General features: G+C 59.0%; 110 protein-coding genes and 3 tRNA genes (2 of these 113 only partly in view). 43 read left to right on the top strand and 70 right to left on the bottom strand.

Annotation, left to right across the window (positions count from 1 at the left end; genetic code table 11):
• Positions 1-265, bottom strand: partial view of a class I adenylate-forming enzyme family protein gene (locus ACG74X_RS06940; RefSeq protein ID WP_411233519.1) — the beginning only. Its footprint begins 1,244 nt before the window's first position; only the first 265 of its 1,509 coding nucleotides appear in the window; it begins with the start codon at positions 263-265; the stop codon falls past the left edge of the window.
• A gap of 77 nt (positions 266-342) precedes the next feature.
• Between ACG74X_RS06940 and ACG74X_RS06945 the strand changes: the two genes are divergently transcribed.
• Positions 343-963 carry a helix-turn-helix domain-containing protein gene (locus ACG74X_RS06945; RefSeq protein ID WP_411233521.1) on the top strand — a complete coding sequence of 207 codons (621 nt, stop codon included), beginning with the start codon at positions 343-345 and terminating at the stop codon, positions 961-963.
• A 93-nt stretch (positions 964-1,056) separates the two neighbouring features.
• Here the strand turns inward: ACG74X_RS06945 and ACG74X_RS06950 are convergent, their stop codons facing one another.
• Positions 1,057-2,874 carry an extracellular solute-binding protein gene (locus tag ACG74X_RS06950; protein WP_411233522.1) on the bottom strand — a complete coding sequence of 606 codons (1,818 nt, stop codon included), beginning with the start codon at positions 2,872-2,874 and terminating at the stop codon, positions 1,057-1,059.
• Positions 2,875-3,200: 326 nt separating this feature from the next.
• Here ACG74X_RS06950 and ACG74X_RS06955 point away from each other — a divergent pair, with 326 nt between their 5' ends.
• Positions 3,201-3,974 carry a 3-hydroxybutyrate dehydrogenase gene (locus ACG74X_RS06955; protein WP_411233524.1) on the top strand — a complete coding sequence of 258 codons (774 nt, stop codon included), beginning with the start codon at positions 3,201-3,203 and terminating at the stop codon, positions 3,972-3,974.
• Between the two features lie 82 nt (positions 3,975-4,056).
• A complete protein-coding gene (locus tag ACG74X_RS06960) occupies positions 4,057-5,088 on the top strand; it encodes a patatin-like phospholipase family protein (protein WP_411233525.1) in 1,032 nt (343 codons plus the stop codon).
• A 10-nt stretch (positions 5,089-5,098) separates the two neighbouring features.
• On the opposite strand, the gene ACG74X_RS06965 is transcribed toward ACG74X_RS06960, so the two are convergent.
• From ACG74X_RS06965 to ACG74X_RS06975, 3 genes are all read right to left on the bottom strand, one after another.
• Positions 5,099-5,779: a DUF502 domain-containing protein gene (locus ACG74X_RS06965; protein ID WP_411233527.1), complete on the bottom strand. Its 681-nt coding sequence runs from the start codon at positions 5,777-5,779 to the stop codon at positions 5,099-5,101.
• Positions 5,780-5,861: 82 nt separating this feature from the next.
• Complete coding sequence (locus tag ACG74X_RS06970; RefSeq protein WP_411233529.1) at positions 5,862-6,779, bottom strand: pseudouridine-5'-phosphate glycosidase; 918 nt, start codon at positions 6,777-6,779, stop codon at positions 5,862-5,864.
• A 2-nt stretch (positions 6,780-6,781) separates the two neighbouring features.
• Entirely contained in the window at positions 6,782-7,669 is an 888-nt protein-coding gene (locus tag ACG74X_RS06975) for a PfkB family carbohydrate kinase (RefSeq protein ID WP_411233531.1), read from the bottom strand.
• Positions 7,670-7,813: 144 nt separating this feature from the next.
• Here ACG74X_RS06975 and ACG74X_RS06980 point away from each other — a divergent pair, with 144 nt between their 5' ends.
• The gene (locus ACG74X_RS06980) at positions 7,814-8,995 is read left to right on the top strand and encodes a trans-sulfuration enzyme family protein (protein ID WP_411234180.1); all 1,182 of its coding nucleotides are present in this window, start codon (positions 7,814-7,816) and stop codon (positions 8,993-8,995) included.
• Positions 8,992-10,032, top strand: a complete 1,041-nt coding sequence (locus ACG74X_RS06985) for an ATP-binding protein (protein WP_411233532.1) — start codon at positions 8,992-8,994, stop codon at positions 10,030-10,032. The genes ACG74X_RS06980 and ACG74X_RS06985 overlap by 4 nt, the downstream gene beginning before the upstream one ends.
• Positions 10,033-10,041: 9 nt before the next feature.
• Here ACG74X_RS06985 and phoB read toward each other — a convergent pair whose 3' ends face one another.
• The 6 genes from phoB to ACG74X_RS07015 all read right to left on the bottom strand — a co-directional run bounded on the left by phoB (position 10,042) and on the right by ACG74X_RS07015 (position 16,224).
• Positions 10,042-10,731, bottom strand: a complete 690-nt coding sequence (gene phoB / locus ACG74X_RS06990; protein ID WP_411233533.1) for a phosphate regulon transcriptional regulator PhoB — start codon at positions 10,729-10,731, stop codon at positions 10,042-10,044.
• A gap of 2 nt (positions 10,732-10,733) precedes the next feature.
• The gene (gene phoU, locus ACG74X_RS06995; protein WP_411234182.1) at positions 10,734-11,462 is read right to left on the bottom strand and encodes a phosphate signaling complex protein PhoU; all 729 of its coding nucleotides are present in this window, start codon (positions 11,460-11,462) and stop codon (positions 10,734-10,736) included.
• 13 nt (positions 11,463-11,475) lie between these two features.
• On the bottom strand, positions 11,476-12,273 hold the full coding sequence (gene pstB, locus ACG74X_RS07000) for a phosphate ABC transporter ATP-binding protein PstB (RefSeq protein ID WP_411233535.1): 798 nt from the start codon (positions 12,271-12,273) through the stop codon (positions 11,476-11,478).
• 15 nt (positions 12,274-12,288) lie between these two features.
• Positions 12,289-13,650 (bottom strand): phosphate ABC transporter permease PstA, encoded by a 1,362-nt coding sequence (pstA, locus tag ACG74X_RS07005; RefSeq protein WP_411233537.1) that lies wholly within the window; start codon positions 13,648-13,650, stop codon positions 12,289-12,291.
• Positions 13,647-15,110 carry a phosphate ABC transporter permease subunit PstC gene (gene pstC, locus ACG74X_RS07010; protein ID WP_411233539.1) on the bottom strand — a complete coding sequence of 488 codons (1,464 nt, stop codon included), beginning with the start codon at positions 15,108-15,110 and terminating at the stop codon, positions 13,647-13,649. Before pstC ends, pstA begins: the two co-directional genes overlap by 4 nt.
• 76 nt (positions 15,111-15,186) lie before the next feature.
• The gene (locus tag ACG74X_RS07015) at positions 15,187-16,224 is read right to left on the bottom strand and encodes a substrate-binding domain-containing protein (protein ID WP_411233541.1); all 1,038 of its coding nucleotides are present in this window, start codon (positions 16,222-16,224) and stop codon (positions 15,187-15,189) included.
• A gap of 540 nt (positions 16,225-16,764) precedes the next feature.
• Between ACG74X_RS07015 and ACG74X_RS07020 the strand changes: the two genes are divergently transcribed.
• The gene (locus ACG74X_RS07020; protein ID WP_411233543.1) at positions 16,765-17,526 is read left to right on the top strand and encodes a LuxR family transcriptional regulator; all 762 of its coding nucleotides are present in this window, start codon (positions 16,765-16,767) and stop codon (positions 17,524-17,526) included.
• A 322-nt stretch (positions 17,527-17,848) separates the two neighbouring features.
• Here ACG74X_RS07020 and tsf read toward each other — a convergent pair whose 3' ends face one another.
• Positions 17,849-18,724, bottom strand: a complete 876-nt coding sequence (gene tsf, locus ACG74X_RS07025) for a translation elongation factor Ts (protein ID WP_411233544.1) — start codon at positions 18,722-18,724, stop codon at positions 17,849-17,851.
• Between the two features lie 84 nt (positions 18,725-18,808).
• A complete protein-coding gene (gene rpsB, locus ACG74X_RS07030) occupies positions 18,809-19,591 on the bottom strand; it encodes a 30S ribosomal protein S2 (protein WP_411233546.1) in 783 nt (260 codons plus the stop codon).
• A 269-nt stretch (positions 19,592-19,860) separates the two neighbouring features.
• Here rpsB and ACG74X_RS07035 point away from each other — a divergent pair, with 269 nt between their 5' ends.
• The gene (locus ACG74X_RS07035) at positions 19,861-20,463 is read left to right on the top strand and encodes a hypothetical protein (protein ID WP_411233548.1); all 603 of its coding nucleotides are present in this window, start codon (positions 19,861-19,863) and stop codon (positions 20,461-20,463) included.
• A gap of 83 nt (positions 20,464-20,546) precedes the next feature.
• Here ACG74X_RS07035 and ACG74X_RS07040 read toward each other — a convergent pair whose 3' ends face one another.
• From ACG74X_RS07040 to ACG74X_RS07050, 3 genes are read right to left on the bottom strand one after another with little or no spacing between them, the layout of a single operon-like run.
• The gene (locus tag ACG74X_RS07040; RefSeq protein WP_411233549.1) at positions 20,547-21,068 is read right to left on the bottom strand and encodes a gamma carbonic anhydrase family protein; all 522 of its coding nucleotides are present in this window, start codon (positions 21,066-21,068) and stop codon (positions 20,547-20,549) included.
• On the bottom strand, positions 21,065-21,706 hold the full coding sequence (gene gmk, locus ACG74X_RS07045) for a guanylate kinase (protein ID WP_411233551.1): 642 nt from the start codon (positions 21,704-21,706) through the stop codon (positions 21,065-21,067). The genes ACG74X_RS07040 and gmk overlap by 4 nt, the downstream gene beginning before the upstream one ends.
• 3 nt (positions 21,707-21,709) lie before the next feature.
• Positions 21,710-22,588: a YicC/YloC family endoribonuclease gene (locus ACG74X_RS07050; protein WP_411233552.1), complete on the bottom strand. Its 879-nt coding sequence runs from the start codon at positions 22,586-22,588 to the stop codon at positions 21,710-21,712.
• A 178-nt stretch (positions 22,589-22,766) separates the two neighbouring features.
• On the opposite strand from ACG74X_RS07050, the gene ACG74X_RS07055 reads away from it, so the two are divergent.
• Entirely contained in the window at positions 22,767-23,354 is a 588-nt protein-coding gene (locus ACG74X_RS07055) for a PAS domain-containing protein (RefSeq protein WP_411233554.1), read from the top strand.
• A gap of 52 nt (positions 23,355-23,406) precedes the next feature.
• On the opposite strand, the gene ACG74X_RS07060 is transcribed toward ACG74X_RS07055, so the two are convergent.
• Positions 23,407-24,777 (bottom strand): class II 3-deoxy-7-phosphoheptulonate synthase, encoded by a 1,371-nt coding sequence (locus ACG74X_RS07060; protein WP_411233556.1) that lies wholly within the window; start codon positions 24,775-24,777, stop codon positions 23,407-23,409.
• Between the two features lie 170 nt (positions 24,778-24,947).
• Here ACG74X_RS07060 and ACG74X_RS07065 point away from each other — a divergent pair, with 170 nt between their 5' ends.
• Entirely contained in the window at positions 24,948-25,952 is a 1,005-nt protein-coding gene (locus tag ACG74X_RS07065; RefSeq protein WP_411233558.1) for a GlxA family transcriptional regulator, read from the top strand.
• Between the two features lie 36 nt (positions 25,953-25,988).
• On the opposite strand, the gene ACG74X_RS07070 is transcribed toward ACG74X_RS07065, so the two are convergent.
• Positions 25,989-27,125, bottom strand: coding sequence for a PQQ-dependent sugar dehydrogenase (locus ACG74X_RS07070; protein WP_411233560.1), 1,137 nt, complete (start codon positions 27,123-27,125; stop codon positions 25,989-25,991).
• Positions 27,126-27,382: 257 nt separating this feature from the next.
• Here ACG74X_RS07070 and ACG74X_RS07075 point away from each other — a divergent pair, with 257 nt between their 5' ends.
• The 8 genes from ACG74X_RS07075 to ACG74X_RS07110 all read left to right on the top strand — a co-directional run bounded on the left by ACG74X_RS07075 (position 27,383) and on the right by ACG74X_RS07110 (position 36,870).
• Positions 27,383-28,579 carry an ABC transporter substrate-binding protein gene (locus ACG74X_RS07075; RefSeq protein WP_411233561.1) on the top strand — a complete coding sequence of 399 codons (1,197 nt, stop codon included), beginning with the start codon at positions 27,383-27,385 and terminating at the stop codon, positions 28,577-28,579.
• A gap of 89 nt (positions 28,580-28,668) precedes the next feature.
• Positions 28,669-29,463, top strand: a complete 795-nt coding sequence (locus tag ACG74X_RS07080; RefSeq protein WP_411233563.1) for an ABC transporter ATP-binding protein — start codon at positions 28,669-28,671, stop codon at positions 29,461-29,463.
• Positions 29,464-29,574: 111 nt separating this feature from the next.
• The gene (locus ACG74X_RS07085) at positions 29,575-30,291 is read left to right on the top strand and encodes an ABC transporter ATP-binding protein (RefSeq protein ID WP_411233565.1); all 717 of its coding nucleotides are present in this window, start codon (positions 29,575-29,577) and stop codon (positions 30,289-30,291) included.
• A 46-nt stretch (positions 30,292-30,337) separates the two neighbouring features.
• The gene (locus ACG74X_RS07090; protein WP_411233567.1) at positions 30,338-31,348 is read left to right on the top strand and encodes a branched-chain amino acid ABC transporter permease; all 1,011 of its coding nucleotides are present in this window, start codon (positions 30,338-30,340) and stop codon (positions 31,346-31,348) included.
• Complete coding sequence (locus ACG74X_RS07095; protein WP_411233569.1) at positions 31,345-32,634, top strand: branched-chain amino acid ABC transporter permease; 1,290 nt, start codon at positions 31,345-31,347, stop codon at positions 32,632-32,634. The genes ACG74X_RS07090 and ACG74X_RS07095 overlap by 4 nt, the downstream gene beginning before the upstream one ends.
• Positions 32,635-32,751: 117 nt before the next feature.
• Positions 32,752-33,435: a response regulator gene (locus ACG74X_RS07100; RefSeq protein ID WP_411233570.1), complete on the top strand. Its 684-nt coding sequence runs from the start codon at positions 32,752-32,754 to the stop codon at positions 33,433-33,435.
• A gap of 42 nt (positions 33,436-33,477) precedes the next feature.
• Positions 33,478-34,659 (top strand): FIST N-terminal domain-containing protein, encoded by a 1,182-nt coding sequence (locus tag ACG74X_RS07105; protein WP_411233572.1) that lies wholly within the window; start codon positions 33,478-33,480, stop codon positions 34,657-34,659.
• Positions 34,660-36,870 (top strand): PAS-domain containing protein, encoded by a 2,211-nt coding sequence (locus ACG74X_RS07110; RefSeq protein WP_411233573.1) that lies wholly within the window; start codon positions 34,660-34,662, stop codon positions 36,868-36,870.
• Positions 36,871-36,885: 15 nt separating this feature from the next.
• Here ACG74X_RS07110 and ACG74X_RS07115 read toward each other — a convergent pair whose 3' ends face one another.
• Both ACG74X_RS07115 and ACG74X_RS07120 read right to left on the bottom strand, forming a co-directional pair.
• On the bottom strand, positions 36,886-37,329 hold the full coding sequence (locus ACG74X_RS07115) for an acyl-CoA thioesterase (RefSeq protein ID WP_411233575.1): 444 nt from the start codon (positions 37,327-37,329) through the stop codon (positions 36,886-36,888).
• A gap of 158 nt (positions 37,330-37,487) precedes the next feature.
• On the bottom strand, positions 37,488-38,786 hold the full coding sequence (locus ACG74X_RS07120; RefSeq protein ID WP_411233576.1) for an ATP-binding protein: 1,299 nt from the start codon (positions 38,784-38,786) through the stop codon (positions 37,488-37,490).
• An 89-nt stretch (positions 38,787-38,875) separates the two neighbouring features.
• Between ACG74X_RS07120 and ACG74X_RS07125 the strand changes: the two genes are divergently transcribed.
• The 3 genes from ACG74X_RS07125 (at position 38,876) to ACG74X_RS07135 (ending at position 41,781) form a co-directional block, all read left to right on the top strand.
• Positions 38,876-39,790 (top strand): MBL fold metallo-hydrolase, encoded by a 915-nt coding sequence (locus ACG74X_RS07125; RefSeq protein WP_411233578.1) that lies wholly within the window; start codon positions 38,876-38,878, stop codon positions 39,788-39,790.
• 69 nt (positions 39,791-39,859) lie between these two features.
• A tRNA-Asn gene (locus tag ACG74X_RS07130) sits at positions 39,860-39,934 on the top strand.
• Between the two features lie 257 nt (positions 39,935-40,191).
• Positions 40,192-41,781: an N-6 DNA methylase gene (locus ACG74X_RS07135; protein WP_411233580.1), complete on the top strand. Its 1,590-nt coding sequence runs from the start codon at positions 40,192-40,194 to the stop codon at positions 41,779-41,781.
• Here ACG74X_RS07135 and ACG74X_RS07140 read toward each other — a convergent pair.
• The 3 genes from ACG74X_RS07140 to ACG74X_RS07150 form a co-directional block, all read right to left on the bottom strand.
• Positions 41,778-42,929 (bottom strand): phospholipase D family protein, encoded by a 1,152-nt coding sequence (locus ACG74X_RS07140; protein WP_411233581.1) that lies wholly within the window; start codon positions 42,927-42,929, stop codon positions 41,778-41,780. The two genes, ACG74X_RS07135 and ACG74X_RS07140, sit on opposite strands and share 4 nt — an antisense overlap.
• Positions 42,930-43,604: 675 nt before the next feature.
• Positions 43,605-43,955 carry a hypothetical protein gene (locus ACG74X_RS07145; protein WP_411233582.1) on the bottom strand — a complete coding sequence of 117 codons (351 nt, stop codon included), beginning with the start codon at positions 43,953-43,955 and terminating at the stop codon, positions 43,605-43,607.
• Positions 43,952-44,230 carry a hypothetical protein gene (locus ACG74X_RS07150; RefSeq protein ID WP_411233584.1) on the bottom strand — a complete coding sequence of 93 codons (279 nt, stop codon included), beginning with the start codon at positions 44,228-44,230 and terminating at the stop codon, positions 43,952-43,954. The genes ACG74X_RS07145 and ACG74X_RS07150 overlap by 4 nt, the downstream gene beginning before the upstream one ends.
• Here ACG74X_RS07150 and ACG74X_RS07155 point away from each other — a divergent pair.
• Positions 44,229-44,708: a hypothetical protein gene (locus tag ACG74X_RS07155; protein ID WP_411233586.1), complete on the top strand. Its 480-nt coding sequence runs from the start codon at positions 44,229-44,231 to the stop codon at positions 44,706-44,708. The genes ACG74X_RS07150 and ACG74X_RS07155 overlap by 2 nt on opposite strands.
• Before the next feature lie 4 nt (positions 44,709-44,712).
• Here ACG74X_RS07155 and ACG74X_RS07160 read toward each other — a convergent pair whose 3' ends face one another.
• From ACG74X_RS07160 to ACG74X_RS07185, 6 genes are read right to left on the bottom strand one after another with little or no spacing between them, the layout of a single operon-like run.
• Positions 44,713-45,450: a hypothetical protein gene (locus ACG74X_RS07160; protein ID WP_411233588.1), complete on the bottom strand. Its 738-nt coding sequence runs from the start codon at positions 45,448-45,450 to the stop codon at positions 44,713-44,715.
• Positions 45,435-46,232, bottom strand: coding sequence for a terminase large subunit domain-containing protein (locus ACG74X_RS07165; protein ID WP_411233590.1), 798 nt, complete (start codon positions 46,230-46,232; stop codon positions 45,435-45,437). Before ACG74X_RS07165 ends, ACG74X_RS07160 begins: the two co-directional genes overlap by 16 nt.
• Positions 46,207-46,461 (bottom strand): hypothetical protein, encoded by a 255-nt coding sequence (locus tag ACG74X_RS07170; protein ID WP_411233591.1) that lies wholly within the window; start codon positions 46,459-46,461, stop codon positions 46,207-46,209. Before ACG74X_RS07170 ends, ACG74X_RS07165 begins: the two co-directional genes overlap by 26 nt.
• Positions 46,458-47,045, bottom strand: coding sequence for a hypothetical protein (locus tag ACG74X_RS07175; protein WP_411233593.1), 588 nt, complete (start codon positions 47,043-47,045; stop codon positions 46,458-46,460). Before ACG74X_RS07175 ends, ACG74X_RS07170 begins: the two co-directional genes overlap by 4 nt.
• 3 nt (positions 47,046-47,048) lie before the next feature.
• Positions 47,049-47,438, bottom strand: coding sequence for a hypothetical protein (locus ACG74X_RS07180; RefSeq protein ID WP_411233595.1), 390 nt, complete (start codon positions 47,436-47,438; stop codon positions 47,049-47,051).
• Positions 47,428-48,015 carry a hypothetical protein gene (locus tag ACG74X_RS07185; protein ID WP_411233597.1) on the bottom strand — a complete coding sequence of 196 codons (588 nt, stop codon included), beginning with the start codon at positions 48,013-48,015 and terminating at the stop codon, positions 47,428-47,430. The genes ACG74X_RS07180 and ACG74X_RS07185 overlap by 11 nt, the downstream gene beginning before the upstream one ends.
• A 283-nt stretch (positions 48,016-48,298) precedes the next feature.
• Between ACG74X_RS07185 and ACG74X_RS07190 the strand changes: the two genes are divergently transcribed.
• Positions 48,299-48,964 (top strand): hypothetical protein, encoded by a 666-nt coding sequence (locus ACG74X_RS07190; protein ID WP_411233599.1) that lies wholly within the window; start codon positions 48,299-48,301, stop codon positions 48,962-48,964.
• A 39-nt stretch (positions 48,965-49,003) separates the two neighbouring features.
• Here the strand turns inward: ACG74X_RS07190 and ACG74X_RS07195 are convergent, their stop codons facing one another.
• The 4 genes from ACG74X_RS07195 to ACG74X_RS07210 form a co-directional block, all read right to left on the bottom strand.
• Entirely contained in the window at positions 49,004-49,282 is a 279-nt protein-coding gene (locus ACG74X_RS07195) for a hypothetical protein (protein ID WP_411233600.1), read from the bottom strand.
• Positions 49,283-50,112: 830 nt separating this feature from the next.
• Positions 50,113-52,488, bottom strand: a complete 2,376-nt coding sequence (locus tag ACG74X_RS07200) for a DUF5906 domain-containing protein (RefSeq protein ID WP_411233602.1) — start codon at positions 52,486-52,488, stop codon at positions 50,113-50,115.
• A 79-nt stretch (positions 52,489-52,567) separates the two neighbouring features.
• Complete coding sequence (locus ACG74X_RS07205) at positions 52,568-52,813, bottom strand: helix-turn-helix transcriptional regulator (protein WP_411233603.1); 246 nt, start codon at positions 52,811-52,813, stop codon at positions 52,568-52,570.
• Positions 52,814-52,996: 183 nt separating this feature from the next.
• Positions 52,997-54,154 (bottom strand): tyrosine-type recombinase/integrase, encoded by a 1,158-nt coding sequence (locus ACG74X_RS07210; protein WP_411233605.1) that lies wholly within the window; start codon positions 54,152-54,154, stop codon positions 52,997-52,999.
• Positions 54,155-54,540: 386 nt separating this feature from the next.
• On the opposite strand from ACG74X_RS07210, the gene aroQ reads away from it, so the two are divergent.
• The gene (aroQ, locus tag ACG74X_RS07215) at positions 54,541-54,978 is read left to right on the top strand and encodes a type II 3-dehydroquinate dehydratase (protein ID WP_411233607.1); all 438 of its coding nucleotides are present in this window, start codon (positions 54,541-54,543) and stop codon (positions 54,976-54,978) included.
• On the opposite strand, the gene ACG74X_RS07220 is transcribed toward aroQ, so the two are convergent.
• On the bottom strand, positions 54,975-56,087 hold the full coding sequence (locus ACG74X_RS07220) for a Ppx/GppA phosphatase family protein (protein ID WP_411233609.1): 1,113 nt from the start codon (positions 56,085-56,087) through the stop codon (positions 54,975-54,977). The two genes, aroQ and ACG74X_RS07220, sit on opposite strands and share 4 nt — an antisense overlap.
• Before the next feature lie 229 nt (positions 56,088-56,316).
• Between ACG74X_RS07220 and ACG74X_RS07225 the strand changes: the two genes are divergently transcribed.
• From ACG74X_RS07225 to ACG74X_RS07240, 4 genes are read left to right on the top strand one after another with little or no spacing between them, the layout of a single operon-like run.
• The gene (locus tag ACG74X_RS07225; RefSeq protein ID WP_411233611.1) at positions 56,317-56,613 is read left to right on the top strand and encodes a virulence factor; all 297 of its coding nucleotides are present in this window, start codon (positions 56,317-56,319) and stop codon (positions 56,611-56,613) included.
• Positions 56,614-56,639: 26 nt separating this feature from the next.
• On the top strand, positions 56,640-57,569 hold the full coding sequence (locus ACG74X_RS07230) for a methylenetetrahydrofolate reductase (RefSeq protein WP_411233612.1): 930 nt from the start codon (positions 56,640-56,642) through the stop codon (positions 57,567-57,569).
• Positions 57,570-57,574: 5 nt separating this feature from the next.
• Positions 57,575-58,234, top strand: a complete 660-nt coding sequence (locus ACG74X_RS07235) for an HAD family hydrolase (RefSeq protein WP_411233614.1) — start codon at positions 57,575-57,577, stop codon at positions 58,232-58,234.
• On the top strand, positions 58,231-59,313 hold the full coding sequence (locus ACG74X_RS07240) for a methyltetrahydrofolate cobalamin methyltransferase (RefSeq protein ID WP_411233616.1): 1,083 nt from the start codon (positions 58,231-58,233) through the stop codon (positions 59,311-59,313). Before ACG74X_RS07235 ends, ACG74X_RS07240 begins: the two co-directional genes overlap by 4 nt.
• A 92-nt stretch (positions 59,314-59,405) precedes the next feature.
• Here the strand turns inward: ACG74X_RS07240 and ACG74X_RS07245 are convergent, their stop codons facing one another.
• Genes ACG74X_RS07245 through ACG74X_RS07260 form a run of 4 tightly spaced genes read right to left on the bottom strand, consistent with a single transcriptional unit; the run spans position 59,406 to position 61,836 of the window.
• Positions 59,406-60,233: an ATP-binding protein gene (locus tag ACG74X_RS07245; RefSeq protein ID WP_411234184.1), complete on the bottom strand. Its 828-nt coding sequence runs from the start codon at positions 60,231-60,233 to the stop codon at positions 59,406-59,408.
• An 8-nt stretch (positions 60,234-60,241) separates the two neighbouring features.
• On the bottom strand, positions 60,242-61,150 hold the full coding sequence (gene tatC / locus ACG74X_RS07250) for a twin-arginine translocase subunit TatC (RefSeq protein ID WP_411233618.1): 909 nt from the start codon (positions 61,148-61,150) through the stop codon (positions 60,242-60,244).
• Positions 61,147-61,602 carry a Sec-independent protein translocase protein TatB gene (gene tatB, locus ACG74X_RS07255; RefSeq protein WP_411233620.1) on the bottom strand — a complete coding sequence of 152 codons (456 nt, stop codon included), beginning with the start codon at positions 61,600-61,602 and terminating at the stop codon, positions 61,147-61,149. The genes tatC and tatB overlap by 4 nt, the downstream gene beginning before the upstream one ends.
• Positions 61,603-61,608: 6 nt before the next feature.
• Positions 61,609-61,836, bottom strand: a complete 228-nt coding sequence (locus ACG74X_RS07260; protein WP_411233622.1) for a twin-arginine translocase TatA/TatE family subunit — start codon at positions 61,834-61,836, stop codon at positions 61,609-61,611.
• A gap of 185 nt (positions 61,837-62,021) precedes the next feature.
• Here ACG74X_RS07260 and ACG74X_RS07265 point away from each other — a divergent pair, with 185 nt between their 5' ends.
• Positions 62,022-62,687: a helix-turn-helix transcriptional regulator gene (locus tag ACG74X_RS07265; protein WP_411233624.1), complete on the top strand. Its 666-nt coding sequence runs from the start codon at positions 62,022-62,024 to the stop codon at positions 62,685-62,687.
• Positions 62,688-62,810: 123 nt separating this feature from the next.
• On the opposite strand, the gene ACG74X_RS07270 is transcribed toward ACG74X_RS07265, so the two are convergent.
• Positions 62,811-63,062, bottom strand: a complete 252-nt coding sequence (locus ACG74X_RS07270) for a hypothetical protein (RefSeq protein WP_411233626.1) — start codon at positions 63,060-63,062, stop codon at positions 62,811-62,813.
• A 230-nt stretch (positions 63,063-63,292) separates the two neighbouring features.
• Here ACG74X_RS07270 and ACG74X_RS07275 point away from each other — a divergent pair, with 230 nt between their 5' ends.
• A complete protein-coding gene (locus ACG74X_RS07275) occupies positions 63,293-63,745 on the top strand; it encodes an RNA polymerase sigma factor (protein ID WP_411233628.1) in 453 nt (150 codons plus the stop codon).
• A gap of 184 nt (positions 63,746-63,929) precedes the next feature.
• Here ACG74X_RS07275 and ACG74X_RS07280 read toward each other — a convergent pair whose 3' ends face one another.
• From ACG74X_RS07280 to pdxH, 5 genes are all read right to left on the bottom strand, one after another.
• Positions 63,930-67,598 (bottom strand): vitamin B12-dependent ribonucleotide reductase, encoded by a 3,669-nt coding sequence (locus tag ACG74X_RS07280; RefSeq protein WP_411233630.1) that lies wholly within the window; start codon positions 67,596-67,598, stop codon positions 63,930-63,932.
• A gap of 528 nt (positions 67,599-68,126) precedes the next feature.
• A tRNA-Pro gene (locus tag ACG74X_RS07285) sits at positions 68,127-68,203 on the bottom strand.
• A gap of 58 nt (positions 68,204-68,261) precedes the next feature.
• Positions 68,262-68,702 carry a DUF192 domain-containing protein gene (locus ACG74X_RS07290; RefSeq protein ID WP_411233632.1) on the bottom strand — a complete coding sequence of 147 codons (441 nt, stop codon included), beginning with the start codon at positions 68,700-68,702 and terminating at the stop codon, positions 68,262-68,264.
• Positions 68,703-68,722: 20 nt separating this feature from the next.
• Positions 68,723-69,262, bottom strand: coding sequence for a cold-shock protein (locus ACG74X_RS07295; RefSeq protein WP_411233634.1), 540 nt, complete (start codon positions 69,260-69,262; stop codon positions 68,723-68,725).
• A 102-nt stretch (positions 69,263-69,364) separates the two neighbouring features.
• A complete protein-coding gene (gene pdxH, locus ACG74X_RS07300) occupies positions 69,365-69,970 on the bottom strand; it encodes a pyridoxamine 5'-phosphate oxidase (RefSeq protein WP_411233636.1) in 606 nt (201 codons plus the stop codon).
• 167 nt (positions 69,971-70,137) lie between these two features.
• Here pdxH and fabI point away from each other — a divergent pair, with 167 nt between their 5' ends.
• The 5 genes from fabI to trpE all read left to right on the top strand — a co-directional run bounded on the left by fabI (position 70,138) and on the right by trpE (position 76,201).
• Entirely contained in the window at positions 70,138-70,944 is an 807-nt protein-coding gene (fabI, locus tag ACG74X_RS07305) for an enoyl-ACP reductase FabI (protein ID WP_411233638.1), read from the top strand.
• 25 nt (positions 70,945-70,969) lie between these two features.
• Complete coding sequence (gene gpt, locus ACG74X_RS07310) at positions 70,970-71,473, top strand: xanthine phosphoribosyltransferase (protein ID WP_411233639.1); 504 nt, start codon at positions 70,970-70,972, stop codon at positions 71,471-71,473.
• Between the two features lie 123 nt (positions 71,474-71,596).
• Positions 71,597-72,793 carry an aminotransferase gene (locus ACG74X_RS07315; protein WP_411233641.1) on the top strand — a complete coding sequence of 399 codons (1,197 nt, stop codon included), beginning with the start codon at positions 71,597-71,599 and terminating at the stop codon, positions 72,791-72,793.
• Positions 72,794-72,835: 42 nt separating this feature from the next.
• Positions 72,836-74,683: a peptidyl-prolyl cis-trans isomerase gene (locus ACG74X_RS07320; RefSeq protein ID WP_411233643.1), complete on the top strand. Its 1,848-nt coding sequence runs from the start codon at positions 72,836-72,838 to the stop codon at positions 74,681-74,683.
• A 3-nt stretch (positions 74,684-74,686) separates the two neighbouring features.
• Positions 74,687-76,201, top strand: a complete 1,515-nt coding sequence (gene trpE / locus ACG74X_RS07325) for an anthranilate synthase component I (protein WP_411233645.1) — start codon at positions 74,687-74,689, stop codon at positions 76,199-76,201.
• 84 nt (positions 76,202-76,285) lie between these two features.
• On the opposite strand, the gene ACG74X_RS07330 is transcribed toward trpE, so the two are convergent.
• Entirely contained in the window at positions 76,286-76,699 is a 414-nt protein-coding gene (locus ACG74X_RS07330; RefSeq protein ID WP_411233647.1) for a SufE family protein, read from the bottom strand.
• Between the two features lie 132 nt (positions 76,700-76,831).
• Here ACG74X_RS07330 and ACG74X_RS07335 point away from each other — a divergent pair, with 132 nt between their 5' ends.
• Positions 76,832-77,347, top strand: coding sequence for a hypothetical protein (locus tag ACG74X_RS07335; protein WP_411233649.1), 516 nt, complete (start codon positions 76,832-76,834; stop codon positions 77,345-77,347).
• A 5-nt stretch (positions 77,348-77,352) separates the two neighbouring features.
• On the opposite strand, the gene rnd is transcribed toward ACG74X_RS07335, so the two are convergent.
• The 3 genes from rnd to purM form a co-directional block, all read right to left on the bottom strand.
• Complete coding sequence (gene rnd / locus ACG74X_RS07340) at positions 77,353-78,510, bottom strand: ribonuclease D (RefSeq protein WP_411233651.1); 1,158 nt, start codon at positions 78,508-78,510, stop codon at positions 77,353-77,355.
• A 93-nt stretch (positions 78,511-78,603) separates the two neighbouring features.
• A complete protein-coding gene (purN, locus tag ACG74X_RS07345) occupies positions 78,604-79,197 on the bottom strand; it encodes a phosphoribosylglycinamide formyltransferase (RefSeq protein ID WP_411233653.1) in 594 nt (197 codons plus the stop codon).
• A complete protein-coding gene (purM, locus tag ACG74X_RS07350; protein WP_411233654.1) occupies positions 79,194-80,240 on the bottom strand; it encodes a phosphoribosylformylglycinamidine cyclo-ligase in 1,047 nt (348 codons plus the stop codon). The genes purN and purM overlap by 4 nt, the downstream gene beginning before the upstream one ends.
• A 117-nt stretch (positions 80,241-80,357) precedes the next feature.
• Here purM and ACG74X_RS07355 point away from each other — a divergent pair.
• A tRNA-Ile gene (locus ACG74X_RS07355) sits at positions 80,358-80,434 on the top strand.
• A gap of 17 nt (positions 80,435-80,451) precedes the next feature.
• On the opposite strand, the gene ACG74X_RS07360 is transcribed toward ACG74X_RS07355, so the two are convergent.
• Entirely contained in the window at positions 80,452-81,189 is a 738-nt protein-coding gene (locus ACG74X_RS07360) for a sirohydrochlorin chelatase (RefSeq protein ID WP_411233655.1), read from the bottom strand.
• An 11-nt stretch (positions 81,190-81,200) separates the two neighbouring features.
• Positions 81,201-81,968, bottom strand: coding sequence for an SDR family NAD(P)-dependent oxidoreductase (locus ACG74X_RS07365; protein WP_411233656.1), 768 nt, complete (start codon positions 81,966-81,968; stop codon positions 81,201-81,203).
• A 201-nt stretch (positions 81,969-82,169) separates the two neighbouring features.
• On the opposite strand from ACG74X_RS07365, the gene ACG74X_RS07370 reads away from it, so the two are divergent.
• Positions 82,170-83,093, top strand: a complete 924-nt coding sequence (locus ACG74X_RS07370; protein ID WP_411233658.1) for a lysophospholipid acyltransferase family protein — start codon at positions 82,170-82,172, stop codon at positions 83,091-83,093.
• Here the strand turns inward: ACG74X_RS07370 and ACG74X_RS07375 are convergent.
• A complete protein-coding gene (locus ACG74X_RS07375) occupies positions 83,057-83,722 on the bottom strand; it encodes a DUF1223 domain-containing protein (RefSeq protein WP_411233659.1) in 666 nt (221 codons plus the stop codon). The two genes, ACG74X_RS07370 and ACG74X_RS07375, sit on opposite strands and share 37 nt — an antisense overlap.
• A 262-nt stretch (positions 83,723-83,984) precedes the next feature.
• Here ACG74X_RS07375 and acnA point away from each other — a divergent pair, with 262 nt between their 5' ends.
• On the top strand, positions 83,985-86,768 hold the full coding sequence (acnA, locus tag ACG74X_RS07380; protein WP_411233660.1) for an aconitate hydratase AcnA: 2,784 nt from the start codon (positions 83,985-83,987) through the stop codon (positions 86,766-86,768).
• Positions 86,769-86,947: 179 nt separating this feature from the next.
• Positions 86,948-87,331 carry a DUF805 domain-containing protein gene (locus tag ACG74X_RS07385; RefSeq protein ID WP_411233661.1) on the top strand — a complete coding sequence of 128 codons (384 nt, stop codon included), beginning with the start codon at positions 86,948-86,950 and terminating at the stop codon, positions 87,329-87,331.
• Between the two features lie 278 nt (positions 87,332-87,609).
• On the opposite strand, the gene ACG74X_RS07390 is transcribed toward ACG74X_RS07385, so the two are convergent.
• From ACG74X_RS07390 to yajC, 10 genes are all read right to left on the bottom strand, one after another.
• A complete protein-coding gene (locus ACG74X_RS07390; RefSeq protein WP_411233663.1) occupies positions 87,610-88,149 on the bottom strand; it encodes a DsbE family thiol:disulfide interchange protein in 540 nt (179 codons plus the stop codon).
• Entirely contained in the window at positions 88,142-88,300 is a 159-nt protein-coding gene (gene ccmD / locus ACG74X_RS07395) for a heme exporter protein CcmD (RefSeq protein ID WP_411233665.1), read from the bottom strand. The genes ACG74X_RS07390 and ccmD overlap by 8 nt, the downstream gene beginning before the upstream one ends.
• Entirely contained in the window at positions 88,297-89,025 is a 729-nt protein-coding gene (locus ACG74X_RS07400) for a heme ABC transporter permease (protein ID WP_411233667.1), read from the bottom strand. The genes ccmD and ACG74X_RS07400 overlap by 4 nt, the downstream gene beginning before the upstream one ends.
• A 59-nt stretch (positions 89,026-89,084) precedes the next feature.
• The gene (gene ccmB, locus ACG74X_RS07405) at positions 89,085-89,741 is read right to left on the bottom strand and encodes a heme exporter protein CcmB (protein WP_411233668.1); all 657 of its coding nucleotides are present in this window, start codon (positions 89,739-89,741) and stop codon (positions 89,085-89,087) included.
• Entirely contained in the window at positions 89,738-90,352 is a 615-nt protein-coding gene (gene ccmA / locus ACG74X_RS07410) for a heme ABC exporter ATP-binding protein CcmA (protein ID WP_411233670.1), read from the bottom strand. The genes ccmB and ccmA overlap by 4 nt, the downstream gene beginning before the upstream one ends.
• 117 nt (positions 90,353-90,469) lie before the next feature.
• Entirely contained in the window at positions 90,470-90,826 is a 357-nt protein-coding gene (locus tag ACG74X_RS07415) for an Mth938-like domain-containing protein (RefSeq protein WP_411233671.1), read from the bottom strand.
• Positions 90,827-90,841: 15 nt separating this feature from the next.
• The gene (locus tag ACG74X_RS07420) at positions 90,842-91,600 is read right to left on the bottom strand and encodes a TSUP family transporter (protein WP_411233672.1); all 759 of its coding nucleotides are present in this window, start codon (positions 91,598-91,600) and stop codon (positions 90,842-90,844) included.
• Positions 91,593-92,561, bottom strand: a complete 969-nt coding sequence (gene secF / locus ACG74X_RS07425; RefSeq protein ID WP_411233673.1) for a protein translocase subunit SecF — start codon at positions 92,559-92,561, stop codon at positions 91,593-91,595. The genes ACG74X_RS07420 and secF overlap by 8 nt, the downstream gene beginning before the upstream one ends.
• Before the next feature lies 1 nt (position 92,562).
• Positions 92,563-94,224, bottom strand: a complete 1,662-nt coding sequence (secD, locus tag ACG74X_RS07430; RefSeq protein WP_411233675.1) for a protein translocase subunit SecD — start codon at positions 94,222-94,224, stop codon at positions 92,563-92,565.
• A 30-nt stretch (positions 94,225-94,254) separates the two neighbouring features.
• Complete coding sequence (yajC, locus tag ACG74X_RS07435) at positions 94,255-94,542, bottom strand: preprotein translocase subunit YajC (protein WP_411233676.1); 288 nt, start codon at positions 94,540-94,542, stop codon at positions 94,255-94,257.
• A gap of 227 nt (positions 94,543-94,769) precedes the next feature.
• Between yajC and ACG74X_RS07440 the strand changes: the two genes are divergently transcribed.
• From ACG74X_RS07440 to ACG74X_RS07450, 3 genes are all read left to right on the top strand, one after another.
• Entirely contained in the window at positions 94,770-95,429 is a 660-nt protein-coding gene (locus ACG74X_RS07440; protein WP_411233677.1) for a trypsin-like serine peptidase, read from the top strand.
• A 70-nt stretch (positions 95,430-95,499) separates the two neighbouring features.
• Positions 95,500-96,792, top strand: a complete 1,293-nt coding sequence (gene serS / locus ACG74X_RS07445) for a serine--tRNA ligase (RefSeq protein WP_411233678.1) — start codon at positions 95,500-95,502, stop codon at positions 96,790-96,792.
• Between the two features lie 3 nt (positions 96,793-96,795).
• Positions 96,796-97,497 (top strand): hypothetical protein, encoded by a 702-nt coding sequence (locus ACG74X_RS07450; RefSeq protein ID WP_411233680.1) that lies wholly within the window; start codon positions 96,796-96,798, stop codon positions 97,495-97,497.
• A gap of 102 nt (positions 97,498-97,599) precedes the next feature.
• Here ACG74X_RS07450 and ACG74X_RS07455 read toward each other — a convergent pair whose 3' ends face one another.
• Positions 97,600-98,472: an NAD(P)-dependent oxidoreductase gene (locus tag ACG74X_RS07455; protein ID WP_411233681.1), complete on the bottom strand. Its 873-nt coding sequence runs from the start codon at positions 98,470-98,472 to the stop codon at positions 97,600-97,602.
• Positions 98,473-98,620: 148 nt separating this feature from the next.
• On the opposite strand from ACG74X_RS07455, the gene ACG74X_RS07460 reads away from it, so the two are divergent.
• Positions 98,621-101,086, top strand: coding sequence for a penicillin acylase family protein (locus ACG74X_RS07460; protein WP_411233683.1), 2,466 nt, complete (start codon positions 98,621-98,623; stop codon positions 101,084-101,086).
• Positions 101,087-101,131: 45 nt separating this feature from the next.
• On the opposite strand, the gene hflX is transcribed toward ACG74X_RS07460, so the two are convergent.
• The 8 genes from hflX to ACG74X_RS07500 form a co-directional block, all read right to left on the bottom strand.
• Positions 101,132-102,406, bottom strand: coding sequence for a GTPase HflX (gene hflX / locus ACG74X_RS07465; protein ID WP_411233685.1), 1,275 nt, complete (start codon positions 102,404-102,406; stop codon positions 101,132-101,134).
• The gene (hfq, locus tag ACG74X_RS07470; protein WP_072776954.1) at positions 102,403-102,642 is read right to left on the bottom strand and encodes an RNA chaperone Hfq; all 240 of its coding nucleotides are present in this window, start codon (positions 102,640-102,642) and stop codon (positions 102,403-102,405) included. The genes hflX and hfq overlap by 4 nt, the downstream gene beginning before the upstream one ends.
• A 122-nt stretch (positions 102,643-102,764) precedes the next feature.
• Positions 102,765-104,279 (bottom strand): potassium transporter TrkG, encoded by a 1,515-nt coding sequence (locus ACG74X_RS07475; RefSeq protein WP_411233686.1) that lies wholly within the window; start codon positions 104,277-104,279, stop codon positions 102,765-102,767.
• Between the two features lie 2 nt (positions 104,280-104,281).
• Positions 104,282-105,658, bottom strand: a complete 1,377-nt coding sequence (gene trkA, locus ACG74X_RS07480; protein WP_411233687.1) for a Trk system potassium transporter TrkA — start codon at positions 105,656-105,658, stop codon at positions 104,282-104,284.
• Between the two features lie 309 nt (positions 105,659-105,967).
• Complete coding sequence (locus ACG74X_RS07485) at positions 105,968-107,383, bottom strand: sigma-54-dependent transcriptional regulator (protein WP_411234186.1); 1,416 nt, start codon at positions 107,381-107,383, stop codon at positions 105,968-105,970.
• 27 nt (positions 107,384-107,410) lie between these two features.
• A complete protein-coding gene (locus ACG74X_RS07490) occupies positions 107,411-109,657 on the bottom strand; it encodes an ATP-binding protein (protein ID WP_411234188.1) in 2,247 nt (748 codons plus the stop codon).
• 144 nt (positions 109,658-109,801) lie between these two features.
• Positions 109,802-111,172, bottom strand: a complete 1,371-nt coding sequence (locus ACG74X_RS07495) for a response regulator (RefSeq protein WP_411233688.1) — start codon at positions 111,170-111,172, stop codon at positions 109,802-109,804.
• Positions 111,172-111,912, bottom strand: the 3' portion of a protein-coding gene (locus ACG74X_RS07500; protein WP_411233689.1) for a two-component system sensor histidine kinase NtrB. It continues 366 nt past the right edge of the window; only the last 741 of its 1,107 coding nucleotides appear in the window; its start codon lies beyond the right edge, outside the window; its stop codon occupies positions 111,172-111,174. The genes ACG74X_RS07495 and ACG74X_RS07500 overlap by 1 nt, the downstream gene beginning before the upstream one ends.

The raw sequence follows: 111,912 nt of genomic DNA on the forward strand, positions 1-111,912 counted from the left end.
GGTAAGCCACTGGGAATTCAACCGTATTTCCAACGCGCATCAAAAGGTGATCGCCGGATGACAGCCCGGCCTCACGCAATCCCGTGGCGCATCCAAGGATCGCTTGCTGCAAGCGGGCATAGCTCCAGCGTTGCGCACCTGTGGGTGTGACAATGGACAAAGCGATCTTGTCAGGTGTGCGCGCGCCAGCCGCCATGACATGGGCTGTCATGTTGAATTCGGATGGGCAGGCCGGATAGGGGGCGGTATCGGAAAGGGACGTCATCCCATAGCCCTATGAGCCATTTGCTGCAGGTGCAAGCACACGTTGCGTGCCGCGTGAGGCGCGGATATAGCAAAGTCATGTCTGATGATCCGAAAACCATGATACGAATTGCCCGTGACGGTGGTGGGGAAGAGCATCCCGAGCCCGTCAACCTGGGTGAACGGGTGCGCGATCTGCGCAAAGCGCGCAGCTGGACGCTTGAACAGGCCGCGCAACAGGCAGGATTGGCGCGGTCGACGCTTTCGAAAATCGAAAATGGTCAGATGTCGCCCACCTATGACGCGCTCAAGAAGCTGGCGACCGGATTGCAAATCGGCGTGCCACAGCTTTTCACGCCGCCGCAGCGGGACCGGATCAATGGGCGAATGGCCGTCACGGCCTTTGGCAAGGGTCAACGTCACGCCACAACCACTTATGAACACGAGCTTTTGGCCGATACGCTGTCGAAAAAGCAGATGCTGCCTTACCGCGCCCGGGTGCGTGCGCGCAATGTCGATGAATTTGACGGCTGGGTGCGTCATGACGGGGAAGAATTTCTTTATGTTTTGACCGGAGTGGTCAAACTCTACACCGAATTTTACGAGCCGGTTGAAATGCGCCGGGGCGACAGTGCGTATTATGACGCCGCGATGGGTCATAATGTTGTGTCTGTGTCAGACGAGGACGCCACCGTTCTTTGGGTAACATCGCTGATGTAATTCGTAATCTATTACTTAATGTGTCACATTGAGGCATTTCTATAGGGTGATGTTTTATATAGTAATTTGCCTGGGTTTATTACGCCGGATAGGTCATTGATCTTCCCACCACCAGACATCGGGCTGCCATCCAATCCAGTCACCGTAGATGGGTAGGTCGCTGGGATATTTCAGCTCTTTGACATGCGCGATGCGGCTGATGTTCCACTGATAGATCGGGATTACATAGCGCCCAGTGGTCAAAACCCGATCAAGTGCGCGGGTTGCAGCCAGAAAATCATCGCGGCTTTGCGAATTGAGGATGGCGTCAATCATGGCTTCGGCGGCGGGCGAACACATCCCCATCCAGTTGCGCGTGCCCGGGTTTTCAACGCCGTCGCAGCCCCAGTAAAGCATTTGTTCATTTCCTGGGCTTAAGGATAGACCCCGACGATAGTAGGTCATGTCAAAATCGTAAGAGGAGGTCCGTTCATTATATTGCGCGCCGTCGATGGTCGTCACGGTCGGGGTGATGCCCATCCGTTCCAGGGATTGCGTGAAAAGGTCAATCATGGCCTCGTTTTCGGCGCTGCCCTGACGCAGCACAATCTCAAAGGTAAAAGGCCGACCATCCGGGCGGGTCATAACGCCGTTTTCAATTGTGTATCCGGCATCTTCCATCAATGTGATGGCTTTGCGGATGTTGCCACGGTTGCGTTCGGTTCCGTCACTTTCCGGCAGGGTGTAGCCCTCAAGCGCTCCAGGTAAAAGCGTATCGGCAAACGGTGCCAAAAGCTCTGCGACACGGCCTTGGGCCGGGCCGTCCTGCATACCCAGAATGGAGTTGGAAAAATACGAGGTGATACGCGGCTGTTTTGAGCCGGTCATGGTTTCGTTGATGAATTCGAAGTTGAACGCATGCAACATGGCGTCCCGCACGCGCCAGTCCTGAAATGCCGGGTTCCGGGTGTTCATGACAAAGCCAGTGATTCCTGAAGGCCGTTCATGGGGGAGAACCGATTTAATGATATCGCCGGTGCTGATGGCGGGAAACTGATATTGCGTGTCCCATTTCTCGGCACTGAATTCGCGGGCGGAATTCAACGCGCCAGCTTTGAACGCTTCGAACATGGCGGTGCCATCGCCGTAGAATTCAAGGCGGATTTCATCAAGATTGCCCTGACCGCGCATAAACGGAATATCGGCCCCCCAATAATCGGGGTTTCGTTCAAGGCTGACAAAGCGACCGGGTTCAAAATCGTCGATCACATATTCGGATGTCGTGATCGGAATATCGGTCAGCCCGGATGCAGTGAAATCCTTGTCCTTCCACTGCGCCTTTTTCAAAATCGGGCGCAGGCCCATCAGCAGGGCCAGTTCAGGGTTTTGTTCGGTAAAGGTAAAGCGGATGGAGCGTTCACCGGTTTGTTCCATTGAGGCAACCTTGTCCCACGCGCCATGATAGCGGGGGTGTCCAACCGTGCCCAGCGTCTCATAGGACCACATCACGTCTTCGATCGTCAGCGGAGTGCCATCCGAGAAGCGTGCTTCGGGCCGCAGCACAAATTCCACCCATTCGCGATTCGGGCCAACCTCGATTGATTCGGCCAAAAGACCGTAAAGCGCGAAGGGTTCGTCCCAATTGCGGCCCATCAGGCTTTCGTAGGCCAGAAATCGCAATTGCCAGGGCACCGTGCCTTTCGGGATGTGGGGATTGAGGCTGTCAAAGCCGCCGACCTCGCCGGTGACAATACGTCCGCCGGTCGGGGCGTTCGGGTTGGCGTAGGGCAGGGACACAAAATCCGGTGGTAGCTGGGGCTGGCCATACATAGCTATGCCATGCTGAGGTTCAGCCATGCCGATCTGAGCGCTGAGCGCGAGCGCCGAAGCGGCACCGCACAGCCGTTTGGATTGGAAAAATACTGATCTCATTTTCGCTACAATCCCTGTCTGCTCTTGTTTTATTGCGGCTGACGGTAGCGAGGCTTTTGAGGCTTTTCAAACTTTTAGCTTGGATCAGCGCGAAAGATTGCGTATAACAGACTCACTGCTCGATAGGTTTCTTGCCTGTATGAAACCTGCCTCAATAACTTAACCCCAGCTTCGCGCTGGGGTTTTTTTTGTGCAATGCCCTGCCGAACAGGCCGCATGCTTCACCACGCGTTCGGCACCTGCGCTGGTGTCGAAGGCCCTTTGTATAATGCACGCGCAGCATATAGATTGCTGCAGAAGCAAAAACACCAGAAAAAGGAGTGGCCATGTCGCTTAATGGAAAAACCGCTGTCATTACCGGTTCGAACTCTGGCATCGGATTGGGCGTCGCACATGAGCTGGCCCGGGCTGGCGCGGATGTCGTGATAAATTCCTTTACCGATTCGGACGACGATCACGCGCTGGCCGCAGAGATTGCCAAAGAGCATGGCGTGACAGCCCGCTATATTCAGGCGGATATGTCGGATGCCGACCAATGCCGCGCGCTGATCGAGCAGGCGGGAGCATGTGACATCCTTGTGAACAATGCGGGCATTCAGTTTGTCGCCCCGATCGAAGAGTTTCCGGCAGAAAAATGGGATGCGATCATCGCGATCAACCTCAGCTCGGCGTTTCACACAACCGCCGCAGCCGTGCCGATGATGCGCAAGGCGGGATGGGGGCGTGTGATCAATATCGCCAGCGCCCACGGTCTGACGGCATCACCTTATAAATCCGCCTATGTCGCCGCCAAGCACGGTATCGTCGGGCTGTCGAAAACCGTGGCGCTTGAAACCGCGCGGGAGCCGATCACGGCCAATGCGATTTGCCCCGGATATGTGCTGACACCGCTGGTGGAAAGCCAGATCCCGGACACTGCGAAAAAATACGACATGACGGAAGACGAGGCCAAGCAGAAGGTCATTCTGGAACGACAGCCGTCCAAGGAATTTGCAACCGTCGAGCAAATCGGGGGCACGGCTGTGTTTTTGTGTTCAGAGGCCGCGTCGCAGATCACCGGAACGACGATTTCGGTGGATGGCGGTTGGACAGCGCTTTAGGGCGCGGGGGTCTGAGGGGTGCTGCCCCTCGGCCTGCGGCCTCACCCCGAGATATTTTTGAAACAGAGATGCGGAATGTGCTGTGGTTAAGATCAATTTGGCCCTGCAAGGTGGTGGCGCGCATGGTGCCTTTACCTGGGGGGTGCTGGACCGGCTGCTGGAAGAGGAAGATATCGAGATCGCCGCAATCAGCGGCACCTCTGCGGGGGCGTTGAATGGCGCTGCGTTGAAGGCCGGGTGGCTCAAGGACGGGCGGATCGGCGCGCGCGACAACCTTGACTGGCTTTGGGCGCAGGTGTCCCGGCTGGAGGATGTGTCGGTGCCGCAATGGATGCAGGCCTGGCTGCCGCAGCCGGCCGCTGTCAGCAAAGGGATCGAGTATTCGCCCGCCTATATGATCGGCGATTCCCTGGGGCGGATGATATCACCCTATGCTTGGGGGCCGTTATACCAGAACCCGCTGGAGAAAATCGTCGACCGGTTTGATTTTGGCCGGGTGTGTGCGCATGAAGGCCCAGAGCTTTTTGTGTGTGCGACGCAGGTGCGCGACGGCAAGGTGCGAATCTTTGAGGGACATGCGATAACCACCCAGTCCATTCTTGCATCCGCCTGTCTTCCGACGTTGTTTCAGGCGGTTGAGGTGGAAGATCCGCAAACCGGCACGATGGAGGCGTTTTGGGATGGTGGATATACCGGCAACCCGGCGCTGTTTCCGTTGTTTGCGCCGTCTTTGCCGCAGGATGTGCTGATCGTGAACATCAACCCATTGGAGCGGGATGCGGTGCCGGTCATGCCGAACGAGATTCAGAACCGGATCAATGAGATCAGTTTCAATTCATCGCTGTTGCGGGAATTGCGGGCCATTGCCTTTGTGCAGCGGCTGATTGATGCGGGGTCCGTGACCCCCGGTGCGATGAAACAGATGCGGGTGCATATGGTGGCGGATGACGATCTGATGAATGATCTGTCAGTTGCCACCAAGGTTGTGCCGGTGCCGTCCATTATTGCGCGTCTCAAACAGGCGGGGCGGGCCGCTGCTGGCGGTTTCCTGGCGCAGCACAAGGACGATCTGGGCAAACGTCAGACGGCCGATCTGGTGAAAATGTTCGGGTAGGGACCGGGGGTTACGCCGCCTTTGCCGGTTGCGTCGGATCTTTGGCGTTGGGATAGACAAGCCCGGCCGAGATCACCAGTTTGGCGGCGTCTTCGATGCTCATATCCAGCTCTATGATGTCTTCGCGCGGGAAAAACAGCAGAAATCCGGAGGTCGGGTTGGGGGTGGTGGGCACAAAGATGGACACCAGCCCACCCACGGTTTCGGCTTTTTCGGCAACTTCGCCGCGGGTGTCGGTCGAGATGAAGCCGATCGCCCAGATGCCCTTGCGCGGGTATTGAATGAGGCAGGCTTTTTCAAAGTTGCGCTCGGTTTGGGCAAAGATCGTTTCGGCGATTTGCTTGGCACCGCTATAGATCGATCGCACGATGGGCATCCGTTCCACCAGGCTTTCGGCAAAGCGGATAAACGACCGTCCGATCAGACCCTTGGCGACCCAGCCGACAATGATCGTGAACAGAAAGAAGATGATAACCCCGATGCCGCGCAGGTTGATCCCGATATATTGTTCGGGGTTGAACCTGGCTGGCACGAGCGGCAGAACAAATCCGTCGACCCAGCCCATGATGGACCAGATCAGCCAGATTGTCAGGCTGACCGGTGCGATCACCACAATGCCGGTCAAAAAGCTGCCCCGCAAATGCGAGAACAGGCCCGGGCGACGCGGTGTTGGTTCAAATGGCGAGGTCATAGAGGGTCCGTCACTGGTTCCATCAAAAGCTAGGGTGTCCTGGCGTGCTCTACAATGGTGCGGCTGACGGGCAGCCCGGTTTTCAGCTCAAAGAGGTCAATTCCCGCGCGATCTGTGCCCCAAGGCGCGCATTGTTCAGCACAAGTGCGATATTTGCGTCCAGTGACCGTCCGTCCGTGAGTTCGAAAATCCGCTGTAGCAGATAGGGGGTCAGATCCTTGCCGGCGATGCCATGCGCCTCGGCGTCCTGGGTGGCGCGGGCGATGATGGGGTTGATCTCGGACTGGGGGATTTCGGCGTCGGCGGGGATCGGGTTGGTGACAAGCTGACCACCCGGTACGCCCAGCGCCTGACGCAGTCTGTGCGATTTGGCGATCTCGGCCGCGCTGTTGGTTCGAAGCGGTGCCTTGAGCGCAGAGGCGCGTGACCAGAATGCCGGGAGCGCGTCCTGACCGTAGGCCATGACCGGCACACCCAGGGTTTCCAGCACTTCCAAAGTTTTGGGCAGGTCCAGAATAGCCTTGGCACCGGCGCATACCACGGTCACCGGAGTTTGGGACAGCTCCTGCAGGTCGGCAGAAATATCAAAGCTTTGATCCGCACCGCGATGCACACCGCCAATGCCGCCAGTGGCAAAGACACAAATCCCGGCGTGATGCGCCGCGATCATCGTGGCGGCAACCGTGGTGGCCCCGGTGCCGCCTTTGGCGATACAGACGGCCATGTCGGCGCGGCTGAGCTTGGCGACGTGTTTCGCCTGCGACAGGGTTTCGATCTGGCTGTCGGTCAGGCCGACATGCAGCGTGCCGTCAATCACCGCGATTGTGGCCGGTTCCGCGCCCGCCTCGCGGACGGTGGCTTCGATGGAACGGGCGGTTTCGAGGTTTTGCGGCCAGGGCATCCCATGGGTGATGATGGTGGATTCCAGCGCCACAACGGCGCGGTTGCCATCGAGGGCTGCCCTAACGGGGGCAGAGATTTCAAGGGGCAGGGTGGTCATGATCAGGTTCCTCCGGCAACATAGGCCGCTGCTGTGGCAAGCGCGCGGTGCAGCGCAACGTCCCGTTTAGCACCGCGTAGCTCAGAGGCAATATGCGCGGCCATAAATGTGTCGCCAGCGCCGGTCACGCGGGTGACCATCACTTCGGGGGGGCGTTCGGCCAGAATGCCGTCTTTGGTGGCGTCGCAGGTGACATTGCCACCATCCGTGACCAGGGCCCGCGCCGCGCCGCGTTCGATCAGTGCGGCCCCCGCCTGTGGCGCGTTTGTGAAATCGGTCTGGCACAGCAAGCCCGCTTCTTCGAGGTTCACATATAGCACGCCGCGACCGGCGCGCAGAAATGGCAGCAGCCGTTCGGCCTTGCCCGGCGATGCCGGGGCAATTCGCAGATCCGCCTTGGCAAAGGCCGGATGCCGCGCGACCTGATCCAGCAATCCCTCGGTCAGATTGCCGTCCAGCGCAATCGGGCCGGGAAACGGCGCTTCGACAAAGCCCAGCGGGCCTTCGATCAGCGGTTGCAGGATCTTGTCATTGGCCTGTTCCAGCGAATGGGCATCGGCAACCGCCGCGATCAGCCCGTTGGCCCCTTCGATGGCCATATATTGGTCGGTGGGCAGATCTTCGGAGCGGTACAGGTGATCGGTCTGCAGGCCCAGCCGCTGGCAGGCCGTGACCAGCTCTTCGCCTTCGGCATCGCGTCCGACGACACTAAGCAGGGCGGGGTGCAGATCAAAGCGGGCCAGTGTCATGGCGATGTTCAGGGCCACACCGCCGGGCAGGCGGGTGATATGGCCGGGCACGTCGCTGCCGCTTTTCATGTGGCGGTCTGATCGGCCAATCACATCCCAAAGGACGGACCCGATGCAAAGGATATCTGGGCGTTGTGTCATTCCCCGTCATCGCGCGAGTGGGCTTTTGGTGCAAGAGGGGCAATTCTGCAAAAGCGGCGTAGCTAGGCATTGTTGTGCCTATCGCTTTGTGGCAGGGCTGCGCCTGACGCGGATATGGCGGGCTGACCGGGGGATTTTATCATGATGAAACGGACTTTGATGCGCCCCGGCGGGATGCCTGATAGCGCCTCGGCGCCGGTTGTGACGCCGCTGATGCCGTCTGTGGCCTATGCCAGCGATACGCCGGACCGGCTGGATGATCAGTACGAGGGCCGGGCGGCGGGGTATACATATGCCCGCGAAGGCCATCCCAATGCGGATGTTCTGGCGCGCCGCATTGATGCGATGGAGGGCGCGCCGCACCCCGGTGTGGTTGTGGGGTCTGGCATGGCGGCGGTGACGGCAGTGTTGCTGGGGCTGTGCAAGACCGGGGATCACGTTATTGGCGGCGACCAGCTTTATGGTAGGTCATTGCGCATGATGCGGGAGGATTTGCCGCGCCTCGGGATCGCCACCAGTTTGGCGGACCCGACCGACGCCGCGGCCATTGCGGCGGCTGTTCGGCCCAATACGCGGCTGGTTCTGATTGAGGTCGTGTCGAACCCGACCCTGCGCATCGCTGATATTGACGGGATTGCACAGGTCTGCCGCGACAGGGATGTTCTGCTGGTGGTGGACAACACCTTCACCACGCCACGGGCGATTCAACCTTTCGAGCATGGGGCGGATGTGGTGCTGCATTCGGTGACAAAGCTTTTGGCGGGACATGCCGATGTCACCTTGGGCTGGGTTGCGGCCCGACAGGCCGAGCAAGCCAAAATGATGTACGATTTTGCGGTCACAACCGGCATGACCGCCAGCCCGTTTGATTGCTGGCTGGCAGAGCGCGGGCTGATGTCATTCGAGTTGCGCTTTGATCGGGCAGAGGCCACGGCGGCGCGGCTTGCAGACCATTTGGCCGGACAGCCGCTGGTCAAACGGGTGCTCTTCCCGACGCGGCCTGACCATCCCGATCGCGCGCGGGCGCAGGGAGTATTGCAGGGGCATGGATGCAATATGGTCAGTTTCGAGCTGGAGGGCGGGCGTGCGGCGGCAAACGCCTTTACGCAAGGCGCACATCAGATCGCCTTTGCGCCCACATTGGGCGATGTCGGCACGACGCTGTCGCATCCGGCCAGCTCCTCTCATCGCGCATTGACCGCCCAAAGCCGCGCTGCGTTGGGCATGAGCGAGGGATTTTTCCGGGTCTCGGTGGGTCTTGAAGATCCGGAGGCGTTGATCGCGGCGTTTGATGCCGGACTGGCGGCGGTGGCTGCCACAAAATGACGGCGTTGCCGCAGGATATTCTGAAGGTGCTTGGCAGTCCGGCGGTGCTGATCGCACCGGATGAACGGATTGTCGCGGCTAATGACGCAGCCGAGCAGGTGCTGGGCAAAAATATCGAGGGGCGTCATTTCATCACGGCGCTGCGGCAACCGGTCCTGCTGGATACGATCGAGCAGGTGCAGCGCGATGCGACGCAGCGCGAAACAGAGTTTCTGACGACCAAGGATCAGCATGACATCACCTTCCGTGTGACCTGCGGGCCGGTGCCGATGCCTGCCGGGCATGGTGTTTTGGTGTCGTTCGAGGACATCACACCCATGGAGCAGGCGGGCCAGATGCGGCGGGATTTTGTGGCCAATGTCAGCCACGAGCTGCGCACACCGCTGACCGCGCTGCTTGGGTTTATCGAAACCCTTGCAGGTCCGGCGCGCAATGACCCAGAGGCTCAGGCGCGGTTTCTCAAGATCATGGGGTCCGAGGCCGAGCGGATGAACAGGCTGGTGTCCGATCTTTTATCGCTGAGCCGGGTCGAAGCGGATGAGCGCGTGCGTCCGGTGGATGACGTAGATCTTGTCGGTCTGGCGCAACAAACCCATCATGGTCTGTCACACATGGCCCGGGAGGCTGGCATCGAGATGGTGATTGATGTGCCCGATAGCCCGGTTGTGGTGCCCGGTGACGCCGATCAGCTGCGGCAGGTTCTGAACAACCTGACGGAAAACGCCATCAAGTATTCCGGCAGCGGCAGTCGCGTGAAAATCAGCATTGGACAGCCGTCTTACGAAAACCGCCTGCGCGAGACGGGCGTTTCGCTGTTGGTCAGCGATACGGGGCCGGGGATTGATCCGATCCACATTCCGCGCCTGACCGAGCGGTTTTACCGCGTCGACAGCCATCGGTCACGCGAACTGGGCGGCACCGGGCTGGGTCTGGCCATCGTCAAACATATCATCAACCGCCACCGGGGGCGGTTGCGTGTCGACAGTCAGGAGGGTGTTGGCACGACGTTTACAGTGATCTTGCCGGTTGAGACCTAAGCAGACACCCTAGCCAAGCGCATAGCCCGCACCGCGTACGGTGCGCACCGGATCAGGACCGCCCGTGGTGGTCAGTGATTTGCGCAGGCGGCCGATATGGACATCAACCGTGCGGCTATCGACATAGATGTCGCGCCCCCAGACCCGGTCCAGCAATTGTTCGCGCGACCAGACCCGGCCGGGTTTTTCCATCAAGGTGGACAACAGGCGGAATTCGGTTGGCCCCAGCTTGATCTCGCCGCCTTTGCGGGTCACACGATGGGTTTCCGCGTCCAGAACGATATCCTGATATTCCAGGCGCAGTCCGGCCGCGGCAGGGCGGGTCCGGCGCAGCTGCGCACGCACACGGGCCATCAGCTCGATCACGGAATAGGGTTTGATCACATAGTCATCCGCACCGGTTTCCAGCCCGCGCACGCGGTCAAGCTCTTCCGAGCGGGCGGACAGCATGATGATCGGCACAGAGCGCGTGTCGGACCTCGTCTTGAGCTGGCGGCAGACCTCGATGCCGGACAGATTGGGCAACATCCAATCCAGCACGATGATGTCGGGCTGTTCCTCATCCACCAAAAGCAGGGCCTCTTCACCGTTTTCGGCCCGCACCACACGAAAACCCTCGGCTTCAAGGTTATAGGTCAGAACCTCACGTTGCGCCGGTTCATCTTCGACCACCAGAACCGTTGGCTGGACTTTGGTCATGGCTAAGCCTCGAAGCCGGTGGTTTTGGACAATTCGACATCGGTTGACGTGACATCGTCTTTCGGCCGCGGTTCATCCGGTTTTTCACCGGTGACCAGAAAAACCACCTGTTCGGCAATGGACGTGACGTGATCGCCCATGCGTTCGACGTTTTTGGCGATAAAATGCAAGTGCATGCAGGGCGTGATATTGCGCGGATCTTCCAGCATGAAGGTCAGGAATTCACGAAACAGCGTATTGTACATCTGGTCAATATCGACATCGCGATCAATCACGTCGCGGGCCAGCGCTTCGTCACGTTGAATGTAACTGTCCAGCGCGTCTTTCAGCATCAATTGCACATCGCGCGACATGCGGCGCAATTGCGCGGCTGACCCGTTGATCTGTGGCATCGTCATCAGGACCGCATTTCGCTTGGCCAGGTTTTTTGCAAGATCGCCAATACGTTCCAGGTTGGCGCTAATGCGCATGACCGACAGGATGACGCGCAGATCAATGGCGGTCGGGGCGCGCAGGGCGATGACGCGGGCGGCTTCTTCGTTCAAAAGCTCTTCGAGATCGTCAATCGCCTTGTCACCCTTGCGCACGCGTTCGGCCAATTCCTGATCGCGGGTTTCGAGCGCCTGGGCGCTGTCCAGAATGGCCTGTTCCACCAGACCGCCCATTTTCATGATGCGGGCCTGAATGCCCTCCAGATCGCGGTCAAACGCGCTTGAGATGTGATCTTGCATACCGTTCATGGCCTTATCCGATCCGTCCGGTGATGTAGCTTTCGGTGCGGCTGTCCTCGGGGTTGGTGAAAATCTTGGACGTGTCGTCGTATTCCACGAGATTGCCCAAATGGAAAAACGCGGTTTTCTGGCTGACCCGCGCGGCCTGCTGCATCGAATGGGTGACGATCACTACGGCATAGTTCTGGCGCAGCTCGTCGATCAGTTCTTCGACCTGTGCGGTGGCAATGGGATCAAGCGCCGAGCAGGGTTCGTCCATCAGCAGCACTTCGGGTTCGGTGGCCACGGCGCGCGCGATACATAGGCGCTGCTGCTGGCCGCCCGACAGGCCGGTGCCGGGGGCGTTCAGGCGGTCTTTGACCTCGTCCCAGATCGCGCCGCGCCGCAGGGCTTTTTCAACGATCTCATCCAGATCCGCCTTGTTGCGGGCCATGCCGTGGATGCGGGGCCCGTAGGCGATGTTGTCATAGATTGATTTCGGGAACGGGTTGGGTTTTTGAAACACCATCCCCACCTTGGCGCGCAATTGAACCGGATCGACGCGTTTGTCATAGATGTCTTCGCCGTCGATCCGGATGTCACCGGTCACATGGCAGATGTCGATCGTGTCGTTCATCCGGTTCAGACACCGCAGAAAGGTGGACTTGCCACAGCCGGACGGGCCGATAAAGGCGGTGACGGTTTTGTCCTGAATGTCGACCGAGACGTCTTTGATGGCATGGGTGTCGCCATAATGGACCTGAACGTCTCGGGCCTGGATTTTGTCGTCAGTCACGACCGTCTCCTGTGTGGAATATGGGGCATCGTACATGGGGCAGGGTCCTGATTACCAGCGGCGCTCAAAACGGCGGCGCAGAAGAATGGCGATGATGTTCATGGTCAGAAGAAACAGCAGAAGAATGATAATTCCGCCCCAGGCCCGTTCATAATAGGCCGGGTCGGCGCGTTTGGCCCATTCATAGATCTGCGCGGGCATGGCGGAGTTCGGGTCGAGAAATCCGCTGGCAAGGCCATCGGGATAATTCGACGCGATAAAGCCCACCATCCCGATCAACAGCAACGGCGCGGTTTCACCAAGCGCTTGGGCCAGACCGATAATCGTGCCGGTCAAAATACCGGGCATGGCCAGCGGCAGAACGTGGTGAAACACCGTCTGCATCTTGGACGCGCCAATCCCAAGAGCCGCATCGCGGATTGAGGGCGGCACCGCTTTGAGCGATGCACGGGTCGAGATGATAATCGTGGGCAGCGTCATCAAGGTCAGCACCAACCCGCCCACCAAAGGTGCCGATTGCGGCAGGTGCATGAACTGGATGAACACCGCCAGTCCCAGAATGCCAAATACGATAGAGGGTACGGCGGCAAGGTTGGAGATGTTGACCTCGATCAGGTCCGTGATGCGGTTTTTCGGGGCGAATTCCTCTAGATAGATCGAGGCCGCCACGCCGATGGGCAGCGACAGCACCAATACGACCAACATCATGAACAGCGATCCCAGCATCGACACACCCATCCCCGCCTGTTCCGCGCGGCTTTCCGAGGCGTCGGAGCCGGTGATAAAGGACAAGTTGAAGGATTTCGACACGACACCGGCTGACAAAAGATCATCTGTCACATCAAGATGTTCTGCGTCGATGTTTTTGTCTCTGGCCACGTCTTCGCGCTGTACGCGGTCTTTCAGATAGCCATCCACGCGGCTGGCCGCGAGAATGCGGAATTCAACGGTTTCGCCGATTTTATCGGGGTTGGCCAACACAAAATTGCGCACCTGCGCGGCAGCAGAGGCCGAGATCAGCGGCCTCATGTCTTTGGCGGTGCTCAAAGGTGTTTCGATGCCAAGATCCTGGACAGTTTCGAAAACTGCGTTTTGAATCAGGGGTGTATAGCCAAAAGTTGTGACTTTTCGTAAATCATCGGGATTGCGGTCCCCGGTTTTATCAAGCTTGGCGGGGTCAAGATAGACCTGCGTGGTGATAAAGGTCTGCTGAAACGCACCCAGACCGTTTGACACGATTGTGCTGAGCAAGGTCACAAGAAAGATCAGGCCAATCGACACCGCGACAAGACCGTACATCCTAAAGCGGCGTTCAGCGGCGTTGCGCCTTGCGGTGCGCGCGTCGACCGCGGTGAGCGACGTGCCCTGGGCGGGTGCGTCGGTGGCGGCTGGCATGGAGGCGGCGTCGGTCATTCGTATTGCTCCCGGTATTTGCGCACGATGTAGAGGGCCAGCACATTCAGACCCAGGGTGATGACGAACAGCGACATCCCCAAAGCAAAGGCAACAAGCGCTTCGGGGCTGGCAAAATCGGCGTCGCCGGTCAGCTGACTTACGATTTTCGCGGTGACGGTTGTCATGGCGTCAAACGGGTTCATGCTTAACCGCGCTGCGGCACCGGCCCCCAGAACGACAATCATCGTTTCGCCAATGGCGCGGCTTGCAGCCAGCAGAATGGCACCGGCAATGCCGGGCAGGGCGGCGGGCAGGATGACCTGTTTGATGGTTTCAGACCGGGTGGCCCCCAATCCATAAGACCCGTCGCGCAGCGATTGAGGCACTGAATTGATAATGTCATCCGACAAGGAGGACACAAACGGGATCAACATGATGCCCATGACAAGCCCGGCCGTCATCACGGCGGTTCCGGCCTGCATCCAGCCAAGACCATCGTCGCCAAAGACGCGCATCAGCAGCGGCCCCACAGTCAAGAGCGCGAACAGGCCGTAGACGATTGTCGGGATACCGGCCAACAGCTCTAGCGTGGGTTTGGCGAACGCACGCAGTTTCGGGCTGGCATATTCAGCGAGATAGATCGCGGCAAACAGGCCGATCGGAACGGCCACAAGAAGCGCAATCAGCGAAATATAAAGCGTGCCCCACAATAGCGGCAAAAGCCCCAATTCGGACCCGCCGCCAAAGCTGGGGGCCCATGTGAGGGAGAAGAAGAACTCCTTGGCGGGGTACAGGCCAAAAAACTCAATGGTGGAGAACACAAGGCTGAGCACGATGCCGAGCGTGGTCAGGATCGCAATTGACGCCGCCGCGACCAGGACCGCCTTCATCCCTTTTTCAACCGTGTTGCGCGCCCGGTAATCCCGATCAGCCTGCCGGGCAGCCCAGACAAAGCCTGCAAGTGCGATGGCAAGAACAACAAGCGTCATCATCCAATTGCCAGTGGCATTCAGCGCCCGATACGACCGGGCCAGTTGCAGCACGTCGTTCGACACGTTCGATCCAACCGCCACCCCGACAGAGCCCAGCAGCGCACGGAGATCCGTAACAGTGACGTCCAGAACCGCAACCGCGCTCTGAGTGGTGACGCCTTGTGCAATCGCCTCTGTCAGCCCGTCCGCCACACGGCGGACGTCGCTCATGACAAGGTCGGCGGACGATCCGGGCGCAACGGCGCTGGCGGGCAGGTCGGACAGCACGAGGGCATTAACCACAAGCGGTTGTATCAAAGCCCAGATCACCAACACACCCATCGCCGGTACGATGGTCGTCATGGCAACATTGGCCCCGTAATAGCCGGGCAAAGAGTGCAGCAGCCGCACATTGCCGTCAGCTGATGCCAGCGCGCGGGCGCGTCCCGTTGCATAGCCGATAAGGGCAAGTGCGCCGACGCATAAAATGATCCAGTGTAGAGGCATGGCGGCTCCGCCGAATGTCAGTCAATCAAGGGGAAGGGTGCCCGTTGCCCGGCACCCGGTGGTCACGTCAGCCGGCTTACATATTGATGTCCATAACCTGCTCGTTTGCGATCAGGGCCTGCGTGTCGGCAAGGTCGGGATCGGACACCAGACCATATTCGGCCAGCGGTCCGTCCGGACCGGCAATCTCATCGGCGACAAAGAATTCGGCGAATTCCTTGAGTCCGGGAATCACGCCGATATGGGCTTTTTTGATATAGAAAAACAACGGCCGCGAGACCGGGTATTCTCCGACTGCAATCGTTTCGGTCGATGGGGCAACGCCGGACATGGTGGCCACTTTCAGCGTGTCGGTATTGTTTTCGTAAAAGGCGAGCCCAAAGACACCCACACCGTTCGGGTTGCTGTCGACGCGGGCCAGCGTTTCGGTGTAATCGCCGTCAATATCGACAGATTTCCCATCGGTGCGCACGGACAGGCACGCATGTTCTGCGGCATCCTCGGACATGCCGCTGTCGATCATCGCCTTCAGCGCGCCGGTGTCTTCGCACCCCTGAAGCAGCACTTTTTCTTCGAAAACTTCGCGTGTACCGTGTTTCGTGCCCGGAATAAACGCCGCGATCTCGACCGCTGGCAGGTTCGGGTTGACCTCGGACCAGGAGTGATACGGGTTTTCAACCAGCGCACCGTCGATCAGAACGGTCGCGCCAAGCGCGTTGAACCAGTCCGACGGCTTGAAGGCGATAAATGCCGGGCCATCAAGCTGGCTTGCAATGACGATGCCATCATAGCCGAAACGCACTTCGATGATGTCTGAGACACCGTTTGCGACGCAGACCGCCACTTCGCGTTCGCGCATGGCGCGCGAGGCGTTGGCGATGTCGATGGTGTTTTCACCCACACCGTTGCAAAATCGTTTCAGCCCGGCAGAGGACCCACCGGATTCAACCACCGGGGTGGGATAATCGAAATTTTCGCCAAATGCTTCGGCCACGATAGAGGCATAGGGCAAAACCGTGGACGACCCCGCGATTTGCACATTGTCCCGCGCCAATGCAGAGCTGGCGGTGACCGTCGCGATGGCCAGCAGCGATACAGACAGGTTTGCGCACATGATGTAACGTCCTTTGGTGGCGTTTTCCGGTTGATCGCACGACAACCGTTGGCCGTGGATCTAGGCATGTTTGGCTACGCTTTTGTGACAGGGACGTAACGGTTTTATGACAGTCGCAGACAGTGTTTAAGCCGCATGAACTGCGCGCTGCATGGCATTGGAATAAATTGGTAAACCGGCGGCACTCCATGTGGCGAGGTGGGTCTTATGCAGCGGTGGACACGTCTTTGGATCGCAAAACAGCGACGATGCAGATGGAATCAGGTCCGACAGATGCGTGATTGCGCGGCGCGATGATGCGCGTTTGATTGGTTGGATGTTTCATACTGTGATCCGATCCAAAAGAACTGCAAAAGGGGATCGGGTAAAGCAAACATGAAGACATGGGAACAGGCCATTGATCTGACTGTCTTTGTGGGAAACTTGATTTTGGTAAATCTTATAATCAGTATTATGTAATATATTTATTTGGTGTAACTTTGTAGACAAAGCTTTCCCGCACGACTTACCATACGGCGTGAAACCGATAACCCGCCTCTGATGACGTCGCCGCATAACGCAGATTTGCTTGATTTGACCCATGCCAACAGCATTGAGGCGCTGTGGGATTTACATTGTCGCTGCATGGCCCGCTTTGGCTTTGATCGGTTGTTATACGGCTTCACCCGGTTCCGGACGCAAACGTCGCTTGGCGACCCGAACGATTTTATCATCCTGTCGAATATTGATACAAACTACGTGTCGCGCTTTGTGCATGATGGCCTGTACCGTCACGCGCCGATGGTGCGTTGGGCGCTTGAGAACGATGGCGCGGCCAGTTGGACGGTTTTGCAGATGATGATGGACAGCGGCACCGTCACCGACGCCGAGCGCCGCATCCTGAATTTCAACGCACAACATGGCATCACGGCGGGGTTCTCGATCAGCTTTCGAAGCCTGTCGGATCGCGCCAAAGGGGCGGTCGCGCTGATTGCTGAACCTGGCATGTCTCAAAAAGACGTGGATGCCATGTGGGACAGATCGGGCGAGATGATACAATTGATGAACAATATCGTTCATCTGAAAATCCTGACCCTGCCCTACACGCCGCCGAACCAAAGCCTGACCAAACGCCAGCGTGAAGCGCTTGAATGGGTTGGCGGAGGCAAGACGATGCAGGACATTGCAACGATTATGGGGCTGACACCAGCGACGGTTGAAAAACACCTGCGGTTGGCGCGGGCTGCGTTGAATGTGGACACCACCGCCCAAGCGGTGCTGAAAGCGGCGCTTCAGAACCAGATGTTTGTCAGCGATGGTTGAAAACGTAAAAAATATGCGGGTCAGGAAATCCAGACTTCCTTGACCTTGCGTTAACTGGCAATATGAAATCGTTCCGTGAGTGGTGGCAATTACAGCCTGGGAACGGGAGGCTCGCACCCTTCGTATTATCTGGCTCTGCGGGTCTCACTATAATGCAGGATGTGCACAGGCGTGTTCCAGCTGTCCCGGCTGATTTTGCCCCGCACATTCAAAGACCGTCGGGTCCCTGGTAATCCCGGTCTGTGCATGGAAAAGCGGCGCTGTTTATTCTAACAGCGCCGCTTGGTTCGTTTAGCAGAATTTCATCCGATGGAACAGACGCTTAGCCTTGTGCGGCTTTCGCAACTTCAGCGGCGAAGTCTTCTTCTTTCTTTTCGATGCCTTCGCCAACTTCAAGACGCACAAAGCCGGTGATCTCAACACCAGCTTCCTTGGCGGCTGCTTCGACGGTCAGGTCCGGGTTGATCACGAAAGACTGGCCCAGCAATGTGACTTCGCTAAGGAACTTCTTCATACGACCGACGATCATCTTTTCGATCACGGCGTCGGGCTTGCCTGATTCCTTGGCAATGTCGATCTGGATTTGACGTTCCTTTTCAACCACCGCTGGGTCAAGATCATCTTCGGACAACGATGCCGGGTTCACAGCTGCGATGTGCATCGCAACCTGCTTGCCGAACGCTTCGTTTTCGCCCGAAAGCGCAACCAGAACGCCGATCTTGCCCATGCCGTCAGCCGCCGCGTTGTGGACGTAAGACACGACTTGTGTGCCCTCGACGGTCGCCATGCGGCGCAGAGACATGTTTTCGCCAATGGTGGCGATCTTGTCAGTGATGGTTTCTTCAACCGTCTTGCCACCGATATCTGTCGCCTTGAGCGCGTCTACGTCATCAACCGTCAAAGCGGCGGCAGCGATGTCGCCCACCATGGACTGGAAGTCCGCGTTTTTGCCGACGAAATCGGTTTCAGAGTTCACCTCGACCGCAACGCCTTTGCCGCCTGCAACCTGAACGGCCACGAGACCTTCAGCCGCCGTGCGGTCAGATTTCTTGGCGGCCTTGGCCAGACCTTTGGTGCGCAGCCAGTCAATGGCCGCTTCCATGTCGCCACCGGTTTCAACCAGCGCTTTTTTGGCATCCATCATGCCAGCCGCGGTCATCTCGCGGAGTTCTTTCACAAGTGCTGCTGTGATCGCCATATCGGCTCTCCTCATATTTGAACGGGCGGTTGGGCGGCCACTGACCGCCCTGCCCTGTCATATCACTATAGTGTCGCGGGCCGGTCAGCTGGCCGGTGCGTCGGCCGGTGCCTCTTCTGCGACAACCTCTTCAACCGGGGCTTCTTCAAGCGCACCAAGATCAACGCCAGCCGCACCCATCTGGGCGGTCATGCCGTCAAGCGCTGCGCGTGCGGCCAGATCACAGTACAGCGAGATGGCCCGCGCCGCGTCATCATTGCCGGGGATGATGTAGTCCACACCATCGGGCGAGCAGTTTGTGTCAACCACAGCCACAACAGGGATGCCCAGCTTGTTGGCTTCGGCGACGGCCAGCGCTTCTTTCTTGACGTCGATGACGAAAAGCAGATCAGGCACACCGCCCATTTCGCGGATACCGCCAAGCGACGCCTGCAGTTTGCCCTGATCGCGCTCCATGCCCAGACGCTCTTTCTTGGTCAGGCCCTCGGCACCGGTTTCCATCTGCTCGTCAATGGATTTCAGACGCTGGATTGACTTGGACACGGTCTGCCAGTTGGTCAGCGTGCCGCCCAGCCAGCGGTGGTTCATGTAATACTGCGCGCATTTTTCGGCGGCGTCCGCGATCGGCTGCTGTGCCTGACGCTTGGTGCCGACAAACAGGATGCGGCCGTTTTTGGCCACGGTGTCGCGGATCACCTTCAATGCCGCGTCAAGCATCGGGACGGTCTGTGTCAGATCCATAATGTGGATGCCATTGCGCGCGCCATAGATGAACTCGCCCATGCGGGGGTTCCAACGCTGCGTCTGGTGGCCGAAGTGAACGCCAGCTTCAAGCAGCTGACGCATGTTGAACTCTGGAAGAGCCATGTGTCGTATCCTTTCCGGTTTCAATCCTGGGGCGGGGGTATCAGCCAGAGGGCCAACCGGTGGACGATTGGGGATGTCTCCCCCAAAGGCCCGACCCCGCCTGCGGTGTCAGTGGCGCGCGTATAGCTTTGGATGTGGCAAGGTGCAAGAGAGGAAAGACGGTCATAAATACAAGACGGGCCGACATCCGTCTCTCTCTTTCTTGGCGGATCAAGATGGGGTGGATATGCTGTTGGGCAGATCCCGTCATTTATTAATGGATTTCTAACATGACCCATGAAGGACAGCTTATTCGATTGAAGCGTTTGACGCATGACATCGTTGTTGAACGCCATAAACTCATGGGCGATCCGCCCGCGCCGCATACGGCTGCCCATACTGCCATGTCTCAGAAAATCGACAGTTGGAGCCACATTTTTGAAGAGTTAAGCGCGTCATTGGGGCGGTCGCTGAAATCCAGGTCGCATCTCAACCATATGATTTATCAGCAGCAGCGGTTCTCCCCCAATGCCTATTCGGCGCGTCAGAGCTTTCAAAGCAAACAGAGCAATATCCGCGACGTGGCCGCTGCGCTGAGCAATCTGGAAGAAGCCTTACGCGACCTGATTGAAACGTTCTATGCGGGCCAACCTGCCGAAATTGCGGCGATGGAGGCGTTCAGCGATGTCGTGACTAACTGGTTGGAGCGGGTCAAACATACCGAAGACGGCATCATGGGGCCCGTGCCGGTTGAATTGCAAACGGCTGTTGTCAAGATTTATGACAGCGCGCCCGCCAGCGGAAAGCCGTCTGTTCCGCTTACGGTTGTTGATATTGTCACCTTGCTTCTGGCGTATTTTGTTTTGCTGAAATCGCTGAACAACCGTGGATAAACCGAGTGTCAGAGAAACACCCGTTCCGCAAACCAGTACGATCCCACCGTGGCAAAAATTGCTTTCAACTGGATCGTTTGATCTTAAACCGCGCGCAATCCATCCCGGAAGCGCCGCATGTTGGAGACGTACCCTGCCGCGGTTTCGCGCAGGCCCTCAATCGCCGCTGCATCCAGTTGCCGCACCACTTTGCCGGGCATGCCCATCACCAATGATCCATCCGGAATCTCTTTGCCTTCGGTGATCAACGCCCCTGCCCCGATCAGGCAGTTGTTGCCGATCTTTGCACCGTTCAGAATGGTGGCCCCCATGCCGATCAGGGAATTGTCGCCAATGGTACAGCCGTGCAGCATGACCTTGTGGCCAATGGTGCAGCTTTCGCCAATCATCAGCGGAAAGCCCATATCGGTGTGCAGCACACAGTTTTCCTGAATATTGGAGCCAGCACCCAGCGTGATGCGCTCATTGTCTCCGCGCAGGGTTGAGCCGAACCAGATGCTGGCTTCTGTGCCCACCACGATATCGCCGATCACATTGGCATCAGGCGCGATCCAGCTGTCCTCGGCGATCTGCGGGGCGACCCCGTCCAAAGCGTAAAGCGTCATGTCAAATCCTCGAATTCCTGTTGAAGACCGCGCACATGTTCCACCAGTCCGGGTTGTTGCAGACGCCGCAGCCGCGTGGCGGTGACGATGGTTTTCAGATCGTTGAAGGTGCGGTCCAGATCGTCATTGACCAGCACGAAATCATAGCTGCCCCAATGGCTGATCTCGTCCCAGCTTTTGAGCATGCGTTTGCCGATGGTGTCGATGCTGTCCTGTCCACGGCTTTCCAGACGGCGTCTGAGTTCGGCGATAGAGGGCGGCAGAATAAAGATCGACAGCGTATGCGGACCCAGTGACGAATTCACGATTTGCTGCGCGCCCTGCCAGTCAATGTCGAACAAAACGTCGCGCCCGTTTTCGATGGCGGTTTGAACCGGTTTGCGCGGGCTGCCGTAGAAATTGCCGAAGACATGCGCATGTTCGAGCATATCGCCTGCGTTGACGTCTTTCTTGAATGCGTCTTCGGACAGGAAATGATAGTGTTCGCCATCCACTTCACCGGGCCGTGGCGCGCGCGTTGTGGCTGATACCGAAAAGCGAAGCGCATCGTCCCATTCCAGCAAACGCCGGGACAATGTGGATTTGCCCGCCCCGGACGGGGAAGACAGGATAATCAACAGACCGCGACGTGTGCTCATGGCTTACTCCACATTCTGAACCTGCTCGCGCATTTGTTCGATCACCGATTTCAGCTCTAGCCCGACCGCCGTCAACGGGGCGGATTGGGATTTGGAACACAGGGTGTTGGCCTCGCGGTTAAATTCCTGCATCAGGAAATCCAGTTTGCGCCCCACAGCGCCATCTGTATTCAACAGCGCGCTTGCCGCATCGACATGGGCGCGCAGGCGGTCCAGCTCTTCGGTGACATCTGCCTTGACCGCAATCAGGGCCAATTCCTGCGCCACGCGCTGTTCGTCCACGGTGTCCTGATTTTCCAGAACCCGCGCCATTGCGCTGCGCATCCGCTCTGCCTGTTCGTCTTTGCGCGCGTCCGCCAGCGCACCGGCTTGGTCAACCAGATCCGACACCTGGGCAACTTGGCGTGCCAGCACGTCGGCCAACGCCACACCTTCGCTGGCCCGCGATGCAAGGAAACTGTCCAGAACAGGGGCAAAATCGTCAAGCAGATGCGCGCGGACCTGTGCCGGGTCCGCTTGCTGATGCGGAACATCCATCACGCCACGCACGGAAATCAGATCCGCCGCACTGGACGCGGTCAGCGACAGGCCCCGCGCCATGGCGTCTTCCTCGATTTTCAGCATGGCGGTCAAAACGCGGTCAAGTTGCGCCGTGTTTAGTTCCTGGACCGGGTCAGTGGTGCTGGATTGCAGGCGCAGGGACACGGTGACATTGCCCCGCGCGACCCGCTTGGACACAACAGCGCGCAGGGCCTGTTCAAGACCTTCGATCCAGTCGGGCACCCGAATCCGGATATCCAGCCCGCGATTGTTCACGCTGCGCACGTCCCAGGTCCAGCCAAGGCCAAGCGCCTCGCCCTGCCCGGACGCAAACCCTGTCATGGAATGTCGCATATGTCCCCACTTTGCCAACGCCACCCGCTTTCGGTTACGCCGTGGCGCGCAGCGATGCAAGGCGCGCATGACGGCTGAAGTGTTAACCAAGTGTTAAGATCGCAGAACAATTTGATCGACATTTATGCTAAATCTTTACACGGGTGACATATTGGGGAGATGAGACATGCACAGTCCTTCGCTGATGGATCAAGCTTTGACGCAGCATCAGGCGGATGCGGTTCAGATTGTGGATCGCTACTGGCATCATCTTGCCAAAGACGGAACCGTACCTGATCGCGCCTCTATTGATCCCGGTGCCATTCAGGATGCGTTGGAATACGCCTTTATCGCCGAACATCTGTCGGCAGGCCACGCACGGTTGCGGGTGGCCGGAGGGTCCATCAATGCCGCCTTAGGCATGGAGGCGTCCGGCATGCCTTTGGCGGCACTGGTCAACCCGGCCGCCAGACAGCGGTTTACCGATCAGATCGCCAAATGCCTTGAAGACCCGGCGAAAGTGACCATGACGCTCAGATCCCCGGTGCGGTTCGGCCAACCCGCGTTGAACGCCCAGCTGTGGATGTATCCGTTGCGGGACGCGCGGGGCGTGTGCAAACTTCTTGGAACATTTATCACAACGGGACTGCTTGACTGCACACCCCGTAGGTTCGAGATCACCGCCGTCACCGCAACGCCCGTAGCACGCGCAACACCGGCACCGCGTCCGGCATTGATCAGCCGGGGACATTTACGGCTTGTCGTGTCCAATTGAAAAAGGCGGGCCTCGCGACCCGCCTTAAGAGATCTGATAAATACCAGAACGCTTAGCCGACTTTGGCGTCCTGTGCTGCGGTCCGGCGAGTGGTCAGCTCTTCTGCAACAAGGAACGCCAGCTCAAGCGACTGGGACGCGTTGAGGCGGGGGTCACAGGCCGTGTGGTAACGGTCGCTCAGGTCTTCTTCGCTGACCGCGCGGACACCGCCGGTGCATTCGGTCACGTCCTGGCCGGTCATCTCGAAATGCACACCTCCGGGAACGGTGCCTTCGGCATTGTGGACGGCAAAGAAGTCCTTGACCTCGCGCAGGACCGCGTCGAAGGGACGTGTCTTGTAGCCGGTGGACGACTTGATGGTGTTGCCGTGCATCGGATCACAGACCCAGGTGACGTTAGCCCCCTCTTCGGCCACGGCTTTGATAAGGCGCGGCAAGTGTTCGCCGACTTTGCCTGCGCCGAACCGCGCGATCAGGGTCAGTTTGCCCTCTTCGTTTTCTGGGTTCAGCTTGGACATCAGCACCTTGAGGTCTTCTGCCGAAGTGGTCGGGCCGCATTTCATGCCGACCGGGTTCAAAACGCCGCGCGCAAATTCCACATGTGCGCCATCCGGCTGCCGCGTGCGGTCGCCGATCCAGATCATGTGACCCGATCCGGCAAGCCATTTGCCAGAGGTGCTGTCCCGACGTGTCAGGGCCTCTTCATACTCAAGCAGCAGCGATTCGTGGCTGGTGTAGAAATCGACCGATTGCAAGGTGTGCGCGCGGTCGCTGTCGACGCCTGCGGCTGTCATGAAATCAAGCGTATCGCTGATCCGGGCGGCCATATCGCGGTACTTGGCAGCGTTTTCACCTTCGGTAAATCCAAGGGTCCAGCCGTGAACCTGATGCACATCCGCAAAACCTCCGGTCGAGAACGCCCGCAGCAGGTTCAGGGTTGCCGCCGCCTGAGTGTAGGCCTGCAACATCTTTTCCGGGTTAGGAATGCGCGCCTCGGCCGTGAACGGCAGATCGTTGATGATGTCGCCGCGGTAGCTGGGCAGTTCCACGCCATCCACCGTTTCCGTGGGCGCAGAGCGCGGCTTGGCGAATTGCCCAGCCATACGGCCCACCTTGACCACCGGCACCTTGGCACCGAAGGTCAGCACCATGGCCATCTGCAACATCACCTTGAACGTGTCGCGGATCGCGTTGGCGCTGAATTGGTCGAAAGCCTCGGCACAATCGCCACCCTGAAGCAGGAACGCCTCACCGCGCCCGGCGGCCCCCAGTGCGGTTTTCAGCTTGCGCGCCTCACCGGCAAAGACCAGCGGCGGATATTTGGCAAGCTGGGCCTCAACTGCCTCCAGCGCCGCTTTATCCGTATAGTCAGGCATCTGAACCCGCGGTTTTGCGCGCCAGCCTGATTTTTGCCACTCGGTCATTGTTTTTACTCCGGTTGATCCAATGTCATCGTTAGCGTTAGCGGCCTTGCTATACAGAAGCTGCGCCAGTCTGACCATATCAGAAATGATTTCGCGATGCTTGACCCGGTGCGCGAGTTCTGACCATGTGATTGACAAGGTGCCGCAGAGCACATGGAGGAACACAGCCAATGTTACCCACACGCCAAACGGTTGAGCTTGATCATGTTCCGGACCGCCCCCGTCGCTTTGTGTTTGCGCTCTTGCCGAATTTCACCATGCTGTGTTTCGCCGCCGCCGTCGAAGCGTTGCGGATCGCCAACCGCATGGCCAATCGCACACTTTATGACTGGACGATTATAGGCGAAGGCGGCGAGGAAATTGCCTGTTCTGCAGGGGTGTCGTTTCGGCTGGACGGGGATCTGCACGAGCTGAACCGGGACGACGTGATTCTGATCTGCGGCGGCATTGATGTGCAAGCCGCAACCACGAAACGCACCATCAACTGGCTACGCCGCGAGGCCCGGCGCGGGTTGACCATCGGCGGGCTGTGTACGGCGGCCTATACGTTGGCAACGGCGGGTTTGCTGGACGGCAAGCGCGCGACAATCCATTGGGAAAACCAGGACAGCTTTACCGAAGAGTTTCCCGAAGTCGAACTGACCAAGTCGATTTTCGTGGTCCATGGTAATCGCATTACGACAGCAGGCGGCACCGCGTCGGTTGACCTGATGCTCAAGATCATTGCCGACGATCACGGAGAAGAGCTGGCCAGTGCGGTGGCCGATCAGCTGATTTACAACTCGATCCGCACCGATCAGGACACCCAACGCCTGTCCGTGCCGACCCGCATTGGCGTCCGGCATCCGAAATTGTCGAAAGTCATCCAGATGATGGAGCAGAACATCGAAGAGCCGATCAGCCCGTCGATCCTTGCCCAGCAGGTCGGTATGTCCACGCGACAGCTGGAACGTCTGTTCCGCCGGTATCTGAGCCGCTCGCCCAAGCGGTATTACATGGAACTGCGCCTGCAAAAAGCGCGCAACCTGCTGATGCAGACCGATATGAGCGTGATCAACGTGGCCCTGGCCTGCGGGTTTGCCTCTCCGTCGCATTTCTCAAAATGCTACCGCGCACATTATGAAACGACGCCCTACCGCGAACGCGGCGCACATGCATCGCGGCTGTCGGTGTAAGCTGCATATCGCCAGCATCGCTATGGTTTGGTCAGGTCAGGACGCGGCTGCTGACATCCGATACAGCGCCCCGTTGCCCACGCTGAGGAACCATAAGGCACCATCCGGACCCTGCCGGATGTCGCGGACGCGTTGCGTTGTGTCGCCTTTGATCTGTTCGACCTCGCGCAGCGGCGATCCCTCCAGTCGGGCGATATAGTCAAATTTCAGCGATCCGACGAACATGTCGCCATTCCAGCCAGACAGTGGCCCATCGGAATAGATTGTCATTCCGGACGGAGCGATGGACGGGTCCCAATAGGCTTCTGGCTGCATCATGCCGTCTTTCTCGGTGCCTTCTCCGATGCTGCGACCGGAATAGTGACGGCCATAGGAAATCACCGGCCAGCCGTAATTGGCCCCTTTCTCAACCCGGTTCACCTCGTCTCCGCCCCGCGCGCCATGTTCATTGACCCAGAACTGGCCGCTCTGATCGAAGGCGGCCCCTTGCGGGTTGCGGTGACCATAGGACCAGATCTCGGGCTGTACGCCATCGACCGAAACAAACGGATTGTTCGCCGGAACCGATCCGTTCCGGGTGATACGCACTACCGATCCGTTATGCAGCGACCGGTCTTGCGCGGAGGGGCGATCGCCGCGATCTCCGATTGTGACAAACAGAGTACCATCGGGCGCTTCGACAACCCGCGATCCGAAATGCCGCCCGCCGCTGGAGCCTGGGGCGATCTCGAATATGGTTTTGTGATCGGTCAGCGCGGTGCCGTCGGCATTGAGCGTCGCCACCGTCACGGCGGTGCCACTGCCCCGCCCCTGCCGCTTGGCATGGGTGAAAATCAGCTCCCGGCTTTGGGCAAAATCGCGAGGGACCAGCACGTCAAGCAAACCGCCCTGCCCGTCGACCTCCACCTCGGGCGGCGCGTCCAGCGTGACAGCACTGTCGCCGGGGTTTACCAAAAGAACGTCCCCGTTGCGTTCCGTGATAACGATCTGCCCACCCGGCAAGAACCCAAACGCCCAGGGCGTATCAAGCCCGGTGACCGCAGCCGAAACCTGCATTGTGCCGGCCGATGTCGTCAGTGTTTCCGACGCAACCTGCGCTGTCGCCCCGACCGGGGCCGTCAGGATCATCACTGCAAAGGACACGGCAAAGGATAAGGGGCGCAAACGCAGCATGGGATGTCTCCGGATTGGTGTGCCTGTGTGAAAGGATATGGGGGACAGCCTGCGCGCGACAACCGCAGGAACGCAGTCGTGAACGCGCCCCGATTCCGGCCCCGGCCCAGATCACCCCATGCACTGGGTTGCGTAACAGTTTGAAATCGTTTGATCTTGATCTGGTCCGCTCCCCTTGCGACAGGGGTTTTCTTTTCCGGCGCGCAACTTTACTCTTTTGGCAGAACACCAAGATGTTCCAATATGGGAGTTACACAATGAAAAAACTGCTGACGGCCACTGCGGCTGGCGCGTTGATGGCGGGTGCTGCATTTGCAGACAACCATTCCAATGAAATCAAGATGGGTGTGCTTTTGGGCTATACCGGCCCGATTGAATCGCTGACACCCGCCATGGCGGCAGGTGCCGAGATGGCGATGGCGGAAGTGACCGAAAGCGGTTTGTTGCTTGATGGTGCGACAGTGACCCCGGTGCGGGCTGACACCACATGTGTCGACAGTGCAGCGGCAACGGCGGCCGCCGAGCGTCTGATCACCAGCGACGGCGTGAGCGCCATTATGGGGGCTGATTGTTCCGGTGTGACCGGCGCGGTTCTGGCCAATGTTGCGGTGCCCAACGGAATGGTCATGATTTCCCCGTCGGCAACATCGCCCGCCCTGTCCGCCGCCGAAGACAACGGCCTGTTCTTCCGCACCGCGCCATCCGACGCCCGTCAGGGGGCTGTTCTGGCCGAGGTACTGGTGGAAAAAGGCATGATGTCGGTGGCCGTCACCTATACCAACAATGACTACGGCAAAGGCTTTGCCGACGCGTTTCAGGCGTCGTTCGAAGAGGCGGGCGGCTCTGTCACGCTGGCCGCCCCGCACGAAGACGGCAAGGCGGATTATTCGGCCGAAGTGGGGGCTCTGGCATCGGCGGGTGGTGATGCGCTTGTCGTGCTTGGCTATGTTGACCAGGGTGGTGCAGGTATCATCCAGGGCGCGCTGGATTCCGGTGCGTTCGACATTTTTGCGCTGGGCGACGGTATGATTGGCGACGCTCTGACCGACGCATTCGGCAGCGACATCGACGGATCGATCGGCACAGCCCCCGGCAGCGACAATGCCGGTGGCGCAACCTTTGCCGAAATGGCGTCGGCCGCCGGGATCGACGGCACAAGCGTCTATGCCGGCGAAAGCTATGACGCGGCGGCGCTGATGTTGCTGGCCATGGCGGCCGCCGGGTCCAGCGATCCGGCAGAGTATGTCGGCAAGATCGAAATGGTGGCCAACGCCCCCGGCGAGACGATCATGCCAGGCGAGCTTGCCAAGGCGATTGAAATCCTTGCCGGTGGCGGCGACGTGGATTACAGCGGCGCAACCGGTGTCGAATTTGTTGGACCTGGCGAAGCTGCGGGCAGCTATGCCGAGTTTATTGTCGAAGACGGTGCATTGGAAGTGGTCGGCTACCGCTAAGCGCGGGTATTTGACGTGACCACGAACGGCGCAGGATTTCCTGCGCCGTTTCGAATTGTTAAAGGGCCGTGCGTCGTCTTGGGTGAGATATGATCGAGGTTAAAAATCTCCATCGGCATTTTGGCGGGTTCCATGCCGTGGATGGGGCAACGCTTGAGATTGAAACCGGGTCAATCACCGGGCTGGTCGGCCCCAATGGAGCGGGCAAAACAACATTGTTTAATGTTGTTGCCGGTGTTCTGCCGCCAACCTCTGGCCAGGTTTTCATGGCGGGCGAAGACATCACCGGTCTGCCGCCGCATACCCTTTTCCACAAAGGCCTCTTGCGGACGTTTCAGATCGCGCATGAGTTCAGCTCGATGACCTGCCGCGAAAACCTGATGATGGTGCCGGGCGATCAAACCGGAGAGCGTCTGTGGAACACATGGTTCGGTCGCAAACGGATCGCCGAACAAGAGCGCGCACTGCGGGCCAAGGCTGATGAGGTGTTGGAATTCCTGACGATTGAGCATTTGTCCGATCACAAGGCGGGACAGGTGTCGGGTGGGCAGAAAAAACTGCTTGAGCTGGGCCGGACCATGATGGTCGACGCACGGATCGTGTTTCTGGATGAGGTTGGCGCAGGCGTGAACCGCACATTGCTGAACACAATCGGCGACGCCATCATCCGGCTGAACAAGGAACGCGGCTATACGTTTTGCATGATCGAGCACGACATGGATTTTATCGGACGGTTGTGTGACCCGGTGATTGTCATGGCCGAGGGCAAGGTGCTGTCAAAAGGCACGATTGATCAGATCAAGGCGGATGAACGGGTCATTGAAGCGTATCTGGGCACCGGCCTGAAGAACACCGAGTTGAAGAACAAAGAGGCGGTGTCGTGACCGGCATGTTTTTGCGCCGCCTGTCGGCGTCGCCGGTTGGGGGCGCTGCCCCCGGCGCTGCGCGCCTCCCCCGGGATATTTCGGGCAAGAAGATGGAACACGAGGTGTCCTGTGGCTGAGCCGTTTTTGATTGGTGATGGGATGACCGGCGGGTATGGCAAAAGTGGTCCTGACATTCTGCACAATTGCACCATCGCGGTCGAGCGCGGTGAGATCGCGGTCATTGTCGGGCCAAACGGTGCGGGCAAGTCCACGGCGATGAAAGCCGTGTTCGGGATGCTGGATCTGCGCGAGGGCGCGGTGCGGCTGGATGGCGAGGACATCACCCATTTGACTCCACAGGCGCGGGTGCGCCATGGCATGGGGTTTGTGCCGCAGGTCGCCAATATCTTTACCTCGATGACCGTCGAGGAAAACCTTGAAATGGGTGCGTTTATTCGCACCGATGATTTTTCAGACACGTTGGAGCAAGTCTATGCGCTGTTTCCCATCCTGCGCGAAAAACGGTTGCAGGCGGCTGGCGAATTGTCGGGCGGACAACGCCAGCAGGTGGCGGTGGGTCGGGCGCTGATGACGCAACCCAAGCTGCTGATGCTGGATGAACCGACCGCCGGGGTGTCACCGATTGTCATGGATGAATTGTTTGATCGCATCATCGAGGTGGCGCGCACCGGGATCTCGATCCTCATGGTGGAACAGAACGCCCGTCAAGCGCTTGAGATTGCGGATAAAGGCTATGTTCTGGTGCAGGGGGCCAACGGCTATTCCGGCACCGGAAAAGAGCTGTTGGCGAACCCGGATGTGCGCCGGTCGTTCCTGGGGGGATAGCCCTGCAAATGCAAATTTTTGAAAAGAAGACGCGTGGGGCGGTGAGATGGATTTTCTGAACGGCATTGTCGCATTAACGAATTTTGTCCTGATCCCGGCCATTGCCTATGGCAGCCAGTTGGCGCTTGGGGCGCTGGGGGTGACGTTGATCTACGGCATTCTGCGGTTTTCAAACTTTGCCCATGGCGACACGATGGCGGTGGGCACCATGTTTGCGGTGCTGGCCACTTGGGGTCTGCAGGCGATGGGAATAAGCCTGGGGCCGCTTCCGACGGCGTTGCTGGCGATCCCGTTCGGCATTTTGGGGGCGGCCGCGCTTGTGCTGCTGACCGACAAATACGTCTACAAGTTCTATCGCGCGCAAAAAGCAAAACCGGTGATCCTGGTGATCGTGTCGATGGGCGTCATGTTTATCTATAATGGCGTGACGCGGATTATCATCGGGCCTGATGACCATCGCTTCGCGGATGGCGAACGGTTTGTCATTTCGGCGCGGGAGTTTCGCGACATGACAGGGCTTGCGGAAGGGCTGGCTCTGCGCACGTCGCAGGTGATTACGGTGCTGACGGCGGTGGTGGTTGTCGCGGTGTTGTTCTGGTTTCTGAACAAGACACGCACTGGGAAATCCATGCGGGCGTTTTCCGACAATGAAGATCTGGCGCTGTTGTCTGGCATCAACCCTGAACGCGTGGTCCTGGTGACATGGCTGATCGTCGCGTCGTTGGCAACAATCGCGGGGGTGCTTTATGGGTTGGACAAATCATTCAAGGCCTTCACCTATTTCCAGTTGCTGCTGCCGATTTTCGCGGCGGCGATTGTGGGCGGGCTGGGCAACCCGTTGGGGGCCATTGCGGGCGGGTTTGTGATCGCGTTCTCCGAGGTGGGCATCACCTATGCCTGGAAAAAGGTGCTTGTGTATCTCATGCCACCCGCATTGGAGCCTGACGGGCTGATGCAGTTTTTGAGCACCGAGTACAAGTTTGCGGTCAGTTTTGTGATCCTTGTGATCGTGCTTTTGTTCAGGCCGACAGGATTGTTCCGGGGGAAGGCGCTATGAGGACGTTTTTGCTGTTTGGCCTTGTTGCCTGTCTGATCCTGGGCACCGGAATTTTACAAAGCTGGAATTCGGCGCTTTTGATCCTGAATATGGGGCTTGTCAGCGCAGTGATGGCGTTGGGTGTGAACCTGCAGTGGGGGCTGGCGGGGCTGTTCAATGTGGGTGTCATGGGGTTTGTCGCGCTTGGCGGCTTGGCTGTGGTGCTGATCTCTATGCCGCCGGTCGAAGAGGCATGGGCGGCGGGTGGCGTTCAGATCCTGCTGGGGCTGGTGCTTGGCGCGGCGACACTTGTGGCAGCGGTGCTGGTCTGGTCGAAAACGCGCGGACGTGTGCGTGGTTGGGCCACGGCACTGACGCTATTGGTGGGGCTGGTGATCTATCGCATGGTGTTCGACCCGGCGGTGGAGCGGGTGGAAGATGTGGACCCTGCCCTGTTTGGCTATCTTGGGGGTCTGGGACTGCCGGTTCTGCTGGCCTGGCCGGTGGGTGGCCTGTTGGCGGCCGGTGCGGCCTGGGTGATTGGCAAGACGGCCCTTGGCCTGCGGTCGGATTACCTTGCCATTGCCACCCTGGGCATTGCCGAGATCATCATCGCGGTGCTGAAAAACGAGGATTGGATGGCCCGGGGCGTGAAGAACGTCATCGGCCTGCCCCGTCCTGTGCCCAATGAAGTCGATTTGCAAACCGACCCGGCTTTTGTCGAGCGTGCTGCAGGGTTTGGCCTTGATCCGACAACCGCGTCCACACTGTACGTAAAACTGGAATACGGGCTGTTGTTTGCCGTGGTTCTGATCGTTCTGCTTGTCCTGGCACAATGCGCCCTGAACAGCCCTTGGGGGCGGATGATGCGGGCGATCCGGGACAATGAAACCGCAGCGCGGGCCATGGGCAAGGACGTCACCGCGCGCCACTTGCAGGTGTTTATCCTGGGCTCGGCCATCTGCGGGATCGCCGGGGCGATGATGACCACTTTGGACGGTCAGCTGACACCGGGGTCTTACCAGCCCTTGCGCTATACGTTTTTGATCTGGGTGATGGTGATTGTGGGCGGATCGGGAAACAATCTGGGCGCGGTTCTGGGCGGGTTTCTGATCTGGTTCCTGTGGGTTCAGGTCGAGCCGATGGGACAATTGCTGATGTCGGTGGTGACCGCCGGGCTGGCGGACGGGTCTTGGCTCAAGGCGCATCTGCTGGACAGCGTGCAGCATATGCGGCTTTTGACGATGGGGGTGATCCTGCTGTTGGTGTTGCGGCTCAATCCGCGCGGGTTGTTGCCCGAGAAATAGCAGATCGCGGCCTATGAGACCTTTCGACAAGTGACGCGGCGTATTGGTTCGCGTAATCTGCAAGACAGGCAACGTAGCGAGATTTATCTTGAACGCGGCACATATGGGTAAAAGGTCATGAGGGATGGCGCATCATCGGCGCTGACGGCGCTTGTGGTCGATGACCATCCGCTGTTTTGCGACGCGCTGACCCTGACCTTGCGCTCCATTGCAGAGTTCAGGGACATCCGCACCGCTGGGACGTTGGACCAGTCGCTTGAGATGGTGGGAACAGACGGCGCGTTTGATCTAATTCTGCTGGATTTGAATTTGCCCGATGTCAACGGGTTGGACGGTCTGGTGCGACTGCGGACGGCAGCGCCGAAATCCAGGCTGTTGATCGTGTCGTCGATGGCGGACAACCGGATGATTTCCCATGCGCTTAAGGCCGGTGCGGACGGGTTTGTGCCAAAACATTCGCAGCGCGCGGTGTTCTGCAAAGCGTTTGAGGCGGTCCAGAGCGGGCGGTCGTTTGTTCCTGACGGGTATATTGATCCGCAAGGGCATGACACTGCGCGCGATGCCCCTGACGAGGCCTTGGCGCAGCTTGCCTCATTGACCAACCAGCAGGCGCGTATTCTGAACCTGATCTGTGAAGGCAAATTGAACAAGCAAATCGCCTATGATCTGTCGATTGCCGAAACCACCGTCAAAGCCCATGTGACAGCGATCATGCGCAAGCTTGGGGTTCACAGCCGCACACAGGCGGTCCTGATTGCGCAGGAAGCGCGGTTCAACCGGGTCTTGCCAACAGATAGCTGAGCCTCATATGGTAAGGCATAGCCAACTCGTAGGGACCATCAATTGGAAGGAACCAGGGTACGTCCTGACGCCGAACTGACTGAGACCGACGCCGGGGTCATTGCATTTGCACAGGTGAACTGCAGCGACCCGAATTTTGTAGACAATATAGACCGCCAGCTTGGACCGGGACCTTTCGAGCTTGTGTGTTTGTTTGTGTCACCAGAGGCCGATTTTCAGACATTGGTGGCTGAAACGTCCGATCGCTTTGGAGCGGCGGACGTTTTGGCGTGCACAACCGCAGGCGAAATCGGGCGGGCGGGATATCAGGACAATCAGATCATCGCGCTTGGGTTTCCAAAAAAACACTTCAATACTCTGACATATGCGATTGAAAACATTGATGCACTTGACGAGCAATCGGTGGCTGGCAGACTGATTGACGCGCGGTTGGATCTGGCACAACGCGCACCGGAACGACCGTCGGATTTTGCCTTTCTGATGGTTGACGGGCTTAGCCTGTGTGAAGAGCAACTGACAGCGTTTCTTTCTGCGGGGCTTGGGCCGACACCGTTGTTTGGCGGCTCTTCAGGGGATGGCACCCGGTTCGAGAAAACCTGGCTGGCCCGGAACGGCCAGATCCTGACCAATGCGGCGATGATTGTTCTGGCGCGATGTGACCAACCGGTGCGGGTGTTCAGCCTTGATCATCTGGTCCCGACCGAACAGCGCATGGTTGTCACTGCGGCCTCTCCCGAGGGGCGCGTCGTGCATGAAATCAACGCCGAGCCAGCCGCGCTGGAATATGCGCGTTTGTTGGGAATGGACCCCAACCAATTGGATCAATTCACCTTTGCCGAACATCCGGTCGTGGTGCGATTGGGCGATGCCCATCATGTGCGCGCGATCCGGCAGGTCCGCGAAAACCACGATCTGGTGTTCTTTTCCGCCATCAACGAAGGCATGGTGCTGACCCTTGCCACGCATGATGACATCGTGGCGCATCTGGAACGCGGGCTTGCGGATCTGTCGCATCCGATTGCGCCTGACATCATATTGGGTTGCGATTGCATCCTGCGCCGTATCGAGGCCGGGCGCAGCCAAAAGACGCGCGCCATGTCAGAGGTGTTGTCGGGGCATCATGTGGTCGGGTTTTCCACCTATGGCGAACAGATCGGCGGCTTGCATGTCAACCAGACCTTGACCGGTGTCGCGATCTATCCGGCGGTGAAGGACGGTGTCTGAATGTCCCTGACCGATCCAAACGACAGTCTTGAGCGTCAGAACGAAAAGCTTTTGAAAATTGCCGAAAGCCTGATGCGCAGAGTGGAATTCGGTACGTCGCAATCGGGTGCTGCCTACGCCCAGTTCGAACGCGCGGCCTTGCTTGAGAAACGGGTGCGCGAGCGTACGCTGGAATTGGAACGCACTCTGGATTTGCTGCATGACGCCAATGCCCAGCTGGCGCGGGCCAATGAAGAAACCGAAGCGGCGCGGCGCAATCTGGCGGATGCGATCGAGACGATCTCGGAAGGGTTTGCCCTGTTTGATCCAGACGATCTTCTTGTGATGTGCAATTCACGATTTTGCAGGGATTTCAACGACACCGCACGCGACCTTAAACCTGGCACATCGTTTGACAGCTATGTCGACCGCGTCAGCCGCTCTGCCCAGCTTCACCTGCCCGACCACCAGGACCGAAAAACATGGTCCAAGATCCGGCGCAAGCGGCACAAGGACCGGCGTGTGATGTTCAATGTGCGTTTGCAGCAGGACCGCTGGCTTCAGGTGTCCGAGCATCGCACGACGAATAATGGCACCGTGGTGCTGCAAACCGACATCACGGATATCATGCGCGTGGAACGTCAGGAACAGGCGAAGCTGCGGGACAAGCAGACGCGTATGATCCGTGCCACTTTGGACCATCTTAATCAGGGGGTGTGTATCTTTGACGAAAACGCTCGCCTTGTGGGATGGAATCAAAAGCTCAGCACGTTGCTGTCTGTCCCGGCGCGCCGCATGCGGATCGGTGCATCATTTATCGGCCTGCTGGATGATCTTGACGATGCGTTTGCGTTCACACGCGGCATGGACCGGGCGGCGTTTCGGCGGTGGGCGGTGTCAGAAGGTTTGCGACAGCCGATCTCGTTTGAGGTGCGGCGCGGTGACAGCAGTGTGTTACACATCTTTGGCCGTGCGATGCCGGATCGGGGCTTTGTGATTTCCTGCACCGATGTCACCGCAGAACGTGAAGCTGCGCAAAAACTCTACGAACTGAATGAAATCCTCGAACATCGGGTCCATGAACGCACGATAGAGCTTGAGGACGCGCTGAGTGCCGCCGAGCGTGCGAACGCGTCGAAATCCCGGTTTGTGGCTGCCGCCAGTCATGACCTTTTGCAACCCCTGTCCGCCGCCAAACTGTTCATCGCGTCACTGTCGGACAAGATCGACACCCCCCATGAACAAGCCGTGCTGTCCAAGGCGGAAACGGCGCTTGGGGCTGCCGAACAGATTATTGATGCCTTGCTGAACATCTCGAAACTGGAATCGGACGGGCTGAGCTTTGATATCCGGCCCGTCGCCTTGCGCGATGTATTTGATCCGTTGCGGGACGAGATGGAAATCCTTGCCGCCCAAAAAGGGCTGACCCTCAAGATTGTCGACAGCTCGCATGTGGTCGAAACGGACCCTTCCTATTTGCGGCGCATTGTTCAGAATCTGATAACCAATGCCATCCGCTATACCGATCATGGGCGCATTGTGGTGGGCGCGCGGCGCAATGGCGCTTCGGCGCGGATCGAGGTCTGGGACACTGGCCCCGGTATCGCAGAGGCCGATCAGAAATCAATTTTCGAAGAGTTTCGCCGCCTTGATACCAAAGCAAGCAACAATGACGGGCTTGGTCTGGGGCTGGCGATTGTTGAACGCGCCTGCACACGGCTTGGCCATCCGCTGGGTCTTTGGTCCGAACCGGGTCGCGGTTCGTGCTTTATGGTAAACGTTCCGCTGGCCCGCGACGACACGGCGGACCAGGCCTTGAAAACGTTAGCCTCGTCGCCCCTTGGATTGCCCAAAGCGGGTTTGATTGTGCTGTTGGTCGAAAATGATGCGCAGTTGCGGCGGGCATTGTCGATTCTCATGGAAAGCTGGGGGGTCAGCGTGATCGAGGCCGAGGACGCCGACAGCGCGCTGGAGTTGATGCAGGATTTGCAGATCACCCCGGATGCCGTCCTGCTGGACTATCAGCTGAGCCCCGGTGCGACCGGAACACAGCTTTACGAGGTGTTCCGCGAAAAATACGGCCCTGTGCCGGGTGCGATTGTGTCGGCGGACCGGTCCGCCGATTTGCGTCACGAGACCAAGCGACTGGGGCTTCAGTTGTTGCTGAAACCGGTAGATCGATCAAAACTGGTCGCGTTTCTTCAAGACACAGCCGTCAATTCCGCCCAGTAAAGCAACGATTGCGTGTTACTGAAGCGCGGTTTCGGCCAAAGAACCGGGTGAGATCATGTAGTCTTTCACACGTTCGACAACCTGCTCGGGCCAACGGCGCGTGCGCAAGGCGATTGCCTCAGATAGCACAAGCGTTCCTGCAACCGAAACGCGGCTGTCGGCACCGGTGGTCGCCATAATGCGAAGCTGCATGCTGCTGCGCCCGATGTCACGGACGGTTAGATCCCAGGTCAACCGGTCTCCCAGTCGGCTTGGCGCGGGAAACTCTGCTTTGATGTCAACAAACGGAAGACACAGCCCGTCCCTGCCCTGCACCTGTCCCATCGGCCAATCAAGCGCTTCGTCCAGCCAGTTCTCGATAACAACGTGAACCATGTCGAAATAACGCGGAAGATATACGATGCCAGAGGGTTCGCAATCACGCAGCATGACGTCGTGCACAAATCTGTAAGCAGGCATTGGGGATCGTCCTATTGATTCTTGATAGGCTGTCCAACCTTCATCGAACCCGGCTGCCGTCACTTAGTCAAGCCTGCGCTGTGTTCATTTCACATCTGGCCGACAGTCCCGACCGCCGCCAAACCCGCATGAGACAGGTTTTGCACGGCATCCTCGGTCTATCGAGCGACCACGATATCCGCCCGCAATCCGCCCAGCCGTGTGCTGGTGTGCAGTCGCAGAACACCGCCATGCACGCGCGCGATATCCGCCGCGATGGCCAGACCCAACCCAACGCCGGACCCCTTGTCCTGATTGCGCGCCGGATCAAGCCGCACAAACGGGCGCAGCGCGGCCTCGCGGTCATCCGCGGGTATGCCGGGCCCATCGTCTTCGACCCGTATCCGAAGGGATTTGTCGGTCAGCACAACCGACACCTCGCACCGCGACCCGTATCGCACCGCATTGCCAATCAGGTTTTCGATTGCACGGCGCATGGCCGTCTGGCGCAGCAGGATCTGCCCCTGCCCCGTTGCCTCGACCAGATCGACCGCAATGCCAGAGCGTTTTGCATCCTCAACAATGGCGCGGACATAATCGGGAATATCCGTCCGTTGGGGCTGCGCGCTTTCGGCGTTGACCCGTGCAAAATCAAGAAAAGCGTCAATCAGCTTTTGCATATCCTCTATGTCGCGCTCCAGCGGCTCGCGATCTTCATCCGACAGCATCGACACCCCAAGCCGCAGGCGGGTGAGCGGGGTGCGCAGATCGTGACTGACCCCCGAAAGCATCATTGTCCGCTGTTCGATCTGCCGCTCGATTCGGGCGCGCATGTCCAGAAACGCGTGGCCCGCCGCGCGTACTTCAACAGCACCGGACGGCGAATAAGGCACATTGCGTCCGCGCCCAAAAGCCTCGGCCGCATCCGCCAGACGAGTGATCGGACGCAATTGGTTGCGTAGATAAAGATACGCAATCAACGTCATCAAGCCGCCGAACACCACCATATTCACCAAAAGCTGGTGCGGGTTAGAGGCCGATGCCCGTTCCCGGTTGAATTCGATCTTCAACAAGGGCTGAGCCTCTCGCTGCACCCAGACCAGCACCGTGCGGTCATCCACCAGATGAACCCGGCGGAACCCGATGATATCCCGCGCCAGGGTGCGGATCACCACGATGCCGGAAAAATCATACCAGCGGCGCAGGTTCTGGGCCGGGATGTCATCTTGCGACGTTGGCAGAAAATCCAATCGCAATGCGTCGGCCAGTTGGGGCTCTGTCACCCGTGGCGGATCAAGAGTTGCATTGATTTCACGGGCGATTTCGCGGCTCATCTGTTCTGTCACGCCTTCGAAATGGCGTTGAATAAAAACAACCGACACCACCAGCTGTAAAGCGACCACCGGTAGGATCAGGATCAATGCGGCGCGCCCGTACAGACCGCGGGGCATATAGCGTTTCAGCCAATTAAATGTCATGGTCACAGGCTACTGCACGGCGCACGGAAACGAAACGGCTTGTCACGAAGTGGTTGCAAACCGGCGCATCCTTCTGTTCCTCTCTGTGCATGGCGCATGATCCCCATCCCCCGTTCACACCAACCCCGGGTGACGTCGTGGAATTGTCTCCGGGCATTCGGCGTATTGTGGCGAACAATCCGTCCCCGATGACCTATCGCGGTACCAACACCTATCTGATCGGCACCCGTGATCTGGCCGTGATCGACCCGGGGCCGCGCGACCCAAAGCATCTGGCAGCCCTTCTGTCCGGTATCGGTTCGGCACGGGTAGCGGCCATTTTCGTCACCCATGCACATCTGGACCATTCCCCTTTGGCCAGAGACCTAAGCGCCGAAACCGGGGCACCTGTTGTTGCGTTCTCCGACGCGTTGGGGGGCCGCAGTGCGGTGATGCAACGTCTTGCCGCGTCCGGCTTGATGCGGGGCGGTGAAGGTGTAGACGCGTCTTTCCAACCGGATCACACCCTATCGGACACGGACCGCTTTGACGGTTCGGACTGGTCGCTGACCGCACTGCACACGCCCGGACATTTTGGCAATCACCTCTGCTTTGCCCTGGAAGACATCCTGTTCTGTGGCGATCTGGTTATGGGATGGGCCACTTCGCTGGTATCGCCGCCGGATGGCGACCTGACCGATTTCATGGCCTCATGCCGCCGCTTACAGGGCATGTCATGGTCAACATTCCATTCCGGCCACGGGGCCCCGATTTCCGACCCCGCCGGGCGCCTGGATTGGCTGATCCAGCACCGCCTCAACCGGGAAACATCCCTGCTGGAGGCCCTACAACACGGAGCCGCAACGTCGGGCGATCTTGCAAAACGTGTCTACACCGACACGCCCGCGACGCTCATGCCAGCCGCGACACGCAATGTCCTGGCGCATATGATTGATCTTTATGGAAAAAATATCATCGAACCCGTGCAAGAGCTGACCGCAGACACCGCGTTTCGCCTGCTTTGAAAAGAAATCATTTTTTTCGCAAAACCCTCTGGACGCGCGTCAACACTGTTGCTAAACCGCGCCTCGTGTTCCGGCGTAGCTCAGCGGTAGAGCAGTTGACTGTTAATCAATTGGTCGTAGGTTCGATCCCTACCGCCGGAGCCAATTAACCACTTGGTTGTAAAGCAAAAATGGCGACCCTTCGGGATCGCCTTTTTTCGTTTTTGCAACGATTTTGCAACGCGGGCGCACTTTCCGGCGCCTACCTTACGTTGTAGGAGGCAAACGACATTCGGTATCGCATCAATGCCCTGCCACCAAATATGGTTGGCGAAACGCTTTGGTTTGCGATAAACAGTTAGCAGTTCACCAATCGTAAACCGTGGGAACGCAATAAGAACAAAGCGGCAAGGACAGGCAACATGAATTTCATCGCGTTAGAATCAGAAAAGAAGCTGCGCGGTGGCTACTACACGCCTGACGACCTCGCCCAATTCCTCACCCGCTGGGTTGCGCCAACGTCTGGCAAACACGTGCTAGAGCCTAGCTGCGGTGATGGAGCGTTTTTCCCTAGTCTGTTGGGCACGGACGCAACCGTGACCGCTTTCGAACTTGCGCCTGAGGAAGCGGCCAAGGCGGCGGCGCGCGGCATACCCGATTGCACCGTTCACAACCGAGACTTCCTTAGCTGGGCACTGCAAGCGAAGCCCTGTCAGTTTGATGCGGTGATCGGCAACCCTCCGTTCATCAGATACCAATATCTTCCTGCAGACTTCCAAGCCAACGCCGAGCGCGTGTTTGATCGCCTTAGCTGCAAGTTTACAAAACATACCAACGCATGGGTGCCCTTCATCCTCGCGTCGATGGAATTGCTTCGCCCCGGTGGACGACTGGCAATGGTTGTCCCCTCCGAGATTGTCCACGTCATGCACGCACAGTCGCTGCGGACCTACCTCGGACAACAATGCCGCCGCATCGTGATCGTGGACCCGCAGGAAATTTGGTTCGAAGGCACGTTGCAAGGTGCCGTGCTGCTGATGGCCGAGAAGAAGAAGACGCCGAAGGTCCACGGCGAAGGCCTCGGCATTCATCGCGTTTCTGGTCGCGGCTTCCTCAATGAAGACCCAGAGGCAGTGTTCAACAAGCCGCAGGCGATCAACGGGAAGACCGTTCAGGGGAAGTGGACACGCGCGCTGGTTCCCACGGCGACCCTCGCCATCCTAGAAGCCGTGGAAGCCGACTCTCGGTTCTGCCGCTTTTCTGATGCCGCGAAGGTGGACGTGGGCATCGTCACAGGGGCCAACAAGTTCTTCCTCGTTACGGATGAGGTCGTAAAACAAAATGGCTTGGAAAAGTGGGCGCACCCCATGTTCGGACGGAGTGATCACTGTCCGGGCGTGATTTACGACGACGCGCAGCACGCCCGCAACGCCGCCACCGGCAAGCCGACTAACTTCCTTTGGCTTGATCGGTCCGTCGAAGAGAGCGCGAAAGGCCGCGCCTATATCGCCTCCGGCGAAAGTGAAGACCTGCACAAGCGATACAAGTGCCGAATCCGCAGTCCTTGGTACACGGTCCCATCGGTTCACGCGACCGAGGTCGGAATGCTTAAGCGGAGCCACGACACGCCCCGTCTAATCCTGAACCGTGCAAGCGCCTACACGACCGACACGGCATATCGCATTCGGGCGCTACGTGGCACAGCGGATGCGCTCGTCTTTGGCTTCTACAACGCGTTGACCGCTCTCAGCGCCGAATTAGAAGGGCGTCATTACGGTGGCGGGGTGCTCGAACTCGTGCCCAGTGAGATCGAGAAGTTGCTATTGCCTGCCCCGGAAGCGGTTGTGCCTGACGTTGAGCGGCTGGACCGCATGGTTCGTGAGGACTCGGTTGCCGACACGCTTGAAGTGCAGTCGGAGGCGGTGCTGGGCGCGTTGACCAAGTCGGAACAGATGGACTTGCTTGGTGCTTGGGCCACGCTGCGCGACAGACGACACCGCCTGCCCGCCTAGTCGATCTCAACGATATAGCGCGCACCTACCGACGCTGGTTGGTAAAGTTTCAGGCTACGACCAACCAAGCCGGGTTGTTTGATGTGGCTAGTGGCTTTGTCCCAGTGGAGCCCCGTGGTGTAATTGCCTTGCCCAGCCGCCCAAGCAGGCTTGTGGCTTAGGGGCATGTCGAAGTCGCCAACATAGACACCCGCTATGACAAGCGACGTCGGCGCTACCGCCTCATCTTTTTGGGCCGTGGTATTATAGGTCCAATTCAACGCACCGAATACTTGATTACGGAAATAGGTCGTTTGATCAATCACCGCACCACCGGCTTTGTATTTGGCCTGAGTGAGCCGCAATACGCCCGGAGCATGGCCTGGATTGAGTTGCAGGTCGGAGCGCGGGAGACTCGGCTTGGCCCAAACCAATTGCCCGTATATCGGCGGGGCGACGGGCAACGTGCCAGCAGGTGCGGCAGGGACAATTTTCGGTTTTTTCGCTTTTGTCTTTGCGGGTGAAGATTTGAAAGGCAGATTGATGCGAGGCTTGCTCGTAGAGTTTCCCTGCTTTCCAGAACCGAACGTCGTTTGAGTTTTTGGATTTCGTTCATCCTCAAGAATCCCCTGCCTCATCAAATCGACAATTTCGCGACCACTGACAATTCTGAAACAATGCTGCGGATGGTTGACAATGAGGTCATCAAATCCGTCCAACATGGTGTCAACGAACGCTTTGTCCGAGGCATCACCAAGGTCCAGTTCCATATCCGTGCCTGCCTCGATGTTGTTGAACAGCCCCGCATGGGTCAAGTTGGCGCTGCCAACGATGGCTCGGGCCTGATTTGGGCCGGTGGCAATGAAGGCTTTAGGATGGAAAATCCGGCCCCTAGTGGCTGTGTCGAGCGCATAGAGTTCCACGCCCATCTTCAACAAAGCGGCGGTTGCCTGTGCCGTCGTTGAACCGTTCCTGACGCCGATGAAGGCGCGACATACGCCTGCAACAGGGGCCAGAGCGGCAGAGACCGCCGCAACACCTGCTGAGTTTGAGAATGCAGAAGAAATGATCAGCCGATCCAGCCAAGGCTCTTGTGCCAAAGACACCAATTGCGGCGCGTGCTGCTGTCCTCCCGCAAGAGGTTGAAATATTGCCCTAACTGTTGCCATCTGCCTGTAACCCCTCAACAATTCGTTTTGGGAGACCTTACTGCCTGACAGCGCGCGAGTCGATTGCCATGTCTGCTGCGCTTAGGCTCTCGCGTAAATGCTTGACCGCCACTCTGCGCGCGTCTGAGGCGGGGTTCGTGCTGGCGGGTATGTTGATGCCCAAATGACCGACACGCCCGTCAGCGCGCGATTTTTCGGGTGTCTCTGGGCGTGTCGCCCCGCAAAGTGAAAGCGGGCGGCCATGGAGCCGCCCGCTTTGTCCAAATGAGCAGCGTGACATTGCTGCCGCCCCGTTCGATCAGTGAAAATTCGGTGGAATCGTCACACTTCGTTTTCGTTCGATTTCTGAGCCGACAAGCCGCGTGGTTTGCCATTTGTTGGCATCTGCGGCGCGCAGGTGTTGCACGTCGTCGCCACGATGGACAACGATCTCAGTGACACCGTGTTTCGCAATTGCGTTTACGAGACGGAGAAGGTCGTTTCGACCGAGTTCGGCAGGGTTTAAGATGTTCATTGTGGACGCTTTCTATGTATCGTGGTTTCAGATTTGCCATCTTGGCGGGATCACGAAACCACAGCCTCATCTGTAAGGCTGGAGCAGTGCGCACAGAGGGAAACTCCGGATCGGCGCGAGGCTCTAAGACGGGCGGCGCTGATACGCCGCCCGCATTTCTGTTACGCTGCTTGCTTTTCCAAAACACGGAAGCTTTGCAGCCAGCAGCGACGTCGCTGTGCTGACAGCACTCGTGCAGTGAACCTTCCGCCACCAATTGCGGTGATGACCACCACCCAGTTCCTACTCACACCTACAATGGACGTCTCAGCCGAGCCGACATAGTCCCAAGTATCAGCACGGCTTTGCTTGTAGAGACCGCCGCCCTTTCGCTTATGCGCGAAAATCGGGTTTGTGCGCATAACGTCAGTTGCGGCTGCGAGTACATTTCGCCCGGCGAGATCACCCTTTGCTTGCGCCTCTGGAATTGCGAACGAGAATTCAGCGGTCAGTTTTTCACAATTACTACTCATGCTGCCTCCTCGTCGCGAATGAGATGCGAAACGTCGATGGTCCAACGAGTGTCTTGCAGCTTCTCGTCGAACTCGAGACGAAACACCCAAGCAGAAGTTACAACCTCCGCTTCGATGATGCTTTCGAGTCTGTCGATCTTTTTCAGCGTGGCGATTGCCTTGCCGTCAATGTAATCTTGCATTGTGGGTTCCTTTCGTAATTTCCACAGATCCGCCCTTATTTGGGCCACCATGGCTTCCCACACGCGGGCACGAACTTTTGGAGCAGCGGACATGGGCGAAAACTCCAACTTGGACGAACTCGCAGAGGCCGCGCGCCTCGAACCCGGCGACGCCAAGAAGGCGTGGCGGCTTCTGTCCAATCACATCGAAGGGACCGATCTGCCCGCGTGGGTGAAAGCCTACGTGAAAAAGTCGGCGGTCGTCGTGGCCGACTACAACTTGGAGAACGGCGATCAAGCCAAACTTGCTCATGACCTTGGTTTCTACAAGGAGGCCGAGCAGCAAGACGGTTGGAGCTACGACCTCGACCACGTTTTCGAATGGTTCACCGACCGAATGATGAAGGACGTGCAGGACGGCAAGAAAGTCAGCATTTCGCGCACCGCTCGCGAATACCTCGACGAAAACAGGATGTTCAACAATTCACCGGACGGCGCGCGCAAGGCCTACGAAAAGGCGCGCCACCGCCACGCGAAGCGCATGGAAGCGGAAGCAGAGCTTGCACGGCTTCTAGCTGAACGAGGCGTTTAAACGTTCACCACCACCCACGAAGGGTCTGCTGCACGGCGAGGCCCGCTTGAAGGTATTGCGAGGCGAACCCGCCGAGGATCAATGCGATGCCCAAGTCGCCATGTCCGCCCGCGCTGCGGCTTTGGCTGATGATCTGGTTGCCTGCCGCCGTTGTCGTCGTCGCGAAGGAAGCCAGGTCGGCCTCGATCTCGTCGCGCAGCGGCAAGTCGGGAGCGAATTTCATATCGCCCGCGCCGAACAGCACGGCGAGATTTTCGATCATGAAGGTCTTGCCCGCGTTGACATACCGCGACCCCTTCTTCGACCAATCCTGCCCGCCCGTCATCTGCACCGCCTTGTGATCGACGCCTTGATCCCAGAGCATGTCCGAGACCACGCGCCCGATGGAGGTGCCGTCGATGGCAAGTTCAGACTTCCCGCCGAACGGTGGCGCGTTGCGCAGGCGCACGAGGTGATCCACCACATCGACGTAAGACACGCCACGGAAGCGGTCAGCGTAGACCACGGTGCGCTCGCGCGGGCCGACGATGATCTTGCCGTCGTCCACGATGGGCAACGCCTGATCCTTGATCACGACGACCGCCGAAAAGTCATTCGCTTGGCCGAGATCAGCAGCCACCCAATAGCGTTGATACCCTGAAATGCGGGGGATTGCGGGGTCTTGGTTGGTTTCGTTCACCACCTCGCCGTCAGGCAGATAGACGAGGTTTAATTCGGGTTCATAGTTCAGAGCTTCGGACATATCGCAACCTCCGTTGTGCTTGTCGCTTGTTCGATGATGGAAAGGTCGAAATACGCCTGACCATCGGCCAGCATTTCGACTTCGATTTCTTGGCGAAATTTCGTTGCGGAAAGCGTGCGACGCATCCTTTCGACCTTTTCGGCCAGCCTTGGAATATCCGTGCCGCGCACGACGATCCGGTGGATGCCGTCGCCGGGTTTCGCGTCGAGGAACAACCGCGCGAAGTAGTTGTTTTTGCCTGCGGGCGTGCTGCTGAAAAACACCTGCCCGTCTTTGGTCAGCATCGGCAGAACGCCCGAGATCAGGTCTTCGCCGCCGTTCTCACCTTGCAGGAAGGCGCACTCGTCGATGATCAGCAGCGACACCGACGGATAGCCTCGGATCGTGTCCGACGTGGACGGCAGCGCGACCACGCGCGCACCGTTCGACATTTCGAGTTCGGTCAGGGTGGACCGCGTGATGACCAAATCCGTGCGGCGGAGCTGCTGCCCAATCTCGCGGGCGATGATCTTCGCTTGCCGTTCGGCGGGGGCAACGCAGATGGTCAGGCTGTCGGGGACGTGCAACTCCTCGACGGCACGCGCGGCCAACACCGACGTTTTCCCCGCCTGACGGCCCACGCGCAGCGCGATCTCGGACGCCTGCGTGGTGAACGCCTCAACCTGCCAATGATCAGGCGCATGGCCAATCCAATGGCTCAGGCGCGCGACGGGGTCGAGATCGCGTTCGAGGCCCACGCACCAGTCATGAAGGGCGTCAAACGGCATTCTTCTGTCGCTCATAATAGGCGCGCATGTTGGCGACGCTGCACTGCGTGCAGTTTCGGTTGCCGTCGCGCGGCGAGACATGCCCGTTCTTGCAGGGGATGCCCGTGAAATAGAGTTTGCCGCCCTCGTCGAGCATCACATCGCGGCTTTGCGGCAGGCGCGCCCAATCGGGCGACCCGGCTTCCTTGGCAGCGGCAACGCGGCGGCTGTATTCGCCCCAGCCTTCGAAGTCGCGGTGGGTCATAGCACCTGCTCCTCTTTCGTGACGGATAGGACGTGGTGGCGCATGTGCTTGAGAAGGACAGGTTGCGCCTCGGGCACCTCGTCACAAACGGCGCGAAGGATGCTTTTCATCGTCACCCATTCGGGCGATTCCGCGAGTGTGACCGAGACCGAAAGGTTGGTCGCCATCTTCCCGTGCATGGTGGCAATGTCGCGAAGCACTTTTCGCAGCCCGTCCATCGCGGCCAGCGCGAAGGCATCGTCCTCGTTTTCCTCGGCCTTGGTGATCAGCTTTTCGACCCGCCGCGCGAGGCTTTCATAGGTCCGCGCAACGTCCATCCGCTCGTCGTTTAGAACGCGCGTCGCCTCGTCCAATGGTTCGATGCGCGCCTCGGCCAAGATGGCGCGTTTCATTTCCTCGGTGATGTGTTCCTTGCGATACCGCGAGACGGAATCCGGGTGCATCCCGACGCGTTTCGCAACCTGCGCCTTCGACATGCCACCGGGCAGACCGTGTTCCCCAAGGACGATCTGCTTGATGATCGTCTTCTTCTCGGGGTGCGTGTTGATCGTGCTTGGGCGTCCGCTGCCTTTGTTCCCGGCCATTTTTCAGGATACTCCCGCTGCTTTGGTTGAGGCGGTGATGGGCAGGCACGTATCGTCGCGATACCAATTGATCCGCTCATTCAGGCGGGTCCATTCCCCAACGGAGATGTCCACCAGATGATCATGAACGCGATTTGCCGCCTCTTCCCTCATGCCCGCCGCGACGAGATCGCAGCGCAGCTTGCCAGCCTGAACGCCAGCCAGACGGAGCTTCATCACCTGCGCCAAGGCGACGATCAGCGCATCCTGACTGTTGCCTGACGGGTCGAGTTGGGCATGGTCGTGCTGTGTGACCAAGGTCAGGTCACGCAGCACGATCACCTCGTCTTCGGCGGAAAACCCGAGGACGACGCGATAGGCCCATTCCAAAGTCGCACGATCCTCAGGCGTCATGGGATTTCTCCATGTGCGCGAGTTTGGTCTGCATGTGCTGCGGCAGGTCGTCGGGCTGGTCCCAGGATTTGACGGTCATGCCCTCAGCGCGCAGGCGCTGATATTGACGCGGGTCCGCCCCCATCACATCGCGGCGCATGTAGGCGACACGCTGATCCTCGTCCTTGATGACCGTGGTCGTTGTCGTGGCAACATTCCCACGCCCGCGGCGGTGGGTGTCGTCGGCCTTGTCGGGATCGACGATTTCCAAGGTTGCAGCGATCTTCGCCGCTGCCTCTTTGGCAGCCCGATACTTCGCTGGGTCGCGTGCCTCCGCCCGTGTGAGCGTATGGGCGGGCTTGGTCCCCTTCGGATAGTAGTTGCCGTCAGAAGCGCGCTCATAGCCCATGTCGGCCAGTTGCTTGTCTGTCTCGGTCTGCTGTTCGAGGCGGCGTTGCATATCCTTCTTCTCGTCCAAAATGCGCGTATTGAAGTCGCGCAGTCCGTCGAGTTTCTTCTGCTGCGCACCCACGGTTTCAGTGAGCGTGGAAACCTGCTGAATAAGGGCTTTGAGGGCGGCGGATGTATCGTCGGCCATTGCGGTGTCCTTTCGTTCCTAAACAAAACGGACACAGGCGGAAGCCCATGCCCGTTTCGCTGATTAGGACATGAAAGGACCGCCGATCCGTCATGTGCACAATGTATCAAGCGGCCCTTGCTGCCCCGACCGGAGAAGCAGGTGGAGTTTGGGGATTTTGAGGTGTTGCTTACAACTGATCGCAGAGCGGGTGGCAGGTGTTGGATTTTGACAAAAGCCGTTTGCTTCACACTTTCGATGCCGTTTAGGCTAACCTCGACCGCCATTTTCGCGGATAGGCAACATGGAGCACGAGCTTATGCTTAAGAATGGCAAACTAATCCTCTCACTCACGCCTATTGCAATTTCATTTTGCGCCTTGGTGATCTCTGGGATGTCACTCAAACTTTCCCGAGATGCCGCACAGGCAAATATTGAGAGTGTGACTTTCTCCAGAGTCAATTGCTGCGGCACCGTTGCGGACTTCGTATATGAAGACGGTGTTCCTGTAGTTTTGGCAAAGCAGTATCAAATACTGATTTCCAACATCTCAAATATCAGCCTTTCAATCACGCACTGCCTTCACGAAACTGTCTCGAACGAAGATAGTGGCTGGGGTGGCGGCACCCATGGCAGCAACTGTGTTGGTGACTACTTTGATGCAGATGGCAATGCTGTATCGTTGCCTGTTCTCTTGGGTCCAGGCGAAGTCTTAGCGTATCATTTTCTGGATGAATGGAAGCTGTCAGAGGAGCAGATCGAAATATTCCACGCGATGGAAGACAAATCAAACTTTTATGAAGTGATATGCGCCTCGGAAAGTGGAGAAGTGATGTTCAGGTTTGTCTCTCCGGCAAATTCCTGTTTACCCTTTTCGGAGGACCGAATGAGAGACGAACGGTTCATCGTTATTGGGACGGGCCGAGGCAATTCTTTCCAAAGCAAGGATATTAGATGGTGGCTTGGATAGGCCTCCTGACCAAAGTGTCTGTTTTCTCGCAGTATACTTTTATCCAACCCGCGTTTCACGAATTTGCTCGACCACGGAGGCGATGTGCTGCCACGGGATCGGGAACGAATGGGGGTGCACCTCGACGGTCACGCCTTCGGGCTGAACCAAGACGTTGTAGCCGTCGCGGTAGATGTTGCCCTGTTCGGGTTCGAGCGTCGATTTGAGGTCGTCCGCAAACGCGGCAGCGTCGGGCACGCCGAGGTTCGACGTGGTGTTCATGCGGGTGTAGGTGAGTGCGACGGCTTCATGCTCGTCGATGGTCGCGGTAATGGTCATTGTCATGTCCTTTGTGTTGTGGCGCGCACCGAGTCCATCGCGGCAGGTAGGAGAGCCGATGCTAGGCCATTCCCGATGCGCGCAGACCCAGCACGAAATGCGTATCACCCGCTGTTGGGGCGTTGTTCCGGGGAATGAGGTGGAGGTGGGACGAAAGCAGGTGCTGGCCGCGCGCACCGCAGCAGCGCGTCAGAGACGGGCGTTTGCCGTTGTCGGGCACACTAAGTCGGATTTGACCAAGACGACCGCCTGTGCCTCAGCAGATCGAAGGATCAGTGCGGTTGCGGGGTGGCGTTGGTTGCTTGTGCGGTGCGCCGCCCGATTTGCCCAAAATACGTCAGCCTTGTTGATGGGTTTTGCCTCAGATTTCCGCCGCTGTTGCAAAGCACGTTGCAAAAACCAGTTTGGCAACGACTAACCGCTTGATCGGCAAGTCGATCCACCACAAGCGACACTTGATTAACAATCAATCGGCCTTGTTTCAGACCCGTAGTTGGGAGCAAGTCGCAATGATCAGGCGGAGATAGCGGGAGGAGGTCACCTGCCAAATCGCGCGGCATGTCGACCTCGTGTCGAGTCATGTCGAGTTAATCCAACTCGACACCAAGCTAACGCATTGATTCCAAATCTGAAATGTCAACGCTGTCGAGTTTGACGAGTTGAAACTACATTCATATTCCAAATCTACGCATCTGCGACGCAAAACACGCAAAAACAGCAAACAAAAGTCAAATCGGGTCGACACCGACATCTCGACATAACTCGACACCGCTGACCGAAAACGGGCGCAGCCGAAGCCACGCCCGCAATCCTCACACATCACGCAATGATCAGAACGGCACGCCCTCGCCGTGCTTTTCACGCTCTCGCTGCTCAAACGCCGCCTCCACAGCAGCGGGGTCAGGCACAACCATGTCGGTTTCGGGAATGCGGAAACGCTTCCATTCACCCTCGCCATATTCGATGCCCGTCTTGCGCGACACCGCCGCTCGAAACTCGGCCAATGACTTTAGGTCGATGCCACGGGAGCATCCACCGTTGTCGAGAACCGGGTGCATGGTCGGCAAACCTTCCCCATCCACAGTGCGCTGGTATTCTTTGATGTGGGTCGCGTCGCGGCAGGTGCCTTTCCACCCGAGGATTTTCCGCGCGCGGTTTCCGAGGATAACCGGCTTATCATAAGGCGACGCGCCGAGCGTTCGCGCCTCACGATGCAATGTCGCGGTTGCCAGCTTTCCACGACCGTCGAGATCATCGGGCACGATGCCGCTCGTTGCGATCTCGTGCAGCACCTCAAGTACCGGGTCCGACATGATCTTGTCGTCGCGTTTGGCTTGCGTAAGGTGCGGACGCGAGATCAAGTCTTGGTCAACCTCATATTCGAGCAGGTAGCGGAGCACGATACCTGGGTCTATCTCGTAGTATGGCTGCCAGTATTTGCGCGCCTCGTCAGAGGTCATGTCGTCGAACATGGTTTCAACTTCGATCACCGTCCAACGACGGTCGTCGTCGTCAAGGTGGACGGCTTGCTCGTCGTTGGTAGTGGCGATCAGACGGTGGACGTTCTTGCCGTCGAATGTCGCGAGGTGCTTCTGCTCGTATGTCCAAAGGTTCGACGTGATGAACACCTTGAGCTGGTTCGCCTGCTTCGTCGAACCGGTGAACACCGACTCCTCTGCCAAGACAAACGTCGCGCCGAACAGGCGGCGATTGAAACGCTCGAACATACGGTCACTGTCTGCGATTTCTTGCGTCTGTGCGGGCAACAGCAGCCGCGCTATCATCTTACCGAGGAACGACTTGCCGCCGCCTTGATCCCCGCGCAGAGCGAGCGCTGTGCCGGGATGCAACGACCAAGGACGCTGCACACCATCGGCAACCCACGACATGACCCAGTGAGCGAGTTCTTTGTCGCCACCGCACAGGATGCGTTCGACGTAGTCGACCCACAGGGACGCGTCACCGACTTTGGGTTCGACCGCCCAGCCTTGGAACACGTTCCAGCCGGGGCCGTCGTATTCAGGCGACTCGATCACGATGCCGAGGTATTCCGCGCGATCTGGGTCCGAAATCCACAACTCAGACATGGGGACGCGCTTGCCGTTGACCATGACGGTCTTGGGGCGCGTGTAGGTCGTGAAGTCGGCGCGCGTGAACGTCATGCCGTTGTCGAGATTCAGAAACTCAAGCTTGCCGTCCAGGACAAGCAGCGCCCATTCCTCGTTCATGCGTTCGACCACCTCATAGGACATATCCAAGGGTGCTTCCTCGGGCAGGTGTTTGACCTGTTGGATCACGCGGACAAGCTCGCGCTCCTCAAGCGGACCACGATTGCCGAACTCGCTGTCTGGGTCCGCGAACTCGTCATTGACCGAACGGATGATCTCTTCGATTTGGTCATTGTCGGCTCCGCGTGCGCGTGCGGACGCGCCAACGTGATAAAGGAACGAGTTGCGCCCTTCCATCGCTTGGCCGTCGGTCGGGCGTTTAAACCCGCCAGACGACTTCTTGCGCTCGCGCGTGCGCCTCGATTTGGGTTTCGCCTTGGGCGTCAGTGCGGATAGCACAGTATCCGCCATCACGCCCTCAGAGACGTGACACTCCGCCTCAACTTGATCCCACTGCACCGGGTGCTCGTCAGACACGTAGGCAACCACAGAAGGCGAACGCCACGCCAGCACCTGACGTTGATCGCCAAACGCGGGGAGGTTCATTTGCGAACCATTTCCAGCCGTCTGCTTTGGGAACACCTCTTGAGCGTGTTCGATCACATCGGCGGACAACACGGCGTCGCGCTTGGCCTCAAGGTATTTGCGCATACGCTCAGCCGGAATCCACTTGCGCGAGAAAGCGACGACGTGGATACCACCCGACTTGGAACGTGCGACAAGGCATGGGTCTCGCCACGCCTTCATGAGCGCTTCCAACTCCTCGTCGGTTTCGATCACGGGATAGAGGTCCACGTCGATGGCTCCCCACTTCACCATGCCGTCGCGGAGAGGTGACAAGCCGAGCGAAACATCGCCTTTGAGATGACGCGCCCAATCTTGATCGGAAACGCCGCGATTGATCGTGCGATAATCGGGAACCAGTTTCCCGCCGTCTCGCTGTTCATTGCCAGTGAACGTCAGGAAACGTTCCTCGTTTCCGGCAAACAGATTTTTGAATGATTGATCCATACCATTTTCAGGATGGACCCGCTTCACCGGTTCAGCGTCGCCAAGTCGGCGTTTATAACCGACTTATTCCCAATTTCGTGTTGACGCTGATCCAGTGGGGCGGGCCTTAAGCCTGCCCCACTTCTTTTTGCTTCGCCCATGCCATCACGGCGTCGAGATCGTAGCGAACGGTGCGCTCGCTCCAATAGATCGCGGGTGGGCTATCGCCTGCGCGCTTCCACTCGTAGAACTGCCGTTCCGAGATTTGCAGGAAATCGCACACCTGACGAGGCGTCATAAGTTTGGGGTTAGTGATCTGGATTTCCAGATCTTCAATGCGCTGCTCGAGCGCGCGGATTTGTTTTGTGGACATTGCAACAGAGTCCTTTCGTCATGTCCTAATCAGACAGACGCCCTCTGTTGCTACACGACACTGCGGGCTTTCATCGTCCAAGCCGCTTGTGTCGCCGCGCGCTCGGGATGCTGTGCACCGCCAGAATGGCGCGCGTCTCACGACGGGCATAGGTGCTCTGCAAACATGGTGCGCTTTCGCGCATCATTCAAGGCTGAAATCAGGTTCTACCTTAATCCGCTCAAAGTAGACCTTCTCAATGTCCTCGACTGCGCGTCGATTGCCCATGCGCTTGAGGTATTTCATGAGCATGTCGCTGCCCTCGCCTGCCTTCTTGTCGCCGCGCAGGAAGTGGGCGACGTAGTCAGGCAGAAACGCCTCGGCTGACGCCTGCATGAAGTGACGCCTACCGTCGTGGGGCAAAAATACACGAACGCGTTCTCCGTTGATCGTGGCGAACGTGCCCTTGGGGTCTGTGATGTATCCCGTGGCCGACGATGCAGGGAACACCCATTCGCTGCCCGACTGACGGATCGCCTTGAGCAATTCGATCACCGTGTCCATGACGGGCAGCGTGCGCGCCAGCTTGTTCTTCATCTTGGTCAGGTGGATCGTCTTGTTCTGTAGATCGACCTGATCCCACGAAAGCGAGCAGACGTTCTCGGACCTGATGCCCGTCAGGAACATGACAGCGACCGCCGTGCCGACAATGACGTTCTGTTCCCGCCGCGCCATGATCGCCTCCCAGATTACCGACCAATCGTCGGCGTCGAGGTCATGCGTCCGCGCGACTGCTGTCCACTGAGCCTCTGTCTCGTCGCTCTTCGCGACCCGCGTCTTCTTCTGACCGACGGGGTTGACGACGGGGGCGAAGTTGAAGGCGTTACCGATCCCAATACGCACCGCGCGCGCCGTCGCCTTCTTGCCTTCGGCCATCAGGTCGTTGAGGACCGCTTGCACGTCTGCGGAGGTCACATCGGCAACGTTGCTGTCCATGATCCCTTTCGCGTGCATTTCGAGTTGTCGGGTCATTCGGTGGCGATGATCGTCGGACATGCCGCCTTGTGCCTGCGAGGTGTCACACCAAAACCGCCATCCGTCGCGGACGGTATTGATATTGCTCTTGGCAACGCCTGTCTTGGTGTCGCCCTGTTTAAACGCGGTGGCCGCATCCATCGCAGGGAAACCACCAACCTTGATCGACTTCGTTTTCCCATCGACCTTGCACTTGATGTACCAAGTGTTCTTGGTCTTCCCGACGTTCAGATAGAGGCCGGGGAAGCGATCCCCGTCGTGGCGATACATGCCCGGTGCGGCTTTGCGCAGGCGGGCGGGCTTGGTGAAGTCAAGTGCGGCGGTCATCCAATCAGCTCCATTTTTGCAACGTTTTGCAACGCACAATGTCACTAAGGCGCATTATGGCGCACTGTCAACCGATTGATTATCGTTGCAAATATGGTGCAAACACTTGTTTTTAATAACAAACCGCAGCACCATGCACCAACCGAATAAATATCGTCGCTTGACTGTTAATCAATTGGTCGTAGGTTCGATCCCTACCGCCGGAGCCAACGAAACCTGCCGTTTGCAGCGGCATCCTTCTTTGGCGAACACATTTGGTCCCAAGCGTCATTTCCGAACACACAAATAAGCGGCTCCGGTTAAGCTTGGCCTGCTCTGCGTGAGGCAGTGGGTTGCGTGATGGGGGTGTCGGTGGCACTCATGGGCAGCACCTTCGGAGTATGCGCATGTCCAAAACTGTTTTTCTGATCAACGGGCCCAACCTGAACCTTTTGGGCAAACGCCAGCCGGAGATATATGGCGCGGATACACTGGAGGACGTGACCGCGCGCTGTGAGGCGTTGGCGCAGGCTGCGGGGCTGGGGGTTGTGGCGATGCAGTCCAACCACGAAGGCGAGATTGTCGAGTTCATTCACAACGCCCGTCACACGGCCGAGGCGATTGTCATCAATCCCGGAGCATATTCGCATACCTCCGTCGCGATCCTTGACGCTTTGCAGGCGTATGACGGCCTCGTGTTCGAGGTTCATATCTCGAATATCCATAAACGCGAGGCGTTTCGGCATCATTCGTATATTTCGTCACGGGCCGACGGCGTGTTGGCCGGATTTGGGGTCGAAGGCTATGAACTGGCGCTGCGGCGGGCCATCAGCCTGCTGGCCTAGTACGGACCATCTTCCAAAACACCATTGGCCGACATCTGCGCGTATAAAAGGCCTTCGCGCAGCCCCCGGTCGGCGACGGACAGGCGATCTGTGGGCCAACAGCGTAGAAGCGCTTGCAAAATCGCAGCCCCGGACATGATCAGCGCCTGCCGATCCTGTCCGATCCGTGGGTCGCGGCGGCGGCCTTCCGGGCCAAGGTGCAAATAGCCCGAAATCACCTTTTCAATCTGATCGGATGTCATGCGCAGCCCGTCGACCTTGTTGCGGTCGTAGCGTTTCAATCCAAGGTGACTGGCGGCCACTGTGGTCACTGTTCCCGAGGTTCCGACAATTTGAAACCCGTCTCGCGCCTGCTCATCTTTGTAGGGCGCAAATTCGGCAAGGTTTTCCTCAAAATACCAGCTCATTAACGCATACCGGGCCGAGTCGCTTTCGACATCGGAAAATTGGTCCCGCAAAGTGGCAACACCCAGCGGAACGCTGATCCAATCCACCACCTTGGCGGCGGGAAAAGGGCTGTCCTGCGTGTGAAACCCGGCATGCAGCCGCATGATCGCCCTGGGCCGTTCCATGGCGGGCACCGCACTTAGATCAATCCAGACAAGTTCGGTCGAGCCACCGCCGATATCGACGACCAAAAGCTGCTCGGTTTTGGTGCTGACCAAAGGCGCACAGGAAATCACCGCAAGCCGGGCTTCTTCTTCGGTCTGGATGATCTCAAGCGTCAGCCCGGTTTCGCGTTTGACCTGACGAATGAACTCCCGCGCATTATGGGCGCGGCGGCAGGCTTCGGTGGCGACCAATCGCATCTGCCGCACGTCATGGCGGCGCAGCTTTTGCTGGCAGACGCGCAAAGCCGAAATGGTACGGTTCATCGACGCCCGGCTTAACCTGCCGGTCTTTTCCAACCCCGCGCCCAGCTGCACGGATTTGGAAAAGCTGTCGACCACGTGGAATTGGTTGCCCTTGGGTTGGGCAATCAACATCCGACAACTATTGGTGCCCAGATCCAATGCTGCATACAGCTCGGATGGATCGGGCCGGGACGGCGCGGGGCTCTCTACCGGTTTCGGGAATGCGCCCGCACCTTTGGGACGCTTGGGCGCCATAACTTTGCGCCTTCCGAATATCTAAGTTGCCCTAAACCTAAGCGTGCTTTGCGACTATCGCAAGCGTCCTTGCATCCGCATATCAATCGGCGCCTATTCAGCGTGCCGCATCCCCGCGTATCCTTAACTTAACAAAGGGTCGCGGACAGCCGCGGTTAAGTCGAAAACCGACCCTCTGATGGAAATGGGCTCCATTACCAAGACCCTAAGACGACAAAGGAATCAGGTGATGGCGGATGTCACAATTGTGTATTGGCGCGATATCCCGGCGCAGGTCATCGTCGGCAAGGGGCGTCGCGGGGCCAAAGCCCAGTTAAGCGAACGGTTCGAGCAAGCCATAGATCGCGCGGCGATGAAAACCGGGGCGGCTGAAACCGACAGCTATCTTGCCGAATGGCGCAAGGCAGAGCCATATTCACGCGATGGGGACGCGCAGACAATCTGCGACGCGGAGGCACACCGCATTGAAGCCGAATACGACACCGCGCGCCTGAAAGCGCTGATTGATAACGATGGTTGGGCATAAACCCCGTGACCCTGAGGGAGGCCATCATGGCTCTTTTGAACTTTCGCAAACGTGACGACGCCGCGCGTCCGGCCGGCACAGCGCAGCTTGAGGCGTTTTTGAACGGCTATTCCATCGAAGTGATGCCGCGCACCGCCGAAAAAGTGCCGGACTTCAAAGCGCTTCTGGCCCCCGGCACCCGCGTCTATATCGCCCATATCGACGGCACCCCAATCACCGACATGGTCGCCACGGCCAAACGTCTGGCCGAAGACGGCTTTCCCGTCATGCCGCATTTTCCGGCCCGGATTATCGCCGACAAGGCCACGCTGGCGGACTGGATAGCCCGCTATCAGGGCGAGGCAAATGTTGATCAGGCGCTGCTGCTGGCCGGTGGTGTGGCAGAACCGCAGGGCGCGTTTCATTGCTCAATGCAATTGATGGAAACCGGCCTGTTTGACGCTGCAGGTTTTCGTCGGTTGCACGTGGCCGGGCACCCCGAAGGCAGCAAGGATATCGACCCCGACGGCGGGATGGCAAATGTCGACGACGCGCTGCGCTGGAAACAGGCCTTCTCTGAACGCACCGATGCCGACATGGCACTGGTGACCCAGTTTGCCTTCGATGCCGAGCCGATCATCGCTTGGGTGAACGCTCTGGCCGCCGCAGGCATCACCCTGCCCGTCCATATCGGCATTGCAGGCCCCGCCAAATTACAGACGCTGATCCGCTTTGCCATTGCCTGTGGTGTTGGACCCTCGCTCAAGGTTCTGCAGAAACGGGCCATGGATGTCACCAAACTGCTGCTTCCTTACGAACCGACCGATGTTCTGACCAAATTGGCCGTCTACAAAGCCGCCAATCCCGACTTCAATATCGCACAGGTGCATTTCTTTCCGATGGGCGGCATCAAGACAAACGCGCAATGGGCGATTGCCCATGGCGGGGCCTCGACAACCCCTGTGGCCGACAGGTAAGCCCGATGCCCGCACTGCTTTTCGATCTCGATGGCACATTGCTGAACTCTGATCCGATCCATGAACAGGTCTTCAAAGAGCTGTGGCGCGCGCGGGGACTGCCGATGGATGATGCCTTTTACATGCAACACATCCACGGGCGGCTTAACGTCGATGTCTTTGCCGAGTTTCTGCCGGACGAACCCGATCCACAGGCGCTTAGCGCATGGAAAGAAGCACAGTTTCGCGACCGCCTGCCCGATCACTATCCAGCAACGCCCGGCCTTGATGCCATCCTGACCCTGGCTGACGATTGCGGATGGCGAACGGCGATCGTGACCAATGCGATGCGACTGAACGCCTATGCCATGCTGGACGCAATCGGTATGCGTGACCGTTTTGAGGTGATTGTCATCGGCGAAGAATGTGCCCGTGGCAAACCCCATCCGGACCCGTATCTTGCGGCCATGGACATGCTGAACGCGGGTCCCACCGACTGCGTCGCCTTCGAAGACAGCCCCTCTGGCATGCGGTCTGCCGCTGCGTCAGGGGCCTATCCGGTTGGCGTGCGCTCTGGTCTGACGGATGCCGCGCTGCGCGCCGCCGGTGCCCGGATCACCATCCAAGATTTTAACGACCCCGCGCTGTCAGACATCCTGACCCGCCTCAAAGGAGTAGTCGCATGACCCGGACGATTGTCGAGTCTCGGACAAAAACCGCCATCATCGGCTTTGACCAACCGTTTTGCGTGATCGGAGAGCGGATCAATCCAACTGGCCGCAAGATCCTGAACGAAGAATTGGAGCGCGGGGATTTTTCTCGGGTGGAGGCCGACGCGCTGGCCCAGGTCGCGGCCGGTGCAACCATCCTCGACATCAATTCCGGGGCGGTCTTCTCGAACAAGATGGCCGAAGATCCGCGCTATGCCGATAACAACTTTGTCGAACCGAGCCTGATGAAAGACCTGGTCGACCGCGTTCAGGCCGTCACCGATTGCCCGCTCTGCATCGACAGCTCAGTGCCCGGCGCGCTGGAAAACGGCTTGGCCACAGCCCAGGGCCGCCCGCTTTTGAACTCTGTCACCGGCGAGGAAGAGCGGCTAGAGATGGTTTTGCCGCTGGTCAAAAAATACAACGTGCCGGTGGTGGCCATTTCAAACGATGACACCGGCATCAGCGAAGACCCCGACGTGCGCTTTGCCGTCGCCAGGAAAATCGTCGAACGGGCTGCTGATTTCGGCATCCCGGCACATGACATCGTGGTGGACCCGCTTGTGATGCCCATTGGTGCGATGGGCACCGCCGGGCTTCAGGTGTTTACCCTTGTTCGCCGCCTGCGCGAAGAACTGGGCGTGAACACGACCTGCGGTGCCTCCAACATTTCCTTTGGCCTGCCCAACCGGCATGGCATCAACAACGCCTTTCTGCCCATGGCGATGGGCGCGGGAATGACATCGGCCATCATGAACCCGGTGGCGCTTCCTGTGGGGCCCAGGGCGCTGGCGGAAAAGAAAGCAGCGGTCGAGGCCGCAGGGATCGTCTTGCCCGCCGATATGGAGGACGAAGCCTTCTGCGTGATGTTTGGTCTCGGCTCGACCAAACCCCGTCCGGGCAAAGAAATGGAGGCCATCCGCGCCGCCAATTTCCTGACCAATAATGACGATGGCGGTTCCGCCTGGATCGAATTCAACAAACAAGCGCCGAAAGCCGGTCACGAAGGCCGGGGCCGTGCCGGTCGGACGGGCGGTCGACGCCGCCGCGCCTGATTTTCTTCTTTTTGAAAATATGCTGGGGGTTTGGGGGCAAGCCCCCAATCGGTCCGGTTGCGCGGCGACCCGACCCCTTATGACCTAAATCCTTATGACAAAGCGACGCCTGTGCGTCCCGCCAGATCGGTAAAATATTGCCAGGCAACCCGTCCGGACCGTGCCCCACGCGTCGCCTGCCATTCAATCGCTTCGGCGCGCAATGTCTCGTCGTCGATGACAATTCCATAAGCGTCGCAATAACCGCGGATCATGGCAAGGTATTCATCCTGGGTGCAGGGGTGAAAGCCCAGCCACAGACCAAACCGATCCGAGAGCGACACTTTTTCCTCGACCGCTTCGGCAGGATTGATTGCAGAGCCGCGTTCGTTCTCGATCATATCCCGTGGCATCAGATGGCGCCGGTTGGACGTTGCATAAAACACAACATTGTCGGGCCGTCCCTCAACGCCGCCATCCAGCACCGCCTTGAGCGATTTATAATGCTGATCATCATGGCTGAAACTCAGATCGTCACAGAACAACACAAACCGATGCGCCGCATCGCGCAAGACGTTCAATAAACGCGCCACGCTTGGCAGGTCTTCGCGCTGCAGCTCGACCAGCTTTAGCGGCGTGCCCTCGGACAGCACCGACGCATGGACCGCCTTGACCAGACTGGATTTCCCCATCCCTCGCGCACCCCATAACAGCGCATTATTGGCGGGCAAGCCCTTGGCGAATTGCCGGGTGTTGGTCAACAGCGTGTCACGGCTGCGATCCACCCCCACCAAAAGATCCACCGCCACCCGGCTGACATTCGGTACGGGTTGCAGATGATCGGGATCGACATGCCAGACAAAGGCGTCTGCGCTGTCAAAATCGGGCACCGGCAAAGGCATAGGCGCCAGCCGCTCTAACGCGGCTGCAATCCGGTCCATGGGGTCGCTCACTTGCGCGCGTCCTCGTCTTCGTCCTGATCGAATTCCTTCATCAACGGATCGTCGTCCAGATCGTCGTCGTCATCTTCCATCCACAGGCCCTGAGCCCGCAGCTCGGCCTCGCGTTTGCGCTCGACACGGCGCACCAGAAAGATCGACACTTCGTACAGACCGAACACCACAACAAACAGGATCACCTGCGTGATGACATCCGGAGGCGTGACCAGCGCCGCCAGCACCAGAATGGCGACAACCGCGTATTTGCGCACGGCGGCCAGCCCCACCGAACTGACCAGCCCGGCTTTGCCCATCAGGGTCAGCAAGACGGGCAGCTGAAAGCACAGCCCAAACGCGAGAATGAATTTGACCGTCAGGTTAAGATATTCCTGTGCCGAGCCCTGAAACACCACCGAAAGCCCCTGAGCCACGTCCTCGTCGACAATCGCTTCGCCGTCGCCGCCGAATTGCTGAAACCCCAGAAAGAAATCATAGGCCAGCGGCGTGACCACGTAGAACGCAAAGGACGCGCCCAGCAGGAACATGAACGGAGAGGCGATCAGAAAGGGCAGAAACGCACCTTTTTCCGATTTATACAATCCCGGTGCCACAAACCGCCACATCTGTAGACTGATATAGGGAAACGCCAACATAAAGCCGCCAAGAAGCGAGATTTTGATGGCGACAAAAAAACCTTCCTGCGGGCTGATGAAGATCAGGTCGCAATCCTGTCCGCGCGTGGCCAGCACCTGACACAATGGTGCGGTCAGAAAATTGAACACCGGCGTCGCCACGGTGAAACAAATGATCATTCCGACAAGGAACGCAACAACGGAATGGATCAGCCGATTGCGCAGCTCTGCCAGATGCTCGATCAACGGGGCAGAGCTGTCCTCGATCTCATCGGGCGTGGTGTTCATGTGTTGTCTTTCGGCTCTGGTGCAGGCGTTTTGGCGGCGGCTTCCATCTCGGCCAGCTTATCGGCGGCCTGCTTGGCTTCGCGGGCCTTGCGTTCGGCCGCGGCTTTTGCGGCTGACAGCTCGATCTTTTTCTTGGCTTCCTGACGTTCGGCCGACAGCTTGCCGGTTTCGCTCTCCGGGTTGATATCGGTCATCGATTTGGCCGCGTCCTTGACCCCGTCCATGGCCGAGGACACCGGATTGGTTGCGGATTTGAACGTCTTGGCCATATCCGACACGCCCGCATCATCGGCGGCGTCGTTCATCGCGCGGCTGAACTCGCGCGCCATGCCGCGCGCTTTGCCCATGAACTTGCCAAGGTTGCGAAACAGCACCGGCAGGTCTTTGGGTCCCACGACGATCAACGCAACAACGCCGATCACCAGCAGCTCGGTCCAGCCCAGATCGAACATTTTGGCTTACACCTTGTCCTTGTTGGACGTGGTCTCGCTCTCGGGGGTCACGTCTTTGGCGTCGGCGGCATTGGCCTCTTCGATTTCTTCGGTGCCGTCTTTCACGCCCTTTTTGAACGCGGTGATGCCTTTGCCCACTTCGCCCATCAGTGACGAAATCTTGCCGCGGCCAAACAGCACCAGCACCACAACGGCAATCAGCAGAAGGCCGGGAAGGCCGATATTGTTGAGCATGGCTCTCTCCTAACTCGTGTCTCGCCGCAACGCGGCGTGTCTTGATCGGCTTTATCTAATGCCTTTGGGCGTTCGGGAAAAGCGCCAAACACCGTGGAAACCGGGCTTTTCGAAACGATTTTTGTCAAGAGCTTGTCAGCTGACAGGTTTTTGTCAGTATTGTCCCGCCCCGGACGGAGAATCGCGTGAAACGTGCTGACAGATTGTATGCTCTTATGCAGCGGCTCAAGGATGGGCATTTGCACACCGCCGAAGCCATGGCGCAGGATCTGGGTGTGTCGGTCCGCACGATTTATCGCGACATGGACACGCTTGCCGCTTCTGGTGTGCCGGTCGAAGGCGCGCGCGGGTCAGGCTATACCGCGCAGGCCATGATCACATTGCCACCTCTCAACCTGACGCAGAGCGAACTCGAAGCGCTGCATATCGGGTTGGCGGCTGTCGGCGCGGGCGAAACTGAAGATCTGGCCGAGGCCGCCCGCGCGTTGTCGCAAAAGATCGATGCGGTCCTGCCAGAAGATGTCGATAGCCCGACCGGGCGGTTCGGCTTTGCCACCTACCCATTCGCCGAGGCCGCGCAAGGCTTCCGGCACATGCCCGCCTTTCGCAAAGCCATTCGCGCCCGGCAGAAACTTCGGCTCAGGCTTGAGGGCGAAACCGGGTTTCACACCGTGCGCCCGCTGCATCTGGATTACTGGGGTCGGATCTGGACCTGTATTGTCTGGGACGAAACCACCGAGGATTTCGCAACCTTCCGCATGGACCGCGTTCAGGATCTGACACCGGTGCCCGGGTTGTTCGTAGATGAGACCGGAAAGAGCCTGAAAGATTTTCGCGCGCTGCAGTCTTAGCGTCTGCTGCCAATGAGGTCGCGGGTTTGTGTCACGCAAACTGGGTGCGGAACAAACTGGTGAGCTATGCAATGAAACAAAAAGCGCCCCGGCGCAGGTCGCGCCGGGGCTGCCGTTTAGGGTTTACCCGTCAGATGCCGGGATCAGCCCTTCGGTCTGGGCCGCGGCCAGTTCATCCGCGTTCAACAGGCCGTCGCCGTCGGCATCAACTGTGATGAAAGTGTCGGTGGTCATCTCTGGAAGAATGGCCTGTACCTCTTCCAGTGACAGCATCCCATCGCCGTTGCTATCCGCAGCGACGTAGTCTGCCGCTACAGCTGCCATCGGAGCTGCGATCAGGCCCAGTACGAACAACTTGGTCATTGAGAGTTTCATTGAGTGTCTCCATGTCAAACATATTCCGAAGCGCCGCATCATTGCGACCTTCATGGGGTATGAGGCCGAAACCGCGCCCCGCATCCCGCCGGCCCCGAAGTGCGCGCAGACCCGCCAAAAACAGCGGCCAGGATGCGCAAGCCCTTGCTGAAAAAGCGCGGCAGACCGCCATCGGCGGAAAGCCCCGGGCTGGTCGGGGTTTTTCCCGCTGTCATAAAGGCGGCATGGATATGACCCACCTCCCCCGCCTGCATGCCCGCGCGCGCCGTTTGACCCACAGCTCTGCGGATGCCGAGGATTTGTGCCACGATGCCTGCGTCGCGCTGTTAGAGCGCGAAGCCAATGGTGCGCGGATAGAACGGCCCCTGCCCTATATGATGACAGCTCTGCGCCATGCCGCGTCAGCGCGGCTCAAATTGGCGTCGCGTCAGGACGTGCTGGAAGACGACGATCACCCACAATCGGATGATGCCTCATTGGCCTGCTTCTGCACCGAGGTGCTGGCCCATCTGGACACCTTGCCCCAGACCGACCGTGCCCTGCTGCGCCGTGTGGCGTTCGAAGAGATCACACCGAGTGAGTTGGCCAAAGAGCTGAACATCCCGGTCGGCACGATCATGTCCCGCCTGGCCCGCGCCCGCGCCCGGTTGCGGGACGCCGTGGGGATCACGTCTGCGTTCTAAAGGGGCTCTGCCCCCGGCCTGCGGCCTCCCCCGGGATATTTTCAGCAAGAAGAATGAAAAAAAGGGGGCCACTTGGACCCCCTTTGAGTTTCGCTCGTCAAGCTCTCAGTTTATACACCGCTCGGAATAATCTTGCCTGCGGCCCGACGCGCGTCAGAGGCGGGCGCACCCGCCTCGTGACTGGTTAGCTACACCCGGACGTGCCGCCGCAGGTGTTGCACTTCATGCAGGTGCCGTTGCGCACCAGCGTGTAGTTGCCGCAATCGCCGCAGGCTTCGCCTTCGTAGCCCTGCATCTTGGCGCGGGTCACGGCTGTGATGGCCGTCGTCGATGTGCTGGTGGTGTGCGTGGCGACCGCCGTGGCCACACCTCCGGTTTCGGGCACGAGCGTGTTCAGCGCTGTTACCGGATCACCACCGCCGCCAAACGCCACCGCGCTGGATTGACCGCCCTGAAGCACGATCAGTTCTTGCGGCAAGCGCTTACGCAGATAGCCGGTCGAGGAAATTTGTTTCAGCACTTCCAATGACTTGGAGGCCGCTGTTTCGCTGATTTCCTTGACGTTTGAGACGCCTTCTTCTTCTCCGCGGCCGATGTCGTCGAAGGTGGCACCTTCGGGTTTGACATGGGCCAGATCGGTGCGGTCCAGATAGCTGACCGCCAGTTCACGGAAGATGTAATCGAGGATCGACGTCGCGTTCTTGATGCTATCATTGCCCTGTACCATGCCCGCCGGTTCGAACTTGGTGAAGGTGAAGGCATCGACAAATTCTTCGAGCGGCACGCCGTATTGCAGACCGACCGACACCGCGATGGCGAAGTTGTTCATCATCGCACGGAAGCCAGCGCCCTCCTTGTGCATGTCGATGAAGATCTCGCCCAGCGACCCGTCCGCGTATTCACCGGTGCGCAGATAAACCTTGTGCCCGCCGATGACGGCTTTCTGGGTGTAGCCCTTGCGCCGCTCGGGCATCTTTTCGCGTTGCTGGGTGACTTCCTTGATCACGATTTTTTCGACGATCTTTTCGGCCAGCACCTGCGCCTTTTCGGGCAGAGAGCCGGATTCCAGCACCTCTTGGGCGTCTTCGTCGTCTTCGACGAGGGCGGCTGCAAGGGGCTGTGACAGTTTCGATCCGTCCCGGTACAGCGCATTCGCCTTGGTGCCCAGCGACCAGGACAGCTCGTAGGCTTTCTGGCAATCCTCGATGGTCGCATCGTTGGGCATATTGATCGTTTTCGAGATCGCACCCGAGATAAAGGATTGTGCTGCTGCCATCATGGTGATGTGGCTGTTGACCGACAGGAAGCGTTTGCCCTTCTTGCCGCACGGGTTGGCGCAGTCAAAGATCGGCAGATGCTCGTCCTTGAGATGTGGCGCGCCTTCCAGCGTCATCGTTCCGCAGACATGGTCGTTGGCCGCGTCGATATCCGCCTTGCTGTAGCCAAGATGGCGCAGCAGGTCGAAGGTCGGATCGTTGAGCTTTTCGGTCGGGATGCCCAAAACATCGCGGCAGAACTCTTCGCCCAGCGTCCACTGATTGAACACAAACCGGATGTCAAAGGCAGCCGCCAATGCACCATCGACCTTTTCCAGCTGTGCCGGGCCAAAGCCATGACCGATCAGCGAGGTGTGGTTGATCCCCGGCGCATTGCCGATTGTGCCGTGACCGACGGCGTAGGACACGATCTCTTCGATCTGCGCCGACCCGTAGCCCAGCTTTTCCAGTGCTGCCGGAACCGATTGGTTGATGATCTTGAAGTAACCGCCGCCGGCGAGTTTCTTGAATTTCACCAATGCAAAGTCCGGCTCGATCCCGGTGGTGTCGCAATCCATGACCAGACCGATGGTGCCCGTGGGCGCGATCACTGTGGCCTGCGCGTTGCGGTATCCGTGTTGTTCGCCAAGACGCAGTGCCTCATCCCAGGACGACATCGCCAGATCGACCAGCTTGCTGTCCGGGCAATTGGCGTGATCAAGGGCAACTGGCTTGACCGACAGCGCATCATACCCATCCGTTGCGCCATAGGCGGCGTTGCGGTGGTTGCGGATGACGCGCAGCATGTGGTTGGCGTTTTTCTTGTAACCGGGGAACGGTCCCAACTCGCCCGCGATTTCGGCCGATGTGGCATAGGACACGCCGGTCATGATCGCTGACAATGCACCACACAGCGCACGGCCCTCTTCGCTGTCATAACTGTAGCCGAGGTTCATCAGCAGACCGCCGATATTGGCAAACCCAAGCCCCAGCGTGCGGAAATCATAAGACCGCTGCGCGATTTCCTTGGATGGGAACTGCGCCATCATCACAGAGATTTCAAGCGTCAATGTCCACAGGCGTGTGGCGTGCATGTAGTCATCGGCCTGGAATTCGCCGTCCTTGAGGAAGGTCAGCAGGTTCATCGACGCCAGGTTACAGGCCGTGTCATCAAGGAACATGTATTCGGAACACGGGTTTGAGCCGCGAATCTCGCCGTCTTCGGGGCATGTGTGCCATTCGTTCACCGTGTCGTGGAACTGGATGCCCGGATCGGCACAGGCCCACGCCGCGTGGCCCACATCTTCCCACAGATCACGCGCCTTGATCGTCTTGGCGACGCTGCCATCGGTGCGGCGGATCAGCTCCCAATCGGCATCGTCTTTGACGGCCTGCAGGAACGCATTTGTAACGCGGATGGAATTGTTGGAATTCTGGCCCGACACAGAGGCATAGGCCTCGGAATCCCAGTCTGTGTCATAGGTCGGGAATTCAATCGACGCATATCCTTGCCGTGCGTAGTCCAGCACACGCTTGATATAGGTCTCTGGGATCATCACCCCTTTGGCTGCGCGAATTGCGCCCTTCAAGGCATTGTTTTTCTTGGGATCATAGGCATCTTCTTCCAGCCCGTCCCATGTGCCGATCGCGTCAAAGATCGCGTTCAGCATCTTTTCGTGCATCTTTGATCCGGCGACGATGGAGGCAACTTTTTGCTCTTCCTTCACCTTCCAGTTGATGAATTCCTCGATGTCCGGGTGGTCCGCATCGCAGATCACCATCTTTGCCGCCCGGCGTGTTGTGCCGCCCGACTTGATCGCACCCGCCGCGCGGTCGCCAATCTTGAGAAAGCCCATCAGGCCGGAGGATTTGCCCCCACCCGACAGCGGCTCGTCCGCCGCGCGCAGGCTGCTGAAGTTTGTGCCAGTGCCAGAGCCATATTTGAACAAACGTGCTTCGCGGACCCACAGGTCCATGATGCCGCCATCGCCGACCAGATCGTCAGCAACGGACTGAATAAAGCAGGCATGGGGCTGTGGGTGTTCGTAGGCAGAAGAGGATTTGGTCAACGCGCCGGACTGGTAATCGACATAATAGTGACCCTGCGATGGCCCGTCGATCCCATAGGCCCAGTGAAGACCGGTGTTGAACCACTGGGGGCTGTTGGGCGCGGCCTTTTGTGTGGCCAGCATGAACCGCATTTCATCATAATAGGCTTGGGCGTCTTCCTCGGTGGTGAAGTAGCCACCTTTCCAGCCCCAATAGGCCCAGGCACCTGCCAGACGATCAAACACTTGCTTGGACGACGTTTCGCCTGTGCGGTTGGTGGTGTCGCTTTCTGCGACGGACCGCCAGAGAAAGCTGGGGACGCCTTTCTCTTTCACCTTCTTCATGGCAACCGGAACGCCGGCTTTCCGGAAATACTTTTGCGCGATCACATCGCTTGCGACTTGGCTCCAGCTGGCCGGCACTTCGACGTCATCCAGTTTGAACACGATTGTGCCGTCCGGATTGCGAATCTCGGATGTTGTCGAAACGAATTCGATCCCCGCGTATGCATCCTGCCCTGCTTTTGTAAATTTTCTCTCGATTCTCATCCCACCGGTCTCTTTTTTCTAATACTACCCCATGACCCTTTCGGGCCGCGATTGGCACAAACATTCCGGACCCGCGCACGTCATTGCGCGCAGATGAGCCACGTCCAAGCTGTAATCCGGTATACCCGTCCCTGCTGTCGGCGCAGACACTATATGTAGTGGTTGTCCGCTTCGACCTGCACTAATTGACGGAAATGTCTTGCAGTCGTCAACCGAATTTTTAGGAATTTGGACATAGATTTTGGGTTGACCGTCACCAAAGACACAAGCGGTGGTGATTCACATGTGGATGACCGGTGTATAGACCTGTGGAAAAGCCTGGCGTAAAAAATCCCGCTCTTTTCGAAAGTTATCCACAGGCGCTCACATCAAGGATGAGCGCCTTCTTCCGTCGGTTTTGCGCCCCTTGGCGCGACATCCGAATCGAAACCAGACACAGGTGGAATGTTGCCGACCAAACACAGGCAAACCCGACCTCAGATTGGCAGCATAAACATGGCCGCAATGATCGTGATTTGATTTGAAGAATGGTCGGGACGGCAAGATTCGAACTTGCGACCTACGGTACCCAAAACCGTCGCGCTACCAGGCTGCGCTACGCCCCGACTGAGGCGTCGTTTAGCGGTGCCCACCGGAATTGAAAAGTGCTTTTTTGCAATTTCATCAAGAAGCGCAGGACCAGGCAGCAGAATTGGCCGGGATTGCCGGGTGTCGCAATTCGGTGCCGACATCAATGCCCAGCATTTCCGCCAGACCGGCATTGGTTTCCAACACAAACTGAATGTGTGACCCGCCGGCAATCGGCGTCAGGTCTCCGGGGCGGGCATTATGGTGGACGCGTTGAACCACCCCGGCCCCATCTGCAAAGATCATGTCCAGCGGGATTAGCGTGTTCTTCATCCAGAACGACACCGTCTGCTCTCGCTCATATACAAATAGCATCCCCGCCAGTCGCGGCAGGCTTTCAACAAACATCAATCCCTGGCTGCGTGTCTCGGGCGTGTCCACCACATCAACGGTAATCCGGGCAGATCCCCAGTCACCGCGCAAGAACACCGTATCATATGCGCACGTGTCAGACGCCGCGGCCAAGTTCGACGTCATCGCAACGCATAAAGCAAACCCTAGGCCAAACCACTTTCCCACGCGAGCACCTCTACCGCCATGCGCCCGCGCTTGCTGTCAATGGCACGCAGCGCCAGGGCTTCTCCGGGGAACAGATCGGAAAGACCGCAGCGGCGCAAGACTTCGATATGGATAAACACATCTTCCGACCGACCATAAACATTGGCAAAGCCAAAGCCCTTGGTCTTGTCAAACCACTTCACCCGCGCCGGTTCCAAAGACGCGGCTGCAATCTCTTCGGGGGACACGCCGCTGAAATCTTCCAACGGTGCGATATCGTCGCTGTCCGGCGGAGAGATTTCGAGGATTTCAATCGCCTGAAGGCCGCGATCCGTAGCTTGCACGATCACATCAATGCGCGCGCCATCTGCAACCGATCCCTGCCCATAGTTCCGCAATACATTGGCATGCAAAAGAATATCCGGCCCACCGGTATCCGACACCAAAAACCCAAAACCTTTGGAGGGGTCAAACCATTTCACGTGACCTGAGACGCGCTCGTCAACGTTTTCTGCCTGTTCCACGATCTTATCCAACATTTCTTTCCACCTTAGAATGTGGTGTCCGCAACACTTCGTGCAACGTTAAAACACATGAAAACTCCGAGGGAAACAAGGCCTGCATTTCACGTCACGTCAATGTTACGGATTTAACCGCTTAATATCCCATGATTTATTTTCCAAAGCCCGACTCCAGCGAAACCGGTCATGTAACCGAAACGCCCCATCGGCCCAGAACTCAATCTCGGTCGGGGTAATGCGAAACCCGCCCCAGAACGGCGGCCGCGGTGGATTTGTTCCCAACTTGGCGGTCAGTTTCGCCACATCCGCCATCAACTCTGTCCGCGACCCCAGCGGGCGCGACTGTTTCGACGCCCAGGCCCCCAACCGGCTTTTGAGAGACCGTGACGCGTAATAGGCGTCGGCTGTCTCTCCTTCTTCGCGGGTTACGGTGCCGCGCACACGGATCTGGCGGTGCAGGGATTTCCAATGCATCACAAACGCCGCCTTACCTGAGGCCGCGATCTCTTGGCCTTTCTGGCTTTCGTAATTGGTGTAAAAGACAAAGGCGTCGTCTTCGATGTCCTTCAACAGCACCATTCGCACATTCGGCATCCCGTCGCTGTCCACTGTCGACAATGCGATGGCATTCGGGTCGTTAATTTCTTTGGCTTCAGCGTCCTTTAACCAGCTGCGCGCGATTTCAAAGGGGTTGTCGCCGGCAAAAATTCCTGTGCGATCTGTCATGGTACTCTCCATCTTGGGGTCCGGGGTATGGGCGGACATCTGCATTTGTCTACACAAACGTCGAGTCAACAAGCGCCCGTCAGACAAACAGTCACATGCTCGGACTTGCTGCTTTATCCAGCTTCGCCTAAACGAAAATAACAACAGCAATAAGAAGGCATAACATCATGCAAAACGCGATTATGGCTGGCAAGCGCGGCCTCATTATGGGCCTGGCCAATGACAAATCCATCGCGTGGGGCATCGCGCGCGCCTTGGGCGACGCAGGGGCAGATCTGGCCTTTTCCTATCAGGGCGATGCGTTGAAAAAACGCGTTGAACCACTGGCCGCCCAGCTCGGCTCTGACATCGTTCTGCCCTGCGATGTCAGCGATGAGGCCACCATCGACAGCCTGTTCGACGCGCTCAAAACCCGCTGGGACAGCCTTGATTTCATTGTGCACGCAATCGGATTTTCCGATAAAAGCGAATTGCGCGGGCGCTATGTCGACACCACGCGCGACAATTTCAACATGACAATGGACATCTCGGTGTATTCCTTCACCTCTGTGCTGCAACGTGCCGAAAAGATGATGACCAACGGTGGATCGGCCCTTACCATGACGTATTATGGGGCCGAACGGATCATGCCGCATTACAATGTCATGGGCGTGGCCAAGGCCGCTCTGGAAAGCTCTGTGCGCTACCTGGCCGAGGATCTGGGCAAGGACGGCATCCGCGTCAACGCCATTTCCGCAGGTCCGATCAAAACGCTCGCCGCCTCTGGCATCGGCGATTTCCGCTACATCATGAAATGGAACGAATACAACTCGCCGCTGCGCCGCAACGTCACGATCGGCGATGTGGGAAAATCCGCCCTCTACCTGTTGTCGGATCTCAGCTCTGGTGTCACAGGCGAAACCCATCACGTGGATGCAGGCTATCACGTGGTCGGCATGAAGGCCGTCGATGCGCCCGACATGTCCAAGGAATAACCCGCCGTCCCGATAGGAGATCTGCATGACACATCAATTGCCGCACGAAAAAGGCTTCCACGTCAGCTGGGACCAGCTGCATCGTGACGCCCGCGCGCTGGCTTGGCGGCTCGACGGGCAAGGCCCGGATCAGGGGGCCTGGAAAGCGGTCGTGGCCATCACCCGTGGCGGCATGGCCCCGGCCATGATCATCGCGCGTGAACTGGATATCCGCATGGTCGATACGATCAGCGTGAAAAGCTACAACCACCAAACCCAGTCAGAGCCGACCGTCATCAAAAGCCCTGACATGACTGTTGTGGGGGACGGCACCGGCGTTCTGGTGATCGACGATCTGGTCGATACCGGTAAAACGCTGGAAGTGGTCCGCAGCCATATGCCCAAGGCGCATATTGCCACTGTCTATGCAAAACCGATGGGCCGGCCACAGGTCAACAGCTTCATCACCGAGGTCAGCCAGGACACCTGGATCTTCTTCCCCTGGGACATGGCGCTGCAATATGTCGAACCGTACCGGGGCAAAGACTGATCCCGGCTTTCCTCTTGCTGAAAATACCGCGGGGTGAATTGGCCGCAGGCCAAGAGGGGCAGCGCCCCTTCGTCCCCCCTTCCAATCCAGCACGTTTCTGGCGCTAAATGCGAAGTGACCCACATGACCTCCCGGACCCAGACAACCTTTGCCCCACCTGTCATGCAAGCCCGCCGCTGGCTTGCCGATGTGACCTTCTCTGAAGACACTCCGTTGATCAATGTCAGTCAGGCCGCCCCGGTCGACCCGCCCCCCGAAGCGTTGCGCGATGCGATGGCAGAGGCTCTGAAAGACCCCGAAACCCACCTTTACGGACCGGTGCTCGGCTTGCCCGCCTTGCGTGACGCGCTCGCCGCACGGTGGTCGGCACAGTATAAGGGCCGGGTGAAACCCGAAAACGTGGCCATCACCTCGGGGTGCAATCAGGCATTTGCAGCTACAATTGCCGCGATATGCAGCGACGGAGACACGGTCATTCTGCCCACACCCTGGTATTTCAATCACAAGATGTGGCTCGATATGTCCGGCGTGACCGCAGTCGCGCTCAAGACAGGCCCCGACCTGATCCCCGATGTGCAGGCCGCCAAAGCGCTCATCACCGACACCACCCGCGCCATCGCGTTGGTCAGCCCCAACAATCCTGGCGGCGTGGAATATCCTGCCGAAACGCTGCAGGCGTTTTTCGATCTGGCGCGCGCGCATGGGATCAAACTGATCGTCGACGAAATCTATCGTGATTTTGACAGCCGCGATGGCCCGCCGCACGGTTTGGTGTCCGATCCAAACTGGGGTGATACCCTGATCCAGCTTTATTCCTTTTCCAAGGCCTATCGGCTGACCGGGCACCGGGTTGGTGCGATCTTTGCCAGCCCCGATCTGCTGTCCGAGGTTGAAAAGTTTCTGGATACGGTTGCCATTTGCCCGTCGCAGCTTGGCCAGAAAGCCGCGCTTTGGGGGGTGGAACATCTGGATGACTGGCTTGACCGGCAACGCCGCGAAATCCTGGACCGGCGCGCGGCGATTCACGACAACATGCCCCTCCTCACCGCCAAGGGCTGGCGTTTGATGGGGTGTGGCGCGTATTTTGCCTATCTCGAACACCCATTCGCCGCCAGCAGCGCCGATCTGGCCCCTAAGCTGGTGTCAGCGATTGGTGTTCTGGCCCTGCCCGGCACCATGTTCACTCCAGCCGATGACTCCTCCGGGGAGCGGCAAATCCGCATCGCTTTTGCCAATGTGGATCGGGCCGAAATCACAACGTTGTTTGCGCGTCTGGCCAGCCTTGACTGGCCTCTTGCGACGCCGACATCCCCCGCGTAGACACAACGCACATATCTGCATCAGGCACGAGGGACCGTTTATATGGCTATGGGCAAAGGCAAACTGTCAAAGACCTTCATCTGGATTCTTATGGGTCTGCTGTTTGTCGGTCTGGCGGGCTTTGGGGCCACAAGCCTGACAGGGACCGCCCGTAGCGTGGCGACCGTTGGCGAAAAAGAAGTGTCGACCGATGCCTATGTTCTGGCTTTGCGCACCGAAATCAACGCCTTTGCCGCGCAGGCCGGGCGCGCTGTGCCCATGTCCGAGGCCCAAAGCCTGGGTATTGACCGACAGGTGCTGGCACAGCTGATCACTGCGCGGGGCCTTGATAACGAAGCCGCCAATATTGGTCTGTCCGTCGGTGACGACGTGGTGGCCGACCAGTTGTTGCAGGTGCCGTCATTCCAGGGGGCCGATGGCAGCTTCAATCGCGAGGCCTATCGCTTTGCCTTGCGCAATCAGGGTTTGTCCGAGGCGCAGTTCGAAGAACAGCTGCGCGAGGACACATCGCGCACCATTCTGCAGACCGCGATTGTCGCGGGCACCGCGCTTCCGGATACCTATGTCGACACGCTTTTGGCCTTTACCGGAGAAACGCGGGATTTCACCTGGGCGCGATTGGACGGCTCGGATCTTCAAACCGGGTTGCCAACGCCGTCTGATGCGGACCTGCAGGCATATTACGACGAAAACATCGACGCCTACACCCTGCCCGAACTGCGCGACATCACATATGCCTGGATCACACCGGAAATGATCGTCGACACGGTCGAGGTGGATGACGCGGCGCTGCGGGCCGCCTATGACGAGCGGTTCAACGAATTCAATCAGCCAGAGCGCCGTCTGGTCGAACGTCTGGTCTATAGCAACGCCGAGGCCGCGAATGCCGCGATGGAGCGCGTCAATACCGGCACCGCCAGCTTTGAGGATCTGGTTGCGGATCGCGGATTGGCTTTAGCGGATGTTGATATGGGCGACGTGACCCGCGAAGATCTGGGCGATGCCGCCGATGGGGTGTTTGCTGCCGAAACCGGTGCTGTGGTCGGCCCGCTTCCCTCCAATCTTGGTCCGGCCCTGTATCGTATCAATGCGATTCTCGATGCTCAGACCACCAGTTTCGAAGACGCTCGCGCCGACCTGCGCGGTGCGCTGGCGCTTGACCGCGCGCGTCGTGTGATCGAAACGATGGCGCTGAGCATGGATGATGATCTGGCGGCAGGTGCCACGCTTGAAGAAATCGCAGACGGCACCGAGATCACCTTGGGCCAGATCGACTGGTTTCCCGGTGCCGATGGCGACATCGCCGCCTATGACGCCTTTCGCGAAGCGGCGTCTGTTTTGACGGAAAACGACTTTCCCAGCGTTGAGCAATTGGGGGATGGCGGCGTCTTTGCGATGCGCCTCAATCGTATTCAACCCCCGGCCCCGCAGCCGCTTGAAGATGTGATAGATCAGGTGCGCCAGGGATGGGACACCCGCGAACAGACTGCGCAGTTGATGGTCAGAGCAGAAGCACTGGCCGGTTCTTTGGCAGAGGGTGCCACGTTCGAAGACCTGGGACTGACGCCGAATTCCGAAACGGATCTGGGCCGCAACGCGCAGATCACGGATTTGCCTCCCAACCTTCTGGGCGCGGTGTTCGAGATGCAAGACGGCGACACACGCGCGCTTGCCGGGACAGGCGACGTGCTTATCCTGCGCCTTGATGCAATCACACCGGTCAATCGCGACGATGACGATATCGAACAATTGGCCAACGCCCTGCGCAATCAATCGGCCAGCAGCATCGCAGAAGACCTGTTTCGTGCCTTTGCCACCGATGTGCAGATCCGTGGCGGGGTTGAGGTCAACCAGACGGCAATCAATGCCGTTCACGCAATCATTCAATAGATTATGGCCCATTTGACTCCCGATTACGACAGCTTTGCCCGCGCCTATGAAGCGGGTCAGAATCAAGTTGTGTCTGCACAGCTTGCCGCTGATCTCGACACGCCGGTGTCTTTGATGCTCAAACTGACGGGGGCGGCGAAAGACGCGTTTGTTCTCGAAAGCGTCACCGGCGGAGACGTGCGGGGGCGGTATTCGATCATCGGGATGAAACCCGATGTGATCTGGAAATGTCATGGCACTCAAAGCAGCATCAACCGGTCTGCACGCTATGACCCGGACGCATTTGAGCCGCAGTTAGACGATCCGCTGACCGCCTTGCGGGCGCTGATCGCCGAATCGAAAATCGACCTTCCCGAAAGCCTGCCCCAATCGGCGGCTGGCCTGTTCGGGTATCTTGGCTACGATATGATCCGGCTGGTTGAACATTTGCCCGATGTGAACCCCGACCCGCTTGGCCTGCCCGACGCAATTATGATGCGGCCCTCTGTCGTGGCGGTGTTGGACGGGGTGAAAGGCGAAGTGACCGTGGTGTCCCCCGCCTGGGTCAATGACGGGCTGACCGCACGCGCCGCTTATGCGCAGGCGGCCGAGCGGGTGATGGACGCAGTTCGCGATCTGGAGCGCGCCTTGCCGCAACAGGCCCGCGAAATGGGAGACGCCGCCGATATCGCGCCCCCGGTGTCGAATTTCACCCACGAGGGATACAAGGCGGCCGTTGAAAAAGCCAAGGATTACATCAAAGCAGGCGACATCTTTCAGGTCGTCCCGGCGCAACGATGGACACAGGATTTTCCGCTTCCGCCATTTGCACTTTATCGTTCCCTTAGAAGAACCAATCCGTCGCCCTTTATGTTTTACTTTAACTTTGGCGGGTTTCAGATTATTGGCGCCAGCCCGGAAATCCTGGTGCGGGTCTTTGGCGATGAAGTGACCATTCGCCCAATCGCAGGCACCCGTCCCCGTGGAGCCACACCGCAGGAAGATGCCGCCCTGGAGGCCGATCTTTTGGCCGATGCCAAGGAATGCGCGGAACATCTGATGCTACTGGATCTGGGCCGCAACGATGTCGGGCGTGTCGCCAAAATCGGCACGGTCCGCCCGACCGAGCAATTCATCATCGAACGCTATAGCCACGTCATGCATATCGTCTCGAACGTGGTGGGCGAACTTAGCCCCGATCATGACGCGCTGTCCGCTTTGCTTGCCGGTCTGCCAGCGGGCACCGTGAGCGGCGCGCCCAAGGTGCGTGCGATGCAGATCATTGATGAGCTGGAGCCGGAGAAACGCGGCCTTTATGGCGGCGCTGTCGGGTATTTCAGCGCAGGAGGCGATATGGATATGTGTATCGCCCTGCGCACGGCGTTGGTGCAGGATCAAAAGCTGTATATCCAGGCCGGTGGCGGGGTTGTTTATGACAGCGATCCCGAAGCCGAGTATCAGGAAACCGTGCACAAATCGAACGCCATTCGCCGCGCCGCTGCCGATGCGGCCCGCTTTACCCGAAGCAGCAACGACTGACGGTTATGGCGGATTGGGGGCCAGCCCCCAAACCCCCGAGATATTTGTGAAACAGAGAAAGCAGCGGGTTTCTGTAGGGATTGTCTAGGATGAAGAGTTTGCTGCAAACCCCTGCAAACGCTCGATCATTGCGCGCAGCCCGTTCGACCTTTGCGCAGATAGGTGATCGTTAAGCCCAAGACGCCCCAGTTCGGCGCGGGCATCAATCGCCACCACCTCTGACGGTGGAAGGCCATTGTAAAGCTTGCGCAGAACCGCGATCAGACCATTGACGATCATCGCGTCGCTTTCCCCGTCAAAGTGCACCACGCCGCCATCGATCTGTGGGTGCAGCCACACCTGGCTGGCACAGCCGTCAACCTTGGTTGCGGGCACTTTCAGCGCCTCTGGCAACGGCTCCATGGCCTTGCCCAGTTCGATCACCATTCGATAGCGATCTTCCCAGTCGTCAAGAAATTCGAAATCCTCAACAATATCTTCAAACGCAGCGCTGGCCATCGTGAACTCCACTGGTCTTTCCGTGTTCCAAACACCTATGCAGAGCGATCAGAAACGTCCAGCCCGGGCTTGACGCTTTTCAATGGCGGCGCAATCGGTTACGTCGAAAGAAGACAGGCAAAGGGACCGACCATGCGCAAACCCGTGACGCTTTTGACCCTCGCACTGGTGGTGCTGACCAGCTGTACCGCCATCAACCAGTCCCGGTTCAATCCGCTGAATTGGTTTGGGTCCGGCCAGCCTGATCCGTCCGCGATGACCCCCGCCGACAGCGAGGTAAATCCATTGATCCCGGCTCGTCGCGCGTCGGTGTTCCGCACAAACCAGGCTGCGGTTTATGCCGGACGCCCTGTTGCGCAGATCACAGAACTGTTGATCGAGCGCCGTCCCGGTGGGGCGATCATCCGTACCACGGGTCAGGCCAGCCGCGTCGGCCCGTTTGATGTGCGATTGATCGCCGATGACGACGCCAGCACCGATGATACGCTTGTGTTTGACTTGCGCGCGCGGCAGCAGGCTGGCCCGCGCTCTGCTGGCCCGCTGGCCCGTCAGGTCACAGCAGCGGTGTGGATCACGGATCAGGATCTGCGGGGCATTCGGTCAATCACGGTGCGCGGGGCCGATAACGCAAGAACAGCGCGCCGCTGAGGGGCTTAGATCTCGATGATCTGAACCTGCTTGCCCTTTGCGGCCAGCGCGACACGCCCTTCGCATAAACGCAGAGCGTCTTCACCAAACACCTCGCGGCGCCATCCCCGCAAAGCCGCGATATCCCTGGCACCAGAGGCCAGCGCATCCAGATCGGCGGCCGAGGCGATCAGTTTCGAGGCAACACCCGAGGTTTCGGTTTTCGCCTTGAGCAAGACCCGAAGCAGATCGGCCAGTGCCGGATTGACCTGCGGGGATTGGCGCGGATTGTCCAGAACCGGCAATTGGTCTTTCGGCAGGCTTTGGGCGCGGTGCACGGCTTTGAGGATACCTTCGGCGATATCGCCTTTGCGCGCATCCCGAAGCAAAAGCCGCGACCTTCCCAGGTCGCTCATATCTTTGGGTTTGGTCGAAGCCAGTTCAACCAGCGCATCATCCTTGTAGACCCGGCTGCGCGGGATATTGCGATCCTGGGCATAGCTTTCGCGAAATTTGGCCAGTTCCTTGATCAGGGCCAAAAACCGCGGCGCGTTCGAGCGCGTCTTGATGCGCATCCAGGCATCGTCGGGATGGGTGACATATGTGTCTGGAGCCAGCAACGTGGCGATTTCTTCCTCGACCCATTTGTCGCGACCGCTATCGGCAAGACGCTTTTTCAGGAATTCATAGATTTGACGCAGATGAGTGACATCCGCCAGGGCATAGGTTTTTTGACTGTCCGACAAGGGCCGTCGCGACCAGTCGGTAAACCGGGATGATTTATCAAGCGATTCTTTGGCGATTTTGCGGACAAGCGTCTCGTACCCGACCTGATCGCCGAAACCGGCCACCATGGCCGCCACCTGTGTGTCAAACAGCGGTTCAGGGATCACACCGTGGTCGATATAGAAAATCTCAAGATCCTGGCGCGCCGCGTGGAACACTTTGACCACGTCCGGATTTTTGAACAGCTCCAGCAGGGGATCAAGCGACAGGCCATTGCTTAACGGATCGACCAGAATTGCGTCATCCTCCCCGTTGCCGCGATAGGCCAGCTGGATCAGGCACAGCTTTGAGTAATAGGTCCGTTCTCTTAGAAATTCGGTATCGACGGTTACATAAGCCGTCTGGGCGGCGCGCTGACAGAACGCAGCCAAATCCTGGGTCGTGGTCACAACGTGCATATAATGGGTCGTTCTTTTATCGTTTTTTCTTTGGCACCCCGTCTTACGCATAGCGGAAGCGTAAAACCCTGCATAGCGCAAGATTGGGTCATTTCAAGGCAGATCCAGCCGCGAGCGGTCTCCGATCGCGACGCGGCGCAGGATTTTTGGATAAAGAACATGCTCTTGCGCCAAAACGCGCTGTGCAAGTTTTTCTGGCGTGTCGTCGGGTAAGATCGGCACCCGCGCCTGTCCCAGCACCCGGCCACCATCCAGTTCGGCTGTGACTTCATGCACGGAACACCCCGCCTCCGAGTCGCCCGCAGCAAGGGCGCGGGCATGGGTGTTCAGCCCTTTGTATTTCGGCAGCAGCGACGGATGGATGTTCAAAAGCTTGCCCTGCCACCGGGTCACGAAGGGTGCGCTTAACACGCGCATGAACCCGGCCAGACATATGACATCCGGCTTCGCCGCCTCCAAAACCTCTGACAAGCGCGCCTCAAACGCGCTGCGATTCGCTCCAAAGGCTGTGTGATCCACACACGCGGTCGCAATGCCCCGGGATCGGGCTTTCTCAAGACCGCCGGCATCCGCAACATTGGAGACAACCAGAACCGGTCGCGCCGGATGATCGCCCTGCATATCCTCGACCAGCGACACCATATTGGACCCGCCACCAGAGATCAGGATCGCAACGCGTTGTGTCACAAAAGAGCGCCGGAATAGGCCACGCCCGGTGTGCCGGTGACAGTCCCGATCTCGGATACGGTTTCGCCCGCATCGGTCAACACCGCCGTGATCGCGTCACGGTCTGACGGTTTGACTACCAGGATCATGCCGATGCCACAGTTGAATGTCTTGAGCAATTCGGCCTCTGACATGGTGCCGGTTTTGGCCAACCACTGGAAAACCGGGGGAAGATCCCATGCGGACAGATCAATCTGCGCGCCCAGGTCTTCGGGCAGGACCCGTGGCAGGTTTTCCGTCAACCCGCCGCCGGTGATATGCGCCAGGGCGTTTACGCCGCCCTGCCCGATTGCGGCCAAAGCTTGCTTTACGTAAAGCCGCGTCGGTGTCAGCAACGCCTGCCCCAATGTGCCATCGCTCCAGGGGCAATCGGCCTCCCAGCTCAGGCCGGATATCTCGACCAGCTTGCGCACCAGCGAATAACCGTTTGAATGCACCCCGTCAGAGCCAAGCCCCAACAGCACATCGCCTGCGGTCACATCGCGTGGCAGATCCGTCCCGCGCTCCATGGCCCCGACGGCAAAGCCCGCCAGATCAAAGTCGCCAGCCGGATACATGCCCGGCATCTCGGCGGTTTCGCCGCCAATCAACGCACAGCCGGATAAGGCGCAGCCTTCGGCAATTCCTTCGATGACCCGCGCGGCGATGTCGGTCTCAAGCTTGCCAGTGGCGAAATAGTCCAGGAAAAACAACGGCTCGGCACCTTGGCAAACAAGGTCGTTCACACACATCGCAACCAGATCAATACCCACGCCATCAACGTGGCCGGTGTCAATTGCGATGCGCAGCTTGGTGCCCACGCCATCGGTCGCCGCCACCAGAACCGGATCGGTATAGCCCGCGCCTTTGAGGTCGAACAGCGCGCCGAACCCGCCCAGCCCCGACACCACTCCGGGCCGCGCGGTGCGTTTGGCCGCAGGTTTGATCCGGTCAACCAGCGCATTGCCCGCGTCGATATCCACACCTGCATCTGCATAGGTGATGCCATTTTTGCCGTCTGTCATGATACGCCCTCCGGTGCTCGCGGCTGCCTTAGCGCAGGCATGGGCACAAGTCCATCATCCGCGTGTCGCAGCGCCTCTTGACGCGCCCCGGTTGTCTGATAGTGAAACACTCATGGCGGGCCTGTAGCTCAATTGGTTAGAGCAGAGCGCTCATAACGCTTTGGTTGCGGGTTCAAGTCCTGCCGGGCCTACCATATCCGCTGTCACCCGATCAGACGCACACGGACACGTCCGATGTCGTCGCCCGCCATCTCAGCGCGTCGGCGATCATGGCAGGCACGTCCGGGTTCAGGCCAATCGGATCAAGCACAATCCCCTTGTAGCCGGTTGCGGCAACCGCTTGTGGCAAATCGTCAAGAACATGGCCGCGTTTTGCGGCGAAATATGGCAAGCAGATCGACTGTTGGCCCAGACCGGTCAGTGCTTCTTCCAGCGATGGGGCTTCTTCGACAAAGCCGCATCGGCATGATTTTGGTGCGAACTCGGCGGCCAGTTGATCGGCAAACGTATAGGTGGCGGCTGACACCCGTTTGGATTTTCCCGACCCATGCCCGGCAATCACCAGATCTATGTCGGACGGGTCAAGCCCATGGTCTTTGGCGATATCGCGCAACCACCGCGCAGCAAGCATCGGCAATGTGCAATCCATGCCAAAGGTGACAAGTTGCGGGCCGACATCGGGTGCCAGACGTCTGGGCAATTGCACCTGTGTGAACCAACCATCCGCCATGAACATCGGATAGATCAGCGCGCCGGGGCGCTCTGCGCTCAGGGCTTCGATCTTGCCACGGGCCGCCAGCGTCACACCTTCGACCCGCGCGTCTGGCAAAAGCGCGCCAACAGAGGCCGCCAGAGCCGCGATTTCCGCTTCTCCGACCTCGGGGTCAGAGGGTTGTCCATGGCTTACGATAATCGCATCAAACGGCATAGCGCCCCTTTCTTTTGTCATTGAACGGCATTCTAGCGCGGCGCCATGCGAATGGCACCGTCCAGACGGATCACTTCCCCGTTCAGCATGGAATTTTCCACGATATGACGCACCAGCTGTGCGTATTCGCTGGCATGTCCCAATCGTGGTGGAAACGGCACCTGCGCGCCCAGACTGTCCTGCACCTCTTGTGGCAGGGCTTCAAGCATCGGGGTTTTGAACAATCCCGGCGCAATTGAACAGATCCTGATTCCCAATGGGGCCAGATCCCGCGCCATCGGCAGGGTCAGCCCGACCACGCCACCCTTTGACGCGGCATACGCCACCTGCCCAACCTGGCCTTCATAGGCGGCAATGGATGCGGTGTTGATCACAACGCCGCGCGACCCGTTCTCGTCCAGCGGATCATTGCGCGACATCAGCGTCGCCGCCTGAGAGGCCACCTGAAACGTGCCGATCAGGTTCACGTTGATCACCTTGGCAAAAAGCGCCGGATCATGCGCGACCCCTTTTGACACGGTTTTTGCCGCCGGGGCCAGACCGGCGCAATTGACCGCGATATGCAGGCCACCATAGGCGGACGCGATCCGGTCCATGGCTGCCGCAACACTTGTGGCATCGCTCACATCCGTTTGCACAAACATCCCGCCCAGCTGCGATGCGGTCGTCTCGCCGATCTCGGCGTTCAGGTCCAAAATCACAACTTTTGCGCCTGCCTCTGCCAGCGCGGTTGCCGCGGCGTGGCCCAGACCAGAGGCCCCACCGGTGATGGCTGCCACGGTGTTTTCGGTTATGTCCATGTTCGGTGTCCTTGTTCAGCTGGTGCCGATGTTATGGCTGCTGGCAACGCACACGCAAGCCGGTGTGTCGCGCAGTCCCGTCTGTTGTCCACCCAAGTGCCAAAACCTCGTGCCAAAACACCGGTCACGGCTGAGCGGTTGTGTGCGGCCATCCTGCAGCCTATGTGTGATCATCAATTCTGCAGGCAAGACACAGATCCCGTGGCCAAGAAGAACCGCAAACACAGCCCCGGTGGGTGGCAAGACTGGATCACCGACCGCATTCTGCGCGGTGCGATCTGGCTGGCGCTGCGCCTGCCGGTCCGCGCACGGCTTTGGGTCATGGGGCGTCTGGTGCGTCATGTCGTGGCCCCTTTGGCTGGATACCGTCAACGGGCAATGGACAATCTGGCCCATGTCTGGCCCGACATGCCAAAAGACACCCGAAAACGGCTTGCCGACCGCGTTGCGGACAATGCCGGGCGCACGATGATCGACAATTACGATGTGCAGGGCCTGCTGCGCCGGATGGAGAATGCGACGCTGTCGGGTGACGGGCTGCCGCATATCGAACAGGCGCGTGCCAGCGGTCGGCCGGTTTTGTTTGTGACAGGCCATTTCGGAAATTTCGAGGCCCCGCGCGCCGCGTTGGTGGCCCGAGGCTATCGCATTGGTGGTCTCTACCGTCCGATGTCGAACCCGTTTTTCAACGCCCATTACGCGGCCAACATGCACGCCTTGTCCGATCCGGTGTTCGAACAGGGGCGCCGGGGCACGATGGGGCTGATCAAACATATCCGCGAAGGCGGCATGGGCGTGTTGCTGTTTGATGTCTATGACAGCGCGGGCACGACGTTTGATTTCATGGGCCAACCTGCGCCGACGCTGACCTCTGCTGCGGATATCGCGCTGAAGACGGGTGCGTTACTGGTGCCGTTTTTCGGCATCCGGCAGCCGGATGGCGTGTCGTTCGAAGCTGTCTTCGACGCGCCGATCGAACATGGTGATCCGGTTGTCATGATGCAAACAGCCACGCGGCGGCTTGAGGCGCGCATACACGCGCATCCCGAGCAATGGTTCTGGATTCATCGCCGCTGGAAGCCGAAACGTCAGCGCAAACGCGCGGCAGCCAGGATGGGGCCATGATCCTTGGCCTGAACCAACACGACAATCGGCGCTGACCCTTCGACGGCCACGCTTTCAGACAGCGCCGTGCGCCCGTTCCAATCGCCGATATCGTGCCATTCTGTAACGATATGCGTGTAAGTGATGTCTTTGCCAGCGTTTTCGCCCCGCGGAATCGACACGGTTTGATGCGGCATATAGCGGATCAGGACCAAATCAGCGTTTTGCATGTCCTGCTGTGCAGGGGCGGCAATACGCAGGGTTGATCCCTCCAAGGACAGGTCAAGCGGCACCAGCATGCCCTTTTGCGCATAATCCTGTACCATGTCTGCAACATCGATCACGCGGTTGCCCACAACCGCCTTGGAGCCGTTGATCACCATTTGCGGCGTATAGATGGCCCGGCTGCCGAAAGACCGCGCATATCCTTTTTGGCGCCCGGTAAAGGCGGCATGCGCAAACTGGTCTTTCCAGCCGATATAGTCCCAATAATCGACATGCAGCGCCAGCGCGATGACATTGTCACGCTGCCCCAACCGGCCCAGCAATTCATCAGCCGGAGGGCAGGATGAACACCCCTGCGAGGTAAACAGCTCGACCACCACAAGCGCGTTTTCCGCCTTGGCGGTGCTGCCCGTAGTTGCGATCATCAAAGCTGTTAAAAGTGTCAGAAGCCTGCGCATTCTCGAGCTGTCCCGTTCGTGGTATCATAGCAGAGACGTAGCGCCCGACGAGTGAAATAACCAATCAAGGTTTTGAGAGAGAGCTGCGATAAGTGTTACAGAAAACCGTTGGCTTCATAATTGTGTGCAATAGTATACCAAAATCGTCGCACCCCCCTTGAACGCCCCCGATCCATCGGGCAAATAGCCCCTAGAATTCCTGTATTTCTTTGCTTTGAGGAGCCCTGTCATGCCCATCACAGTTGGTCAGGACACAGCCAAGACCCGCAAGACGCTGACGGTCAACGGCACGTCCATCGCCTATTATTCGATCCCTGCGGCCGAAGCGGCGGGGCTTGGATCGTTTTCCAAACTGCCCGCCTGCCTGAAAGTCGTTCTGGAAAACATGCTGCGCTTTGAGGATGGCAAGACCGTCACCGTCGACGACATCAAAGCGTTCGGCACCTGGGGCGAAAAGGGCGGCAAGAACCCGCGCGAAATCGCCTACCGCCCTGCCCGCGTTCTGATGCAGGACTTCACCGGTGTTCCTGCGGTTGTGGATCTGGCGGCGATGCGCGACGGGATCGTGGCGCTGGGGGGTGATCCGGAAAAGATCAACCCGCTGAACCCGGTGGATCTTGTCATCGACCATTCGGTGATGATCGACGAATTCGGCAACCCGCGCGCGTTCCAGATGAACGTGGACCGCGAATACGAACGCAACATGGAACGCTACACCTTCCTCAAGTGGGGTCAGCAGGCGTTCAACAATTTCCGCGTTGTGCCGCCGGGCACGGGCATCTGCCATCAGGTGAACCTTGAATACCTCGCACAAACCGTCTGGACCGATGCGGATCAGAACGGCGAACAGGTGGCCTATCCTGACACGCTTGTGGGCACCGACAGCCACACCACAATGGTCAACGGCGCTGCCGTGCTGGGCTGGGGCGTCGGCGGGATCGAGGCAGAAGCCGCGATGCTCGGCCAGCCGATCTCTATGCTCATCCCCGAAGTTGTCGGCTTTGAGCTGACCGGCGAAATGATGGAAGGCACCACCGGCACAGATTTGGTTCTCAAGGTGGTCGAGATGCTGCGCGAACGCGGCGTGGTGGGCAAATTTGTCGAATTTTACGGCAAAGGCCTTGATACCCTGCCGCTGGCGGACCGGGCGACAATCGCAAACATGGCCCCGGAATATGGCGCGACCTGTGGCTTCTTCCCGATCGACGACGAAACCCTGCGTTATCTGAAGACCACGGGCCGCGACATGGATCGCATTGCTTTGGTCGAGGCGTATGCCAAGGAAAACGGCTTCTGGCGCGACGCGGATTACGCGCCGATCTACACCGACACGCTGACGCTGGATATGGGCACCATTGTTCCGGCCATCTCCGGGCCAAAGCGGCCACAGGATTACGTGGCGCTGGATAAAGCGGCGCAGACGTTTGGGGAATACATCAGCGGTCAGCGGCCGGGATACAAAGCCGATCAGGAAGAAAAAGAGGAATGGTATGACGAAGGCGGCGCACTGGCCCCGCGCAACATTCCGGGCGACATCGGCAAGCACAAGCGCGCCAAGGTCAAGGGTGAGGATTACACGATCCATGATGGCACCATCGTGATCGCCTCGATCACCTCCTGCACCAACACGTCCAACCCCTACGTGATGATCGGCGCGGGCCTCGTGGCGCGCAAGGCGCGGGAACTGGGCCTGAACCGCAAACCGTGGGTCAAGACATCGCTCGCCCCCGGCTCTCAGGTTGTGAGCGCCTATCTTGAGGCCGCAGGCCTTCAGGACGACCTTGACGCCATCGGCTTTAACCTTGTCGGCTACGGCTGCACGACCTGTATCGGCAACTCCGGCCCAATTCAGGCGGAACTGTCAGAGGCGATCAACGAGGGCGACATCATCGCCACCTCTGTCCTGTCCGGCAACCGCAACTTCGAGGGGCGTATCAGCCCGGATGTGCGCGCCAACTACCTGGCCTCGCCACCGCTGGTCGTGGCTTATGCGCTGGCCGGTGACATGAATATCGACATCTCTAAAGACCCGCTGGGTCAGGATCAGAACGGAAACGACGTATATCTCAAGGACATCTGGCCGACGCAGGCCGAAATCGCCGAACTGGTAGAAAAGACAGTCACCCGCGAAGCGTTCATGGAGAAATACGCCGAGGTCTTCACCGGCGACGAAAAGTGGCAGGGTGTCGAAACCACCGACCAGAAAACCTACGACTGGCCGCCGACCTCGACCTACGTTCAGAACCCGCCCTATTTCCAGGGCATCACGATGGACACCAAGAAGATCGAAAACATCGAAGGCGCGAAAGTGCTCGCGCTTCTGGGCGACATGATCACCACCGACCACATCTCGCCGGCCGGATCGTTCAAGGAAACCACGCCCGCAGGCCAATACCTTCTGGAACGGCAGGTCAGCCCGCGTGAATTCAACTCTTACGGATCACGCCGTGGCAATCACGAGATCATGATGCGCGGCACCTTCGCCAATATCCGCATCAAGAACGAGATGCTGGACGGTGTCGAAGGTGGCTACACCAAAGGCCCTGACGGTCAGGAAACGTCGATCTTTGACGCGGCCATGGCCTATCAGGAACAGGGCACGCCCCTGGTGGTGTTTGGCGGCGAACAATACGGTGCCGGATCGTCCCGTGACTGGGCGGCCAAGGGCACGGCGCTGTTGGGCGTGAAGGCGGTCATTGCCGAAAGCTTTGAACGCATCCACCGCTCCAATCTGGTTGGTATGGGTGTGATCCCGTTCGAATTCACCGGCGGCGATACACGCAAATCGCTGGGCCTGACCGGCGATGAAACCGTGTCGATCCACGGGCTGGACACGATCACCCCGCTGGCCGAGGTGCCCTGCACCATCACCTACGCGGATGGCACCGAGAAGACGATCACGCTCAAATGCCGGATCGATACCGGGATCGAGATCGAATACATCGAAAACGGCGGCGTGCTGCACTATGTGCTGCGCGATCTTGCCGGGCGGGATGCGATTGCGGCCGAATAACGGACGACCATTACACATGAAAACGGCGGGCCCCGTGCCCGCCTTTTTTATCCGCTCTGCCAAACCTGAGATCAAACCGCAAAATTGTTGAATTTCACGACAAGGCCTGCATCCTGTAACCGCAGACCGACACATCTCAGGCGGCATGCACGCAGGTTTTTACATCAAGGATTTGGATTATGACCTTTCAAGACGCCATCAAAACATGTTTCTCGAAATACGCCACCTTCACAGGCCGCGCCCAAAGATCCGAACTTTGGTGGTTTGTCCTGTTCCTGTTGATTGTCAACACTGTCTTGTCCTTTGTTGATTCCGCAATTTTTGGGCAAACCGTTGAGGGTCAGACAATCTCGGTGTTAGGCGGATTGTTTTCTTTAGGAGTTTTTCTTCCGTCTGTCGCTGTTGGTGTGCGCAGGCTGCACGATCTGGACAAATCCGGATGGTGGTATCTGCTCGTCTTTATTCCGCTCATTGGCGCATTGATCTTGGTGTATTTCTTTGTGCAAAAAGGCTCGGATGGGCCGAACCAGTTTGGACCCGACCCTTTGGCCACCCATCCGTGACACAAACGGTCTGACGCAGAATGTGTCTTTCACAGGCCTGAGGTTCGCCCGACCTGGTCTGATCCGGCCTGGCACATCCTGTCGCATGTGACAGCTTGGCCCCTACACTTTTGTCGGGGCTGCCCCCATGTCAGAGACTTAACAAATACCTAACATCGACGAGTTAAGACATGAAACTGCTGACCATCATACAGACTGCAGCATTGCTTGTTCTTGCGGGCGCAAGCGTATTTGCCGGAACCTCTGTTCCAATGCAGGCCGTGCTGCCCTAAACGCCGTCAGTCGGCCAGTGCCGCCTCAAGCGCGGGCACAAAGCGCTGTTCGTAATCCGACCCGACCAGTGGCCCGGCAAATCGGTACAGGACTATTCCATCCCCATCGACGATAAATGTCTCGGGCGGTGCTGTGACGCCCCAGTCAATCGACGTGCGGCCGCCGGGATCGAACGGCACCGCTGAAAACGGATTGCCGTCTTCGATCAGATACCGTGTTGCATTGGCCTGCTGGTCGCGAATGTTGACCCCGATGATCGACATGCCCTCTGCCTGCATCTCAAGCAGTTTGGGATGTTCCAACCGGCATGGTGGACACCAGCTTGCCCAGAAATTCACCAGAGTCACCTCTCCGGTTTGAAGCATCTCGGGCCTGAAGGCGGGATAGCCGCTGAGGGCCAGTTCGGTGATCGGCGGTGCCGGTTGTCCGACGCGCGTTGACGGAAGGCCCTGGGGGTCTTCGCGAAACATGCCCACATAAGCCAGGATCGCAAAGGCCCCGAAGATGACTGGCGGCAGCGCCATCAAGGGTGAGACTTTAGCCATTTCGCGGTCTCCGGTTTTCAACCTCTTCCAACGCGGCGCGCACCTTGCCGGCGCGGCGGATGCTGACCAGCACGATCACCACCAGCAACGCCAGCGTCACCGCATATGAACTAAGCACTTCAAACGCGTATTTTCCCAGATCCGGCATCATGCCTGTCCCTCCCGCGCCATCAGCGCCCGTGTCCGGCGGGCACGAATTTCAGTCTGTGTCCGCAAAAACACCAACGCGATAAACAAAAGAACAAACCCCGCGATACAAACCAGCAATGGAAACCAGAATACGTCCGAGATGTTCTCTTCCTTGTCCAGACTAAGCGTCGCTCCCTGATGCAGGCCCTGATTCCAGAAATTGACCGCATAGCGGCTGAGGATCGCAAAAACAGAGCCGACCAAACACAGGATCGACGTCAGATCCGCGGCGGTGTCGTCGTTTTCAATCGCTTCCCACAAGGCCATGTAGCCCAGGTAAAACAGGAACAGGATCAGAAACGAGGTCAGTCGCGGGTCCCAGGCCCACCATGTGCCCCACATCGGCTGGCCCCAGAACGCGCCTGTTGCCAAGGCAATCACCGTCATCACCGCCCCCACCGGGGCCGCAGCCCGCGCGGCCAATGCCGAGACGTGATGTCGGCGCACGATCCACACCAGCGACGCCACCAGCATCATCAACCACGCATTGATCGCCATCAGCGCTGACGGTACGTGAATGTAGATGATTTTCACGGTTGATCCCTGCCGGAAATCATTCGGGGTGAAAAAGAAGCCCCAGATCAGTCCGACACTCAATGACACGCCGGCAAGTGCCCATATCCACGGCAACACCTTGTCGGTGGTGCGGATGAATTTCACCGGATTTGCGTATTCCCACAAAGACATATGCAGCAGGTAGGTGGTTTTGATCGCGCCTTCAATTCAAATTCGCGCCAAGCGACGCGTTATCGCAGATTGATCCGCAGAACAGCCGCGCTGGCAAAGGGCAACAAGGCGATCACGCCAAAGCTGATGCCCGCCAGAAGCATCAGCGGTGTCTGCACCGTCAACCCCTCTGCTCCGCGTCGCGCCACCTCTGCGCCAAAGATCAGCGTGGGCACATAAAGCGGCAGAACAAGCAATGACATCAACAGCCCCCCGCGCTTGAGACCAACGGTCAACGCCGCCCCAAAGGTTCCGATCACGCTAAGCGCCGGTGTGCCTAGCGCCAGGCTGATCAAAACCCACTGATAGGCGGGCAATGGCAGGTTCAGCAAAACGCCAAGCACCGGTGCCGCAAGCACCAATGGCAAACCGGTGGTCAGCCAATGCGCCAACGCCTTGATCGACACAATGCTTTCGACAGGAAGCGGTGCGGTGGCCAGCAGGTCCAACGTGCCGTCCTCCCAATCAAGCGCCAGAATCCGGTCAAGCGACAGCAAACACGCCAGCAACGCGCCAATCCACAGAATACCCGGTGCGATGCGGGACAACAGCTCGGTCTGTGGGCCGACGCCCAGAGGCACAAGCACGGTCACGATCAGGAAAAACGCCAGACCCAGCCCAAAGCCACCACCTGCGCGGATCGACAGGATCAAATCGCGGAACAGCAGCGCTCTCACAGGAAGGCCTCGTCCATCTGACGCGTCCGTGGCAGCGCCTTGAACGGCGTCAGGTCCAGAACCCGCGCCTCGTTCAGACCCAGATCAATATGGGTGGCCATCAACGCGCTTCCGCCGTTGCGCAGATGCCTGCGTATCGCATCCGCAAAAAGCGCCACAGACGCCACATCCAGTGACACGGTGGGTTCATCCAGAACCCAGATCGGCCGCCCGGTCACCATCAACCGCGCCAATCCCAGCCGCCGCTTTTGACCGGCAGACAATGTGCCCGCCATCCGGTTACGCAGCTCTTCCAGATCAAAGGCTTGCAGTGCGGGATCAATGTCCTTGAGCCCGAACACAGCGGCCCAGAATTGCAGGTTTTCCGTAACGCTCAGCATCGCCTTGAGCCCGTCGGAATGCCCGGCATAGGCCATCTGGTCCTCGGCCCCTGTCACGCGTCCCGCTTCGACCGGTTGCAAACCGGCGACACTGCGCAGCAGGGTGGTTTTGCCGATACCGTTCGGCCCGCGAAGGACCAGTGCCTCACCCGGCGACAGGTCAAAGGACACCCCTTCCAGGATTGCCAAACCGCCCCGCGTGACGGCCAGATCGCGAACAGCCAATACCATGCCCCCGCTTAACCCACGGACGCGCCTGCTAAAAGCGGGAAAATGGTGTTTTTCTGAATAGTTGGGACTGCCGTTGCAGGCGGTGTTGCGAAACGCAGCGTCACATAGGGGTCCGCGTCATTCGACCGGCAAAAGCGCGACCGCAACGCGCCGTCCTTCGGACAGCAATACATTATAGGTGCGGCAGGCCGCCGGAGAGCTCATCACTTCGACACCGACCCCGGCCTCTTCCAATGTCTGGCGCAAGGCGGCGGGAATATGTGCGATGTCCGTGCCGGTTCCGATAAACAGAACGTCCACCTCGCCGGTCATGTCCAGCAGCACCTGCGTGTCCTCATACCCGCCCCAGGGCCGCGTTCCCAGACCGCCGGTCACAACCGGAGCCGGGTGTTTTTTACCACCGATCCGAAAGAAACCCGCGCCATAGCCTTCGATGGGTTCCGCGTCATCGTAAACCACTTCGTTCAGTCGCATATCCGTTCCTCCAGCTTAGCCTCTGTCCCAAAGAGGGAGCCCCATGAGCGTGGCACCCCCGATTATGACATAGGCCGCAACCCGATAGAAGCGTTCCCGGCCCGGATGAAAAAGTCCCTGTCCCAAAACCGCGCCGATGCCGTAGGGCAGCAAAAACAGCAAGCCAAGCGCGATGGCCTGAACGGTCAGCACATTCTGAAGATACATCAAGGGCAGGATCAGCAAGCTGGTCGTGCTGAGAAACACCACGGTTGTGGCGCGGGTCACCGCAACCGGATCACGTCCGGCCAGCTGAAACAGCACCATGATCGGTCCGGTCAGGCCGCTGACCCCCCCGACAAACCCGGCGGCAAATCCAACACCGGCACGCGCGCCTGCCGTGGGTTCCAGCTCGTACCGCCATCCCGCGATCAGAGCGCAGAGCGTCAGACCGCAGATGGTCACCACAACCCATCGCAGGATGGTCACATCCGTCACCGTCAAGACCCAGATGCCCAATGATGCCGAAACTGTCGCGCTGACGATCAGGATCGTGACGGCCTTGCGATCCACCAAAGGAAGCGCCTTGGGAAAGACCGTCACAAAAGACGAGATCGACGAGACGGAAAAAGAGGCAATGGCCACCGCAGGCGGCAGGAAAATCGTTCCGACCGGCAAAAACACCAAGGCCGCGCCGAACCCGGCAAACCCATAGACAAACCCCGCGACAAGCGTGGCCAACAGCAACCATTCCAGCCCCGCTGTATCCAGCGCGGCCAGGATCGACTCAGGCATCGACGTTCGAGAACTGGTTGCCGGTTGTATCTGTCGGCTTGGTCCAGTCGCGTTTGACGCCCAGCCACAGCAGGATGGCCGATGCCACAAAAATCGACGAATAGGTGCCGACAATCACACCCCAGATCATCGCAAACACAAAGCCCCGGATCACATCGCCGCCCAGCACAAACAGCGCGATCAGCGCCAGAAGCGTGGTGATGGATGTCATGAAGGTTCGGCTAAGCGTTTCGTTGATCGAGATATTCAGAACCTCTTTGAGATCCTTTTTCTTGTACTTGATCAAGTTTTCCCGAACCCGGTCAAACACCACCACCGTATCGTTCAGCGAATAGCCCACAATGGTCAGAAGGGCCGCGATAATCGCCAGATCAAACTTGATCTGAAGCTCTGAAAAGATGCCGATGGTCAGGATCACGTCATGCACAAGGGCCGCAACCGCCCCCAGCGCGAACTGCCATTCAAAGCGCAGCCAGATGTAGATCAGAACAGCCCCGATCGCCAGGATCACCGCAATGGCGGCGGTTTGGATCAGCTCTCCGGACACTTTGGGGCCAACGGATTCGACCGATACGAACTGGATGTCGGGCACCACCTCTGACAAGGCGTTCTCGACCCGCTGGATCACGGCCGTGCTGACCGCCTCTTCCCCGTCCTGGGCCTGAATGCGGACCATGGCTACGTTTTGCTCGGGGCCGAATGTGGGATCGAACACTTCCGAGATGGTCACATCGCCCAACTCCAGCGCACCAATCGCGTCGCGGTACACGCCAACATCAATCGGTTGCGCGCTTTCGGTGCGGATCGTTGTGCCGCCGCGAAAGTCGATGCCGTAGTTCAGCCCTTGCAAAAAGAACGAAACAAAAGACAGCAGCATCAAAAACGCCGAGATCCCGAACCACAGTTTCCAGCGGTTGAAAAAGTCGAAATTTGTACCCTGTTTGACCAATCGCAACCGCATCTCAGACCTCAATCGTTTTGGGACGACGACGTTCGAACCACATAATGATCAAAAGCCGAGTGAAAAAAATGGCTGTAAAGACCGATGTCAGGATACCAAGACCCAGCGTGATGGCAAAGCCGCGCACCGGCCCGGACCCCATGACAAACAGGATCACAGCAGTGATAAACGTGGTTATATTTGCGTCCAGAATGGCCGAAAGCGCTCTTTCATAGCCAAGCTCGATTGCCCGCGCTGGCCCTTTGGCCGTTCGCAACTCTTCGCGGATACGTTCGAAAATCAGCACATTGGCGTCCACCGCCATCCCCACCGTTAGAACAATCCCGGCGATACCCGGAAGGGTCAGTGTGGCACCGATCAAGCTCAGCAATCCGAAAATCAGCCCGATATTGACGATCAAGGCGACATTGGCGAACAATCCGAACAGGCCGTAACTCAGCGCCATAAACACCAGCACCGCTGCAAAGGCGATCATCGTGGCGATCCGGCCCGCATCAATGCTGTCCTGGCCCAATTCCGGCCCGATGGTGCGTTCTTCCAGAAATTCCAGCCCCGCAGGCAAGGCCCCTGCCCGCAAAAGAACCGCAAGCTGCGTGCTTTCCTCGACTGAAAAATTGCCGGTGATGATCCCCGATCCACCCGGAATATGGCTTTGAATGACGGGCGCGCTGATCACCTCGGCATCCAGAACGATGGCAAACGGGTTGCCGATATTGGCCGCTGTATAATCGCCGAACTTGCGCGCTCCGGCCGGATTGAACCGGAAATTGACCGCAGGTCGCCCGTTCTGGTCAAAAGCCGGTTGCGCATCGACCAGTTCCTCTCCGGTCACCACCGGCGATTGTTCCAGAATGTAAAACGTGCCCGCTTCGTCCATTGAAGGCAGGATTTCATTGCCGATACCCGCCACCGCATTCGCGTCAGAGCTGCGTCCGATCACCGGCTGAAAGGTCAATTGCGCGGTTGTGCCGATGATTTCCTTTAGTTCTGCCGCAGATCCAATGCCCGGCACCTGAATCAAGATCCGGTCAGACCCCTGCCGCTGAATAGTGGGTTCGCGGGTGCCGACCTCGTCGATCCGCCGACGGATGATCTCAAGGCTTTGCAGCATCGTGCGTTCGTCGGTGGCGATCTGCTCGGCTTCGGACAGGGTCACGACGATTTCATCGCCCTCGGCCCGGACCTCAAGATCGTTGCTCAGCGCCCCGGTCAGCGACACCACCGGCTGCGCCAGTCCGCGCACCAGCTCCAGCGCGCGGTCCATGCCCGCAGGTTCGGAAATCCGCACCCGCAGCTCGTCAACCGGCGATGATTGCAGACGAATGGTGCCCACCGTGGCCCGTTCCGGGCGCAGAACGTCGCGCACTTCGGGCCAGAGCGCGGTCATGCGCGACTCGTAGACATCCGTGACCTGCACTTCAGCCAACAGATGCGCGCCGCCGCGCAGATCAAGGCCCAGGTTCACAAGACCCGACGGCAGAAACTCCGGCCAGCTGCCGCGCTGCTCCAGCAGTTCCGGTGTCTCGCCCGAAAGCTCTATCGCGGCGACAGCATCATTGTGCTGCTCGACACGAGGGTAAAACAGGTTTGGCAAAGCCAGGGCCAGACCGACCGCGACCGTGGTCCAGATCAGAAGGCGCTTCCACAGATCGATCTGAAGCATGGGCGAGATGTCCGATACGAGGTTAAAGGATTACGTCTTAGCAGGTTCGGTTTTCGACACAACCTGGGCAATCGTGTTGCGCACGACACGAACTTTGACACCTTCGCTCACTTCAACATCCAACTCGTTGTTTTCCTTGACTTTCGTCACCTTTCCGATCAGCCCGCCCTGAGTGATGACAACATCGCCACGAACCAGGTTTTCGACCATTTTCTGATGCTCTTTCATCTTTTTCTGCTGTGGGCGGATCAACAGGAAATACATGATCGCAAAGATCAGAATAAGCGGGACGAACTGGGCAATTGCGCTGCCTTCCATGGGCGTGCTCCTTGAAGATGGCGGGGCACACCCCGCTGATGATGGGTCGATTAATTCGGGCGGAACCTATGTTGCCCGTCTGGGCTTTGCAAGGCGCGTTCCGTGCGTTTTCCTATGCGTTTTGTGCCGTTTGCTGCGCGCACTGGATCGAACGGTCCTTGTGACAAAACCACCGGTCCGACACAGCAGACTTGCCCATATCGCCAACTTGCGCCTTAAGTCGCGTCATGAAATGCGCCGTTCTGTCCATCATTCTGTCGATCATCGCCGACAGCGCCGCCGCGCAAGACCTGCCGCTTCTGCCGGGGCCAGAGCACAGCAACTGGCAGGCCATTGGCCGCGTCAATGCCGCTGGCTTTCGCAAACGCGAAATGTGTTCCGGCACGCTCATCGCCCCGGATCAGGTTCTGACCGCAGCGCATTGTCTGGCGGGCACCGATGGGCTGGGCCCGAAACCCGGTGACTTCACCTTTGTCGCCGGATGGCTGCGTGGCGAGGCGAGCGACATCGTCGCCGGTGCCGCGATCTGGATACATCCCAAAGCCTATGCCGAAGGGGTGCTCGACATCCGCTACGACATCGCCATTCTCACGCTCGACCGCGCGGCAAAGGTCGCCCCGCTTGACCTGGCTCCAAACGACGCTCCGGCCCCCTTTGGTGTGCTGGGCTATTCGACCCGCCGACCACATATGCTGGGGGCTGCGTTCGGATGCGGCGGGCGCGTCGCGTCGCAGCTGTTGCGCCTTGAATGCGCTGTCACATCGGGAAATTCCGGCGGGCCGGTGGTCGTCAAACACGCCAATCGCTGGAAGATCGCGGCAGTGATCAGCGCCATGGGGCAATCTGGCGCGCTGGCCGTGCCGGTAACACGCCTGCCGCCGCGCTAAGCCTCTACCATATGCGCGCGTTCCGGTGCATAAGGCCGCTCAACCATTGCGAGTCAGAAGGACCAGACCCATGCATGATATCCGAACCATCCGCGAAAACCCCGCCGCGTTTGACGCCGCGATCTCGCGCCGTGGCTTGGAACCGGTCTCATCCGAACTGTTGCGCATCGACGAAGACCGCCGCGCGGCCATTCTTGCGGCCGAAACAGCACAGGCCGATCAGAACAAGGCGGCCAAGGAAATCGGCAAGGTCAAAGCCTCTGGCGACGACGCCGCATTCCAGACATTGCGCGATGAGGTCGCCGCGAAAAAAGCCGCCGTGGCCGACCTTCAGGCCCGCGCAAAAGAGCTGGACGACACCCTGACCGAGCTGCTGATCGGCCTGCCGAACCTGCCGTTTGACGACGTCCCTGACGGGGCCGACGAAGACGACAATGTCGAAGTCCGCCGCTGGGGCACACCGCGCGATTTCGATTTCCAGCCCAAGGAACATTTCGAGATTCCGGGTGTTATCCCCGGCATGGATTTCGAAACAGCAGCCAAACTCTCTGGATCGCGCTTTGTCGTGATGTCCGGGGCCATCGCGCGCGTCCACCGCGCCCTGGCGCAGTTCATGCTCGACACGCATATCAGCGAAAACGGCCTGCAGGAAACATGGACACCCGTGCTTGTGCGCGATGACATGATGTACGGCACCGGCCAATTGCCCAAATTCGGCGAAGACAGCTATCAGACCACAAATGGATGGTGGCTCGTGCCCACCGCCGAAGTGACCCTGACCAACATCGTCAACGGCATGACCGTGGACGAAAGCACCCTGCCCCGGCGCTATGTCGCCCACACCCAGTGTTTCCGCTCCGAAGCGGGCAGCGCCGGGCGCGACACCTCTGGCATGCTGCGCCAACACCAGTTCGAAAAGGTCGAAATGGTGTCGATCACGCACCCGGATCACAGCCGCGACGAGCTGGACCGCATGACAGGCTGCGCGCAAGGCATCCTTGAAAAGCTGGGCCTGCCCTACCGCACCGTTGTTTTGTGTGTCGGCGATATGGGCTTTGGCGCGCGCCAGACCCATGACATCGAGGTCTGGCTGCCCGGTCAGAACACCTATCGCGAAATCAGCTCTGTGTCGGTTTGCGGTGATTTTCAGGCCCGGCGCATGAACGCCCGCTTCAAGCCTGCGGATGGCGGCAAACCCGAATACCTGCACACGCTTAATGGGTCAGGTCTGGCCGTGGGGCGCTGCCTGATTGCGGTTCTGGAAAACGGCCAGGAAAAAGACGGCTCGGTCACATTGCCCGAAGCGCTGCATCCCTGGCTGGGTGGTCACACACGGATTTCTGCAGATGGAAAGATGGTCTGAGCCATGACACGTATCTGGTCCCTTCTGGTGCTCATCGCCGCGCTTGCGTTCGCGGCGTCGCCCTGGTTCACGCAGGGGTTCAACGGGTTTGAACCCGATCAATTCCCGACCCCGCAGGACGACCCGCCGGTCCAGCCGGCCGGCTATGCCTTTGCCATCTGGGGCCTGATTTATCTGTGGTTGATCATCGGTGCCGGTTTTGGCCTCGTAAAGCGCAGCGATGATCCCGATTGGGCCGCCATGCGCCCGCCCCTCGTGCTCAGCTTGGCGGTCGGGGCCACTTGGTTGCCGGTTGCCACCGTGTCGCCGCTTGCCGCGACAGTCCTGATCTGGGTGATGCTGGTTTCGGCGCTGGTCAGTCTGTTTCGCGTGGGCGACACCGATCGCTGGTTCCAGCAGACCCCGGTGGCCATTTACGCAGGCTGGCTCACGGCGGCGTCATGTGTGGCGATTGGGCTGGTCCTGGGGGGGTATGGCCTTCTGCCCGAAACGATCGCAGCGATTGTCGCCCTTGGGATCGGCCTGGCCATTGCGCTTTTCGTGCAGTACCGGCTGCACCGCGCACCGGAATACGGGATCACCGTGATCTGGGCGCTTGTGGGGGTGATTGTCGCCAATACCGGCCCGCTCAACATCGCGGTGGTCGGCCTGTGTGTGCTTGGCATCATCGCCATTCTGGCCTTGCGCGGCACAGACACGGAATAGTCTTTCTTCTTGCTGAAAATATCTCGGGGTCTGGGGCAGCGCCCCAGACGGTCCGGCAGCGAACCATTTCGGATGCATGTTGCAACCGATACCATCAGACGATCAGCCCATTGCGCGCAAGCGCTTGATCAGGCTTGACGTGTCCCAGCGTCCGCCGCCCAGTTTCTGAACATCCTTGTAGAACTGATCCACCAGCGCCGTGACCGGCAGCGACGCGTCGACCTCGTCTGCCGTGTCCAGACAGATGCCCAGATCCTTGCGCATCCAGTCCACCGCAAACCCGTGATCAAATGAATCGTCAATCATCGTCTCGTACCGGTTTGACATCTGCCACGATCCAGCTGCCCCCTGACTGATCACTTCGACAACGGCGCGGCCATCCAACCCGGCTTTTTCGGCAAAATGAAGCGCCTCGCTCAGCCCCTGAACCAAACCGGCAATCGCAATCTGGTTGCACATCTTGGTCATCTGCCCCGCGCCGCTGTCGCCGATCCGGCGACACACCCGCGCATAGGCCGCGATGATCGGCTCGGCCTTGTCATAGGCCTCCTGATCGCCGCCGCACATCACCGACAGGGCCCCGTTTTCGGCACCGGCCTGACCGCCGGAAATCGGCGCATCCACAAACGCGATGCCCAAAGCGTCGGCATCCGCGTATAGCTCGCGTGTCACCTTGGCCGAAACCGTCGTGTGATCCACAAAGATCGCCCCCTTGAGCAATCCGGCAAACGCCCCGTCCTCGCCCAGACACACGCTGCGCAAATCATCGTCATTGCCAACGCAGGCCATGACAAAATCGCAACCCGACGCCGCCTCTTTCGGGGTGGCCGCACAGGTGCCGCCATGCGCGTCAGCCCAGGCTTCGGCTTTGGATGTCGTGCGGTTATACACCGTCACATCGTGACCGGCTTTTACAAGGTGACCTGCCATCGGATATCCCATGACACCCAGTCCCAAAAACGCAATTTTCGCCATCGCCAACGCTCCTCTTCGATTTGGTCATATTTTGCTGTCTTTACCTGACGCCGGACCGCCCCCTTGGCAAGGGCTTGCGTGTTCTGTAGGGCGGGTCTGACCGGTCCCGGGGCTGGTCAGGGGCTTATGTGCAAAGGATGACAGGGGCGTGGCGCTGATCTTTAGAGGTTTGGTCTGGGCGACAACGGCCGCACTTGGTGTCAGTGTTCTGGTGGTGCTTAGCGTGTACTACCTCGCCTCGCGTTCGCTGCCCGAATACGACAAGGTGATCCCGGTGTCCGGGCTGACGGCGGATGTGGAAATTGTGCGTGACAATTCCGGTGTGCCACATATCTTTTCAGCCTCGGATCGTGACGCGTTTTACGCGTTGGGTTACGCCCATGCGCAGGACCGCCTGTGGCAAATGACTCTGCTGCGACGCACCGTGCAGGGGCGGCTGTCAGAACTTTTCGGCCCCCGTACGCTCGAAACTGACAAGCTTTTGCGTCGGCTTGATCTGTATTCTTTGGCCGTGCAATCCGTCGATGCGCAGGACGCCCAGACGCTGGACGCGCTCGAAGCCTATGCCGGCGGTGTGAATGCCCGCATCACCGAGATCAATCGCGACAGTCTGGGCCGCGGCGCGCCGGAATTTTTTATGTTCAACGCGCCTCTCGCCCCGTGGCAGCCTGCAGATTCGGTGGCATTGATCAAATTGATGGCGTTGCAACTGTCCGGCCATCTGGGCGAAGAGGTGCTGCGTGCGCGCACCTCGCTTTTGCTGCCCGATGAAAACCGCCTGGCCGACCTGTTGCCTGACGTTCCGGGCCTTGGTGTCGCGGCGCTTCCGGAATATGCCGATCTGGTGCCCAATGTGCCGCAGACCCGCCAATTCGCCGCGCGCGGCGACACATCCGCATTCTGGCCGGTGCCCGCCCGCGGGTTGGCCGGGGCGTCCAATGCCTGGGCTGCCGATGACACCCGCTCGGCGACCGGGTCCACGCTTCTGGCCAACGATCCGCATCTGCAATTCACCGCGCCCGCCACCTGGTATCTGGCCCGGCTACAGCTGTCCAATGGCGGCGTGATCGGCGCAACAATCCCCGGAATTCCGGCGATCATGGCAGGCCGGTCGGAAACCATCGCCTGGGGGCTGACATCGTCCTACCTGGATGATCAGGACATCCTGATCGAAGAGCTGAACCCCGACAATCGCGAAGAATACCGCACGTCGGACGGCTACGCGCGGTTTGACACCCGCTCCTCGATAATCGAGATCAAGGATTCGCCGCCGGTCACGTTGACATTGCGCTGGTCGGAAAATGGACCGATCTTGCCCGCCACGCAGTTCGATCTGGGCACCATAACACCACCCGGCCATGTGACTGCACTGTCCTGGACCGGGCTAAGCCCGCGTGACACCACCATGTCTGCCGCGATCGGGATCATGTTTGCCCAATCGGTCGAAGACGCGTTTGAGCTGTCCAAAGCCTATGTTGCCCCGTCCCAGAACCTGACGGTGATTGATGCCAATGGCATCGGAATGAAGCTGGTCGGGGCCATGCCGCGCCGCGATGCGGCGCATCAAAGCCAGGGGCGTTTGCCCTCGTTCGGATGGCGCGCTGAAAACCGTTGGCAAGGGGTGTTCCCGGATGACGCCAATCCCGTTTTTCTGAACCCCAATGGCGGTATTGTCGGCAACACCAACAACAAGATCGTCGACCGTCCCTTCCCGCTGCATGTCAGTTTCGACTGGGGCGACAGCCAACGGGTCATGCGCTGGCAGGGCTTGATGCAGGGGCGCGAAGTCCACACCCGCGACAGCTTTATCGAGGCGCAACTCGACACCGTGTCGATCACGGCGCGCAGCTTGCTGCCGCTGATCGGCGCGGATCTGTGGTTCACCGGCGAAGCCGCCCCTGACGGCACACCGGAACGCCTGCGCCAACGCGCGCTGGACTTGCTGGCCAACTGGAACGGAGAGATGAACGAACACCTGCCAGAGCCGCTGATCTATTCGGCCTGGCTGCGCGCGTTGCAGGAACGGCTGATCCGCGATGACCTTGGCCCGCTGGCGTCAGAATTCACCCGGGTCGAGCCGCTTTTTATCGAACGGGTTTTTCGCGATGTCGACGGTGCCAGCGCCTGGTGCGATGTGATCCGATCCGCCATCACCGAACGCTGTTCAGACATTGCCCGGCTGGCGCTGGACGACGCGCTTGTGTGGATATCGGAAACCTATGGCACGGCGCTTGAATCGCTGCGCTGGGGCGATGCGCATCAAGCCACCCATGACCACACGGTCCTTGGAGAGGTGCCGCTTCTGCGCTATTTCGTCAATATCCGACAAAGCACATCAGGCGGCGATCACACGCTCATGCGCGGGCGCGGATCGGGCAAGGACCCGGCCCCGTTTGAAAATGTGCACGGCGCGGCCTATCGCGGTGTCTATGATTTTGCCGATCCCGACAGCTCTGTCTTTATCCTGTCAACCGGTCAGTCCGGCCATTTCCTGTCGCGTCATTATGACGATATGGGCATCCTGTGGCGGCGCGGCGAATACATTCCCATGTCGCTTGACGAAGATCTGGCGCGCGCCGCCTCTGTTGGCATCACACAGCTTGTCCGGCAGTGACATGCCCCCTGTCGCGACGGTGACGGCGCAGCGGTCCCGCCGGGCCTAAAGCGTCTCGAATTGACGGGCATCCTTGGCCGACCAGCGTACGCGAATGTGATAGCCGGTATCATCCTGGCTCTCGTCCTCGACCACGGACTTGTCAAACAGCCACGCGCGTTTGCGGCCTTCGTCAAACCCCAGATGCAGCACCTCTTCGCGCCGGTCTCCCTCCAGGATCTGGTTCACAGCCTGCAGCATCGGGCCCAGCCCATCCCCGGTCAGCGCCGAGGTGGCAAACACCGTCTCGTCCCGCGCGGCGCGTGCAAGAATTGCAGCGCGGTCCTCGTCGGGCATGGCGTCGGTTTTGTTCCAGACCTCCAGCATCGGTGTGGTGTCTGTCACGCCCAGCGAATTCAGAATATCGCGAACATCCTGCGCCTGCTCTTCCGTCTCATCATGGCTGATGTCGCGCACATGCAGGATCAGGTCGGCGGCAAGAACCTCTTCGAGAGTGGCCCTGAAGGCGGCCACCAGTTCGGTCGGCAGGTCCGAGATAAACCCGACCGTATCAGACAGAATCACCTCCGGCCCATCCGGCAACCGAACCGCGCGCATTGTCGGGTCCAGCGTCGCAAACAGCATGTCTTTGGCCATCACCTCGGCACCGGTGAGCCGGTTGAACAGGGTTGACTTGCCCGCGTTCGTGTATCCGACCAAAGCGACAATCGGGTACGGCACCTTGGCCCGCGCGGCCCGATGCAGGCCGCGGGTTTTGACAACCTTTTCCAACTGCCGCCGCAAGCGCACCAATTGGTCATCAATCGCCCGCCGGTCCGCCTCGATCTGGGTCTCGCCCGGACCGCCGACAAACCCCAAACCGCCGCGTTGACGTTCCAGATGGGTCCAGGCGCGCACAAGCCGCGTCCGCTGATACGACAGCGCCGCCATCTCGACCTGCAACACACCTTCGCGGGTCGCGGCCCGGTCGCTGAAAATCTCAAGGATAAGTCCGGTCCGATCAAGCAGTTTCACGCCCCAGGCTTTTTCCAGATTACGCTGCTGAACCGGCGTAACCGGCCCGTCCACCAGCACCAGTTCCACATCCTGCGCCTTGAACAACGCGTCCAGCTCGGCGATCTTGCCCGACCCGAATAGCGCACCGGGCTGTGGCTTGGGCAAACGCACCACGTCATCGCCCACCACCTCAAGCCCCGGCAACGCCGCCGCCAAGGCCACTGCTTCGGCCAAAGCCGGTTCGGCAGCACGCCGCGTGCGATCGCTGGTGATGTCCGGATGCAGAACCCAGGCGCGGGTCACATGCGCCTTATGTTCCTTCAACTTTCGCCTTCGCCGTCATACAGATTGATCGGCTGTGCTGGCATGATGGTTGAAATGGCATGTTTATAGACAAGCTGCGATTGGCCATCGCGGCGCAACAGCACGCAGAAGTTATCGAACCATGTGATAACACCCTGCAGTTTCACGCCATTGATCAAGAAAACGGTGACCGGCACCTTCGTCTTACGAACGTGATTCAGAAAAGCGTCCTGAAGATTCTGCTTATCGGATGCCATAGAGTATGCCTTTGTTCTTGTTTTTATCATGCGGGTGACTGCGAATTTAGGCCACTATGTCGTGGGGTTGCCGTAAATTCCAGAGGAAAAACAAGGAATTTCCCCCGGCGTGACCGACAGGCTCAGGATCGCCAGATATCCGGCACCAAAATGACCACAAGTGCCAGCATCTCTAACCGGCCCATGACCATTGCAATGGCCGCGATAATTTTCGGCCCCGGCCCCAGTTCAATCAGGCTCAACCGCCCTGCCTCGATCACCTCGATCAGCGGCCCGCAATTGGTCAACGTGGCCAGCGCCAGCACCAAAGACTGTTCAAACGGGATGTTAAACGCGGCAAAAGCCACCGTTGTAACCGCGATGGTGATGGCAAAGATCATGAAAAACACCCAGGCAATAAACGCGCCCTCCCGCCGTGTCTTGCGGGACACCAGACCCGACCGACCCACCGACGATGGATGCACCAGACGGTCTACTTCGCGCATCCCGTTGATGATAAGCGCAAACACGCGCAACAGCTTGACACCCCCCGCCGTTGTGGCCACGCCGCCCCCGATCAGCGCCAGCCCCAGCAGGATAAGACCCGGCGTCTCAAGCCCGGACCACGCCTGCGCATTGACCCAATCTACGCTGGTAAAGCCATGCGTCGTCAGAAACGATAAAACGGTGAACGCCGCCCCCCAAAATGCCCGGACCGCGGCAACAAAGTTGTTCTGATCGCCAATGTCATAGGCCGCAAAAAAGTGGCGCAGAAACAGAACCAGCGGAATAAGCAGCACAATCGCAAGGCCCAGCCGGAATTCCGGATCGTGCAACAGGCCCGATTTCTGTCGGCTTCCCGTATCCTCGGAAAATGTCATCCGTGACAGGGCAAACAGCAAAAACACCGCGATGATCGCTTCACCGGCAAAGCCGCTATTGGCCCCCTCGGTCCCGCCCACAGGGGAAATCCCGGATGTCGACATCACACTCATCGCATGCACCAAAGCGACAAACGGCGTGTCGCCCACAACCAACAGCAGCACCCAAAGCGCCAGCGTCAAAAGCGCGTAGGTCGGAACCAGAACCGCCGCGCTTTTGGCCAGGCGCGTGGCCGGACTGGCCGTGTCCCGGCGCGCAGCCCCCGCCACCATATCCTGACCCGGCTCGCCCAGGGATGTCACCTCGAATCCGCCAAGGTTCAAAGGTGCCAGAATGGCCGCCGCTGCAACCCACATCAGCAAACCGCCCATCCAAGCCACTTGCGCCCGCCACAGATGCTCGGCCATCGAAAGACGTTCAGCCGGGAACAACGGCAACCCGGTTGTCGACAGGCTGGACACCATTTCCAGATAGGCATTCAGAAACGAGGTCGTTTGCACCGATTCGTAAAACGGCACGGCCAGAACCGCAGGCAGGGCCAGAAACGTGGCCAACAGCGACAAAAGCTGGCGAATGGCGTTGCGATTGTGCAGCCGGTTGGCCATCGCGAATGCAACCAGTGTGCACAGGATCAGCCCGATCAACCCAGCATAGAAAAAACTGCGCGCGTCGTTATAGGATTCCGTCCACAACGCCACCGCCGCCGGGACGATCATCGACACCGATGCAAGGCCCGTCAGCAACAAGAGCAGCGGCAAACGATACAGCAGCGCCATTGTCAGAAAAAGTCGATAGAGACCTGAAGCAGGCGCTCGACCTCGGCCACATCCCCGGCAAGACTGAAGATCACAACCTGATCGCCCTCTTCGATCACCATCGCGCCGGTCGGGCGCACCACCTTGTTGCCTTTGCGCACCGCCCCCACGATCACACCTTCCGGAAAATCAATGTCGCGCATCTTTTGCCCCGCCATCGGCGATGTCGACAACACCTCTGCCTCGATCACCTCGGCTTCTGCATCCCCGATCGAATAGACCATCCGCACACGCCCGTGCCGGAAATGTTTGAGGATCGAACTGACCGTCACCGACCGCGGGTTGATATAGGCGTCGATACCCAGCGTTTCCATCAACGGCTCCAGCGTGGGATCGTTGATCAGCGCAATCGCCATCGGGCAGCCCTCGGATTTGGCCCGCACCGCCGCCAGCATGTTGGTCTTGTCATCATCCGTCACACACAGCACCGCATCCGTGCGTTCGATATTGGCTTCGGCCAACAGGCTCACGTCAAGCCCGTCGCCGTTCAGAACAATCGTGCGCTCCAGCGCCTCGGCGGCGCGTTCGGCGATGAGCCGGTTGCGCTCGATCACCTTGACGCGAATCCGGTCGGCGCGCTGTTCCAGTTCCTTGGCCACCATCAGACCAACATTGCCGCCCCCGATAATGACCACGCGTTCCTGTTTGCGGTGGGTCTTGCCGAAAATCTCAAGCGTGCGGCGCACATCCTCGTTGTGGGACATCACGTAACAGGCATCGCCGGGAAAGATTTGGTCACCGGATTCCGGCGCAAACAATGTCCCGTCCCGGCGAATGCCCACCACAATCGACCGCAGGGTCGAGAACAGATCGGTCAGTTGCTTGAGCGGCGTATTGATGATCGGGCAGTCCTCGTCAATCGTCAGCCCCATCAGGGCCGCATCCCCATCAAGGAATTTCTCCGTATCAAACGCCGCCGGCGCGTTCAGCCGTTGCAACGCGGCGTCCGCCACCTCCATCTCGGGGCTGATCACCACGTCAATCGGCATATGATCGCGCCGGTAAAGATCCGAATAAATCGCCGTCAGATAGGATTTCGACCGCAGCCGCGCGATCTTGCGCGGGATCGCAAACACCGAATGCGCCACCTGACAGGTCACCATATTGACCTCGTCCGAATGGGTCGCCGCGATGATCATATCCGCATCGCGCGCTCCGGCCTGATCCAGCACATCCGGATAAGACGCAAACCCCGCAATCCCCTGCACATCCAGCGCATCCGTCGCCCGGCGCACCAGTTCAGAGTTATTGTCGACCACCGTCACGTCATTGCGCTCACCCGACAAATGCCGCGCGATCTGCCACCCAACCTGACCCGCTCCGCAGATAATGACTTTCATGCACTCCGCCCGTTTCAGGGCCCCTTGCCGTTGGCGCAGACCCTTGTGTGGCAGAGCTAAGGTGTGGGGTCAATTCCCGACCCCGTAGGATGCGCGTCGCCGATGCGCGGTGGGCTGCGCCCACGGTTTCGCGCGGAGATTGGAAAACGGCCCTTGCAGGTCATTCATGTGGTATACGGCAAACGTGGGGTGCGTGCTTGCAAGCACCATGCCCAGCACCAAACAAACCGGTGTGTGAAATCACGCACCCTACCCATCCAAAAAACCAAACCTTACCAAACTTATTAGGTCCACACCGGACCTAACGGGTCAGGACGCCTGTTCGACGCCCTCTTCCAGATAGGCCACCCGGCTGCCCGCCTTGGAGCTCGTCACGACGCCCAGCGATTTCAGCTTGCGGTGCAGCGCGCTGCGTTCCATCCCGACGAAACTCGCCGTCCGGCTGATATTGCCGCCAAAGCGGTTGATCTGGGTCAGTAGGTATTCACGCTCGAACGCCTCGCGGGCATCGCGCAGGGGCATCGTGGCCAGCGTGCCCGACAGCACCACCCGGCCCTCTTCGTCCTCGGCTTGCGGCGAGTCCTGAGGCAGTTCGCGCGCGGCGATGTCGCCGGTGCCGTCGCCAAGGATCAGCACCCGTTCGATCAGGTTCTTCAACTGCCGCACATTGCCCGGCCAGACCATCGTTTGCAGCAAGGCCACCGCGTCGCTGCTCAGGGCGCGTTTGGGCAGACCCTGCGTCTGGTTGAACAGCTCAACAAAATGTTCGGCCAACATCGGGATATCTTCGCGCCGGTCCTCCAGGCTGGGCACAGAGATCGGCACCACGTTCAACCGGTGATACAGCTCCTCGCGGAACGTCCCTTCGGCAATCGCATCCTGCAGATCGCGGTTGGTCGAGGAAATCACCCGCAGATCGACGCGCACCTTGTCGGCCCCGCCCACGCGCTGGAATTGCTGATCCACCAGAACCCGCAGGATCTTGGATTGCGTGCCCAGCGGCATATCGGCAACCTCGTCGAAATAAACCACCCCGCCATGCGCCTGCTCCAACAGCCCCGGCTCTACGCCGCGTTCGGGGGTTTCGCGCCCGAACAGCACTTCCTCCATCGTTTCAGGGGCCACACCGGCGCAATTGACCGTCACAAACGGAGCGCTGGCGCGGTTGGAATTGGCATGGATATAGCGCGCCGCCACTTCCTTGCCGCTGCCTGCAGGCCCCGACAACAACACCCGCCCGTTGGATTTGGTCACTTTGTCCAGATTCGACACAAGCGTCCGGAAGGCCGCGCATTCGCCCACCATTTCCGCCACATCGGTCTCGCGCCGTTTGAGCTTTTGGTTTTCGCGGCGCAACCGGCTGGTTTCCATCGCCCGACGGATGACCACCAGCAACTGGTCGATATTAAAGGGCTTTTCGATAAAGTCATACGCCCCCTGCTTGATCGCCGCGACCGCGATTTCGATATTGCCATGGCCGGAAATGATCACCACAGGCACGTCCGGATTGTCGCGCTTGACGGTCTTGAGAATGTCGATCCCGTCCATCTTGCTGTCTTTGAGCCAGATATCGAGGATCAAAAGCGATGGCTCTTCGGCGTTGATCTCGGTCATCGCCTCCGAGGAATTGCCCGCCAATCGGGTGGTGTATCCTTCATCCTCAAGGATATCGCCGATGAGTTCGCGGATATCGCGCTCGTCGTCTACAATCAGAATGTCGCTCATTGCCTCACCTTTATCTCTGGTCATTCGTCACATTTCAATTTCGCGAAGCGCTGCCGATGGATTGGCAGCCGTGGGGGTGTCTGGCTGTGGCACATCGGGCAACACCGGCAGCCGGATGATCGCCATGGCACCGCGCCGGCCGGTGTCGTCAAAGGCGGATGCCTGTTCCAGAACCAGCGTCCCGCCATGTTCTTCGATGATTTTCTTCACAATCGGCAGGCCCAGCCCGGTGCCTTTCTCGCGTGTCGTCACATAAGGCTCAAAGATGCGCGACGTGTCTTCCGGCAGGCCGATTCCATTGTCCTCGATCCGGATCTCCGCTGTGCCGCCCTCCACCGTACAGGTGACGCGGATTTCCGGAAAGATCGCAGCGTCCGGCTCTTTTTCGCGCAGTGTTTCAATGGCTTCGCCTGCGTTCTTGATCAGGTTGGTAAAGGCCTGCCCGATCATGGTCGCGTCCACCTCTGCCGGTATACCAGAGGTTGGCAGATCGGTTGAAAAGGTGACATCCGGCTGGCCGGTTTCCTGTAAAAGCACCGCGCCGCGCAGGATATCCACCAGATCCTCTGGTTTGCGCTCTGGCTCTGGCATGCGGGCGAATTTGGAAAACTCATCAACAATGCGCCGCAAGTCGTTGGTTTGGCGCACAATCACGTCTGTCATCTGTTCCAGATCCTGCGCGTCGGACTCGGGCAGTTGCTTGCGGAACTTCCGGCGAATGCGCTCGGCTGACAATTGGATCGGCGTCAGCGGGTTCTTGATCTCATGCGCAATGCGCCGCGCCACGTCTCCCCAGGCAGCCATGCGTTGGGCGCTGACCAGATCGGTCACATCATCGAATGCAACCACATACCCTTCGAGCCCCCCATCGGCGCGCCGCCGTGTGGACAAGCGGACCAGCAGGTTTTCCAACCGACCTTCGCGGCTGACCTTGATCTCGTCCTGCGCGGTTTCGATCCCCTGATCGCGCAACCGATGGAACAAGGGGCCAAATTCCGGCACAGCCACGGTGATTTCGACGCTGCGCTGGTTGTCCTGCCAGCCCAAAAGCCGTTCTGCCGACCGGTTCACGAATGTCACCCGACCTTCGGCGTCCAACCCCACCACACCGGATGTCACCGATGTCAGAACCGAATCAAACAGCCGCTGGCGGCGTTCGATCTGACGGGTGTTGTCCAGCAATGTTTCGCGCTGGCCTTTCAACTGACGGGTCATTTGGTTGAAGTAGCGGCCCAGCATGGCGATTTCGTCGTCGCCCTCTTCTTCGAGCACCTTCACATCCAGATCGCCGGACCCGACGCGTTGGGCGGCACCGGTCAGGCGGCCGACTGGGCGGCTGAGCCGCTCGGCAAACCACAGGCCAAGCCAAACAGCGGCGAGGATCAACAAAAACGCAAATCCAAGATAAAGCAGCGCAAAATCAAACAGCACGCGACCCCGGTCGTTTTCCTGCTGCTGGTAAAACCGCGCGGTTTGCTGCGTGTCATCCAGCAGGTTCAGGATCTGACCATCGACTTCGCGTGTGATATACAAATAGCGGTCGCCGAACGCCCGCAGCGGCACAAGCGCGCGGAATTCATTGTTGTCCCAATCGGGGACCAGAGAAATGCCGATTTCGCTGGCTTCGGCAAAATTCGACGGCGCTGGGCGTTCATAGTCAAACAGATAGGACCGCTCTCCCCGGACGCGGATTTCACCTGCACTGTCAATGACATAGGCTTCGCGCAACCCGCGCTGGATCTGGGCCTGCCCCTGGCTGAGCGCTTGCCGTAATTCGCCATCATCCATGATGAAGGTCGCCCGCCGATTGGCATCCAGAAACGACGCCAGCGCGCGCGCGTCCTGAATAAGACCCTCGCGATGCTCTTCCTCATAGGCTTCTGCAGCTGAAAGCGATGCGCCGACCACGTTGCGCACCCGGTCGGAAAACCATGTCTCCAAGCCGATATTGATTGTCAGCACCGCAAACACCGCCACCGTGATTGTCGGCAACAGCGCCATCAGCGCAAACGCCCCGGTCAGTCGCAGATGCAGGCGCGATCCGGCTGATTTGGCCCGGCGCGCCGCGATCAGACTGACCACACGGCTGAGCACCAGAGCGGCCAGCAACAGGACGTAGATCAGATCGGCCAGCAGAACCAGCCGCAGGTTCAACTGCGCGCCCGTGCCGGTGTCGAACGGGCCAAGAACCAGAAACGTGGCCAACGCCAACACAGGCCCCAGCACCACCAGACCCAGGGTCATGGCATTTTGATAGCGCCGCTGTCGGCGCATCCGGCTTAACCGGGTCCAGGTCAATGAACGTGCCCAGGTGGCCACAGCCAACCCCCGCCTTGATGTGCCGCACAGCCCGGCTACCGCAATATTTTGTGGCCTCGGCCTGCTGCGTGACAGCCGAAGCACTATTATGTGGCAGTTTTACATCAATTTACGACGGCGTGTCACCTGAATATCGAGGTCGGTGATCTTCTTTCTGAGGGTATTTCGGTTAATCCCGAGCAATTCCGCGCATTTCGCCTGATTTCCGCCGGTCGCTTCAAGCGCGATTTCAATCAGAGGGGTTTCGATTTCGCGCAGGATTCGCGGATAAAGCCCCGGTGGCGGCAGCATATTTCCATGCAGATCGAAATATCGCCGCAAATGGCGCGCAACCGACGCGCTGAGCTTTTCACTGTCACCGCCGCGCAGAACCGGGCCGGTCTCCGGCTGATTTCCAAGTACGTTTTCCACCTCGGCGCGGCTGATCTCGTCACTGCGCGAGGTCAGGCTCAACCGGCGCACCACATTTTCCAGCTGACGCACATTGCCCGGCCAACTATAGGCGCGGCACAGATCGGTGGCCTCTTCGGACATCCAGCGTTTCGCAGCACCATCGCGTTCCGCGCGGATCAGAAAATGATCGGTCAGCAAGGAAATATCGTCCACCCGGTCGCGCAGCGGCGGCACCGCGATCGTGGCCCCGCTGATGCGATAATACAGATCCTCGCGCACGCCTGACGTGGACATGCCCTGCCCCGGATCAGTCTGGCTGGTCGCGATAAAGCGTGGCGCGTGGTCGTCCGGCCCATCCATCATGCGCACGATGCGGGCCTGAACCTCGTCGGGGATATCGGCCAGCTCGTCGATCAAAAGCGTGCCACCGCGCACCCGCGCCAGAATCCGCGCAGGCCCTTCTAGATCGGCAAGATCACTGCCGGTGACCGTCACAAACGGCAAGGACCGCCGATCCGAAAAATCGTGTAGCGCTTTGGCGATCAGCGATTTCCCGGTGCCGGATTCGCCGCAGACCAGCACCGGCAAATCGGTGTTCATCACCTTGGCCACCAGCCGGTAAAGCGCCTGCATGGCGGATGTCTTGCCCACAAGGGGCAGATCGTCGGGGGCCGCGTCGTCGTTCGGGCGCGGGGTCTGTCGGGCCGATGGGCTCCGGGTTTCCAGCGCCTTGGCGGTGCGCTTCATCAGGTCGGGCAAATCAAACGGCTTGGGCAGGTAATCATACGCCTCGGCCTCGGCGGCCTGAATCGCGGTCATGATGGTGTTCTGCGCCGAAATCACGATAACTGGAAGGCCGGGCCGGTCCTGGGCGATCTTCGGCAGCATCTCAAGCCCATTGCCATCCGGCATCACCACATCCGAAATCACCACATCGCCCTTGCCTTCGGCGACCCAGCGCATGAGCGTGGTCAAAGACGACGTCGCGTGCACCTTACAGCCCGCGCGCGTCAGCGCCTGGGTCAGAACGGTGCGGATCGTACGATCATCATCAGCAACAAGAACTGTGCCATCCATCAGCGTGGCTCCTTTAGGGTGTGCGGGGCCCGAGGCAGTGAAATCCGAAACCGGGTTTTGCCGGGAACCGATTCGACCGCGATCCAGCCATCGTGATCCGAGATGATCTTGCTGACCAAGGCCAGCCCCAGCCCGGTTCCATTGTCCCGCCCCGAAACAAACGGATCGAACACATCTCCCTTGATCTCGGAGGGCAATCCGGGGCCGTCATCAATCACTTCGATCTGCAAGGGCAGCGATTGGCCGGACCCGTCCGCGCGGCGCAGGCTGTAGCTGTGTTCGTAATAGGTCCGCAGACGAATCTGCCCCCCGGTTTTGGGATCAGCGGCCTCTGACGCGTTCTTGATCAGGTTCATCACCACCTGCAGCAGCTGGTCCGCATCTCCGACAGTCAGCGGCAAGGACGGATCGTAATCCTCCACAATCGACATATGCGCGCCCACACCCAAAAGCGCCGAGCGGCGCGCGCGGTCCAGAACATCGTGCAGATTGACCGGAACGCGCTCCGGTTCGGACAGATTGCCGAATTGCTCGACCTGGCCCAACAGTTTTACGATACGTCTGGTTTCCTCGACAATCAGGTCGGTCAGTTCCTGATCCCCGGATGTGAGGTTCATGCTTAACAGCTGTGCCGCGCCGGTGATGCCGGCCAGCGGGTTCTTGATTTCGTGCGCAAGCATTTCGGCCATGCCAATGGCGGATTTGGCCGCCGATTTGACGGTCTGGCTTTGGTTGACCCG

It is taken from the genome of Marivita sp. S0852 (assembly GCF_046591575.1).
GTDB lineage: Bacteria > Pseudomonadota > Alphaproteobacteria > Rhodobacterales > Rhodobacteraceae > Marivita.

What these genes read in the sequence shown, in the direction of transcription:
- ACG74X_RS06945 (WP_411233521.1), top strand. Translation starts at nt 343, where the DNA reads ATGTCTGATGATCCGAAAACCATGATACGAATTGCCCGTGACGGTGGT.
- ACG74X_RS06950 (WP_411233522.1), bottom strand. Translation starts at nt 2,874, where the DNA reads ATGAGATCAGTATTTTTCCAATCCAAACGGCTGTGCGGTGCCGCTTCG.
- ACG74X_RS06955 (WP_411233524.1), top strand. Translation starts at nt 3,201, where the DNA reads ATGTCGCTTAATGGAAAAACCGCTGTCATTACCGGTTCGAACTCTGGC.
- ACG74X_RS06965 (WP_411233527.1), bottom strand. Translation starts at nt 5,779, where the DNA reads ATGACCTCGCCATTTGAACCAACACCGCGTCGCCCGGGCCTGTTCTCG.
- ACG74X_RS06970 (WP_411233529.1), bottom strand. Translation starts at nt 6,779, where the DNA reads ATGACCACCCTGCCCCTTGAAATCTCTGCCCCCGTTAGGGCAGCCCTC.
- ACG74X_RS06975 (WP_411233531.1), bottom strand. Translation starts at nt 7,669, where the DNA reads ATGACACAACGCCCAGATATCCTTTGCATCGGGTCCGTCCTTTGGGAT.
- ACG74X_RS06980 (WP_411234180.1), top strand. Translation starts at nt 7,814, where the DNA reads ATGAAACGGACTTTGATGCGCCCCGGCGGGATGCCTGATAGCGCCTCG.
- ACG74X_RS06985 (WP_411233532.1), top strand. Translation starts at nt 8,992, where the DNA reads ATGACGGCGTTGCCGCAGGATATTCTGAAGGTGCTTGGCAGTCCGGCG.
- phoB (WP_411233533.1), bottom strand. Translation starts at nt 10,731, where the DNA reads ATGACCAAAGTCCAGCCAACGGTTCTGGTGGTCGAAGATGAACCGGCG.
- phoU (WP_411234182.1), bottom strand. Translation starts at nt 11,462, where the DNA reads ATGCAAGATCACATCTCAAGCGCGTTTGACCGCGATCTGGAGGGCATT.
- pstB (WP_411233535.1), bottom strand. Translation starts at nt 12,273, where the DNA reads ATGTACGATGCCCCATATTCCACACAGGAGACGGTCGTGACTGACGAC.
- pstA (WP_411233537.1), bottom strand. Translation starts at nt 13,650, where the DNA reads ATGACCGACGCCGCCTCCATGCCAGCCGCCACCGACGCACCCGCCCAG.
- pstC (WP_411233539.1), bottom strand. Translation starts at nt 15,110, where the DNA reads ATGCCTCTACACTGGATCATTTTATGCGTCGGCGCACTTGCCCTTATC.
- ACG74X_RS07015 (WP_411233541.1), bottom strand. Translation starts at nt 16,224, where the DNA reads ATGTGCGCAAACCTGTCTGTATCGCTGCTGGCCATCGCGACGGTCACC.
- ACG74X_RS07020 (WP_411233543.1), top strand. Translation starts at nt 16,765, where the DNA reads ATGACGTCGCCGCATAACGCAGATTTGCTTGATTTGACCCATGCCAAC.
- tsf (WP_411233544.1), bottom strand. Translation starts at nt 18,724, where the DNA reads ATGGCGATCACAGCAGCACTTGTGAAAGAACTCCGCGAGATGACCGCG.
- rpsB (WP_411233546.1), bottom strand. Translation starts at nt 19,591, where the DNA reads ATGGCTCTTCCAGAGTTCAACATGCGTCAGCTGCTTGAAGCTGGCGTT.
- ACG74X_RS07035 (WP_411233548.1), top strand. Translation starts at nt 19,861, where the DNA reads ATGACCCATGAAGGACAGCTTATTCGATTGAAGCGTTTGACGCATGAC.
- ACG74X_RS07040 (WP_411233549.1), bottom strand. Translation starts at nt 21,068, where the DNA reads ATGACGCTTTACGCTTTGGACGGGGTCGCCCCGCAGATCGCCGAGGAC.
- gmk (WP_411233551.1), bottom strand. Translation starts at nt 21,706, where the DNA reads ATGAGCACACGTCGCGGTCTGTTGATTATCCTGTCTTCCCCGTCCGGG.
- ACG74X_RS07050 (WP_411233552.1), bottom strand. Translation starts at nt 22,588, where the DNA reads ATGACAGGGTTTGCGTCCGGGCAGGGCGAGGCGCTTGGCCTTGGCTGG.
- ACG74X_RS07055 (WP_411233554.1), top strand. Translation starts at nt 22,767, where the DNA reads ATGCACAGTCCTTCGCTGATGGATCAAGCTTTGACGCAGCATCAGGCG.
- ACG74X_RS07060 (WP_411233556.1), bottom strand. Translation starts at nt 24,777, where the DNA reads ATGACCGAGTGGCAAAAATCAGGCTGGCGCGCAAAACCGCGGGTTCAG.
- ACG74X_RS07065 (WP_411233558.1), top strand. Translation starts at nt 24,948, where the DNA reads ATGTTACCCACACGCCAAACGGTTGAGCTTGATCATGTTCCGGACCGC.
- ACG74X_RS07070 (WP_411233560.1), bottom strand. Translation starts at nt 27,125, where the DNA reads ATGCTGCGTTTGCGCCCCTTATCCTTTGCCGTGTCCTTTGCAGTGATG.
- ACG74X_RS07075 (WP_411233561.1), top strand. Translation starts at nt 27,383, where the DNA reads ATGAAAAAACTGCTGACGGCCACTGCGGCTGGCGCGTTGATGGCGGGT.
- ACG74X_RS07080 (WP_411233563.1), top strand. Translation starts at nt 28,669, where the DNA reads ATGATCGAGGTTAAAAATCTCCATCGGCATTTTGGCGGGTTCCATGCC.
- ACG74X_RS07090 (WP_411233567.1), top strand. Translation starts at nt 30,338, where the DNA reads ATGGATTTTCTGAACGGCATTGTCGCATTAACGAATTTTGTCCTGATC.
- ACG74X_RS07095 (WP_411233569.1), top strand. Translation starts at nt 31,345, where the DNA reads ATGAGGACGTTTTTGCTGTTTGGCCTTGTTGCCTGTCTGATCCTGGGC.
- ACG74X_RS07100 (WP_411233570.1), top strand. Translation starts at nt 32,752, where the DNA reads ATGAGGGATGGCGCATCATCGGCGCTGACGGCGCTTGTGGTCGATGAC.
- ACG74X_RS07110 (WP_411233573.1), top strand. Translation starts at nt 34,660, where the DNA reads ATGTCCCTGACCGATCCAAACGACAGTCTTGAGCGTCAGAACGAAAAG.
- ACG74X_RS07115 (WP_411233575.1), bottom strand. Translation starts at nt 37,329, where the DNA reads ATGCCTGCTTACAGATTTGTGCACGACGTCATGCTGCGTGATTGCGAA.
- ACG74X_RS07120 (WP_411233576.1), bottom strand. Translation starts at nt 38,786, where the DNA reads ATGACATTTAATTGGCTGAAACGCTATATGCCCCGCGGTCTGTACGGG.
- ACG74X_RS07125 (WP_411233578.1), top strand. Translation starts at nt 38,876, where the DNA reads ATGGCGCATGATCCCCATCCCCCGTTCACACCAACCCCGGGTGACGTC.
- ACG74X_RS07135 (WP_411233580.1), top strand. Translation starts at nt 40,192, where the DNA reads ATGAATTTCATCGCGTTAGAATCAGAAAAGAAGCTGCGCGGTGGCTAC.
- ACG74X_RS07140 (WP_411233581.1), bottom strand. Translation starts at nt 42,929, where the DNA reads ATGGCAACAGTTAGGGCAATATTTCAACCTCTTGCGGGAGGACAGCAG.
- ACG74X_RS07145 (WP_411233582.1), bottom strand. Translation starts at nt 43,955, where the DNA reads ATGAGTAGTAATTGTGAAAAACTGACCGCTGAATTCTCGTTCGCAATT.
- ACG74X_RS07155 (WP_411233586.1), top strand. Translation starts at nt 44,229, where the DNA reads ATGGGCGAAAACTCCAACTTGGACGAACTCGCAGAGGCCGCGCGCCTC.
- ACG74X_RS07150 (WP_411233584.1), bottom strand. Translation starts at nt 44,230, where the DNA reads ATGTCCGCTGCTCCAAAAGTTCGTGCCCGCGTGTGGGAAGCCATGGTG.
- ACG74X_RS07160 (WP_411233588.1), bottom strand. Translation starts at nt 45,450, where the DNA reads ATGTCCGAAGCTCTGAACTATGAACCCGAATTAAACCTCGTCTATCTG.
- ACG74X_RS07165 (WP_411233590.1), bottom strand. Translation starts at nt 46,232, where the DNA reads ATGAGCGACAGAAGAATGCCGTTTGACGCCCTTCATGACTGGTGCGTG.
- ACG74X_RS07170 (WP_411233591.1), bottom strand. Translation starts at nt 46,461, where the DNA reads ATGACCCACCGCGACTTCGAAGGCTGGGGCGAATACAGCCGCCGCGTT.
- ACG74X_RS07175 (WP_411233593.1), bottom strand. Translation starts at nt 47,045, where the DNA reads ATGGCCGGGAACAAAGGCAGCGGACGCCCAAGCACGATCAACACGCAC.
- ACG74X_RS07180 (WP_411233595.1), bottom strand. Translation starts at nt 47,438, where the DNA reads ATGACGCCTGAGGATCGTGCGACTTTGGAATGGGCCTATCGCGTCGTC.
- ACG74X_RS07185 (WP_411233597.1), bottom strand. Translation starts at nt 48,015, where the DNA reads ATGGCCGACGATACATCCGCCGCCCTCAAAGCCCTTATTCAGCAGGTT.
- ACG74X_RS07190 (WP_411233599.1), top strand. Translation starts at nt 48,299, where the DNA reads ATGGAGCACGAGCTTATGCTTAAGAATGGCAAACTAATCCTCTCACTC.
- ACG74X_RS07195 (WP_411233600.1), bottom strand. Translation starts at nt 49,282, where the DNA reads ATGACCATTACCGCGACCATCGACGAGCATGAAGCCGTCGCACTCACC.
- ACG74X_RS07205 (WP_411233603.1), bottom strand. Translation starts at nt 52,813, where the DNA reads ATGTCCACAAAACAAATCCGCGCGCTCGAGCAGCGCATTGAAGATCTG.
- ACG74X_RS07210 (WP_411233605.1), bottom strand. Translation starts at nt 54,154, where the DNA reads ATGACCGCCGCACTTGACTTCACCAAGCCCGCCCGCCTGCGCAAAGCC.
- aroQ (WP_411233607.1), top strand. Translation starts at nt 54,541, where the DNA reads ATGTCCAAAACTGTTTTTCTGATCAACGGGCCCAACCTGAACCTTTTG.
- ACG74X_RS07220 (WP_411233609.1), bottom strand. Translation starts at nt 56,087, where the DNA reads ATGGCGCCCAAGCGTCCCAAAGGTGCGGGCGCATTCCCGAAACCGGTA.
- ACG74X_RS07225 (WP_411233611.1), top strand. Translation starts at nt 56,317, where the DNA reads ATGGCGGATGTCACAATTGTGTATTGGCGCGATATCCCGGCGCAGGTC.
- ACG74X_RS07230 (WP_411233612.1), top strand. Translation starts at nt 56,640, where the DNA reads ATGGCTCTTTTGAACTTTCGCAAACGTGACGACGCCGCGCGTCCGGCC.
- ACG74X_RS07235 (WP_411233614.1), top strand. Translation starts at nt 57,575, where the DNA reads ATGCCCGCACTGCTTTTCGATCTCGATGGCACATTGCTGAACTCTGAT.
- ACG74X_RS07240 (WP_411233616.1), top strand. Translation starts at nt 58,231, where the DNA reads ATGACCCGGACGATTGTCGAGTCTCGGACAAAAACCGCCATCATCGGC.
- ACG74X_RS07245 (WP_411234184.1), bottom strand. Translation starts at nt 60,233, where the DNA reads ATGGACCGGATTGCAGCCGCGTTAGAGCGGCTGGCGCCTATGCCTTTG.
- tatC (WP_411233618.1), bottom strand. Translation starts at nt 61,150, where the DNA reads ATGAACACCACGCCCGATGAGATCGAGGACAGCTCTGCCCCGTTGATC.
- tatB (WP_411233620.1), bottom strand. Translation starts at nt 61,602, where the DNA reads ATGTTCGATCTGGGCTGGACCGAGCTGCTGGTGATCGGCGTTGTTGCG.
- ACG74X_RS07260 (WP_411233622.1), bottom strand. Translation starts at nt 61,836, where the DNA reads ATGCTCAACAATATCGGCCTTCCCGGCCTTCTGCTGATTGCCGTTGTG.
- ACG74X_RS07270 (WP_411233626.1), bottom strand. Translation starts at nt 63,062, where the DNA reads ATGAAACTCTCAATGACCAAGTTGTTCGTACTGGGCCTGATCGCAGCT.
- ACG74X_RS07275 (WP_411233628.1), top strand. Translation starts at nt 63,293, where the DNA reads ATGACCCACCTCCCCCGCCTGCATGCCCGCGCGCGCCGTTTGACCCAC.
- ACG74X_RS07280 (WP_411233630.1), bottom strand. Translation starts at nt 67,598, where the DNA reads ATGAGAATCGAGAGAAAATTTACAAAAGCAGGGCAGGATGCATACGCG.
- ACG74X_RS07290 (WP_411233632.1), bottom strand. Translation starts at nt 68,702, where the DNA reads ATGACGTCGAACTTGGCCGCGGCGTCTGACACGTGCGCATATGATACG.
- ACG74X_RS07295 (WP_411233634.1), bottom strand. Translation starts at nt 69,262, where the DNA reads ATGTTGGATAAGATCGTGGAACAGGCAGAAAACGTTGACGAGCGCGTC.
- pdxH (WP_411233636.1), bottom strand. Translation starts at nt 69,970, where the DNA reads ATGACAGATCGCACAGGAATTTTTGCCGGCGACAACCCCTTTGAAATC.
- fabI (WP_411233638.1), top strand. Translation starts at nt 70,138, where the DNA reads ATGCAAAACGCGATTATGGCTGGCAAGCGCGGCCTCATTATGGGCCTG.
- gpt (WP_411233639.1), top strand. Translation starts at nt 70,970, where the DNA reads ATGACACATCAATTGCCGCACGAAAAAGGCTTCCACGTCAGCTGGGAC.
- ACG74X_RS07315 (WP_411233641.1), top strand. Translation starts at nt 71,597, where the DNA reads ATGACCTCCCGGACCCAGACAACCTTTGCCCCACCTGTCATGCAAGCC.
- ACG74X_RS07320 (WP_411233643.1), top strand. Translation starts at nt 72,836, where the DNA reads ATGGCTATGGGCAAAGGCAAACTGTCAAAGACCTTCATCTGGATTCTT.
- trpE (WP_411233645.1), top strand. Translation starts at nt 74,687, where the DNA reads ATGGCCCATTTGACTCCCGATTACGACAGCTTTGCCCGCGCCTATGAA.
- ACG74X_RS07330 (WP_411233647.1), bottom strand. Translation starts at nt 76,699, where the DNA reads ATGGCCAGCGCTGCGTTTGAAGATATTGTTGAGGATTTCGAATTTCTT.
- ACG74X_RS07335 (WP_411233649.1), top strand. Translation starts at nt 76,832, where the DNA reads ATGCGCAAACCCGTGACGCTTTTGACCCTCGCACTGGTGGTGCTGACC.
- rnd (WP_411233651.1), bottom strand. Translation starts at nt 78,510, where the DNA reads ATGCACGTTGTGACCACGACCCAGGATTTGGCTGCGTTCTGTCAGCGC.
- purM (WP_411233654.1), bottom strand. Translation starts at nt 80,240, where the DNA reads ATGACAGACGGCAAAAATGGCATCACCTATGCAGATGCAGGTGTGGAT.
- ACG74X_RS07360 (WP_411233655.1), bottom strand. Translation starts at nt 81,189, where the DNA reads ATGACAAAAGAAAGGGGCGCTATGCCGTTTGATGCGATTATCGTAAGC.
- ACG74X_RS07365 (WP_411233656.1), bottom strand. Translation starts at nt 81,968, where the DNA reads ATGGACATAACCGAAAACACCGTGGCAGCCATCACCGGTGGGGCCTCT.
- ACG74X_RS07375 (WP_411233659.1), bottom strand. Translation starts at nt 83,722, where the DNA reads ATGATCGCAACTACGGGCAGCACCGCCAAGGCGGAAAACGCGCTTGTG.
- acnA (WP_411233660.1), top strand. Translation starts at nt 83,985, where the DNA reads ATGCCCATCACAGTTGGTCAGGACACAGCCAAGACCCGCAAGACGCTG.
- ACG74X_RS07385 (WP_411233661.1), top strand. Translation starts at nt 86,948, where the DNA reads ATGACCTTTCAAGACGCCATCAAAACATGTTTCTCGAAATACGCCACC.
- ACG74X_RS07390 (WP_411233663.1), bottom strand. Translation starts at nt 88,149, where the DNA reads ATGGCTAAAGTCTCACCCTTGATGGCGCTGCCGCCAGTCATCTTCGGG.
- ccmD (WP_411233665.1), bottom strand. Translation starts at nt 88,300, where the DNA reads ATGATGCCGGATCTGGGAAAATACGCGTTTGAAGTGCTTAGTTCATAT.
- ACG74X_RS07400 (WP_411233667.1), bottom strand. Translation starts at nt 89,025, where the DNA reads ATGTCTTTGTGGGAATACGCAAATCCGGTGAAATTCATCCGCACCACC.
- ccmA (WP_411233670.1), bottom strand. Translation starts at nt 90,352, where the DNA reads ATGGTATTGGCTGTTCGCGATCTGGCCGTCACGCGGGGCGGTTTGGCA.
- ACG74X_RS07415 (WP_411233671.1), bottom strand. Translation starts at nt 90,826, where the DNA reads ATGCGACTGAACGAAGTGGTTTACGATGACGCGGAACCCATCGAAGGC.
- ACG74X_RS07420 (WP_411233672.1), bottom strand. Translation starts at nt 91,600, where the DNA reads ATGCCTGAGTCGATCCTGGCCGCGCTGGATACAGCGGGGCTGGAATGG.
- secF (WP_411233673.1), bottom strand. Translation starts at nt 92,561, where the DNA reads ATGCGGTTGCGATTGGTCAAACAGGGTACAAATTTCGACTTTTTCAAC.
- secD (WP_411233675.1), bottom strand. Translation starts at nt 94,224, where the DNA reads ATGCTTCAGATCGATCTGTGGAAGCGCCTTCTGATCTGGACCACGGTC.
- yajC (WP_411233676.1), bottom strand. Translation starts at nt 94,542, where the DNA reads ATGGAAGGCAGCGCAATTGCCCAGTTCGTCCCGCTTATTCTGATCTTT.
- ACG74X_RS07440 (WP_411233677.1), top strand. Translation starts at nt 94,770, where the DNA reads ATGAAATGCGCCGTTCTGTCCATCATTCTGTCGATCATCGCCGACAGC.
- serS (WP_411233678.1), top strand. Translation starts at nt 95,500, where the DNA reads ATGCATGATATCCGAACCATCCGCGAAAACCCCGCCGCGTTTGACGCC.
- ACG74X_RS07450 (WP_411233680.1), top strand. Translation starts at nt 96,796, where the DNA reads ATGACACGTATCTGGTCCCTTCTGGTGCTCATCGCCGCGCTTGCGTTC.
- ACG74X_RS07455 (WP_411233681.1), bottom strand. Translation starts at nt 98,472, where the DNA reads ATGGCGAAAATTGCGTTTTTGGGACTGGGTGTCATGGGATATCCGATG.
- hfq (WP_072776954.1), bottom strand. Translation starts at nt 102,642, where the DNA reads ATGGCATCCGATAAGCAGAATCTTCAGGACGCTTTTCTGAATCACGTT.
- ACG74X_RS07475 (WP_411233686.1), bottom strand. Translation starts at nt 104,279, where the DNA reads ATGGCGCTGCTGTATCGTTTGCCGCTGCTCTTGTTGCTGACGGGCCTT.
- trkA (WP_411233687.1), bottom strand. Translation starts at nt 105,658, where the DNA reads ATGAAAGTCATTATCTGCGGAGCGGGTCAGGTTGGGTGGCAGATCGCG.
- ACG74X_RS07485 (WP_411234186.1), bottom strand. Translation starts at nt 107,383, where the DNA reads ATGAGCGACATTCTGATTGTAGACGACGAGCGCGATATCCGCGAACTC.
- ACG74X_RS07490 (WP_411234188.1), bottom strand. Translation starts at nt 109,657, where the DNA reads ATGCGCCGACAGCGGCGCTATCAAAATGCCATGACCCTGGGTCTGGTG.
- ACG74X_RS07495 (WP_411233688.1), bottom strand. Translation starts at nt 111,172, where the DNA reads ATGGATGGCACAGTTCTTGTTGCTGATGATGATCGTACGATCCGCACC.